General features: G+C 52.1%; 77 protein-coding genes (1 of these 77 running past the window's edge). 31 read left to right on the top strand and 46 right to left on the bottom strand.

The window, feature by feature from the left end; translation table 11 throughout:
- The 11 genes from H6F91_RS15280 to leuB all read left to right on the top strand — a co-directional run.
- On the top strand, positions 1-539 hold the 3' portion of the coding sequence (locus H6F91_RS15280; RefSeq protein ID WP_190771092.1) for a 4-hydroxy-3-methylbut-2-enyl diphosphate reductase. 670 nt of this gene lie to the left of the window's left edge; 539 of the gene's 1,209 nt are visible here — the last part of the coding sequence; the start codon falls outside the window, past its left edge; the stop codon is at positions 537-539.
- 789 nt (positions 540-1,328) lie between these two features.
- Positions 1,329-2,645, top strand: coding sequence for an acetamidase/formamidase family protein (locus tag H6F91_RS15275; RefSeq protein WP_190772985.1), 1,317 nt, complete (start codon positions 1,329-1,331; stop codon positions 2,643-2,645).
- A 330-nt stretch (positions 2,646-2,975) separates the two neighbouring features.
- On the top strand, positions 2,976-3,782 hold the full coding sequence (locus tag H6F91_RS15270) for a cyanophycinase (protein WP_190772984.1): 807 nt from the start codon (positions 2,976-2,978) through the stop codon (positions 3,780-3,782).
- 342 nt (positions 3,783-4,124) lie between these two features.
- Positions 4,125-6,242: a bluetail domain-containing putative surface protein gene (locus H6F91_RS15265; protein WP_190772983.1), complete on the top strand. Its 2,118-nt coding sequence runs from the start codon at positions 4,125-4,127 to the stop codon at positions 6,240-6,242.
- A 589-nt stretch (positions 6,243-6,831) separates the two neighbouring features.
- On the top strand, positions 6,832-8,046 hold the full coding sequence (locus H6F91_RS15260; protein ID WP_190772982.1) for an HlyD family efflux transporter periplasmic adaptor subunit: 1,215 nt from the start codon (positions 6,832-6,834) through the stop codon (positions 8,044-8,046).
- Positions 8,047-8,048: 2 nt separating this feature from the next.
- Entirely contained in the window at positions 8,049-9,191 is a 1,143-nt protein-coding gene (devC, locus tag H6F91_RS15255; protein WP_190772981.1) for an ABC transporter permease DevC, read from the top strand.
- Between the two features lie 2 nt (positions 9,192-9,193).
- Positions 9,194-10,354, top strand: a complete 1,161-nt coding sequence (devC, locus tag H6F91_RS15250; protein WP_190772980.1) for an ABC transporter permease DevC — start codon at positions 9,194-9,196, stop codon at positions 10,352-10,354.
- A 10-nt stretch (positions 10,355-10,364) separates the two neighbouring features.
- A complete protein-coding gene (locus tag H6F91_RS15245; RefSeq protein ID WP_190772979.1) occupies positions 10,365-11,144 on the top strand; it encodes a DevA family ABC transporter ATP-binding protein in 780 nt (259 codons plus the stop codon).
- 6 nt (positions 11,145-11,150) lie between these two features.
- On the top strand, positions 11,151-11,627 hold the full coding sequence (locus H6F91_RS15240) for a YbjN domain-containing protein (RefSeq protein WP_190772978.1): 477 nt from the start codon (positions 11,151-11,153) through the stop codon (positions 11,625-11,627).
- 284 nt (positions 11,628-11,911) lie between these two features.
- Complete coding sequence (locus tag H6F91_RS27570; RefSeq protein ID WP_199307844.1) at positions 11,912-20,194, top strand: type I polyketide synthase; 8,283 nt, start codon at positions 11,912-11,914, stop codon at positions 20,192-20,194.
- Positions 20,195-20,685: 491 nt separating this feature from the next.
- Positions 20,686-21,729 carry a 3-isopropylmalate dehydrogenase gene (gene leuB, locus H6F91_RS15220; RefSeq protein ID WP_190772977.1) on the top strand — a complete coding sequence of 348 codons (1,044 nt, stop codon included), beginning with the start codon at positions 20,686-20,688 and terminating at the stop codon, positions 21,727-21,729.
- A gap of 112 nt (positions 21,730-21,841) precedes the next feature.
- Here leuB and H6F91_RS15215 read toward each other — a convergent pair whose 3' ends face one another.
- Complete coding sequence (locus tag H6F91_RS15215; RefSeq protein ID WP_190772976.1) at positions 21,842-23,650, bottom strand: hydantoinase B/oxoprolinase family protein; 1,809 nt, start codon at positions 23,648-23,650, stop codon at positions 21,842-21,844.
- A 63-nt stretch (positions 23,651-23,713) separates the two neighbouring features.
- The gene (locus H6F91_RS15210; protein WP_190772975.1) at positions 23,714-25,825 is read right to left on the bottom strand and encodes a hydantoinase/oxoprolinase family protein; all 2,112 of its coding nucleotides are present in this window, start codon (positions 25,823-25,825) and stop codon (positions 23,714-23,716) included.
- A 588-nt stretch (positions 25,826-26,413) separates the two neighbouring features.
- On the opposite strand from H6F91_RS15210, the gene H6F91_RS15205 reads away from it, so the two are divergent.
- On the top strand, positions 26,414-27,346 hold the full coding sequence (locus tag H6F91_RS15205) for an N-carbamoyl-D-amino-acid hydrolase (RefSeq protein WP_190772974.1): 933 nt from the start codon (positions 26,414-26,416) through the stop codon (positions 27,344-27,346).
- Positions 27,347-27,418: 72 nt separating this feature from the next.
- On the opposite strand, the gene H6F91_RS15200 is transcribed toward H6F91_RS15205, so the two are convergent.
- The 3 genes from H6F91_RS15200 to H6F91_RS15190 all read right to left on the bottom strand — a co-directional run bounded on the left by H6F91_RS15200 (position 27,419) and on the right by H6F91_RS15190 (position 32,388).
- Positions 27,419-29,191 (bottom strand): VCBS repeat-containing protein, encoded by a 1,773-nt coding sequence (locus H6F91_RS15200; protein WP_190772973.1) that lies wholly within the window; start codon positions 29,189-29,191, stop codon positions 27,419-27,421.
- Positions 29,192-29,764: 573 nt separating this feature from the next.
- A complete protein-coding gene (locus H6F91_RS15195) occupies positions 29,765-31,042 on the bottom strand; it encodes a Zn-dependent hydrolase (protein WP_190772972.1) in 1,278 nt (425 codons plus the stop codon).
- Between the two features lie 119 nt (positions 31,043-31,161).
- Entirely contained in the window at positions 31,162-32,388 is a 1,227-nt protein-coding gene (locus tag H6F91_RS15190) for a diaminopropionate ammonia-lyase (RefSeq protein ID WP_190772971.1), read from the bottom strand.
- Positions 32,389-32,600: 212 nt separating this feature from the next.
- Here H6F91_RS15190 and dinB point away from each other — a divergent pair, with 212 nt between their 5' ends.
- On the top strand, positions 32,601-33,722 hold the full coding sequence (gene dinB, locus H6F91_RS15185; protein WP_190772970.1) for a DNA polymerase IV: 1,122 nt from the start codon (positions 32,601-32,603) through the stop codon (positions 33,720-33,722).
- Positions 33,723-33,835: 113 nt separating this feature from the next.
- Here dinB and rarD read toward each other — a convergent pair whose 3' ends face one another.
- From rarD to H6F91_RS15170, 3 genes are all read right to left on the bottom strand, one after another.
- Positions 33,836-34,732 (bottom strand): EamA family transporter RarD, encoded by an 897-nt coding sequence (rarD, locus tag H6F91_RS15180; protein ID WP_190772969.1) that lies wholly within the window; start codon positions 34,730-34,732, stop codon positions 33,836-33,838.
- A 233-nt stretch (positions 34,733-34,965) separates the two neighbouring features.
- Positions 34,966-35,955, bottom strand: coding sequence for an NAD(P)/FAD-dependent oxidoreductase (locus H6F91_RS15175; protein ID WP_190772990.1), 990 nt, complete (start codon positions 35,953-35,955; stop codon positions 34,966-34,968).
- Between the two features lie 183 nt (positions 35,956-36,138).
- The gene (locus H6F91_RS15170) at positions 36,139-36,579 is read right to left on the bottom strand and encodes a Fur family transcriptional regulator (RefSeq protein WP_190772968.1); all 441 of its coding nucleotides are present in this window, start codon (positions 36,577-36,579) and stop codon (positions 36,139-36,141) included.
- Between the two features lie 199 nt (positions 36,580-36,778).
- Here H6F91_RS15170 and H6F91_RS15165 point away from each other — a divergent pair, with 199 nt between their 5' ends.
- Together H6F91_RS15165 and H6F91_RS15160 are read left to right on the top strand one after the other, a co-directional pair.
- The gene (locus tag H6F91_RS15165; RefSeq protein ID WP_190772967.1) at positions 36,779-37,351 is read left to right on the top strand and encodes a peroxiredoxin; all 573 of its coding nucleotides are present in this window, start codon (positions 36,779-36,781) and stop codon (positions 37,349-37,351) included.
- A 590-nt stretch (positions 37,352-37,941) separates the two neighbouring features.
- Complete coding sequence (locus H6F91_RS15160) at positions 37,942-38,472, top strand: gamma-glutamylcyclotransferase (protein ID WP_190772966.1); 531 nt, start codon at positions 37,942-37,944, stop codon at positions 38,470-38,472.
- 362 nt (positions 38,473-38,834) lie between these two features.
- Here the strand turns inward: H6F91_RS15160 and ftsH are convergent, their stop codons facing one another.
- The gene (ftsH, locus tag H6F91_RS15155; RefSeq protein WP_190772965.1) at positions 38,835-40,796 is read right to left on the bottom strand and encodes an ATP-dependent zinc metalloprotease FtsH; all 1,962 of its coding nucleotides are present in this window, start codon (positions 40,794-40,796) and stop codon (positions 38,835-38,837) included.
- 508 nt (positions 40,797-41,304) lie between these two features.
- Here ftsH and H6F91_RS15150 point away from each other — a divergent pair.
- Entirely contained in the window at positions 41,305-41,853 is a 549-nt protein-coding gene (locus H6F91_RS15150; RefSeq protein ID WP_190772964.1) for an NADPH-dependent FMN reductase, read from the top strand.
- A 981-nt stretch (positions 41,854-42,834) separates the two neighbouring features.
- On the opposite strand, the gene H6F91_RS15145 is transcribed toward H6F91_RS15150, so the two are convergent.
- From H6F91_RS15145 to H6F91_RS15135, 3 genes are all read right to left on the bottom strand, one after another.
- Positions 42,835-43,314: a hypothetical protein gene (locus H6F91_RS15145; protein WP_190772963.1), complete on the bottom strand. Its 480-nt coding sequence runs from the start codon at positions 43,312-43,314 to the stop codon at positions 42,835-42,837.
- A gap of 147 nt (positions 43,315-43,461) precedes the next feature.
- On the bottom strand, positions 43,462-45,690 hold the full coding sequence (locus H6F91_RS15140) for an AAA family ATPase (RefSeq protein WP_190789395.1): 2,229 nt from the start codon (positions 45,688-45,690) through the stop codon (positions 43,462-43,464).
- A 192-nt stretch (positions 45,691-45,882) separates the two neighbouring features.
- Positions 45,883-47,073, bottom strand: coding sequence for a sensor histidine kinase (locus tag H6F91_RS15135; RefSeq protein ID WP_190772989.1), 1,191 nt, complete (start codon positions 47,071-47,073; stop codon positions 45,883-45,885).
- A 659-nt stretch (positions 47,074-47,732) separates the two neighbouring features.
- Between H6F91_RS15135 and H6F91_RS15130 the strand changes: the two genes are divergently transcribed.
- Positions 47,733-48,152, top strand: coding sequence for a hypothetical protein (locus H6F91_RS15130; protein WP_190772961.1), 420 nt, complete (start codon positions 47,733-47,735; stop codon positions 48,150-48,152).
- 490 nt (positions 48,153-48,642) lie between these two features.
- Here H6F91_RS15130 and H6F91_RS15125 read toward each other — a convergent pair whose 3' ends face one another.
- Positions 48,643-49,185: a DUF2267 domain-containing protein gene (locus H6F91_RS15125; RefSeq protein ID WP_190772960.1), complete on the bottom strand. Its 543-nt coding sequence runs from the start codon at positions 49,183-49,185 to the stop codon at positions 48,643-48,645.
- Between the two features lie 1,507 nt (positions 49,186-50,692).
- Between H6F91_RS15125 and H6F91_RS15120 the strand changes: the two genes are divergently transcribed.
- Together H6F91_RS15120 and H6F91_RS15115 are read left to right on the top strand one after the other, a co-directional pair.
- On the top strand, positions 50,693-51,532 hold the full coding sequence (locus tag H6F91_RS15120) for a pentapeptide repeat-containing protein (protein WP_190772959.1): 840 nt from the start codon (positions 50,693-50,695) through the stop codon (positions 51,530-51,532).
- Positions 51,533-52,142: 610 nt separating this feature from the next.
- The gene (locus H6F91_RS15115) at positions 52,143-53,684 is read left to right on the top strand and encodes a SagB/ThcOx family dehydrogenase (RefSeq protein WP_190772958.1); all 1,542 of its coding nucleotides are present in this window, start codon (positions 52,143-52,145) and stop codon (positions 53,682-53,684) included.
- A 96-nt stretch (positions 53,685-53,780) separates the two neighbouring features.
- On the opposite strand, the gene H6F91_RS15110 is transcribed toward H6F91_RS15115, so the two are convergent.
- The 7 genes from H6F91_RS15110 to H6F91_RS15080 form a co-directional block, all read right to left on the bottom strand.
- Complete coding sequence (locus tag H6F91_RS15110; protein WP_190772957.1) at positions 53,781-54,068, bottom strand: MSMEG_0570 family nitrogen starvation response protein; 288 nt, start codon at positions 54,066-54,068, stop codon at positions 53,781-53,783.
- Between the two features lie 146 nt (positions 54,069-54,214).
- Positions 54,215-55,381, bottom strand: a complete 1,167-nt coding sequence (locus tag H6F91_RS15105) for an MSMEG_0565 family glycosyltransferase (protein ID WP_190772956.1) — start codon at positions 55,379-55,381, stop codon at positions 54,215-54,217.
- A gap of 43 nt (positions 55,382-55,424) precedes the next feature.
- Positions 55,425-56,420 (bottom strand): sll0787 family AIR synthase-like protein, encoded by a 996-nt coding sequence (locus H6F91_RS15100; RefSeq protein ID WP_190772955.1) that lies wholly within the window; start codon positions 56,418-56,420, stop codon positions 55,425-55,427.
- Entirely contained in the window at positions 56,420-56,935 is a 516-nt protein-coding gene (locus H6F91_RS15095) for an MSMEG_0567/Sll0786 family nitrogen starvation N-acetyltransferase (RefSeq protein WP_190772954.1), read from the bottom strand. Before H6F91_RS15095 ends, H6F91_RS15100 begins: the two co-directional genes overlap by 1 nt.
- 245 nt (positions 56,936-57,180) lie before the next feature.
- A complete protein-coding gene (locus tag H6F91_RS15090) occupies positions 57,181-58,266 on the bottom strand; it encodes an MSMEG_0568 family radical SAM protein (RefSeq protein WP_190772953.1) in 1,086 nt (361 codons plus the stop codon).
- A gap of 88 nt (positions 58,267-58,354) precedes the next feature.
- Positions 58,355-59,383, bottom strand: coding sequence for a Nit6803 family nitrilase (locus tag H6F91_RS15085; protein WP_190772952.1), 1,029 nt, complete (start codon positions 59,381-59,383; stop codon positions 58,355-58,357).
- A gap of 206 nt (positions 59,384-59,589) precedes the next feature.
- Positions 59,590-60,072 (bottom strand): MSMEG_0572/Sll0783 family nitrogen starvation response protein, encoded by a 483-nt coding sequence (locus tag H6F91_RS15080; RefSeq protein WP_190772951.1) that lies wholly within the window; start codon positions 60,070-60,072, stop codon positions 59,590-59,592.
- Positions 60,073-60,716: 644 nt separating this feature from the next.
- Between H6F91_RS15080 and H6F91_RS15075 the strand changes: the two genes are divergently transcribed.
- Positions 60,717-61,994 carry an MSMEG_0569 family flavin-dependent oxidoreductase gene (locus H6F91_RS15075; protein WP_190772950.1) on the top strand — a complete coding sequence of 426 codons (1,278 nt, stop codon included), beginning with the start codon at positions 60,717-60,719 and terminating at the stop codon, positions 61,992-61,994.
- A 16-nt stretch (positions 61,995-62,010) separates the two neighbouring features.
- On the opposite strand, the gene H6F91_RS15070 is transcribed toward H6F91_RS15075, so the two are convergent.
- The 5 genes from H6F91_RS15070 to rlmD form a co-directional block, all read right to left on the bottom strand.
- The gene (locus tag H6F91_RS15070) at positions 62,011-62,919 is read right to left on the bottom strand and encodes a LysR substrate-binding domain-containing protein (RefSeq protein ID WP_190772988.1); all 909 of its coding nucleotides are present in this window, start codon (positions 62,917-62,919) and stop codon (positions 62,011-62,013) included.
- Between the two features lie 12 nt (positions 62,920-62,931).
- Positions 62,932-64,029, bottom strand: coding sequence for a UDP-3-O-(3-hydroxymyristoyl)glucosamine N-acyltransferase (gene lpxD / locus H6F91_RS15065; RefSeq protein ID WP_190789394.1), 1,098 nt, complete (start codon positions 64,027-64,029; stop codon positions 62,932-62,934).
- Between the two features lie 450 nt (positions 64,030-64,479).
- A complete protein-coding gene (locus H6F91_RS15060; protein ID WP_199330830.1) occupies positions 64,480-65,835 on the bottom strand; it encodes a response regulator in 1,356 nt (451 codons plus the stop codon).
- A gap of 47 nt (positions 65,836-65,882) precedes the next feature.
- Positions 65,883-68,525 (bottom strand): response regulator, encoded by a 2,643-nt coding sequence (locus tag H6F91_RS15055; RefSeq protein WP_190772948.1) that lies wholly within the window; start codon positions 68,523-68,525, stop codon positions 65,883-65,885.
- A 1,045-nt stretch (positions 68,526-69,570) separates the two neighbouring features.
- The gene (gene rlmD / locus H6F91_RS15050) at positions 69,571-70,983 is read right to left on the bottom strand and encodes a 23S rRNA (uracil(1939)-C(5))-methyltransferase RlmD (RefSeq protein ID WP_190772947.1); all 1,413 of its coding nucleotides are present in this window, start codon (positions 70,981-70,983) and stop codon (positions 69,571-69,573) included.
- A 79-nt stretch (positions 70,984-71,062) separates the two neighbouring features.
- On the opposite strand from rlmD, the gene apcD reads away from it, so the two are divergent.
- Entirely contained in the window at positions 71,063-71,548 is a 486-nt protein-coding gene (gene apcD, locus H6F91_RS15045) for an allophycocyanin subunit alpha-B (protein ID WP_190772946.1), read from the top strand.
- 403 nt (positions 71,549-71,951) lie between these two features.
- Positions 71,952-72,557 (top strand): hypothetical protein, encoded by a 606-nt coding sequence (locus H6F91_RS15040; protein WP_190772945.1) that lies wholly within the window; start codon positions 71,952-71,954, stop codon positions 72,555-72,557.
- Positions 72,558-73,032: 475 nt separating this feature from the next.
- On the opposite strand, the gene H6F91_RS15035 is transcribed toward H6F91_RS15040, so the two are convergent.
- Together H6F91_RS15035 and H6F91_RS15030 are read right to left on the bottom strand one after the other, a co-directional pair.
- Positions 73,033-74,517 (bottom strand): serine/threonine-protein kinase, encoded by a 1,485-nt coding sequence (locus H6F91_RS15035; protein WP_190772944.1) that lies wholly within the window; start codon positions 74,515-74,517, stop codon positions 73,033-73,035.
- 255 nt (positions 74,518-74,772) lie between these two features.
- Positions 74,773-74,916, bottom strand: coding sequence for a hypothetical protein (locus H6F91_RS15030; protein WP_190772943.1), 144 nt, complete (start codon positions 74,914-74,916; stop codon positions 74,773-74,775).
- A gap of 84 nt (positions 74,917-75,000) precedes the next feature.
- Here H6F91_RS15030 and H6F91_RS15025 point away from each other — a divergent pair, with 84 nt between their 5' ends.
- The gene (locus H6F91_RS15025) at positions 75,001-76,203 is read left to right on the top strand and encodes a DUF4336 domain-containing protein (protein WP_190772942.1); all 1,203 of its coding nucleotides are present in this window, start codon (positions 75,001-75,003) and stop codon (positions 76,201-76,203) included.
- A 197-nt stretch (positions 76,204-76,400) separates the two neighbouring features.
- Here H6F91_RS15025 and H6F91_RS15020 read toward each other — a convergent pair whose 3' ends face one another.
- A complete protein-coding gene (locus tag H6F91_RS15020) occupies positions 76,401-78,515 on the bottom strand; it encodes a caspase family protein (RefSeq protein ID WP_190772941.1) in 2,115 nt (704 codons plus the stop codon).
- Between the two features lie 473 nt (positions 78,516-78,988).
- Positions 78,989-79,357 (bottom strand): EamA family transporter, encoded by a 369-nt coding sequence (locus H6F91_RS15015; RefSeq protein WP_190772940.1) that lies wholly within the window; start codon positions 79,355-79,357, stop codon positions 78,989-78,991.
- Between the two features lie 588 nt (positions 79,358-79,945).
- Here H6F91_RS15015 and H6F91_RS15010 point away from each other — a divergent pair.
- Complete coding sequence (locus tag H6F91_RS15010; protein WP_190772939.1) at positions 79,946-80,635, top strand: Mo-dependent nitrogenase C-terminal domain-containing protein; 690 nt, start codon at positions 79,946-79,948, stop codon at positions 80,633-80,635.
- 20 nt (positions 80,636-80,655) lie between these two features.
- Here the strand turns inward: H6F91_RS15010 and H6F91_RS15005 are convergent, their stop codons facing one another.
- Both H6F91_RS15005 and H6F91_RS15000 read right to left on the bottom strand, forming a co-directional pair.
- Positions 80,656-82,161 carry a serine/threonine-protein kinase gene (locus H6F91_RS15005; RefSeq protein ID WP_206754943.1) on the bottom strand — a complete coding sequence of 502 codons (1,506 nt, stop codon included), beginning with the start codon at positions 82,159-82,161 and terminating at the stop codon, positions 80,656-80,658.
- Between the two features lie 265 nt (positions 82,162-82,426).
- Complete coding sequence (locus tag H6F91_RS15000) at positions 82,427-83,332, bottom strand: transglutaminase family protein (protein ID WP_190772937.1); 906 nt, start codon at positions 83,330-83,332, stop codon at positions 82,427-82,429.
- Between the two features lie 193 nt (positions 83,333-83,525).
- Between H6F91_RS15000 and H6F91_RS14995 the strand changes: the two genes are divergently transcribed.
- Both H6F91_RS14995 and H6F91_RS28315 read left to right on the top strand, forming a co-directional pair.
- A complete protein-coding gene (locus tag H6F91_RS14995) occupies positions 83,526-84,188 on the top strand; it encodes a class I SAM-dependent methyltransferase (protein WP_190772936.1) in 663 nt (220 codons plus the stop codon).
- A gap of 359 nt (positions 84,189-84,547) precedes the next feature.
- Positions 84,548-84,673: a hypothetical protein gene (locus tag H6F91_RS28315; RefSeq protein ID WP_277874394.1), complete on the top strand. Its 126-nt coding sequence runs from the start codon at positions 84,548-84,550 to the stop codon at positions 84,671-84,673.
- A gap of 438 nt (positions 84,674-85,111) precedes the next feature.
- Here the strand turns inward: H6F91_RS28315 and H6F91_RS14990 are convergent, their stop codons facing one another.
- The 8 genes from H6F91_RS14990 to H6F91_RS14955 all read right to left on the bottom strand — a co-directional run bounded on the left by H6F91_RS14990 (position 85,112) and on the right by H6F91_RS14955 (position 93,273).
- Positions 85,112-85,693, bottom strand: coding sequence for a TIGR04376 family protein (locus H6F91_RS14990; protein WP_190772935.1), 582 nt, complete (start codon positions 85,691-85,693; stop codon positions 85,112-85,114).
- A gap of 78 nt (positions 85,694-85,771) precedes the next feature.
- Positions 85,772-86,911, bottom strand: a complete 1,140-nt coding sequence (locus H6F91_RS14985; protein ID WP_190772934.1) for a hypothetical protein — start codon at positions 86,909-86,911, stop codon at positions 85,772-85,774.
- Between the two features lie 298 nt (positions 86,912-87,209).
- A complete protein-coding gene (locus H6F91_RS14980) occupies positions 87,210-88,712 on the bottom strand; it encodes a GMC family oxidoreductase (protein WP_190772933.1) in 1,503 nt (500 codons plus the stop codon).
- A gap of 20 nt (positions 88,713-88,732) precedes the next feature.
- Positions 88,733-89,344, bottom strand: coding sequence for a heme-copper oxidase subunit III (locus H6F91_RS14975; protein ID WP_190772932.1), 612 nt, complete (start codon positions 89,342-89,344; stop codon positions 88,733-88,735).
- Between the two features lie 17 nt (positions 89,345-89,361).
- A complete protein-coding gene (locus H6F91_RS14970; RefSeq protein WP_190772931.1) occupies positions 89,362-91,038 on the bottom strand; it encodes a cbb3-type cytochrome c oxidase subunit I in 1,677 nt (558 codons plus the stop codon).
- A gap of 60 nt (positions 91,039-91,098) precedes the next feature.
- The gene (locus tag H6F91_RS14965) at positions 91,099-92,058 is read right to left on the bottom strand and encodes a cytochrome c oxidase subunit II (RefSeq protein WP_190772930.1); all 960 of its coding nucleotides are present in this window, start codon (positions 92,056-92,058) and stop codon (positions 91,099-91,101) included.
- Between the two features lie 115 nt (positions 92,059-92,173).
- On the bottom strand, positions 92,174-92,776 hold the full coding sequence (locus tag H6F91_RS14960) for a DUF2231 domain-containing protein (RefSeq protein WP_190772929.1): 603 nt from the start codon (positions 92,774-92,776) through the stop codon (positions 92,174-92,176).
- Positions 92,773-93,273, bottom strand: a complete 501-nt coding sequence (locus tag H6F91_RS14955; protein ID WP_190772928.1) for a DUF2231 domain-containing protein — start codon at positions 93,271-93,273, stop codon at positions 92,773-92,775. The genes H6F91_RS14960 and H6F91_RS14955 overlap by 4 nt, the downstream gene beginning before the upstream one ends.
- A gap of 972 nt (positions 93,274-94,245) precedes the next feature.
- On the opposite strand from H6F91_RS14955, the gene H6F91_RS14950 reads away from it, so the two are divergent.
- Complete coding sequence (locus H6F91_RS14950; RefSeq protein WP_190772927.1) at positions 94,246-95,682, top strand: ammonium transporter; 1,437 nt, start codon at positions 94,246-94,248, stop codon at positions 95,680-95,682.
- 99 nt (positions 95,683-95,781) lie between these two features.
- On the opposite strand, the gene H6F91_RS14945 is transcribed toward H6F91_RS14950, so the two are convergent.
- Positions 95,782-97,857, bottom strand: a complete 2,076-nt coding sequence (locus H6F91_RS14945) for a S9 family peptidase (RefSeq protein ID WP_190772986.1) — start codon at positions 97,855-97,857, stop codon at positions 95,782-95,784.
- 306 nt (positions 97,858-98,163) lie between these two features.
- Between H6F91_RS14945 and H6F91_RS14940 the strand changes: the two genes are divergently transcribed.
- A complete protein-coding gene (locus tag H6F91_RS14940) occupies positions 98,164-99,048 on the top strand; it encodes an ATP-grasp domain-containing protein (RefSeq protein ID WP_190772926.1) in 885 nt (294 codons plus the stop codon).
- Between the two features lie 179 nt (positions 99,049-99,227).
- Here H6F91_RS14940 and H6F91_RS14935 read toward each other — a convergent pair whose 3' ends face one another.
- From H6F91_RS14935 to H6F91_RS14925, 3 genes are all read right to left on the bottom strand, one after another.
- Positions 99,228-102,740 carry a choice-of-anchor Q domain-containing protein gene (locus H6F91_RS14935; RefSeq protein WP_190772925.1) on the bottom strand — a complete coding sequence of 1,171 codons (3,513 nt, stop codon included), beginning with the start codon at positions 102,738-102,740 and terminating at the stop codon, positions 99,228-99,230.
- Positions 102,741-103,425: 685 nt separating this feature from the next.
- The gene (locus H6F91_RS14930) at positions 103,426-103,791 is read right to left on the bottom strand and encodes a hypothetical protein (protein ID WP_190772924.1); all 366 of its coding nucleotides are present in this window, start codon (positions 103,789-103,791) and stop codon (positions 103,426-103,428) included.
- Positions 103,792-104,036: 245 nt separating this feature from the next.
- Entirely contained in the window at positions 104,037-104,687 is a 651-nt protein-coding gene (locus H6F91_RS14925; protein ID WP_190772923.1) for an SH3 domain-containing protein, read from the bottom strand.
- Positions 104,688-105,323: 636 nt separating this feature from the next.
- Here H6F91_RS14925 and H6F91_RS14920 point away from each other — a divergent pair.
- Entirely contained in the window at positions 105,324-109,481 is a 4,158-nt protein-coding gene (locus H6F91_RS14920) for a PAS domain-containing protein (protein WP_206754942.1), read from the top strand.
- Between the two features lie 52 nt (positions 109,482-109,533).
- On the opposite strand, the gene ilvD is transcribed toward H6F91_RS14920, so the two are convergent.
- Together ilvD and eno are read right to left on the bottom strand one after the other, a co-directional pair.
- Positions 109,534-111,222 (bottom strand): dihydroxy-acid dehydratase, encoded by a 1,689-nt coding sequence (gene ilvD, locus H6F91_RS14915; protein WP_190772921.1) that lies wholly within the window; start codon positions 111,220-111,222, stop codon positions 109,534-109,536.
- A gap of 394 nt (positions 111,223-111,616) precedes the next feature.
- Positions 111,617-112,900, bottom strand: a complete 1,284-nt coding sequence (gene eno / locus H6F91_RS14910; RefSeq protein ID WP_190772920.1) for a phosphopyruvate hydratase — start codon at positions 112,898-112,900, stop codon at positions 111,617-111,619.
- Between the two features lie 1,014 nt (positions 112,901-113,914).
- Between eno and H6F91_RS14905 the strand changes: the two genes are divergently transcribed.
- Both H6F91_RS14905 and H6F91_RS14900 read left to right on the top strand, forming a co-directional pair.
- Positions 113,915-114,295 carry a phage holin family protein gene (locus tag H6F91_RS14905; protein ID WP_190774324.1) on the top strand — a complete coding sequence of 127 codons (381 nt, stop codon included), beginning with the start codon at positions 113,915-113,917 and terminating at the stop codon, positions 114,293-114,295.
- Between the two features lie 575 nt (positions 114,296-114,870).
- Positions 114,871-115,086 carry a hypothetical protein gene (locus H6F91_RS14900; protein ID WP_190774323.1) on the top strand — a complete coding sequence of 72 codons (216 nt, stop codon included), beginning with the start codon at positions 114,871-114,873 and terminating at the stop codon, positions 115,084-115,086.
- 75 nt (positions 115,087-115,161) lie between these two features.
- Here H6F91_RS14900 and H6F91_RS27725 read toward each other — a convergent pair.
- On the bottom strand, positions 115,162-115,343 hold a 182-nt coding region (locus H6F91_RS27725), incomplete at its 5' end, for a hypothetical protein (RefSeq protein ID WP_206754941.1).

The following is a 115,343-nucleotide window of genomic DNA, read 5'->3' as shown; positions in this document are numbered from 1 at the left end:
TCGCCAAGTTCAAAAACGCCCATTCCAAAGGATTTGACCCCGATCGCGACCTGGAACGGCTGGGAGTGGCTAACCAAACCACCATGCTCAAGAGCGAAACCGAGCAGATCGGCAAGCTCTTCGAGCACACCATGATGAAGAAGTACGGCCCGGAAAACCTCAACGACCACTTCCTCGCGTTCAACACCATCTGCGATGCCACTCAGGAACGGCAGGATGCCATGCTGAATCTGGTGGAAGAAAAACTAGACCTGATGGTGGTGATTGGCGGTTATAACTCTTCCAACACGACTCATCTGCAAGAAATCGCTATTGAGCGGAATATCCCCTCGTTCCATATTGATAGCAGCGATCGCATGGGTCCCGGCAATCGCATCGAACATAAACCCCTGGGGCGCGATCTGGAAGTCACCGAAAACTGGCTTCCTTCTGGCCACCTGACGATTGGGGTAACATCCGGAGCCTCAACTCCTGACAAGATCGTGGAACAGGTGATTGAGAAGATTTTGGAATTGAAAGGGGCAATGGCGATCGCCTGAGCTACCATTTCCTGAAACTACACCCTGTTGTAAAACTGTCTGAAAGGATTTTTTTATATACGAAGCGCACGAAAAAGATAACTTCTGAAACGCTTCTAGTAAATGAAGCCGTTGATACTCATCAACGGCTTCATTTATTGGATGTCTTCTATTGCTTCGCAGGCTGCTAAGGGTAGTGGGCGATCGCGCATGAACAAAGACTAATCACGTACGGTTTCAAGCATTTTGCTGGAAAAATAAAAAACTTTTCTAAGCTTTATTTCTATGGTAATTAACCTCAGTTCGGGATAAGCTGAAGTGCTCATTTTGGCGTGCGCTTTGCGCACGCCAAAATGAGCGTTTTCGAGTGCCGCGCAACGCGCGGCACTCGAAAACGCCCTTAACCCGAACTCAGGTTAATTAGATTCCCTAAAACGGCTGTTTCTAGCCGTCATTCTTCCGATTCCTATTTTTAAATATTGGTTTTACTTGCCATTATTTGCGCCATCTGCCAATGAATTTATGATTGGTTTTAATAGGAGAATCTATTGATCTTCTCGTAATACTGGAAAATGTTCAGGAATTAGTATGAATTGTAGCGGTAGAAACAAATAGATCATAAAGCTTTGGAAATAATTGAAGTCTGATTTGATTGGGTATTCAAAAGCTTGATAGCCTGCATTTTTCCCATAAAACTGTGAGAAAAATGGGCTCCAAACACTTGCACACCTACATTTGTGCTTTAGCTGAGTCAAGTAAGTATCCACACAATCAGAGTTAACGATCTAATTTTTTCACCTGAATATTTCTATGCCGCGTCGTCGTGATTTTCTTCTTGGCAGCGCCGCTGCTGCTGCTGCTGTGTCTGTCTTGCCTAAGGCTCGTGCTCAAGAAACCGCGCGGCCCGAAATGGCTGCCCTACAGGAAGGCTACGTAGGGCAGTATCAGGGAGGCGTCTATCTGCTCCCAGCTACGGATGAAACGGTGCAGTGGGGTTGGTTCAATAATGCTGAGCCACCACGGGCCCGGATCAAATCGGGCGACACGATTATTCTAGAGACGATGATGGCTTCCCAGAATCAAATTCTGCCGGGAGTCTCCATTGAGAAAATCACAGAGTTGCGGGTTAATTACCCTGGACGTGGCCCTCATACCATTACAGGGCCTGTGTATATAGAAGGGGCAGCCCCCGGCGATACCCTGAAGGTCAAAATCAATCGCATCGTTCCCCGCACTTATGGGGCAAACTGGAATTTGCCCGGAGATCTGAACCTTGGGCAATTCCCCAGCGTCTTCACTGAACCCCAGGTAAAACACTTTTTCCTGGATCTGAATCGGAATAAAACAGAATTTTTACCCGGTATTGAGTTACCCGTGCGCCCCTTCCCCGGCATTTTGGGGGTAGCCCGTGCCGAGAGTGGCCAGTACAGCACGGTACCTCCCGGCCCCTTTGGCGGCAACCTGGATTGCCGCGAATTGGTAGAAGGTACAACGATCTACCTGCCGGTTTTTGTGGATGGAGCGTTGCTGTGGTCGGGTGATTCCCACGCCGTGCAAGGAAACGGTGAGATTAACCTGACTGCCATTGAATCGGCCTTTAATGAATTGAATCTGACAGTCGAAGTGATTAAGGGCAAAACCCTGAGTTGGCCTCGCATTGAGTCGGATACCCACTGGATTACCCTGGGCTACGATCGCGATATGAATATTGCTCTCGACATTCTGCAAGAGGAAACCGTCAAGTTTCTCGCGGAGTGGAAGGGGATGCGTGCCTCAGAAGCACGGCGCTATATGGCAACCTATGGGGACTGTCGGGTTGCAGAAGTCGTGAACCAATTGAAAGGGGTGTACTGTATGCTGCCCAAGGATGACGATGCACGTCCCTTGCCTCCCAATCCTACGGCTGATACCCGTAGCAGCTATGTCACCTACGCCGTTGATGCCAATGGCATGGAGGCCATGAATAAAGCGGCGATGAGCCTGATTGAACGGATGCAGGCGGAGAAGGGTTTGAGTGCGCTGGATGCTTACGCGTTGGCGAGTTTGGCGATGGATGCTCGCATGGGTGAACTGGAACCCGGTGCCAAGCACATTCACTGTTTAATGCCAAAATCCCTGTGGGTGTAAAGGATATTCGTGCCTGCTTCTTGGGTAGTTGAAGTGTGATTATCAAAGTGCGGTGCTTTACGCCGCACTTTTTTAGTCGCAATGCTGCGAATCACTACGAAGGCTTAATTTTTTACGGGAAGTCGACTTGTAGAAAATAGAAGATTTTAGAATCAGTTCTAACTTTAAACAGACAAATCTACTAGAAAAATCACGCTACCATTCACCGAGAGCGCTCGTGGTATTCCGCTAATGTAATTTCTGCGTTAAAGAATTCGTTTGGGAAAATGGATTGGCGATCGCTAAATCTGTCCTCAAACGCGATCCAAAATCACGTGAGGAAACAGGGTTATGGATGCTCGGACTACAAAAGGTGCCCTGCTGATTGTGGGAGGTGCTGAGGATAAGGAGGGCTCCTGTACTATCCTGCGGGAGTTTACGCGGTTAGCAGGAGGGCAGCGGGCTCGCATTGCGGTGATGACGGCTGCAACCAGTTATCCCGACGAAGTGGGGCGAACCTATACCGATGTATTTTTGCGGTTAGGGGCAGAGGCGGTGGATGTCGTGGATACCCGCGATCGCCGCGATTCTGAAGCCTCTGATCTGATTGATGTCATTCAATCTGCCACTGGTATCTTTTTCACAGGGGGTGACCAGGCCCAAATCATCGACCGTATTAAAGATACGCCCCTGGACAAGGCGATTCGTGAGCAACATGCCAGTGGTGTTGTGGTTGGAGGCACCAGTGCTGGAGCCGCGATGATGCCTGACATGATGATTGTGGAAGGAGATTCTGCGACCAATCCCCGGTTAGATGTCGTGGAAATGGGGCCGGGAATGGGTTTTTTGCCAGGAGTCGTGATTGATCAGCATTTTGCTCAACGGGGGCGTTTGGGGCGATTGCTGTCAGCTCTGCTGATTGAGCCCAGTATTTTAGGATTTGGAATTGATGAGAATACAGCGATCGCCGTCCAGGGTGATGAACTGACGGTGCTGGGGGAAGGTGCGGTGACGGTCGTAGATGAATCAGAGAGTACCTACAACAACCTGAAAACAGCGCTAAAAGACGAAGATTTAGCCGTTTATGGTGTCAAAGTTCATATTCTGCCCCGTGGGCATCAATTTAATCTAAAGACACGCAAGCCCACTCCACCCTGATAGTTGCAGGACTTCACCACACCAATTTAACAGGTGAGATGAGGCGGGCTTTGTCCGCCCATCTCACCTGTTACAGCGCTTTTTAGCGCTTAAAATTTGGTTGTTTTTGTGAGAGCCGCGCGGAGCGCGGCTCTCACAAAAACAACCGTGACTGATTCAAGCGCAAAGCGCTGTAAATTGGTGGCCTGCTGTTATAAAAGTTACATGAAAGCTGCGTAATTCCTTTGACAGATAGTTTTCCGCGAGTTATCTCTGAGGAGAAGATTTGCTTTCATTAAAAAGGCTTCTGCCATTGACAGGAGCGGGAGCACCTTCGTATGTCCTTCTGGCGTTTCTAAAGCAATGGTGAATTTAGCAGCCCCCGTTCTCGACACATCTTTAGATTTGCAACTGGCTCCTATCTCTAACACGATTACGGATGCAGCAAATACTGGCATTACTGTTGCCGAGCTGATTGATGGCCTCATCACAGATGCCGATGCTGATGTAGGAGCGATCGCCATCACCCAGGTAGACAACTCTACAGGTACCTGGCAATACTCCCTGGATGGTGGGGTTAGCTGGGTCGATTTGACCAACGTGTCTGAAAGCAACGCGGTGGTATTGGGCTCAATTCCGCTTTTTGCTCCAGGTGTCAACGGTACTCCTGACCCCAGCGATCAGTCATGGCTCAGTCTTACTCGCTTTTCTCAAGGAAGTTTGTTCTCCCCGGGGGGAACTGAAACATCAACGGGTGCCGGGACAACTCTCAACACAACCCGAAGCGGTAATGAGAATGATACCTATGCCGGGTATAGCAACTACTCGGTAAATCTCCTTAACCAAACCTATACCCTCAAAAATTCTGCTTTCCCTTCCCTCAATCACAATGATGGCTTTCAGATCTCCTTTGAAGCGCAAGTCATTAGCAATACCCTAGCGAATGATGATCGTGCGGTGTTCAGTATCACGCTGGTGATGGCTGATGGGCAAACTGCCATCGAGCTTGGCTTTCAACGGACTGGCCCAGGGCAAGGACGAATTTTTGCCCAATCCGATGATCGGACTCCAAATCCGGGGGGCCTGCCTATGGAGCTCTTCACCTCGGCTGAAGAAACGACCTTTGATACCACATCCAGTCTGGTTCGCTATACCCTCGATGTCTCTGAAACAACCTATTCCCTAAAAGCGAACGGCACCCAGATTTTGACGGGGCCTCTACGCAACTATACAAGCTTCGCTCCGCAACCCATCGGCGGATTCACCCCACCCAATCCCTATACAGTGGCCAATTTGCTGTCCCTGGGGGACAACACGACCTCAGCCGGGGGCAGCTTTACTCTGGGGGATGTGTCGTTGCAGATGGAGACGCGCCTGCGCTTTGTACCTACGGCAAACTCGGTAGGCTCGGCGATCTCGTTTCGTGCCTGGGATGGTAGCGATGGCCACGCTCCGGGGAGCCGGGTGAATACGACAGCGAACGGTGGCACTACCCCCTTTAGTGCCGCTTCGGAGACGGCTACGGTTGCGGTCACCTCGTCTACTGCCATTTATGACTTTAGCGCCGCTACCTATCGGGTCATTGAGGGGAACACGGCTAATACGGTTAATGCGGTTGTGCTAACCCGCTCAGGCAATACAAATATTGCCTCTACCGTAACGGTTGTGCTGGGCCCAGACACCACCAATCCGGCTGCCCTTAACGATTATGGGACGTCGAGCGTAGCGGTGTCCTTCGCCGCTGGAGAAACCCAAAAGGTGATCCCAATTGGGATTTTTGGGGATGTGCGTTTTGAACCGGATGAGCGAATTGCCCTATCCCTGACAGCTCCCAGTGCTAATAGCAGCCTTGGAACACGCGCTACCGCTATCTTGACCCTGGTTAACGATGACCCTTTAAATGGAACCCCGAGAAACGATAGCCTCACCGGGAATGCTGGGGCCAATGTGATCAACGGGTTGGCTGGTCGAGATTCACTCGTGGGAGGTGGGGGGAATGACTCCCTAAACGGAGGTTTGGGAGCCGATACCCTTAACGGTGGAACGGGGGGCGATCGCTTCCTCTACCGGGGCACCAGCATCATTGCGGCACACGGCAATTCCCTCGTTGCGGCACCCGATCGGATTGTGGGTTTTTCGTCGGTGCAGGGCGATCGCATTCAGCTAGATTACGACAACCGCCTGAACACTTCCAACCGCCCCACAGGCGTCTTTAACGCAGGCGCAAAAACTGGAACATCTCTGGCTGCTGCTACCCGAGCAGCCTTTGCCGACAAGAACCAGGCTTTAGGCGGGCAACAAGCTCTCCGAGCTCGTGAAGCTGTCTTCTTCCGCTGGCGCAATCAGACCTACCTGGCTGTAAACGACAACCTGGCTGGCTTCTCCGCGAGCCGCGATTTGATTGTCAATGCTAATGGCATCCAGTTTGCTACGGGAGACGCGACGCGTGGTGCTTTAAACACAGCCAACTACTTCGTGTGACGCCATCCTGGAAAAGCCAAAGAGCAGATGTTTCTGAAAATACCCGCTCTTTGGCATCTGACAGCTTAACCATTTGCAGCACATCCCAGTCTAAAGCCTGGGGCCTACTTTAAGGCGCGCCCTGGTCTTTCACTACAGGATAGATGGGGTAGAGTTCGTTTGCTCCGTCTATCCTGTGATAGAGAAATAAACCCTCAATGACGTAGGGCTATAGAGCAATGTGCAAGTACGTTGATTAAGTACGGTGGTGTTGAGCACTTCGTGCCTGACGCCGTACTTAATCAACGTGCACCGCGTTATAGAACGTTTCGCCCAACCATTGGAGAAACCGTTGAAACGTTTGATTTTTCCTGCACGACACCTGTGAAAAATCAAATTTGTAAACAGAGTAAATTTTATTCGCCTTATGGTAGAGCCCGTATACCAAAAAATGTACTTTGGGGTCGCCAGACCGGGGGATTTTGCTTATAAAAAACTTTGCCAGAATAAGACTGTCCTGTCAGAAAATCTTTCGCCTAGCCCCCCCGTCGAAAGGTTGTAGATCGAACAGCTACAAGCACTCATTCGCTTACCAAGGTCTGTCATTCCTATGAAAATTGCTGAGCAATCTGAAGTCCAGCCTTCAGGTTCTCCAGTTCTCCTATCTACACAAAAACTACTCAAACGTGGGTGGGTCGGAATCCTTGGAGGGCTGGCGGCGATCGCCCTATTGGGGACTGGAGCTATGCGCCTCATTTCCGTTGTCTCTGCTCCGGCTGAGCCTGATTCTGCCGTCGAGGCAGCCCCCCAACGGGTAGAAGTTGTTGCTCTGGGCCGCATCGAACCTCAAGGCGAAGTCCTACGGGTTGGTGGCCCTACCGGAGAACGCATCGCCGAGTTGCGGGTTAAACGGGGTAGCCAGGTTAAAGCGGGCGATGTACTGGCTGTGCTGGAAAGCTACGACGAGCAAAAAGCCCAACGCGATCTTGCTGCCAGTCAATATGCCGAAGCTGTGCGCCGCCTGGAAGCCCAGACCCGTCTGGGTCAGGCTCAGATTCAAGAGGCTGAGACCCGCGTTAGCCAGGCGGCTGATCCTGTTGAATTTGAAATTGCCGCCCAACAAGCCAGGGTACGAGAGCTGGAAGCATCTCTGGATCTGGCCGAGCAAGATTTACAACGCAACCAGAGCCTATACCAGGAAGGAGCTATCTCCCGGCAGGAGTTAGATCAACAGGTCACTCAGGCACAAGAACTGCGAGAACAGCTTCGCAATGCTCAGGCAACACTGGTACAGGTGGAGCGATCGCGTAGCGCCGACATCCGCAACGCCCGTGCCCAACTGCAATCCCAACAGGCCAACCTGACCCTTTCCCAGATTCAGGCAGAGGTTGAGTCTAGCCAGCAAAACTTGAAGCTAGCTGAAGCCCGACTGGAGCGCACCCTGATTCGGGCTCCCCGCGAGGGACGGGTGCTGCGAATCATGACCGATGGTGGAGAGGCGATCGCCCAGGACGGCGGAGTGCTGGAACTGGGGGACACTCGCCAGATGTACGTGGTAGCCGAAGTTTATGAAACGGACATTGGCCTTGTAAAAGCTGGCCAGAGAGCGGTCATCACCAGCCGCAACGGTGCGTTTGAGGGCACCCTGACGGGAACTGTTGAGGAGTTGGGTTGGCAGATTTATAAGAATGACGTGCTAGATGACGACCCCGCCGCTAATGCCGATGCTCGGGTGATCGAAGCCCGTATTCGCCTGGACAATGGGAAGCTGGTCGAAGGGCTGACTAATTTGCAAGTGGATGTCCGCATCGACGTGGAGCCGTAACCATGCGTACCCCGCTGGCTTTGATGAACCTGGTGCACGAGCGGACGCGATTGGTGGTGGCGATCGCCGGGGTTGCTTTCGCGGTCATCCTCGTCTTCATGAATCTGGGTTTTTTGGGCGCGCTCTCCAAAACGGCCTCCCTATTCTACGGGCGCTTTAACGGAGAACTCTTCATCATTTCGCCCCAGGCGTTAGAAATTACGACCACCAAACCGGTTCCTATTGAGCGGATTTATCAAGTAGCAGGGGTGCGCGGCGTCGAGCAGGTAATGCCGATGTATTTGGGATACATGCAGTGGCGCAATCCCGAAACTCGCCAGAATCGAGCCATCTTTGTGTTTGGTGTGAATCCAGATGACCCGGTATTTCTGTTGCCGGAATTGCAAGATGCTCAAACTCAAGCCGCATTGCGACGTCCCGAAACGGTGCTTATTGATCGCCTTTCCCGCCCCGAGTATGGCCCTCAAACGACAGGAACCGTAACGGAAGCCGATCGCCGCACGGTAACCATCGGTGGGCAGTACACCATGGGAGGCGGGTTTGCAGCGGATGCCACGTTGATCATGAGTGATCAAAACTTTCGTCGTTACTTTGATCCCTTTCCCTTAAGCCAGATCAGTTTGGGGTTGGTGAAGCTGAAGCCGGGAACCGAGGCAGAACAGGTGAAGACCGAGATGCAGCGCATTCTGCCAGAGGATGTGGTGGTCTTGACGAAGGAGGAGATTATCGCGCGCGATCGCGACTATTGGATTAACGCGACGTCTACTGGATTTATCTTTGGTATGGGTGTTGCCGTTTCCTGCATTGTGGGTGTGGTGATTGTCTATCAAATTCTCTACACCGATATTTCCAGTCATCTCAAGCAGTACGCTACCTTAAAGGCAATGGGATATCGCAGTGGTTTTCTTTTCTCCACCGTGATTCAAGAGTCCGTTATCTTAGCCGTATTGGGTTATATTCCTGGCTTCATCGTTTCTCTGTTGCTTTATCAACTCACGTTGTGGGCGACCAGTAATGCCTTACCTGTTGAAATGGAGTTGCTGCGGGCGATCGTCGTATTTTTCTTGACGATCATTATGTGTACTTTGTCGGGGCTATTCTCCGTTAACAAAGTTATTCAGACCGATCCTGCGGAGGTGTTTTAACCATGCGAACGCCTTTAGCCTGGTCAAATCTCACCTATGAGCGCCGCAAATTAATAACGGCGTTAGCCGGGGTATCCTTCGCCGTACTCCTGATGTTTATGTTCCGTGGGTTTGAGAATGCTCTGTATGATAGCCAGGTGCAACTTCTCAAGATGCTCAACGGTGAGATTGTGGTTGTTAATCGCTTGAAGTACAGCATGTTTGTGCCGGAGCAATTTGCTCGGCGGCGGTTGTACCAGGCACAAGCGTTTGATGGGGTGGAAGCGGCCTACGGTCTGTACATGACCACGGCAAACTGGAAAAACCCTGAGACCAAAGCCGTGCGACCTCTACGGGTATTGGCCTTCAACCCGGCAGAACCAGTGCTACCCTTGCCGGGGATTTTGGCAAACCGGGCCGCCTTGCAGTTGCCCTGGACGGCTGTAATTGATGACAAATCCCGCTCAGAAGTTGGACCCACCCTGGCTGGGGTTGAGACAGAACTGGCGGAACAGCAGATTACCATCGTCGGCACCTATAGCCTGGGAACGGATTTTGCATCCGGCAACGGTAATCTGGTGATGAGCGACCAAAACTTTCTGCGGTACTTTGCCAACCTTGGCCCTGAAGAGGATAGCCGCACCCTCAGTACGGTTGATATTGGCTTGCTCCGATTATCTCCAGGGGCTAATGTTGCTCAGCTCGCTAAAACCTTGCAAGATCGACTACCAGATGATGTGCTGGTCCTGACCAAAGATGAGTTTGTCAATTTTGAATTGACTTTCTGGCGTGAGAACACCAGCATCGGCTTTGTATTCACCCTCCTAACCACCATGGGCTTCGTGGTCGGGATTATTCTCGTTTACCAAATTCTCTACACCGACGTATCTGATCACTGGGCCGAATATGCCACCTTGAAGGCCATGGGTTACAGCAACCGCTATTTGCTCTGGGTGGTGGTACAGCAGGCTCTCATTCTGGGGGTTATGGGGTTTGTGCCGGGGTACTTTATCGCATTGGTGCTGTATCACATGACCGCAAACGCCACGGGGTTGTTAATGGTGATGACCCTGACGCGGGGCATTAACGTGTTACTGGCGACGGTCGTGATGTGTCTGATTTCGGGGGCGATCGCCGTCCGCAAGGTACAGGCCGCTGACCCCGCCGAAGTCTTTGGAACGTGAAGGAGACCTCATGATAGAACCATCCTCAATAGCGCCTGGAGGATTGACCCTGGAGGCTCCTGCGGTTCGTATCCAGAATCTAAATTACTTCTTTGGGCAGGGCGATCTGCGGAAGCAGGTGTTGTTTGATATTAATCTGGTGCTGCCCAGGGGGCAGATCGTCATCATGACGGGGCCATCCGGTTCCGGAAAGACGACGCTGTTGACGTTGATCGGCGCACTTCGTACCGTGCAGAACGGGAGCCTGGAGGTGCTGGGACAGGAGATTGTTGGGTTGAGTAAGTCTCAACTGGTGGAGGTGCGGCGCAACATCGGCTTTATCTTCCAGGCCCACAATTTGTTTGACTCCCTTACGGCCTCCCAAAATGTCGAGATGGCGATCGAACTCACCCATGACTGGAAGGAGAAGCGCCAGCGGGCTGTTGATGTGTTGAGTCAGGTGGGGCTGGGCGATCGCGTCGACTACAAGCCCAAAGCTCTATCGGGGGGACAGAAGCAGCGGGTGGCGATCGCCCGTGCCCTGGTCAACCAGCCCCCTCTCATCCTGGCCGACGAACCCACGGCGGCTCTGGACAAGAAATCGGGGCGCGACGTGGTTACTCTGATGCAGAAACTGGCGAAGGAAGAGGATCGCACCATTCTCATGGTGACCCATGACAACCGCATTCTAGATGTGGCCGATCGCATCATTACCTTAGTGGATGGGCGTCTGGAATCAGACGACAATCTGGATCAATTTGTCGTTAGCCATGACCCCAAAGCCCTGGATCGCCGAATGTTTATTATCTGATGACCTATGGCTCTGTCGTTTGCCAGCAAAACTCAGGAATTGTCCTACACCAAAGTCGTGGACTATCTGCAAACCTCTACCCTGTTCGAGAATGCGGTGCAGTTTTCCACCACTCAACCTCGGATTAACCTGACCTACGGCTCAGCCCGTGTTGCTGTTGAGGTGCTGACGTGGGACGTGCATCCCTGGGAAGAACGGGAATTGGCGATCGTGCGGGCTTCGAGCTGCGTGACGGTCAACAGCCATCTTGGCCCGGAATTGATGGATTTTCTATTGACAGAAAATCAACGCATGCGGTTTGGGGCCTTTCATCTGGGGCCGCAGGGTGAGGTGCTGTTTGCCCACAGTGTTCTGGGGGGCGAGGGAATGGATTTGTTGGAATTGCAAACCTGCATCCTGTCCGTGGTCACCATTGCAGATACCTATGACGACCTGATTGTTGAGCAGTTTGGGGGGCAACGGGCTTTGGATTTGGGGATGTAGCGATCGCCACTAGAATTGCAGAAGCAATAGCCCTAATTGTTTTGTGCATGTAAAGTACCCACAGAATAATCAGGGCTTCCCGTGTCCGAATTGAATTCTGTCCATAAACTCCATTGACTGCCCATGATAATGCGGTAATGTGGATGTCGCAGAGTACCAGTCGGATACGGACTTCGCTGGAGCCAAAAGCTTTTCGCGTCAGCCCTCCACGACTTCGTCTCCGCGATGGTATGCCTGCTGTGTGCACTCTTCCCTGATTTACGGACTGTCCCGCTCGACCTGCTATGTCTTCGGAGCCGATCGCCATTGTTGGAATGGGTTGCCGCTTCCCTGGAGCCTACGGCCCGGAAGCTTTCTGGCAACTGCTGCGGGATGGTGTCGATGCCATCACCGACGTCCCGTCTTCTCGCTGGGATGTGGCCCAGTTCTACGACCCTGACCCTCGGCAACCGGGCAAGACGAACTTGCGCCATGGGGGTTTTCTCGACGGCGTTGACCAGTTCGATGCATCTTTCTTTGGCATTGCCCCCCGAGAAGCTATCACCATGGATCCTCAGCAGCGGTTACTGCTGGAAACTTCCTGGGAAGCCCTTGAAGATGCTGGATTTGTGCCTGAGCAGTTGCGTGGCTCCCAAACTGGCGTTTTCATTGGCATCGGCACCCACGACTATTCCATCCGCATGTGGCAACACCTGGTGGATGACCCCTACGCCACCACGGGCACGGGCAATTGCATCGCCGCTAACCGGATTTCCTACAGCTTCGACTTCAAAGGCCCCAGCTTGGCGGTAGACACGGCCTGTTCATCCTCTCTGGTCGCGGTGCATTTAGCCTGCCAGAGTTTGCAAACGGGCGAGTCCGATCTGGCTCTGGCCGGTGGAGTGAATGTGTTGCTGCTGCCGACCGTAACAGTCGGTTTTAGCAAAGGCGGCTTCATGTCTGGAGCAGGCCGCTGTCAGAGCTTTGATGCCAATGCCGACGGCTATGTGCGGAGTGAAGGGGCTGGAGTGGTGGTGCTGAAGCGGTTGTCGGAGGCGATCGCCGATCAAGACCCCATCTACGCCGTCATCCGGGGCACTGCCGTCAACCAGGACGGTTTCAGCAACGGCATCGCTGCGCCAAACCCGCGTGCCCAAGAGGCGGTTTTGCGGACGGCTTACCGTCAGGCAGGCGTCTCTCCGGGGCAAGTTCAATATGTTGAAGCCCACGGCACCGGAACCAAGCTGGGCGACCCTGTCGAGATGGAAGCCCTGGGCACCGTGCTGTCTGAGGGGCGTGAATCTGACCAAATCTGCACCGTTGGGTCAGTTAAGACTAACATTGGCCACAGCGAGACCGCTGCTGGGGTCGCAGGGCTGATCAAAGTTGCCCTCATGCTGAAACATCGTCAACTGGCTCCTAGCTTGCATTTTCGGGAACCGAATCCGGCGATCGCCTTCGACCAAATTCCTCTCCGGGTTCAAACTTCGCTTACGGATTGGGTTCCGCCCGATGGAATGCCGCGTCTGGCTGGGGTGAACTCCTTCGGCTTTGGTGGCACCAATGCCCATGTGGTTGTCGAAGAGTGGTCGGAAGCAGCTCTCTTGCGCACAGAGGTATCTGAGCCGGAGCCAGCCTGGCATATCTTGACTCTCTCAGCAAAAAATGAGGCAGCTCTGCAAGCCCTGGCGGGGCGTTACGCGGAGTTTCTGACCCAAAATCCCACGGTACCTTTAGTGGATCTTTGCCGGATGGCAAATGGGGGGCGATCGCACTTTTCCCATCGCATTGCCATCCCGGCCGTATCCGTTGAATCCATGCGGCTGGTGTTGGAGGCGATCGCCAGCGGGACAGCAGTCGAGGTGCCCAAAGGTGTTGTGGGCAAGGGCAAGGGAACTTCAGAACTAGCTCCTAATATTGCGTTTTTGTTCACTGGGCAGGGTTCCCAATATGCTGGAATGGGGCGCGAGTTGTACCAGCAGTACCCGGTATTTCGGGAGGCCATTGATCGGTGTGCGGAACTTCTGCAACCTCATTTGGATTGCTCTCTGTTGAGCCTCCTGGATCTACCTCTTGCGCAACCGGATTTGCGTTCTACCGAACTGCTAAATCAGACAGCTTATACGCAGCCTGCCTTATTTGCCGTCGAGTATGCCCTGGCGCAGCTCTGGCAATCCTGGGGAATTCAGCCTGCGGTGATGATGGGGCACAGTGTGGGAGAGTACGTCGCGGCCTGCTTGGCCGGGGTATTTTCTCTGGAAGATGCCCTGACGCTGATTGCAGCGCGCGGGCGGCTGATGCAAGCGCTGCCCCCCAATGGCGGTATGTTAGCAGCGATGGCAGACGCGGCCACAGTAGAACCGTTGTTGAGGGATGGAGTGGCGATCGCCGCTCTCAATTCCCCGCAGAACACCGTCCTCTCAGGCTCCCTGGATGCCCTCATCACCCTTAAGCAAGCTTTAGAGGCGCGAGGTATCAAGGCCACTCCTCTGCAAGTTTCCCATGCCTTCCACTCGCCCTTGATGGAGCCGATGCTGGAGGAGTTCCGGGCGATCGCCTCCCAAATCACCTATCGGCCACCCCAACGCCCCATCATCTCCAATGTCACCGGCGATTTTGTCGAGGAAGAGATCGCCACTTCCGACTACTGGTGTGCTCACATTTGCCAGCCTGTGCAATTTGCGCGTAGCGTGGAAACATTGCATGAGGCCGGGTATCGGCTCCTGCTGGAGTGTGGTCCCAAGCCTGTGCTACTGAGCATGGCGCGATCGGTGCTGTCTGATACTCAAAATCTTCACCTTCAAAATGGGGAGTCTAACTCCACGATCTACCTGCCGAGCTTGCGCCCACCGCAGCCAGAGCCACAGCCCTTACTGCATAGCCTTGCCAGTCTCTACACAGCAGGCTTCCCAGTAGATTGGGAAATAATTGATGGAAAGCTTCCTCGGCAGCATCTGCGCTTACCCACTTACCCGTTCCAGCGAAAATCCTTCTGGTGGAACCCACCCCAAACGCCTGCCCTTGCCCCTGCCTCTGCCGCTCTGCCCGTACCCGATCGCCCTCACCCTCTATTAGGGCAACGGGTTAGCGGAACCGGAGTCATGGGATATGAGGGGGCGATCGCCGCTTATTCCCCTGCTTATTTAATCGATCATCAAGTTGGTGAACAGGTAGTTTTCCCGGCAGCCGCTTTTGTGGAAATGGCTCTGGCCGCTGCTACCCGGCAATTGAAGACCCCTACGGTTTCCATTCAAGATCTGCAAATTGAGCAACCTCTGCGCCTGTCAGAAGCTCCTGTAATGCTGCAAACGGTGTTGCATCCTGAGCCTGCCGGAACCTATAGGCTGGCCATTTATAGTCAGCATGCTGCTTCTGACTTTACCCGGCATGGAACGGCTTGTATTGGTTTGGCAGAGCCAGGAGTATATCTCTCTCTAGCAGAGCTAAAGGCCGCTTTTTTCGGTGAATCGGCTCCCATGGAGGCAGCACAATCGAATGCTGTTTCCGCCTACTACGACCAACTGCGTCAGCAAGGGTTGCACTACGGCCCGGCCTTTCAGGGTATTCGTCTGCTGGCACAACTGCCGGGACAAGCTCTGGCCCGGTTGCAGCTTCCTGCTGAGGTCAGTGCTGAGGCGTATGTGCTACATCCGGCTCTCCTGGATGCAGCTTTCCAAACCCTGGGAGCAGCGCTGGGGGCATCACACCCCGGCACTTATCTACCCGCCGGGCTGGCACGTTTGCAGGTATACCGTCCAGCGGGCACATCCCTCTGGTGCTTCACCCAGGTGCATCTGCCTCAAGGTACCAATGGTAAAGCTTCGGCAGAGCTACGAGCCGACCTGTGGTTGATGGATGAAGTGGGTACTGTAGTGGCGCAAATTCAGAGAATGTCTCTGCGCTACCTGCATCCCAGCTCCCTCCAGCGGCTATTTCAGGGGCCACCCTCGGTTGCATCAGCGATCGCCCCCGCTTCAACGAACTCCGCATCCAATCAAGAGAACTTAGAACCCCAGATTTTTCAAACATCTACAGAACTGGGTACACAAACGTTGCCAACGGCATCATCCGCCGATCAAGCAACAGCTATCATGCCAGCCACCGATTGGCTCTATGAGATCACCTGGGAACCCAGTGAAATTCCAGCCACGATCGCGGCTGAATCAAGTACCTGGCTGGTGTTCCTGCCCTCGACGGCCATAGGAACGCGGTTGCTGGAGCAACTGCAAGAGCGTGGTGACTCGGTGCTGCGGGTGTATCCCGGGGAGGGGTTTTCTCAGGAGGGCGATCGCTTCACGGCGAACCCCCTCAACCCTGAGGATTTCCAGGCTGTGGTGCGGGCTGTCGGGCTCTCGACTCTACGCGGTATCCTGCATCTGTGGAGCCTGGAACCCACAGAGAAGGCTGATCCAATGGCTGCTCAACGGTTGAGTTGTGCCAGTACACTGCACCTGATGCAGACACTGCTCAAGACGAAAACCGCTGCGCCATCGCCCCTATGGCTGGTGACCCAAAATACCCAGGCCGTTCAACCCACCGATGCCGTTGTTCCGACCCATGGTTCCCTCTGGGGATTGGGGCGCGTGTTGCGGTTGGAACAGAGCGGCTGGCCCTGTCTCAATCTGGATCTGGATGGCACGGAAGCCTCTCTCGATGGCTGGCTGGCAGAGCTGGATGCGCCTGTACAGGAAACTCAACTGGCCTACCGGCGGGGCGATCGCTACGTTGCCCGGCTGACCCGTCTGTCTGACCCTGTCTCCCGTTCAGCGGATTTGCCTGCGGAGCCTTTCCGGTTACAACTGACGGATTATGGTATTCTCGACAACCTGATCCTGGTTCCCATGGAGCGGCATGCTCCGGCTCCCGGTGAGGTGGAGATTCAGGTGGCGGCTTCAGGGGTAAACTTTCGGGACGTGCTGAATGCCCTGGGAATGATGCGCCCCTACCTGGAACAGATGGGCCATGCCAGTGCAGACCAGGTGCCCTTTGGAGGCGAATGTTCTGGTCGGGTGACTGCTGTTGGAGCTGGAGTGACAGGGTTGCAGGTGGGCGATCGCGTCATCGCCGCTCAAGCAATGGGTAGCTTGAGCCAGTACATCACAATGGATGCCCGCTTCGTAGTGCCCATGCCAACGGGCCTGAACTTCGTCGAAGCGGCAACGGTGCCAACTACGTTTCTGACAGCGTACTACGGGTTATGTCGGTTAGCCCAGGTGAAGGCGGGCGATCGTGTCCTCATTCACGCGGCTGCCGGAGGAGTGGGTCTGGCCGCTGTGCAAATAGCCCAACAGCTCGGTGCGACTGTCTTTGCCACCGCCAGCCCTGGTAAGTGGGACTACCTCCGCTCTACAGGGGTGGAGTACGTGATGAACTCTCGCACTCTAGGCTTTGCCGATGAGGTGATGCGCCTGACGGATGGAGCCGGAGTGGATGTCATCCTAAACAGCTTGAATGGGGATTTTATTTCCAGGAATCTGGAGATTCTAGTTCCTAATGGGCGTTTTATCGAAATTGGAAAACTTGGCATTTGGAGTGCAGAACAGGTACAGGAGCAGCGCCCTGATGTGGCGTATTATCCCTTTGACTTACTGGAGGTTTCCAACGCGCAACCTGAATTAATCACTGAGATGTTGCAAGTGCTCATGGCCGAGTTTCAGGCCGAGCGATTGCAGCCCCTCCCCCACACAATTTTTCCCATTCAGGAATCGGCCAATGCGTTTCGCTTTATGGGGCAGGCCAAGCATATCGGTAAAGTGGTAATTACGCTGCCGCGACCCCAGGTTCCAGTCTCTATCCAGCGTCATGCAACCTATCTAATTACGGGTGGCCTGGGGGATCTAGGCTTGCAGGTGGCTCAGAAACTCGCAGAGGCAGGGGCACGGCATCTATTGCTGATTGGGCGAAAGCCGCCATCCGTGGAAGCGCAGGACGTGCTGCAAAAGCTAGATGCTGCCGGAGTTCAGGTGTCTGTACTGACGGTAGACGTTAGCGATCGCCCTGCCCTCGCGGCTGTTCTGGAACCCTGGCTTGCGCCCCAATCTGCAACCAATGCTCCACCTTTACGAGGCATCATTCATGCCGCTGGCGTGTTGCAAGATAGCCTGGTGCCGCGTCAACGTTGGGACAGTTTTGAGCGGGTGATGGCTCCAAAAATCTTGGGTGGCTGGTATCTACATGAATTGACATCAGCTTTGCCGCTTGATTTCTTTGTAAGCTTCTCGTCCATTGCCTCTCTCTGTGGCTCACCCGGGCAGGCCAACTATGCGGCTGCCAATGGCTTTTTAGACGCGTTGATGCACCATCGTCGCCAGGCCGATCTGCCGGGTCTCAGTCTCAACTGGGGACCCTGGGCGGCTGGCATGGCCGCACGTCTGCCCGATGCTGAACAGCGCTTTGCGGCTGCTGGTTTGCGCCTGGTACCCCCGGCTCTGGGTTTGGAGGTTATGCGATCGCTCCTCTCTGCACCGTATCCCCAAATTGGCGTCATTGGCTTTGATTGGCCCACCTTCTTGCGTCCGCAACCCGCTACCACCCTTCCCTTCTTTACCCACCAACGTGCCGAGGCTGATGAACGGATTCTCCCTGCGGCTGAAGCCCAAGGTTCTACTGCGCTAGAACCCATCCCGGCTGAATCCGATCCATCTCTCAATGCGACCGAAGCAACGACCCCGCCATCCCCCTCTTTGCCTTCTATGAGCCCAACCACCGAATTTCTGCAACACCTTCAGACCCTGGCTGAAGGCGATCGCATCTTCCATTTGCGCCATCACATTCAAGAGCAACTGGCTCGTGTCATGGGCTTTGCCTCCGCTGATGCCATCGATCCGCAGGAAAACTTTGGCGATCTCGGGATGGATTCCCTCATGGCTGTGGAGCTGACCAATCGCCTGCAATCCAGTCTGGGGTGTGCGGTCGCCCAATCTATGCTATTCGACTACCCCACTGTCGAAGCCCTGACTGTCTGTCTGCTTTCCCTGCTGGCCGAATCTCTATCAGCTCAGCCGCGACAGGCCGCTGGTCAAGCCCCCATGCCTGCCTCCCTGACCCCAGCACCCGCTTCTACTCCCCCAGTAACCCCGATTTCCCAGCCTCCTATCACCAGTGGTTCTTCAACGACTATCCCCCAGCCATTGACCACTAATGGTTTCCAGAATGGGGCTATTCCTCAACCCCTGGCAAACAACGGTTCTCAGACCCTATCTATCCCTCAACCGCTCACAGGCAACGGCTCTCAACCCGCCGCTATTCCTCAGCCGTTCAACCATCTCAACTCTCACTCCCCCTCTCAAAACGGCCAACGCATTGCTCAAATCACGGCTGGCCCATCCACCCATTCACCCATCTACCCATCCGCTCCCTCAGCGCCCCTGCCCGATCTCTCCCAAATCCCACCTGCCTATTACCAGCTCTCTCAACTGCCCGAGTACCTTGCCCTGCGGCAGGATCTTGATCGCGTTGAGCCGATGGGTAATCCCTTCTTTGATGTCCACGATGGCATCATGCGTGATACCAGCCGGATTAATGGCCGGGTGGTAGTGAACTACTCCAGCTATAACTATGTGGGCATGTCGGGGGATCTGGAGGTGTCTCAGGCGGCGATGCGGGCGATCGCCCAGTATGGCACTTCGGTCTCTGCCAGTCGCGTTGTCTCAGGTGAGCGCCCTCTGCACCGGGAACTGGAGCGGGAGATCGCTGATTTCCTGGGGACTGAGGATTGCATTGTGTTTATCGGGGGGCATCCGACGAATGTCACCACCATTGGGCATTTGATGGGCGATCGCGACCTCATCCTCTGCGATTCTTTGAGCCATAACAGCCTGCGGGAGGGTTGCAAGCTTTCGGGCTCTACGTTAATGGATTTTCCCCACAATGATTGCCAGGCGTTGGAAACTATCCTGCAACAGCATCGCCTCCAGTACGAGAAGGTGCTGATTGTGGTGGAAGGGGTGTATAGCACGGATGGTGATATTGCACCTTTGCCGGAAATTGTAGCCCTGAAGCACCGTTACAAAACCTTGTTACTGGTGGATGAAGCTCACTCGATTGGTGTTCTGGGGGATACTGGGCGGGGTGTTGGTGAGCACTTTGGAGTGGCCCGTACAGATGTGGATCTGTGGATGGGCACCATGAGCAAAGCTCTGGCCAGTTGCGGTGGTTACATTGCGGGCTGTAAGGAGATTGTGGAATATCTGAAATACACGGCACCCGGTTTTGTGTTTAGTGTGGGGATGGCCCCTCCTAGCGCAGCGGCGGCGCTGGCGGCGTTGCGGAGGCTGAAGGCGGAGCCGGAGCGGGTGGCGACCTTGCGGGCGCGATCGCAACTGTTCTTGCAGTTAGCCCGCCAGAAGGGACTGAATACGGGGATGAGTCGAGACACGCCGGTTATTCCCATCATTGTTGGGGAGCCGCATCGGGCGGTAATGCTGGCTCATGTGTTGTTAGAGCGGGGGATTAATGCGCGTCCGATGGTGTATCCGTCGGTGCCGTTTAATGGGGCGCGGTTGCGGTTCTTTTTGACGAGTTTGCACACGGAGGCGCAGATTCGGTCGACGATTAATGTTTTGGCGGAGGAGTTGGCGCGGCTTTAGGGGCTAAACGGTTCTTTTCGGGTTTGAGTGTCTGAGTAAAGGTTTGACTTGGGGGCGCGTCGCCCCCCAAACCCCCTGACTGGGGGACGGCTGCCCGTCCCCCAGACCCCCTCGGCAAAGGGGTTTTGTTATGCATGAGTCGGGTTGGGTCGCTTCGCATCTGTGGGGTTTTAAATTAGGTCTGGGTGGGGTTTGTCGGTGGGTGTTGTGGGCGGTTGTGTTTCAAGCCTGTGAATGGGTATGTGGAGAAGGGAACATAAACGGCTCCTTCCTATGTGCTGGGGTTGTGACGGAGATAGTTGGGTGGGGAATTTAGCCATGAATGTTGCACTATTCTCCATGGGTTCTGTTCCAATGCTTCTCCTTGATGCAGGTAATTTTTTAACAAGTAAAGTTAAATGCTTATGATAAAAAGTGGCGCGGCGCTTTGCACCGCGCCGCTTTTTATCATAAGCATTTAACCCGGCATGATATTAGGGGTGTTTTAGGGCATGGCGAAAACCTATCGTGTTGCGGCGTTACCGGGTGAGGGGATTGGGCCGGAGGTTGTTGAGGCGACGCTGGAGATTTTGCACGGTTTGGCAGGAATGCATGGGTTTGCGATCGCCCCCCAGTTTGCCCTCATTGGCCCTCCGGCTTTTGCTGCAACGGGCCATTATCTTCCCGATGAAACCCTGGCAATTTGCGAACAGTCGGATGGCATTTTGTTTGGGGCTGTTTCTAAAGGTGGCTTGTTGGAGCTGCGGAAACATTTTGATTTGTTCATCAACCTGCGCCCTGTTCGCCCGTCCCGTCACTTGTATCACACATCTCCTCTTCGCCCAGAGTTGTTGGAGGGCGTAGACTTACTGTTTGTCAGGGAGCTAGCCAGTGGCATCTATTTTGGAGCATCGGGCCGTTCTACAGATGCTCAGGGTGATTATGGTTTCCATACCATGCAATACCACGACTGGGAAGTGCGCCGCATTGCTCGGGTTGCTCTGGAGCTGGCCCAGAAACGGCGCGGAAAACTGACGGTGGCCCATAAGGAAAATGCGCTGCCTCATTTACCCTGGACGGCTCTGACTCAGGAAGTGGCCCAGGATTTTCCAGACGTAATCGTGGAACCGATGTTGGTGGACAACCTGGCGATGCAGTTGGTGATGCGTCCCCAGGAATTTGATGTGGTACTGGCGGGAAATTTGTTTGGGGATATTTTAAGTGATTTGGGTGGGGCGATCGCCGGTTCCATTGGTATGCTCGGCTCGGCGAGTCTCAATGCGAAAGGCTTTGGTCTCTATGAACCGATTCATGGCACCGCCCCCGACATTGCTGGAAAGGGCATCGCGAACCCCATGGGTACTCTGGCTAGCGCTGCCCTGATGCTGGAACAATGGGGCGAGATAGTTGCCGCTCAACATCTGCAATCTGCTCAAGAGCAACTCCTAGCGGAGGGTTACCGTACGGCCGACCTGGCTTCCCAAGGAGGCGATCGCTATCCCTCCACGCGTGAGTTCATTGATCGTCTGGTGCAGAAAATTGAAGCTGTCAGGTAATAGCTTGTTTGGCTGGATAGATGGGTTCGAGCGAGACGGATTTGCTCAGAGTCAGAAACCCGGTGTTTCTAAAACACCGGGTTTCTGGGCTTTGGTTAGGGTTTGAAACTTTTTAGGCGATCGCCATTTCCCCTCGCAAAACTTCTGTTGCTGCAAGGTCAATTGTCATGGTTTGCGGATCAATCACAACACCATATTGCAGCCGTGCATTTTCCAAGCTGACATAATCATCCAGCACATCCTCCAAAACTTTCTGAGGGTCGCGCTTGAGCGGATCGCCGTACCCACCACCACAGGGGCTAATGGTTCGTAAGGTATCGCCTGCGCGTGTTTTACGGCAGGGAAACTTGGAAGGCAAGTCAACCATGTCGCCATCGTAAGCGTTGTAAACCTGTACGGCCCCGGGGGTGCCATCCTTGCCACCAAAAATGCCCCAGGGTGCGTACTTGTTGCCTTCCCCTTCCAGCGACATCTGCCCATTGCCGAGGAATTGAATATCACGAATCGAACCTAAGCCACCGCGAAACTCTCCGGCTCCAGATGCATCCTCAATTAATTCGTAGCGCGATACCCGTAGCGGCAGATGCGCCTCAATGTCTTCGATGGGGTTATTGCGTGTGTTGGCGTAGAGTGTATCCACACCATCCATGCCATCTTTGCCGTGGCGACCGCCATAGCTGCCTTCGGTGATGTCCATATACACCCAGTAATCTTCATCGATCACACCGCTGTAAGACACCACTTTGATGTTGCCGATGCCACCGCTAACGTTCTGCGGGGCAACCTGAGCTAATGCTTTCATCAGCGTATCGGCGACGATATTGCCAGGGCAACAGCGGGCGATGACCGGAGCGGGATAAATCGGATTGGCGAGACAGCCTTTCGGCGCAATGATCGTGATCGGGCGTGTCAAGCCGGAGTTTTGTGGTACATACTCCATTAAGGCTGTGTCGAGCAGAACCGATCGCAACGTCACAAAGATCGCAATATCCACCGTGCCGACGAGGGGCATGTTGATGGGGCGATCGTCTACTTGAGGTGCAGTGCCTGTTAAATCGATGGTCATATCACTGCCGCTGATGGTGACAGTCACGGCAATTTTTAAATCCTTTTTGCTGGGGTCGGGGTCATCGAGAAAGCCATCGATGAAGCCTTCGGCATAATAGGAACCATCCGGTAGTTTTTCAATGGCGCTCCGGAGCATGCGCTCCGAGTAATCCATCAATTCATTACTGGCGGCAAGTACAGTTTCTAAACCGTACTGTTCGACCAATTCCAAAAAGCGGCGTTCGCCAACACGGCAGGCAGCTACCTGTGCTTCAATATCGCCCACGACAATATCGGCACTGCGAATATTCTGCCGTAACATTCGCCATACCTGGCGGTTCTTTTCACCCTTCTCATAAAGCTTCACTGCTTTGAATTGCAAACCTTCTGCAAACGCATCCACGGCATCGACAATGCCGCAACTTCCAGGTGAGCAAGAACCAATATCTAAATGATGTGCGGTTGTGAATGAAAATCCAATCAACTCATCATCTTTGAAGATCGGAATGCCAATGCCAATATCTGGTCCATGGGATGCACCATAGTATGGGTGATTATGCAAAATCACATCACCCGGATAGAACTCTTCACCGTCCTCTTCCATCGCTTTAAGGACACCCCGCATGTATCCCGGAATTGGTCCCAATTGCAGCGGTGTACTATACGCACACTCCGCTAATTGCTGACACTCCGCATCCAGAATGGCGGCTCCAAAGTCTTCTGATTCGCGAATGATACTGGAGTAGGACATCCGTGCAAGCTTATGTCCCATTTCCAGCGCAACGCTATTTAATGCGCCTGCAATAACCTGTGCGGTGACTGGATCAATTTTAGGTAAAACACGTTGTGTCTGTTTGGTGAGAAGAGATGCCATTGTTTCATCCACAAAATTGTTGAGGTCGATCGCTCATTTCCTAATGCTTGAGTAGCGTACGTCTTACAAAACTGCTTCCATCACCATGCGTTTCTCTTCCACAGGTTGCGGTTCTAGATGAATCAGCAAGTTACCATTGGCCTGCACGATCGCCCACGTGTGGGGCGGCAACAGCGTTGTAGAATCCTTCTGGAAGATTACAGCTGGGCCTTCGATCTGAGCGTTAACGGGGAGGCGATCGCGCTCAAAAAAGTTCGTCGAATACTTTTCCAGTTGCCCGTTTACCCGGAAGTAAGTTTCGGTCGTTTTCAGCCAGGCTTGTTCCAGTTCCCCGGTTCCTGGTGTGGGGAGTTCGGAGAGCTTGGGCATCGGGCCTTTCCCGGTAATGCGCAATGTCACCAGCTCGACCGTGTTTTGTGGGAAGGCGTGACCATATTCAACGGTGTGGCGATCGTGGAACTGCTGCCACACCTGACCCAACTTCTCCTCATCAATCTCACCCATGGGAACAGAAACGCGCAATTCATAACCCTGACCGACATACCGACAATCCGCTAACCGTTCCAATGTAATTTCATCATCATTAAATCCATCGGATCGAAGCTGTTCTCGAACCTGTTCCTCCAGTAGTCGCAAATCATGATTAAACTTTCCTAAATTCGGTTCTGAACTGAGCAAAAACTCGTTCTGGATCAGGTCATATTTTAGATCCGTGGTCAGTAGCCCCATCGCAGAGGTAATGCCAGGGTAGCGTGGCACAATCACCTCAGGGATGCCCATGGATTGTGCGACCTCAACGGCGTGGAGTGGGCCTGCACCCCCAAGCGCGACCAGGGCGAACTGGCGTGGGTCATGGCCCTTCTGGATGGTGCGCGATCGAATCGCATTCGCCATGTTGTTGTTGACGATGGTGATCACACCCGCTGCAGCTTCGTAAATGTCTAACCCCAGGCTATCGGCCAGGTCTTGCATCACCTGAAAGGCATTGTCGGGATAGATGTCCATTTCACCGCCCAGGAAGTGTGCTGGGTCAATGCGGTTCAACACCACATTGGCATCCGTCACTGCGGCCTGGAGTCCACCTTTGCCATAACAGGCTGGCCCTGGCGCGGCCCCGGCACTCTTTGGCCCGACGCGGAAGGCTCCCCCTGCATCCACATAGGCGATGCTGCCACCCCCGGCACCGATGGTATGCACATCAATCATCGGCACCATGACGGGATAGCCTGCAATCCAGGTATCACGGGCCGTTCCTTCTACAAAGCCGTCTTCGGTGACAATGCCAATGTCGGTGCTGGTGCCGCCCATATCGAAGGTGATCAGCTTTTGCCGTCCCGACAGGTTGCCTGTAGCCGCACCGCCCAGTACGCCAGCCGCTAACCCTGATAGCAACAGCGTTACAGGTTCCTGAGCCGCCACCTCAGCAGTTGCAACACCTCCGTTCGACCGCATAATATGCAGCTCTAAATCACCGGCCAGCTCCTTCAATCGCTGCCACAGGTGGTCGACATAGGATTTCACCTTCGGCCCCACAAAGGCGTTGATCAGCGCTGTGGTGAACCGCTCAAACTCGCGGAACTGAGGGAAGATGCTGGCACTGGTGGTGACAAAGGCTTCGGGATAAATTTCCTTCACCATGGCTGCCACCTTCGCCTCGTGGCTGTCGTTGATGTAGGAGTTGAGGAAACAGATGGCGATCGCCTCCACTCCTTTCTCTTTCAACGCCTCAATGGCTTCCCTTGCCTCTGCTTCATTCAGTTCCGTCAGCACTTCACCTTTGGGGCCAAGCCGTTCGGTCACAACATGGCGATCGCGCCGCATCACCAGGGGGTATGTCTGCCAGGGGATATCCTGCATGATGGAGTAATGCTGAGGCCGTTGGTGCCGTCCGATGTGGACGATATCCCGATAGCCTTGAGTCGTGATCATCCCCACCCGCGCGCCTTCATGGGTCAACAGAGCATTGGTGGCGACGGTGGTGCCGTGCAGAAAATGGTCAATGTGTTCCGGCGTGATTCCGGCCATCTGGCAAATGGCCTGGATGCCGTCCACCATACCAAGGGAGGGATCATGGACGGTAGTCGGGACTTTGTGAATCCAAATTTGTTGTTGTGCGGTATCAGCCAGAATCAGGTCTGTAAACGTTCCGCCGATGTCTACACCAATGAGCTTCATGGGCTACATCCAATTGGAAATACGGGGTGGAGTGACTGATGGGTAACGCGATCGCCCTCCCACAGAATGCTGGGGGACGCACCACTCACGCACACTGTATACAGCCCTGACCATGCAGAATGTATTTCAGTACACGGTTCACTGAAAAGAAGGGGGAACCGGTTCGTGTTCGTTGTTTCCCTGAAACACCTGAAATCCCTACTGTAAGAACGTTACATCTAATGTCCTTACAATAGGGATTTCAGGTGTTTCAACTAGGGATTAGCCTGCTTTGATGAGGGATTGGGCGATCGCCAAATTTGCAACAATGGTCGACTTCCCGGTGCCTCCTCGAAAGGAGTTGAACGCAATAATCCTGAGCATGGTGGTTCCGTAAGAGATGCAGCTAAGGGAGCAATCTGTTATTACCAAATACGGGAAAAATTACGGCCACTCAGCCATAAACTACGGCAATTCCAACTCGCTTCTCTGAAAAACGCGCGGCTCTTTCGAGAATGAGTAGAAAATTTGAGCGCAAACGCACAGTTTTTAACCTCAAAATCCGACCCAATTTAAGCAGCACGTTCGTAATAGATAGGGGTAATTTTTATGGCACGCATCATTACTGTTGGGGCTGCTCAGCTTGGCCCGATCGCCCGTTCCGAATCCCGTATTTCTGTGGTGAACCGCCTGATTGACTTGATGAAACAAGCCAAAAGTATGGGCTGTCAGCTAGTGGTATATCCCGAATTGGCACTTACCACCTTCTTCCCACGCTGGTACATGGAGGATCAGGCGGAAATTGATCAATTCTTTGAAATGGCAATGCCCAATCCTGTAGTTCAGCCGCTGTTTGATCTATCAGCACAACTCGAAATCGGCTTTTATCTGGGCTACGCCGAAAAGGTTGAGGAACACGGTCAAATTCATCGCTACAACACATCTATTCTGGTCAACCAACGCGGGGAAATTGTCGGTAAATATCGCAAAATTCACCTTCCTGGTCACGCAGAACATGAGCCCTGGCGAGCCTTTCAGCACTTAGAGAAACGCTACTTTGAAGTGGGCGATCTGGGCTTTGGCGTATGGCGTGCCTTCAACGGCATCTTCGGTATGTGCATTTGCAACGATCGCCGCTGGCCTGAAACCTACCGGGTGATGGGTCTTCAGGGGGTTGAAATGGTGCTCCTTGGCTACAACACGCCCCAACATGTTCCGGCCGCTCCCGAACAAGACCACCTCAACCATTTCCATAACCTGCTATCCATGCAGGCAGGCGCATACCAAAATGGCACCTGGGTTGTGGGCGTTGCCAAGTGTGGCCGCGAGGAAGGTTGCGATTTGATTGGCGATAGCTGCATCGTTGCCCCTTCCGGCGAACTAATCGCCAAGTGCCGCACCGTTGAGGATGAATTAATCGTGGCACAATGCGACTTGGATGCAGGGGCTTCCTACAAAAACACAATTTTCAACTTCGCGGCCCACCGTCAGCCTCAGCATTACCAACGCATCTGCGAGCAGGCTGGAACAGTTCTGCTCTGACAACGGCTGGCGCGATCGCCTCCCTTCTGAACTACAGCCAACCATGGGCAGAAGGGAGGCGATCGCTGTTAATCACTGAAGTTGCATAGCTTCAGGGACTTGAACTGACTGAAAGTAGGAGAGGTCAAGTGTGTTCTCCTCACCCCAATCAACACCTTGGAATTGTCCAAGGTCCTTTCGAGCTTGGCGAGAATACCCTAAAGATGCCAGGAGTGAATTGGCGAAAGTAGCACAATTTCTGTTGTACAAGTTGAAATTGATGATAGGTGAATGCGCTTGAAAGTTTTTGGCTGCTCGAATGATGTTCTGAATTTGTTGTCGGCTGTTCCAATGGGGCAGGGGTGGGATGTAATGCCCTTCATAATCCAAATCGGGTGAATACCACCTGACATGTTCTTTGGGGTCTATATATTCTCGAATAGAATGAATGTCATTCTTCTCATTGAATTCACAGTAGATGCGATCACCAAGCCCGTTAGCAAACCCTCCAACTGACATGAAGTAATAGGTTTGCCCGTCTTTCTCCTCTGTGAGGTAGTCAACCTGCATCGTATCGCGTATAAAATCAGCTGCCTTTTGATTGTTGAAGATGATGCTGAGGAAATGATGATTCCCAAGTGGAGAGTTCGCTAAATCTCTTGCAGCCCAGTAAACTCTTCCCAGGTTGTCAAATCTATCCAATTGGGGCGATTGTCCTCCTGTATTCCCTACAAGCGACCATTGCAATTGCTGACCGTTGCTAGACCCTAGCCACCAATTACCGTCATCAGCACAATAGAAAAGTACATCGGTACGACCATCTGCCGTAAAATTGCCCGTCAAGAAACGAATGGAAGGACGGGTGAGATCCTGAAAGCCAGATGTGTTGCCTGCATGAGCCCATTGCAATGTACTGCCATCACTGCGCCCAAGCCACCAATTGTGGTCACCAGCGAAATAGAAGAGGATGTCTGTGCGGCCATCACCTGTAAAATCGCCTGTAAAGAGCCGAATATCACTACGAGTTAGGTCTACAAAACCAGCCGTATTTCCAGCGTGAGACCATTGCAACGTGCCACCATCACTGCGCCCAAGCCACCAATTGTGGTCGCCAGCGAAGTAGAAGAGGATATCGGTACGACCATCACCCGTAAAATCGCCTGTAAAGAGCCGAATGTCATTACGGGTTAGGTCTACAAAACCAGCCGTATTTCCAGCGTGAGACCATTGCAACGTGCCACCATCACTGCGCCCAAGCCACCAATTGTGGTCACCAGCGAAATAGAAAAGGATGTCTGTGCGACCATCACCCGTGAAATCGCCTGTAAAGAGCCGAATGTCATTACGGGTTAGGTCTACAAAAACAGCTGTATTTCCAGCGTGGGACCATTGTAACGTGCCACCATCACTACGCCCAAGCCACCAATTGTGGTCACCAGCGAAGTAGAAGAGGATGTCTGTGCGACCATCACCTGTGAAATCGCCTGTAAAGAGCCGAATGTCATTGCGGGTTAAGTCTACAAACCCAGCTGTATTTCCAGCGTGAGACCATTGCAACGTGCCACCATCACTACGCCCAAGCCACCAATTGTGGTCACCATCGAAATAGAAGAGGATGTCTGTGCGGCCATCACCTGTAAAATCGCCTGTAAAGAACCGAATGTCATTGCGGGTTAGATCCACAAAACCAGCTGTATTTCCAACGTGGGACCATTGCAATGCACTGCCATTACTACGCCCTAACCACCAATTGTGGTCGTTAGCAGAATAGAAAAGGATATCGGTATGACCATCGCCTGTGAAATTACCCGTAAAGAAACGAATAGCATTACGGGTTAGGTTTCCGAAGTTACTATAGCTAGCCATAGATATAGCCTTAAGACAACTTTGTCTTCTACAAACTGGAATTTAAAGACTCCTGATAAAACTAAAAATATTGACGGGGAATTGATGGATAATAAGAAGTAAGATTAAATGCCAATGATAAAAAGTGGTGCAGTGCAAAGCGCTGCACCACTTTTTATCATTGGCATTAACCCGACATGATATAAGGTGACGATCTAAGTAACCTCAGTTCGGGATAAGCTGCAGTGCTCATTTTGGCGTGCGCAAAGCGCACGCCAAAATGAGCGTTTTCGAGTGCCGCGCAACGCGTGGCACTCGAAAACGCCCTTAATCTGAACTCAGGTTAAGTACAGGGCAAAATTGGAGAGCTTGTTGAAACTCATCAATCATTAATCCTATGTTCAGCAGGCTTCCACGTAGGTGGTCAAACCCGTAACGAAAGATGCTTCTAGCTTTACGCCCATGCTTTTTGCATGCCATAGGCTTCTGTTCGGCTAACCATTCTCCTGTGGGAGAGGAAGTTAAAGAACCATCACAAACAGGCGTGTCCTCGTGGACACACCTGTGGCAACATTGGGAATCTTGCTGAAGATTTTATAGCGCCAGTTGCAACAACGTATGAAGCAAAACATTAGCTCCCGCAATCAAATCCTCAGGTGCGGTGTACTCCTTCACATTGTGGCTAATGCCGTGGACACTAGGAACGAAAATCATGGCAGTAGGGCAGACAGCCGCAAGTAAACCAGCATCATGCCCGGCACCGCTGGGGAGACGTTTTGTCGAAAAGCCGAGGGTTTGAGCGGTAGTTTCCACCAGGTCAATCATGGCAGGGTCGAAGTCAACGGGTCGTAGACGTACCAGGGGACGAGCGGTGATCTCGACCCCTTCGGCCTGGGCGATCGCCCCTATCTTCTCCGCCATCCGCCGCTCTGCTTCTTGCAGCCGCAACTCATCGGTATTTCGCAAATCCAGCGTGAATACTGCGGTGTTGGGAATGACGTTCACCAGGTTGGGATGAAGGCGAATAGAACCGACCGTGGCTACCTGATTACCGCCCATTTCTTTGGTCAATTCACGGGCCGCGAGGGCGATCGCCATGGCCGCGTATCCCGCATCATGCCGCAAACGCATGGGTGTTGTACCGGCATGGTTCGACACACCTTTGACGGTATATTCCATCCACGACATCCCTTGTACGCCTGTTACGGCCCCAATCGTCACACTGTCCTGTTCCATCACCGGGCCTTGCTCAATGTGCAGTTCCGCAAAAGCGTGAACGGAAGGGTTACCACATGGAGCATCCCCCTGGTATCCGATGCGTCGTAATTCTTCTTCGACGGTTGTGCCAACGTTGGTGGTCGTGGCGAGCGCTTCTGCTAGGGAAAGGCTACCTGTATAGACCATGCTGCCCATCATGTCGGGATGGAATCGGGCGCCCTCTTCGTTGGTAAAGACAGCAACCGCTAACGGGTGGCGTGGACGAATGCCGGCTTCCTGTAAGGTTTGAATGACTTCCAATCCACCCAAAACGCCGAAGTTGCCATCATAACGGCCTCCAGTGGCGACGGTATCGATGTGAGAACCCGTCATGACCGGCGGCAAATCTTCGGTGCCAGGCCAGGTGCCTACAATATTACCGATGCCGTCGATAGTGATGCTTAATCCCAGATCTCGCATCCATTGCACCACCTGATCGCGTCCTGCTTTGTCGGCATCTGTCAGGGTTAAACGGCAGACCCCACCACCGGCGATCGCTCCAATTTGCGCTAACTCATCAAGGCGTTGAAGAAGGCGATCGCCCCTCACCCGCAATCCATCAATGCCCGGAATGTTTGCAGTATCCGTATATTGAACAGACAACTCAGCAACCATGCTCTAGCCTCCTGTACGTTATGGAAGGTGTAGCTGTTGGCCATATTGACAGTAACCGCTACTCTTGGCTGTACAGCAGACGATATTTTTATTTTAGATGGGGCGAATCCTGGGGTTTTCTACTGACATAATTCAGCCACTTGCGATGGAGTTTTGCCAACGATCTGAGCGTAGCTTTTCGGGTCCATCGCCCCTTCAGTACCGAAGAGGAGAACGCGAGAATCGGCTTCTAGCTGAATTTGCGATCGCAACCCTGACTGCTTAGCAATAGTCAATAACGCCGCCATTCCTGCCGCACCCGATTCTCCGGCGATGATAGGGCGATCGCCCCCCGTCCCCTGGGCTAGCACTCGCATGGTTGCCGCTGCTGCTGCATCGGGGATGGTAACAAAAAAATCCGCTCCTGCCCGCAAAATATCCCAGGCCAGTAGCGAGGCACGGCCTGCCGAAAGACAACCCATCAGCGTATCGAGACTACCTGAAACATCCACCAGTTGATCCTGCTGTGCAGTTTCGTAAAGGCAGGCCGAATTTTCAGGCTCCACCACAATAAAGATGGGGCGGCGATCGCCCAGGCACTCCCAGAGATGGGCGCAAATAGCTGCGGCTAATCCACCTACACCGGCCTGAACAAAAACGTGGGTTGGGCCAGCTTCGCTCCAGAGGGCCTGCCACTGCTGCAAGGCTTCCTCTGCCATGACGCTGTAGCCTTGCATGACATCGCAGGGAATTTCGGTGTAGCCAGGGTAGGAAGTATCTGCAATAAGCACCCAATTATTGGCAGCGGACTGGGCATCGGCCCAACGTACTGAACTATCGTAGTTACCGGGAATCCGCTCGACCCGTGCCCCAAATTGAGCGATCGCCTGCTCCCGCTCCTCACTGACCCCTTCGTGGATAAAAATGACGCAGGTGCATCCCGCTTGTTGCGCACCCCAGGCCACCGATCGCCCATGATTCCCATCCGTTGCCGTTGTCACCACCAAATCTGAAATTTGCTTGGCATAACGCCCCGAGCGCACATCCTCTAAAGAGATATCCGGATCACCTGTGGTCACCTGGAGGTACTGCGCCACCTGACGCATTACGGCATAGGCTCCCCCCAATGCCTTAAAACTCCCCATCCCAAACCGCGTTGCCTCATCTTTGTACCCAATCTGCGTTACCCCCAACGCCTGGCTGAGGCCCGGAAGCGATCGCAACGGTGTTGGCTCATATCCAGGCCACGAAGAGAGTTCACTCATAACGGCGGTTGCCCGCTCTCGATTCAAAATCTGCTTCAGCTCTGTATCGTAGTGCTGGCTACGGTGTGGATTCTTCCAAATCTGTATGGGTTGCCGCGTCATGGTGTTGAAGATAGCCGGATGAGGGGATGAGTTGGTGAGGAATTCGAGCTAGAAATATAGTACGTTTGTCTTTCAGGAATCAAGCCGACCGTTGTTCTTCCAAGAAACATCAATCTACACGCCCTTCTCTTTCTTGTCTTCCCCCTCTCGTCCTCGCTACACCCACGTTCTGGCTTTCTCTACTTTCCCTCATTCATCCACTCATTTACCCCATGACTATCCGCAAAATCATCCACGTCGATATGGATGCATTCTATGCGTCAGTGGAGCAGCGCGATCGCCCCGAACTGCGGGGTAAGCCTGTGGCGGTGGGTGGCCGCCCCGAGCAGCGAGGAGCCGTAGCGGCAGCCAGTTACGAGGCGCGTGCCTTTGGGGTGCATTCTGCAATGCCGTCTCGTACTGCCATTCAGAAGTGCCCTCACCTGATTTTTGTGAATCCGCGTTTTGATGTTTATCGTGAGGTCTCGCAGCAAATCCGCACGATTTTCTACCGCTATACCGATCTGGTAGAGCCGTTATCTTTAGATGAAGCCTATCTGGATGTGACAGAAAATAAGCAGGGAATGCCTTCAGCGACGTTGATTGCAGAAGAAATTCGGCAGGCCATTTATGAGGATTTGCACCTCACCGCGTCGGCAGGAATTTCCATCAACAAGTTTTTGGCGAAGATGGCTTCCGGGATGAATAAGCCAAATGGATTGACGCTGATTCGGCCAGATGAGGCAGAAGCCTTTGTAGAAACGCTACCCATCGCTCGCTTCTATGGTGTGGGGGAGGCAACAGCGGCAAAAATGCATCGGTTAGGCATCCAGACCGGAGCAGACTTAAAGCAATGGTCCGAGGATGCCTTGGTAGAGGCGTTTGGCAAAGTCGGCCACTTCTACTACCGCATCGCCCGAGGGCAGGACGATCGCCCAGTTAACCCCAACCGCATTCGTAAATCCATTGGAGTCGAAACGAGCTTCTTCAACGATTTGCGCGATCGCCCCTCGATTCTCGCCGCCCTCGAAAAAATTGCAGAAGAACTGAAGGAACGCCTGGATGCCAAGCAATCTTATGGCCGTACTCTCACCCTTAAGGTGAAATATGCTGATTACCACCAAATCACCCGCAGCCGTACCGTTACCGAAATCTTGCGCGACCTGCCGCTCATTCAACAATTGGCGGAGGAGTTGTTGGAGATGACAGAGGTCGAGCAAAAGGAAGTTCGCCTGTTGGGATTGACGGTGTCGAATTTGGTTGATGCTTCAGTGGAGAAGCGGAGCGGCCACTCCAATAATGAAACCTACATCCAACTCACCCTCAACTTTTATACTCATAGACATCTTTGTTAACCTCAGTTCGGGTTAAGGGCTTTTTCGAGTGCCGCGCAACGCGCGGTACTCGAAAAAGCTCATTATTGCGTGCGCGAAGCGCACGCAACAATGAGCTTTTAGCAAATTTGTTGTTATGAGGATGCTCCGCGCGATCGCCGCCAAGAATACGTCGAAAAAATTGCCAACGCTGCCCAGATTAGGCCAAACGACACCGCATGGGTACGAGTAAACGGCTCATGATACAAAAATACCCCCAATAGAAGTTGCAAGCTGGGGGCTATATATTGCATGAAACCCAGTGTTGCCAAAGGCAGACGATGGGCCGCATTGTTGAACCACAATAGCGGTAGGGATGTGACCAGACCACACCCGATAAATAGTAGACTCAGTGTCCAGTTAAAACCGAAGTGATTGTTGCCGGCGATCGCCCCCTGCCCCAGCAGTATTAGCGCAACCGGGGTAATGACCAGGGTTTCTACGGCAAGTCCTACCATCGGCTGTACTGGGGTAATCTTTCGCAGCAACCCATATACTGCAAAGGAAATTGCCAACCCCAGGGCAATCCAGGGTATCTTGCCCAGGTTCACAACAAAGTTGAGCACCCCCAGAAATGCCAGAAAAACGGCCAACCCCTGCCATCGGCTTAACCGTTCTCGCAGGAATACGCATCCCATCAACACACTAATCAGTGGATTGATGAAGTACCCCAGACTGGTTTCGACAACGTGGTTGGCATTAACAGCGTAGATATAAATGCCCCAATTTGTGGAAAGAATGATGGCTGTCGTTGTAAACGTGGCAATGTAACGGGGCGATCGCCACAACTTCTGTAATTCCTCCCAGCGTCCCTGTAGCGCCAGCACTCCCAGTAACAGTACCGACGACCAGACAATCCGATGGCAGAGGACTTCTAGGGCCGGAACTCCTCCAAAAAATTTCCAATAAATTGGCAATAAGCCCCAAGCACCATAAGCTAGCAGCGCAAAAAGCAGCCCCTGGGAAGCGGAGGAACGGGAAGAAGCAGTCATTGTAAGTAGCTCACCCACAGTAAAAGAATGCGCAGCCCGTAGCGTGGGAATGCGTCAAACCTTTACCAGGCTAGCAGGCACGACGAATATTGGGGCAATTCATCCATCAACGGAAAAGGTTGCTGCAGGTGTGAGATGGGTTGTGGAAGCGTGGTTGCACAATCCATCTCACACCTGCAGCAGGCCACAAAAAAGAGTGGGAGGTAAACTCCCACTCTCTTCAGCTTTACAGCTTAAGCGGCTGATTGTTTCGCAGGGGCTCGGCTTCCTTCCTGGCGGCGAATATCACGCCAGATTTGTGTGGCGGCGAGAGCTCCGTCAGCAGCGGCCACAATCACTTGGTTCAGCCCAACTTTGAGGTCCCCTACGGCAAAGATGCGTGGGTGAGAGGTGCGGTTCATCCCATCGGTGACGAGGTTGCCGCCTTTGTATTCCAGATCAATACCGTTCAAGTAATCAGCGTGATACTTCGAACCCATCGATACCAGGCCAGCATCCAGGGGAATTAGCGTCCCGTCCCGCAATTCCACACCGCTCATAATATGGTTCTCACCAACAAAGCGGTGCAAAGGGCGCTCCTCTAGCCTGTAGCCGTGAGTACGGAGGCGATCGCGGAACCCATCACTCACGTCAAAGGCTCCCCCCGTAAATAGGGTAATGTCTGAAGTAAACCAGCCCAGAGAAAAGGCGACCTCCAGGCTACCCTCGTTACGGCCAAACACGCCTACCCGTTGCCCCTGCATCTCATAGCCATCACAAATGAGACAAACATGCAGGTTATACCCGGCATAGTCATAGACATTTTGCATGTCCGTGAAGGTCGGCAGATTGTCAATAATGCCACTGGCCGCAATCAAATAGCGACTGCGTAACGTCACATAAGAGGGATTGTTTCGGCCAATGCGAACGCGTAGCGCAAAGGTTTCGCCCTCGTCAGTCGCCTCTTCTACAAAGGCATTCAAATAATCCCCATCTAGAGAGAGGTAGTGCGCTTTGCCCTGCTTCAACAAATCTCGGCCCGATGAATCTGGTGGCAATCCCAGGTAATTGTGCATCTCCTGCATCCAAAGCGACCGGGCCTTGCCTTTGTCAACAATCAGGGTAGAAAGTAAATAGCGCTGTAGGTAAATGCCAGCAGATAGACCCGCCGGCCCACCGCCTACAACCAGTACATCGTAAACCTGATCGGTGCGTTGTTCAGCCTGTTGTTTGGATAGTTGCATAGAAGCCTCCCGGCGAATGATGAGTGCTGGATGAGGTAGCAGAGTCGCAAAACTCCACTCACAAGGAACAGCCATGGGCTGTGGAAAGCTATATCGAAGGAAAGTCACGGGAACTAACAGTCTTGGTAAATGAGCATCTTGACTGTTCGTACAGTTAAGACGCTGAGCTCCACAAACGTAAGGTTAAGCGAATGCATTGATGGAAGCAGGTTCGCAGCGATCGCACACTCCCTGCACTGCAACCTCGTATTGTTCTGCCTTCAGACCCGGCCGTAGAGCCGACAAGTTAACCCCCTGGAAGACTTCCCAGGCAATGTCTTCAATCTCGCCGCAGCATCGGCAGCGGAAGTGATGGTGCGGATGAACGTTGGCGTCGTAGCGAGCGACTCCCTCCTCAAGCAGCACTTCTCGCACTAGCCCTACGTTCTGAAGCGCTTGTAGGGCAGTGTAAATGGTGGCCTGAGACGCAATGGGAACGTCCTGATTAATGTCTGTCAATAATTGCTCGGCGGTAGGATGGTCGCCTCGGCCGCACAGGTTGGCATACACCGCAAACCGCTGTGGCGTAACTCGTAGGCCCTTGGCTTTCAGCAATTCAATAATATGGCTCGACTGTTCGTTCATTCCCTTGGCCGTCCGAACTGATAAATCCTTTGCACGCTTATTTCACTAATCATAACACTTCCTTTATAGATATTGCTCTTGATTCTGAATAATTTGTTTCTTTAAGTCAGTATGACTATTGACTAATTCCTAAATCAGAATTATTCTTACTTCTAAGTCCAGTAACGAAACATTGAGAGACCTACCGAGGTAAAAAAATATGGCCGTTATCACCCGTGTACCCAGCGTTGTGTTCAAGACCCGAGTACGGGACGAGTCTATTCCTGGCCCCAACCCCTACCGCTGGCAAGATCTGACCACGGAAGAAATCTTTAGCGGCAAGAAGGTTGTTCTCTTCGCTCTGCCGGGTGCGTTCACTCCTACCTGCTCCTCCAGCCACTTGCCTCGCTACGAAGAACTGTACGAAGAGTTCCAAGCACATGGGGTTGACCAGATCATTTGTTTGTCAGTGAACGATGCTTTCGTGATGTTCCAGTGGGGCAAACAGCAAGGTGCTAAGAATGTATTCTTGCTGCCCGACGGAAACGGTGACTTCACCCGCAGGATGGGTATGCTGGTCGATAAGTCTAACCTGGGCTTTGGGATGCGCTCTTGGCGCTACTCTATGCTCGTCAACGACGGCAACATTGAGAAAATCTTCATTGAAGAAGAGTTCGGCGACAACTGCCCCGTTGATCCGTTCGAAGTTTCGGATGCTGACACCATGCTGGCTTACTTGAAAGGCGTTGAGTCTGCTGGAGTATCTGCTTCTCGTAAAGAGTTTGTTGGCTAATTAGTTTGCTTCGCTTTGAATAAACTCCAATTACCCACGGGTGATTGGAGATTTTGTGTTGGCAAGTGGAGCCAGTTGTTGAGGTTTGCTTTGTTAACCAGGACTTACGCATTCCTGTTAGGTGTGATGTGCGAAGTACACTACATGCAACAAGAACGCGTAAGTCCTATTACAGTGCTTTGCGCTTGAATCAAGCCACGGTTGTTTTGTAAGAGCCGTGCGGAGCGCTGCTCTTACAAAACAACCAGATTTTAAGCGTTGAAAAGCGCTGTTATGACGGCTTATTTGAGAAAATATAAATCTCCCCTGAACTACCGTAGATTATGCTCAACAATACATTCGAGTTAATCTCCAATTGGAGTTCTCTTATGGCGAGCCATAATCTTTACTCGGTGAGGCTTTGAGAATTTTGCCGGATGGCATGGCTCCTACCGTCCCTGTTCACAATGCTGATTCCTGTGAGGTTTTGCTGTCTGTTTTTATGAAGAATCTACGGTTAGGCTATCGGGATAGGTGACTTTTTGGAAAAGGTGGCATAGAATCTGAAGGTAACGGAGTGCAGTTGTCCAGTTGTTCATTGCACCCACCAAATGATGATGGAACTCATTTGCGATCGCCCCCGAACACCCACATACCCCTCTGAGCCAAGCTTCTATTACTTTGCCTATGGCTCCTGCATGTGCCCTGTGGATTTGAAGCGTACGGTTGGTGAGGCCACTCATCCCCATGTCATCGGTCATGCTACGTTGTCCGGTTACCGGCTGGGGTTTTATCGCCGCTCTGCGTTTCGCAACTGTGGTGTATTAGATATCGTGCCTGACCCGACGGCTCAAGTAGAAGGTGTTCTGTATCGCCTGCCCTGGCGCTTTAGCGAACCTCTTGATATTCGGGAGCAGGGTTACCACCATGAGTTCATCACGGTGCAATGCGGTGGCAAGCGATATAACAACGTTCGCACTTACACCGTGACGGAGAAATTGGGAGAGGAACACGCTCCCAATGATTGGTACTTTCAGGTCGTGATGCGAGGAGCGGTGACTTGCGGTTTGCCTGAGCAGTACTGCTGGAAGCTCTACCACCACATGACGGAACTGCAATTACAGGAATTGCGATCGGCTTAATATAACGTCTGCAAATCGTAAAGGCCTCTACACTAGTAGGCTGCGGCCTAAGTTCACAACCTATGTTTTGTGTGGGGTGCGAAGCACCCCACACAAAACATAGGTGATGGATTTCCGCCTCAGCGTACTAGTAGGCTACGGCATAAGTCCGTAACCTATTTGTCTGTGGGGGTGCTTCGCACCCCCACAGACAAATAGGTTATATATTTCCGCCTCAGCGTACTAGCCAAACAAATACCCGGTGTTTTTTAGAAACACCGGGTATTTGTTTGACTTCTCAGCTCATCAACGTGGCTCAGACCGCTGACCAGAAGTGGCAGTTCTCGAAGAATTGCCACTTCTAGTTTTTGCGTATCAGTCAATTAAGCCTTAGATAACAGCGTTTGCTGTTTCTCTGGCAGGGTTGTGTACTCCGACACGACTTTGCGGAAGGTGTCGCCATCCACGGTTTCCTGATCAATCAGCATGTCTACCAGCTTGTCGATCAAGGGGCGGTGGTTGCGAATGATCTGGCGGGCTTGCTGGTAGCAGCGCATCACAATCGATCGCACCTGTTGGTCAATCTTCGTGGCGATCTCCTCGGAGTACTCAGAGCGCACCATCAAGTCACGTCCCAGGAATACCTCACTATTTCCCGATTCCAGGGCGAAGGGACCCAGATCTGACATCCCATAGCGGGTAACCATGCGACGGGCGTAGTCAGCGACCGCTTGCAGGTCGCTGGAGGCCCCCTGAGTTACCTCATCATGGCCGAAGATTTCCTCCTCCGCAGCCCGACCACCCAGGAAGATGGTGATCAGATCTAGCAGACGGGCGCGGGTTTCCAGCCCAAAGTCACTGTCTTCACTGGGGAGGGGCTTAGCAAAGCCACCTACACCACCCGAGCGGGGAATAATCGTCACTTTATCGAGTGGATCGGTATGGGGCAGCAGCGTCATCAGCAGCGCGTGGCCAACTTCGTGATAAGCGGTGAGGCGCTTTTTCTTGCTGTCCATCAACGGGTTCATGGTCATACCGATGGTAACCCGGTCGATCGCATCGTCAATTTCCTGAGTGGCGATCGCATCCTTTCGCCGCCGCGCCGTCAGAATGGCCGCTTCGTTGAGCATATTTGCCAGATCAGCTCCCGAGAAACCAGGAGTACGACGGGCAATCACTTCCAGCGATACTTCCGGCTCCAACTTCTTATTGCGAGCATGAACTTGCAGAATGCCCAGCCGTCCTTTGTAGCTAGGCAGATCCACCATCACCTGCCGGTCAAACCGTCCAGGACGCAGCAAGGCCGAATCCAACACATCTGGTCGGTTTGTTGCCGCAATAATAATGATGCCGGTGTTGCCCTCAAACCCATCCATTTCTGTGAGGAGCTGGTTCAGGGTTTGTTCCCGCTCATCGTTGCCGCCGCCAATGCCGGTGCCCCGCTGACGGCCCACCGCATCAATTTCATCAATGAAAATGATGCAGGGAGCATTTTCCTTTGCTTTACGGAACAGGTCACGGACGCGAGAGGCTCCCACCCCAACAAACATTTCCACAAATTCAGAACCAGAAATGCTAAAGAAGGGAACAGCGGCTTCTCCGGCGATCGCCTTTGCCAACAGGGTTTTACCTGTCCCTGGAGGGCCAACCAGCAGCACGCCTTTCGGAATCTTGGCTCCGATGGCCGTAAACTTCTCAGGCTTTTTCAGGAAGGTCACGACTTCCTGTAATTCTTCCTTCGCTTCTTCGATACCTGCCACATCGTCGAACATTACCCCAGTTTTGGCTTCCATCTGAAAGCGAGCTCGGGATTTGCCGAAATTCATCGCTTGGCCAGAGGCGTTGGCTGAGCGACGCAGGATCATTAATAACCCCAGAATCAGCAGAAATGCAAGTAACGCGTGGCTCAACAACCACGCAACCGCTCCACTATCCGCCGAGGGTTGAGCATCAATCTCGACCCCATTTTTCCGGGCGACTTCAATAATCGGCTGATTATCGCTTTCGTTGGCGAACAACCGGACTTCCTCCGGTTGCTTGGCGTCAGCCCCCTTGAAGTGAACTTGGGCAACGCCGCGCACCTGATCCAGTTCGATCCGCTCGACCTGATCTTCTTGAATAGCTTCAATCAACCCGGTGTAGCCGAGGGGTTCTTTTTGGGTCGGTGTCTGACTCAAGGCTGGGGGGGCGATGAGAATACTTTGTAGAAGCAACCAGATGCCGGTTACAGCTCCTGAGGTCACGGCTGCTTTAGAGGGCGATCGCCGTTTGGACAGCGAATGGGTATGCCCCTGAGTGTCGTTACTCCGTTGAAAAACCCGTTCCTGCTTGTCAGACCTTGTCATAACGCAAATGAGCCTTCTTACTATCCAGCCGGAAATACTAGTTGATGGGTTTCTGCAATACAAACCCAAGATAAGTTCACGCTTGCCGTCAACACGATATGCCTAGTGTAACCTTACCCAATGGGCTATGGCAGGAAAGCAACTAGTGTCGCACTAATAGCGAATGAGCCAGCCCTATCGCTTTTATTAATAGGACTTTACTTCAAGAGTATTGGCTTCAAAACTAACGTTCGGAATAGAGACCTAAATCAGTTTCATTAGACATAGTCGTAATGAGTATGACTTAGTGGTATGATAAAGAGTACATACAACTTAAGAAAGACTTCGAATGCTCGATCTTTGTTGCTGACACTTGCCAAAGATGAGTCATTAACGAACCTTTCTCCGTGTTTTCTAGGCAGATCAGAGCTGATGAGCCGTGCTGAATCGTCATTTCATTGCGGGCTCTGCGGGATAAACTGCCCAGTTTGCAACGCGCATTTTGTTCTCCTAACTCTTGGGTTTTCTTATGGTCAAAATTATTGGCATCGGTGGTAGTTTACGTCCAGATTCTTACAGCCAACGGGCGCTACTCTTAGCGGCGGAGCGGGTTAAAGCTCTGGGAGCTGAAGTGGAAGTATTAGATTTACGGACGATGAATTTGCCTTTCTGTGACGGTGGCGATGATTACAGCGCCTACCCAGATGTGGCTCGCCTGCGACAGATCGTCAAAGCAGCAGATGGCTTAATTCTGGCGACACCGGAGTATCACGGCAGTGTCAGTGGGGTTCTGAAAAACGCTTTAGATCTCCTGAGCTTCGACGAGCTATCCAACAAGGTGACGGGGCTAATCAGTGTGCTGGGAGGCCAATCCAACAGTAATGCGCTGAATGATCTGCGGGTCATTATGCGGTGGGTTCATGGTTGGGTTATCCCTGAGCAGGTGGCGATCGGGCAGGCTTGGAAAGCATTTGACTCCGACGACAACCTGGTGGATGAGAAATTAGCAGAACGCTTGGATGCGTTTGCTAAAAGTCTGGTTGAGAGCACCCAGAAATTAAGAGGCGTTGCCGTCTAGGTTTTACTTAAGCCAGGAAAGGGATGTGGAAGACACCTACCTTCCTGGCTAGTCAACTGCAATCCCCTCTTGTGTTGTCACGATGCGACAGCACCAGAGGGGATTGCTATGTGTGTAATATCATGTCGGGTTAAATGCTTATGATAAGCATTTAACTTTACTTGCTATAAACAGGATTTGAGTAGAGAGATATTGCAGAGTTTTAAGAGTTGGGAATAAAAGTGCTCTGGTACAAAAACACCTAAAGAATTTTTGTCATGTCGGTAACGTTGCCAAAATGCCAATTTTTGTCGGATCAAACTGTTAAAGCTATAGCCGTAATAGGTATTAAAGAAGAGATTTATATTCCTTCATGTTAGAAGGGCTTGTTTCTGACTTTAGATAGATGTTTTCTATTAAGTAAGCTAACAGATCGTTTTGATAGGAACTCTAGTGATTGCATAGAGAAATATCTTTGTAGGTTCCCATTCTGTATAGCTTCTATAGAACCGCTTTGCCTTCATGAGTTTGTAAGTACTATTTAAAAAAGGCTCTGAATTCAAAGAATTCAGAGCCTTTGGTGATTTATGGAGGTCTCTAGAAATCGGCCTTTATGCTTTGGCCGATAGCTTCACCAGAGTTATTTATAGACCAGCATTTATATAGGGTTGCTGGCGGTTTTGATTCGATACTTATAAGATAGCACGGCCTATTTTCAGAACTTGCGGAAACTCACATTTTCTTTAGGGTTCGTTACTTCTATTTACAAAATAAGGGAAGGCACGATTGACAAAATTATCCTACTGTATTTGTGCTTATGAACAACAATCGGAAGGAGTATTTTTACTGAAATGTGTTTATCTTTTCTTTAAAGAAGCATTTAGGAATGCAAATTGAATAAAAGCCTGTTTTTTATGGAAGGAGTAGCTAAGCCACACCTCCTATAAAAAAGGCTTTTATTCTTTACGAGATGCTTCATATTCACGAGCATTTCAGCTGCTACTAACGAGATACTTGCCGTTGAATGCCCCACAGAACCGCAACGCTAACAGCTCCGCTTAATGCACCGAAGCCGAAGCGCGACCATCCGATGAGGATGCTGCTCACCCCGGCGATCGCCAGCACCATCCAGAACGATTGTGTCAATGTCAACATTCGCTCTAGCGCCTGATTCTGTTGTAGTAATTGCTGGGCCAGGTCACCTTTCTGCATGAGCGGTAGCGTTTCTTTAAGAGTGGGCTGGGCACTCTGATATTTTGCTAAATCTAACTGGTAATAAGTGCCCAGCTCGCTATCACGCATAGGGGCCACAGAGTGCAACCCAAATTGTTTGGCATGGGCGATCGCCTCCCGAATCTGCCGTTTGGTGGCGTAGGGCTGAAGCGCTTCAAACACTGATTCTCGGTAGACACCTGTGCGTCCCATGTCCAGAATTCTTTGGCTCAGCTCTAATGTGCTGAGGCGGCGTGAGAGGTCGGTCATAAGCGGTTAGAGAGCGATCGCCATAGTAATTCTGTACCCTATTATGCCGATTTTGACATCTTCTTTCAGCTTGCAGAAATGATCATGTTCTAGACATGTGGATGGAGTGAAAGGGGCACGAAGTGCCCCTTTCACTCCATCCACACATTAGCGGTCTGTTGAGTCAACATGAACTGTGATATAGGCGATCGCCCCCTTCCACCCTACGGTCTGGTTTTGTAGCGATCGCACAAAGGCCTGCTGTACCGTCGTAATTTCCTCATTCGAAAGCGCTTTGGACAGATAATCACAATAGCTTGGGCGTCCTTGCCCCGGTTGAAACCAGCGATCGAGGAGTTCTGAGGTGATACGAAGGTCAGTGGGGCGGATGTCAAGTTGAATGTCGGCTGTGGCGTTGAGGGTTTCAAAGAGCGATCGCCAATCCGCCACATCCCAATGCAAAGTTCCGGCGTTGCCCTGGGTGTAAATGACCTCTTCGGCTTTAACCAGGCGTTTGTGTAATGTGGCTTTTAAGACTTTCGGTCCTAGCAGGTCATACAGACGTTGACCGAGACGCGGCACGGGTTCCGCCAGAATCAGGGAGCCATCCGGTTGCAGGCGTTGAAGGAGGGATTGGGCGATTTCCTCCCGCTCTTGCTCGGCTGACAGGATGTTGCGTCCGAGGATGGCATCAAATTTTAGAGTGGGTGCTTGCTGATCAAGAATTGTCGCTAAATCCAGTAAGGAACTTTCTAAAACGATGGGACGGTTCAGTTCGGGGAGCATACCGGCCTGCTCTTGGAGGGCGATCGCGTCGGTTTGCTGCTGGACCTGAGCGTATACAGAGCCTTCGGGTACTTGCCGCACCGCCTCCCAGGTGAGGAGGCCGCTACTCGCATTTAAGGTCAGAAGAACATGGTGACGTTGAGGTTGTGCCAGGGTGAAGAGGCGATCGCGCACGTCTGCCAGGCGCTCTCCAGTCTGGTCGAGGGTGCGTTGGAGCCAGCGATCGCGCCCTCGATCGGTGGGGCTGAAAGTGATCACTTCGGGTAAGGCACTACTGCCATCAACGAGAGCGGCCAGTTGTGCTTCTCGCCGCCGTGCCACCTGAATGCGAATTTCATCCTCATAGCCCTGATTGGAGGGCTGATAAAAGACCTGGCCCTGCAAGCTGCCAGGGAGATATTGTTGCTCGACCCAATGATCGCGGTAGGCATGAGGATACAGGTAGCCCTGTCCGTGGCCAAAGCTATGCTTATCCCGGTTGGCATCCCGCAGATGTAGAGGCACATCGTCTTCCCGCTCCTGCTCAACCGCTGCCAGAGCATCGAAAAAGCCCATGACGCTGTTGGATTTGGGACAAGTTGCCAGGTAAAGCGCGGCTTGTGCCAGAGGATAACGTCCCTCAGGCATTCCCACCCGATCAAACGTCTGAGCGCAGGCATTAACGACCACGACTGCGTTGGGGTCAGCTAAACCAACATCCTCTCCCGCCAAAATCAGCATGCGCCGGAAGATGAAGCGTGGATCTTCCCCGGCATAGACCATGCGGGCCAGCCAGTATAATGCAGCATCAGGGTCAGATCCGCGCAGGCTTTTGATGAAAGCGCTGATCGTGTCGAAGTGGGCGTCGCCCTCCTTGTCATAGAGAACGGCCCGTTGCTGAATGGATTCTTCCGCAACGGCGAGGGGAATGGCAACAATACCTTCGGCGTTAGGGGGAGTGGTTTCGACCGCTAATTCCAGCGCATTCAGCAGGGCACGGGCGTCGCCATTGGCAATGTTAATCAAGTGCGCTTGTGCATCAAGGGCAATCTGCACCTTTAGCTGACCGTAGCCCCGTTCACGATCCTGTAAAGCCTGGTGCAAAACCTTTTCCAGGTCGCGATCGCCCAAGGGCTTCAATTGAAAGATGCGCGATCGACTCACCAGAGCTTTATTGACTTCAAAGTACGGATTTTCTGTCGTTGCGCCAATCAGAATAACCGTGCCATTTTCTACCCAGGGTAATAGAGCATCCTGCTGAGCTTTATTAAAGCGGTGCACTTCATCAACGAAAAGGATGGTGCGCTGGTCGTACATCCCGCGCTTTTCCTGGGCAGTGGCGATCGCCTCCCGAATCTCCTTTACCCCCGCCAATACTGCGTTGATGGAAATAAAGTGTGCCCGTGTGGTGTTGGCAATTACCATTGCCAGGGTTGTCTTACCTGTTCCCGGCGGCCCATAGAAAATTAGCGAAGAAATCTGATCGGCTTGAATGGCCCGACGCAGGAGCCGTCCTTCCCCCAAGATGTGATCTTGCCCAATGTACTCATCCAGCACTCGCGGCCGCATTCGCGCGGCTAAGGGCGCTTCTGTCTGGGTTACATGCTGGCGATGCTGCTCAAAAAGCTCCATAAGGGTATGGATAGAACGGGTCTTTCCCCTACTGTAGCGGTATGTAGGAACCCTAAAGGCTTAAAATCCTGGAGAAGGGAATGCGAGCTTAGCTCGCACCCCCTTTGTATGAGAGAAGGCCCAGAAGGGTGTGGCGCTTGCGAAACAGGTGCCACACCCTTCTGGGTTTTATGCTTAATCATGATTACCTACCTACAATCCCGAATTCTGCTGAATAGGGAAGACAACCGTAAAACTTGAGCCCTCACCGGTCTGGGACGATACGAGAATTTTGCCCTGCAATAACTCGACCAACTGCGCCACAACTGCCAGCCCTAAACCTGTTCCCTGATCTTGTACAGAGGCAGGGATGTCACCCACGCGAAAATAGGGTTCAAAGATGTGTTTTTGGTCATCCTGGGTCATGCCGATGCCGCTATCCGTAACCGTAATTGACCAACAGTCATCTTCTAGGGTTTCGCCAGAAACGGTAACGTATCCTTTTTCGGTGTAACGTATCGCATTACTGAGCAAGTTTGTGAGGATCTGCTGTAGGCGTAAGGGATCGGTTTGAATGGCTTGAGGGATGCGATCGCAATCCACCTTTAACTCCAAACCTTTATTGCGAACTAATGGCTCAACAATTTCTAGGACGGCTTGAATTAAATCTGACGGGTTGATCGAAGCGATCTTGAGCTTGATTTGTCCGGCGTTCTGTTGCAGTTGTAGGGTGTCATTAATCAGTCGTAGCAGTAATCGACCACTGCGCAATACCCGCTCAATGCTTTCTAAATGAGCATAGGAATCTTTGGGATGAGGGTTTTGCTGTTGACGCAGAAACAAATCGGCATACCCGATGATGGATGTCAGCGGAGTTTTGAGTTCATGGGCCAGCTTCGACATATTGTCTTGACTGGCGCGTACCAAACGCGTGAGTTCCTGGTTCGTTAACTGTAGCTGTGTTTTGAGTTTTTCTAAATTTTCAATACGACCCTGGGTGTAGCTGTCAAAGCAACGGGCGATCGCTTCATCAACCACCGTGTCAATTAATCGAATGGCCCACAGCACTTCCTTGGGAGATGCCTTAATTAAGTCGTCTTCCAATTCTGAGAAAATGACAGAACGCAACAGTCGGTATTCCCGCGCAATTTCTGCGGGCTCGAATCCCTGCTGAGCTCGGATAACGCCATGTTCTAAGCTGGCCTCATCAATGACTCGAAAATCTTCTAACTTGCCTTCGGCGAGTAGGCTAGCGAGCGACTCCAAAACCCTTGGCAGGCTATCGCGCACCGCGTTAAACGTTAGTTCTTTGGTCGCTTCGATGTCTTGATCCTCGAAAACTGACCTGGTCCACCGTTCAACAATCGTGTCACGCTTTTGATTCAGAATTGTGCTGAAATCCATGCTCATGAGTGTAGGAAACAGGCAGGCTTTTCGTTTGGTGAAAGTATTACGCTATCGCCTGAAGAGGGGCGAGCGCATCTAGTAAAAGGCAGAGGGCCAGTAATATGAGCTCTGGTTGAAGAACCATACTGTGCAATCGTGCGGCGCATTGCACCATGCCACTCTCTCGTACCTCATTGGATCAGAAAACGCTGTATTGAGTCCAATACTCTGAACAGTTTTTCCTGAAACCCTTGATTTTGCGTGCGCTTCGCGCACGCAAAATCAAGGGTTTCAGGAAAACTGTCCGAACTTAAGTAACCTCAATTCGGGATAAGCTCAGGAGCCCATTTTGTCGTGCGCTATGCACACGACAAAATGGGCTTTTTCGAGGGGCGCGCCTTGCGCGCCCCTCGAAAAAGCCCTTAACCCAAACTGAGGTTAAGTAGATAGTTTGTGTGAAGGCCATAACACGCGGAAACCGTGTCAATCCATATCAAAAATTCTTTAATCGAACCATGAGAAAAGATATGAGAGAAGGCAATAAAGGCTGTTGCACATTTTGAAATGCGATCGCACCTCTCTCCCGGCAATGGCAGACTAAGTTCGCCGATTTGCATAACTGAGCAAGCTCTGAACGTTTGGCATTCAGCCTGCTCCCTTTATTGGAGGACTCCTTTATGCCGCGATCGATCTACATGATTGGGATGGGGTTGATGCTGACATTAGCTTACTCCTCCTGGGTCATACTGGGTCAAAACATACCCTTTGGGCAACAGGCTCCTGGTGATAAGGCTGCACCTTCGTTGCGCTCCTTCCAATCAACACAAGAGCTTGGTCGAAACCAACTACCCACCATGATTCGGGTAGAAGATGGTGATACGGTTGTGGTGAGCGATCGCCAACAATCCCTAACGGTGAATCTGGCCTGTGTGGATGCGCCCGAGTTAGGGCAACCAGGTGGGGAAGCAGCACGCGATCGCCTACAAACACTACTGCCATTAGGACAAGCCATACAAATGCGAATGTTGGAGGGCGATCGCTCCACAGGTCCTGCCGCGAGCTGTTTCTGGGGCTTGAACCCGTCGGGGCCCTGCTAGTACACGCTGGAGTTGCTAGCGTCACACCTGAGCTGGCTGAAGATTGTTACGACACCCAAAGCCGCTATTAAGACGTTCTTGTAAATAGGGCTTACACAAGCTCGCTATATCTAACGCATTCTTGTTGTGTATGGTGTGCTTTGCACGTCATACACAACAAGAATGTAGAAGAGCTATTCAAAATTACCTGGAAAGGTCGTCTCTCCCGTACATGCAGCATGTGCTACAACAACCTTAGGAGATTTCTGAGAAACAATATCCCCATTATTTGGAAAAAAGGCGCGGCTTCGCCGCGCCTTTTTCCCAAATAATGGGGAAGTTCTTATCTGGAAATTTCCTTAAAGCAACCCTTGATACTCGACAGGTTAAGCGTTTCTAGGTTTGAAGGTGGAGAGTGTGACGTACCCTCCACCTTCAAACCTAGCTTAGTTTCCTATGAGTGCCGCATTTTGTGCGGCACTCATGGCATCTTTGCAAAGAATGCGAGAAATTAGGCCTGCTGCCAGAGTTCAAGCACTTTGCCAGGCAGGAAGCTTGCAACCTCTTGAACCCGCTCCTGGGAAAGCTCATCCTTCGTCGCCGAGAACACTGCCTTAACCACTTGCTCAACTTCAACCTGAGGAGGTAATCCTGCTTCCTGTTTAATCCGGAACAGGAAAGTCGTATCCCGGATGTGCAGGGCAGGGCGAATGCGGCTGAGGAAGTGAACGATAGGATTGGTATCTTCCCACAGATCCTCTACCTCAGTGGCCAATGGAGTGGCCGTGTAAAGAGTTTTGTCCTTGTCGTTTTCTTGCAAGGGAGAATGCAGTTCCTCTGCAACGTGCTCAACCGCCTCGTTGGTCATCATGTCGCGCATCGTGCGGAACACAACTTCGGTAATATCGCGGGCATCGTACAGATCGGCCAGTCCACCCTGAACCATTACCTTTTCCAGAAAAGATCGATGCTCTTCGGAAGGAAAAGCACGAGAATCTTCAACCTCGGTTGGATCGATTTCTGGAAGAGTATTGTTATAAACCTGATCTGGCATATTTCTTTCTCCCATGCGTTCTACATAAATGGCACGTTGGCTAAACCATTCTTTCGCTCCCAAAGACTCTGAAAGCTAAATGATGAGCTAATTGTGCTGTCAACACAATGCCTGAGTTGAAAAGATTCAACACCAATCTGAGGTTTGAGTTTGCCGCAACCAAAAGTCATAAACCGATGGACGGTGCTACTCAGTCGTTTATGAGATGCTTCTTGAGAAGCGGATCGAATGGACTCACCTGGCGGCTCAGGAAGCCATTGAGATTTTTATATACAAACGACTACATCAGGCGAGTAGGTACAATCAAACATAAACCTGGAATGTTGTATTACCTAAGAAGTTGATGGCACGACGCTCTGGGCTTTATGTTTAATAAAGTCGAATTACTGACAGGAAGTAATGATTATGTGTATATATTTTCAGATATGCAATCATTACTTTGGTAAATTTGCCGACATTGCCCAACAGAATTAGATTTCCAAGTCTTGAAGAATTCCGAGAACTGAACACTTAGGAGGTTTCTGCATAAGAATTTACCCAGAATGTTGGTGCTTTGCTCGCGAAGCGGGCAAAGCACCAACATTCTGGGGGTAATTTCATTACTGGAAATCTCCTTAGGTTTTCCTTATGTAGCCATATTTTGCATATTTCTAAAGCTAAAGCCCAAAAAAATGATTTTTCTGTTTCAAAGCAGCTGACAAATCATCCTTTTGGGTTTTGGTGCTGGATTCTAAGTATCATTAGCTCGGGCAGTTTTTTGAAACCCTTGATTTTGTGTGCGCGAAGCGCACGCAAAATCAAGGGTTTCAAAAAACTGCCCAGAGTATTGAAGTATGGAAGTCCGAAAGTTTTCTTTAAAGGGCGGACTGGAGGTGAAAAAATCTACCTTTCAAGAAGCATTTAACATTTAACAAGTTATATAAAAACGGTGTATATCTTGTCTACCCATCAGTTCGACTCCAGCAATTCTCATTTTGAAATTAGGCCCGAAAACCGCGCGCATTTGGCGCGCGGTTTTCGGGCATCAAAGCCAAGAGTTCACGCCCGTAGGGCGTGAACTCTTGGCTTTGATGCCCATACTGAGAATTGCTGGTTCGACTCAACTAAGGTGATTTCTGGAAAAGAACTTCCCCAAAAGATGGGGATATTCTTTCTCGGAAATCTCTTAAGCATAAGAACTGCCTACTCTTTTGAAGAACAGGACTCATATTTTGTCTCTATCTGGTAACGGCACAATGTAATGCCAAGTGGGGTTAAGTAGCAGACGTAGAATGAAGTCCTATACCCAATTAATCAGAGGCATAGGTTCTGGTTTTGGTGTAGTTGTAAGATGAGCCCCGCTTTTTCTTTAAAACATAAGCGATTATAATCAAAGGCCCCTTTCTAACTTTTTTCAGAGAATAGGTAATTTTACTAGGCTCTGTGCCCCAGATTACGGTTTGGGGGATTTGTCCAGGATATGGGGAATTCTAAAAGAATACGGAATGCATAATCCAGCCATAACATTATGGATGTACAGGAGTTACTGAGTCACTATTCCACAGGTATTCGAGACTTTCGTGAGGTGAGCTTCATTGGAGCTGATCTGAGTGGGAGAGACTTGCGGGACGTCAATTTACGCCGAGTGAATCTGAGCCGCGCAAACTTGCGAGGGGCCAATTTGGTCATGGCCAACCTGCGAGAGGCCAATTTAACGGGGGTAGATCTCCGGGGGGCTATGCTTTCCCAGGCCAACCTGATTGGTGCAGAGCTACATCACGCTAACCTCAGCGAAGCAGATTTGACTGAAACTGGGCTGCGGGGAGCTAAATTAATCAGTGCAACTCTGACCCAGGCGCTCTTGAAAGGGGCAAACATGGCAGAAGCTACCCTCGATCGGGCAGACTTGACGGGAGCTAATTTGAGTGAAGCTTGCCTCAATCGTACCAAATTCATCGGAGCGAATTTAACAGGTGCATCCCTGGAGAATGCTAACCTTTCCAATGCCCTGCTCAACGAGGCAATCCTGGCCTCTGCTAATTTGAGCAATGCCATCTTGCATGGTGCCAGCCTGGAGGAAGCCGACCTGCGAGAGGCTGATTTGAGTCGAGCTCGATTGACCAGTGCCAGCCTGATTAACGTCGACCTGAGCTATGCCAGTGCGCGGGATGCCAATTTTAGCTGGGCATCGTTACGAGGAGCCACTCTCCGGAAAACGAACTTTTATCGGGCACGGTTGAATTGGGCCAACTTGAGTGAAACAGATATGACAGAGGCCTTGTTGCTGAGCGCCCGGATTAATGGAGCCAATTTCCAAAACGCCAATCTTATGGGAGCCTTGATGCCGGATGGCATCGCTCACGAGTAATCTTACGTTAGGGTTTGCAAAAAATTGTGCGTGGCACAAAACACCACTTGCAAGATTGAAACTGGGCTCCCTTGCTACCGCTACAAAGGCAGAAAGGGAGCCTGATTTTTAATACAAGACTATGGTTAACCTGAGTTCGGTTTAAGGGCGTTTTCGAGTGCCGCGCCTTGCACGGCACTCGAAAACGCTCATTTTGGCGTGCGCAAAGCGCACGCCAAAATGAGCACTTCAGCTTATCCCGAACTGAGGTTATGGTTACGTAGCGCTTCTCGCTTTGGTGTATCTAGCATTTTCCGCTCTAAGGTTTGTTCTAAAGGTTGTTTTTTCGTGTGCTTCGCTTACGAAAAACAACCTTTAAGGCATGCCTGAGGCCCGAGAGGGCTGTGGGACGCTATCCCGTATTCCTCTCTCGCACCTCCCTATAGCGCTATGCGTGTTAAGTACGGTAGTGTGGGGCACTTTGTGCCCCACACTACCGTACTTAACGCACTTGTGTACTGCTATAGATTGGAGAAATATAAAAGAAGCTTATCAATAAAAAACGCACAGTACCCCAATTTTGAGTTAGGAATGTCAAGATTGGTAGAGAGAAGCAGCCTTTTGAGTGGCTATGCCTAACCATCCCGGCTCCCTTGCGCAACATTACCACGAGCGTACCAAGTACGCCCCTGATACGGTCGCTAATCATCCCCAACCTGATTGGAACCGACAGCCTATTCCCTTCAAGGAATACAAACTAGGCCCAACTTACGACTTGCGGCCCTACTTGACGACAACCGACGAGGATGATCGCCTTTGGCGGCGGCTCTCTCGGGTACTCTTCCACACCTATGGACTAACTTACAAAACCACGTTAATGAGTGGTGAGGCCGTTTATTTGAGGGCTGCACCGTCTGCTGGGGGCCTGTATCCGGCTGAAATTTATCTCATTTCGCGGGGAACTCCAGACCTGCCCCCCGGACTGTATCACTACCAACCCAAAACTCACTCACTCATCCACTTCTGGGAAGATCGAGTGTGGATGTCTCTTCAGGAAGCGTGTTTCTGGCATCCCTCGCTAGAAAACACGCAGATGGCGTTGATCACTACAGCTATTTTTGCCCGTTCAGCCTGGCGCTATTTCGACCGAGCTTACCGCCGCATCTGCCTCGATAGTGGGCATCTGTTAGGTAATCTTGAGCTGGCTTGTGCTGTGCATGACTACCGTCCTCACCTGATGGGTGGTTTTGTCGATCAAGCTGTGAATCAGTTGTTGTATTTGGAACCGGGTGTGGAGGGAGCGATCGCCGTCATTCCCCTAGCTGACCTGTTGGAGGTGAATCAAAACCTTTCCCCTGCCAAAACTGCATTACCCTCCCCCAAAGAGACGGATTTCCCCGAAATTCCTGATGGGCAGCTCCTGGCTCGCCTGCACCACAGCAGCCAGATTCCTCCAGACGCTGAATTGGTCATCGAAAAACCAGTACCGCTTCCTGTCCCCAGGTCTACGGAGCCTCCAGAACCGGTTCAAGACAAATATAATTTTCCCTTCTGTTTGAAGGTGTCTACGGTCTGTATGCCCATTGAATGGGGGGAAAATCTGACGGGGCTGGAGCAAACGATAATCAAGCGTCGCTCAACCCGCGCCTATACTGGGCAAAATTTAACCCTTAACGAGTTACGCCAATTGCTCGATTTCACCTACCAGCCCGAAAACTCCATAGAGCAAGGGTTAGACCGCGCCCCCGATTACTTTGACCTCAGCCTGATTGAAACCTTCATTGCTATCTCCGGAGTGGATGGTTTGGAGGAAGGCTGCTATTACTACGCTCCTAGAGCGCAGGAGTTGCGCCAGATCCGCTTTAAGAATTTTCGGCGAGAGCTGCATCGGCTTTGTCTGGGGCAGGATCTAGGTCGCGATGCTGCTGCCGTGGTGTTCCATACTGCAGATTTGGCAAAGGCAGTGGAGGTGTATGGCGATCGCGCCTACCGCTATCTCCACCTGGATGCCGGTCATCTAGGCCAGCGCCTTAACCTGGCGGCTATTCGCCTGAATCTTGGGGTGAGTGGGATCGCGGGCTTCTTTGATGACCAGGTCAACGAGGTATTGGGCATCCCGGCTGATGAAGCCGTTATTTATATCACGACCTTAGGCCGACCCAGGCAAGTTTGAGGGGGCATTTAGACCTGTGGATAAGGTGAAAGGGGCAGTTCGTGCCCCTTTCACCTTATCCACAGGTCTAGAACAGTATTCGTCTGAAGCCTCGGGCTATTCAAGAAATTCCAGGACGTTGACTTTGGGAGATTCGAGGGCCTGGTATTTGGCAGCGCGGGTTTCGATCTGGCGGAGTTGCCCCAGGGCGAGCCCGCAAGGACTCCCATATTTTGCTCGAACGCGATCGCTCGCAATGTTTAAAGCGGTGCGCGATCGCTCCACGAAATCAACCAGGTCATATAGGGTACCGGGTTCAAAGTAGTCCTTAATGACCAGGGATGGCGAATAGCAGGTTTCCTGGGTGCCGTCGGGCCATTGGATTTGGAAGTGCATTTCGGGCATAGTTTTTGTAAGAAATGGATAGGGGATGAGTTAATAGGGAGATGGGCTTGGTAGTAGACAGAGTTACTCTGTCGGTTTCCCTGCCCTCGGTTCTAGAGCGTGCTGGAAGGGTTGTTGCGTGGGCCTCGTGTACAAAAAACAACGTCTTAATTCTCGTTTCTACGGCGAAGGCATTGCTGATAGTGGTTAAGGTGAAGTTGGGCAGAGTGCTGCCAGGTGTATTGGGAAAGAATGCTTTGGCTATTTTGGACAAGGGATTGGGTAAGGATTGGGTTTAGGGCCGTGAGCATGGCCTGGGCGATCGCCTCCGGGTCTTCTGGATTGACTAATAATGCTTGGTTGGGCGTGAGGAACTCGGTGAAGGGGTAAGTGTTGGCGGTGATGACGGGGAGGTGGGAGGCGATCGCCTCCAGGGTCACGAGCCCCCAGCCTTCCTTGAGGGAGGGAAAACAGAAGACGTCGGCCAGCCGATACAGGGCAGGAAGGTCGGCTTCGGGAATGTTGCCGGGGAGGAGGAGCGATCGCCCCACGTCGATGTTTAATGCTTGGGCCGTTTGAAAGAAGTGCTCGCGGTAGGACTGGTAGTCAAACAGGGTTGAACCGCCTGCAATGACAAGTTGGGATTTGGGGTAGAGCTGGAGCACTTGGGCAAAAGCTTGCAGCAGGCGAATAGAGTTTTTGCGGGGTTCGATGCCTCCAACGGTGAGGAAGATGGGTGCGCCAACCAGGTCGTAGTAATTTCGCAGGGTAGCTTCTTGTCCAGATGGTACTGGGGAAAAACGGTCTAAATTCACGCCATTTGTAACGCGAGGGGCATCAATTTTGTAGTCGTTTTTGAGGATCTGTTGCCAGCGATCGCTCACACAAAAACAGAGATCAGGTTCATAAATTGAGCGTTCCTGACACTGTTGCAAATATGGGCTTTCATAATCCTCAACGTGATGTATGGTGCGGATAATAGGAACGCTTTGAGGTTTCTCGCGCCATTGCAAGAGAGCATTCGCACTAATGCAATCCTGAGCATGATAAATGTCGTATTCTTGCGCAACGGATTGTAAGCCACTGATCATTTCTTGAATTCTTTGCTGAATCAGCGCATCCATTCCGGTAGGGGCGGCAGCCGTAGGAATCAGGTGGGTCGTGCATTGGGGCGATCGCTCGAACCCACGTCCGTCCTTGTCGAGGGCAAAGACCCCAACCGTATGCCCTAATGCTGTTAATGCGTTAGCAACTTCCAGGGTGTGAACGACACTCCCACGAGGCTTAGTGGCATAGGTGAGCAACGCAATACGCAACAGATCAGAAGCGGACATGGAATGTTGGAGTTGTTGAAACGGTAATGGTGGTAGAGCCAGCTTAAGGAGCTTGCGTTGAAAAACCCATCAGTGGCGTTGCTTTAAAGTCCCAAAATGGTAAGGATTCGTCACCCAATTGGAGTGTTAGAGTGTGCTCGGCTCCCTCATTCTCCAGAGATTTCGTCACCTCCCCAACGACGGCACAAACCAGATTGCGTTTGTGAAAGAGGGACTGGATTTCAGGCACCCTTTCGGGGCGCACACTGAGCAAAAATCCATAACTGGGAAAGCTTAAAAGCCATTGTTCCAGAGAGATACCCGCCGGGCAGGGTACGGCATCTAACTTCAACACAGCACTACACCTGGAGGTTTCCATTAGCATCAAACAAGTGCCCACTAATCCACCCATGCTGATGTCTTTGCCTGCATCGCATAAGCCCTTTTCGGCTAGGGTTGGCAGCAATTCTAGATTCATGCGGAGCGTGAGCGGGTCGACCTGGGTCGCAGCATCCCAGAAAGGATATTTGGAATGAGGTTTGCCGTTAAAGTCGCTAACAAGCAGGAGTGCGTCGCCGGGCTGAGCGTGAAAGCTGGTGATGAGCGATCGCGCCCGTCCCAAAATAGCTACGGAAAGACCATCATAGGGGCTATGCAGATTGGTATGACCGCCCACAACGGGGACGTTAAAGGCACGGGATGCCGCCAGCATTCCCTCCCAAATTGGCTCTGCTTTTTCAGCCGATTGGCTCCATAAGGCATCCACAACTGCGATGGGGCGACCTCCCATAGCGTAGATGTCGCTGACATTGACCAAAACGCTACACCACCCGGCAAACCAGGGCTCAGCATCCACCAGCGTGGGCCACATCCCTTCGGCGGCTAACAGCAAATAACCTTGCCCATCGGGAATGGCAGCACAATCATCGCCTAACAGAATGGGAGTTGCTGTGGAGCTATCGGGCACCCAACGTCCCAAATGGGAAGCGATCGGCTGGATATCCTGCTTGTGCAGAATTCCCAAAGCCTGGCTCAATTCAGCGGCGATCGCCCTCAGCATTACGACACCTTGCGATCTAGAGACAACATGGGGCGAACTTCTGTGCCGGGGGGATAGTGGGCCAGTTCTGCTTCCATCAAATGATGGGGGCGATCGCACACCACAATCTCTTCAAGGGAGCCCCAGTGCAACCGCTGGAAAAAGCGAACATTTTGCATCTGAACCGTGGCGAGGAAGCGATCGCAACCCCAGGTGTTGGCTGTTGTCACGGCTTTGTGGATCAGCCCTTTTCCAATGCGCCCGACCCGCCGATAGTCAGGATGTACGCCCAATCGTCCGCCATACCAGAAGCGGGGTTGTGTCTCATAAATCCGCACGACTCCGACAACTCGTTGGTCATAGGGGGCTTCGTGATCGATGGCAATGATGGGGTAGGCGGTGTTGTCAATTTCGTCCTCATCGTTGCTTGCGAATAAGCCTTGCTCTTCGCAAAAGATGGCTTGTCGTAGGTCGAAATAGGCCTGGATGTCTTCGGGCGATCGCGCTAATTCGAAACTGTAGCGATTTGGGGACATGGGGCTATGGTGCTTGAGGATAAAGGGTAAAGGGTAAAGGTTGGATGTTGGGAACCCTGCTTGGGGGCGCGTCGCCCCCCAAACCCCCCGACTGGGGGAACGGGGCGCCGTCCCCCAGACCCCCTTGCGCTAAGGGGTTATCGGTGGGAGGTGAATGTGGCGCTTCGCATCGGTGGGAGGGGATCAGGTTTATGTGCTGTTGGGGGCGGATTTTTCTTAGTAATTTTTCGTGAGGTTATTGGGTGTTATTTCTCGAAGCTGGAGAGGGCGGAGCAGGCTCCGCATTTGGCGCATCCGGCGTTGATGTCTCCGGAGGACATTTGGGCTTGTTTCAGCAGTGCGCCCACTCGCTGATAGACCGCAAACATAAAATCAGTACTGGGTGCCGGATGGCTTGCCAGAGGGGTTTCGCTAATGGGAACGAAAGGAACAACAAAGGGATAGACACCGAGGGTGATCAGGCGATCGCACATCTCCACCAACGTCTCTAAACTATCTCCCAGACCTGCCAGTAAGTAGGTGCTAACCTGTCCCCGTCCAAACACGTTGACGGCTGCCTCAAATGCATTGAAATAATGGTTCAGTGGCACTTCTGCTTTGCCGGGCATAATGCGGGCACGTACTTCGGGATCGGCGGCTTCCAGATGCATACCCAAACTGTCAATACCTGCCGCTTTCATGCGTTCGAACCAGACAAAGTCATCGGGTGGTTCACATTGAGCCTGGATGGGAAGGTTGACGCGAGCTTTGATGGCGCGAGCGCACTCTGTCAGGTAAGCGGCCCCACGATCGCTGGTATTTGGCGTACCCGTCGTCATAATCATGTGCTTTACCCCATCCAACCGGACGGCCGCTTCGGCGACTTCGGCCAGTTGATCGGGGGTTTTGCGGGCGATAGTGCGGCCTGCATCCAGGGATTTCTCAATCGCGCAGAATTGGCAAACGGTGTCGCTGTTGCGATAGCGCATGCAGGTTTGCAGCACCGTGGTCGCCAACACATCCTGGCTGTGCAGCAAGGCTATTTTCCAGTAGGGAATGCCATCGGCAGTCGTGAGCCCATAAAACTTGGGTTGTTGGGGAAAGGAAATGGGGGCGATCGCCTCGGTTTCCCGTTCCAGAACCACCTGGGAGTCAGCCTTAATTCGTGCCAGGAAGGGAGACTCGCTGGCGGTTTCCGTGTAGATGGGCACCATGATTGTGGTTCCATCGATCATCACCGCCTTATGATCCGATGGCCCGGCTCCCCCTTTTCGCCCTGAGGCTCCTACTGAGGGATCAACCAATCGCAAACCGTGAGACTGCAATTCCGTGATCAGACGTTGCTTATTCATGGGCCAATAGGAAATTAGGGATACTCAGCGTTGTGTCGTCAGCACCCAGGAACGGATTACAGATTTTCAGAAGCTCAAAACTTAGAAATCAGCGTGTAGCATCCGATTCCACAGAGTTAGACAAAGGCATATTGAGCGCAGGAGATTCTTCAAGGGCTGGGATAGCCCCGGCGGGAATAGCTGTTGTTGCTTGCATGACATTCCAGGCGCTTTGATTTACCTGCAACTTGAGCAGATCGGGGCGTGAGTAGTGACCCACCGAATCCATCATGCGCTTGCGTTTGGTGATTAAGGAGAAGTCAAGCGTGGCGATCGCCATCCCTTCCCCTTCGGTAATGGGGGCCGACAAGGGCACCCCTTCCGGGCTGATGATGGCGGTGTAACAGCCACCGCTCAAAACTTTCTGCAATTTTTCATCGGGGGTGATCTGTTGCTTTTGCTCGGGTGTGAGCCACCCCGTTGCATTGACTACAAAGCAACCTGACTCAAGCGCATGGTGACGCATGGTGACTTCGATCTGGTCGCCAAAGATTTGGCCGACCATCGAACCTGGAAATTGCCCACAATGAATTTGTTCGTGCTGTGCCATTAACGCATAGCGGGCCAGGGGGTTGTAGTGCTCCCAGCAGGCGAGAGCCCCCAACCGACCAACCGCAGTATCCAGTACCGCTAAGCCAGCCCCATCGCCCTGACCCCACACCATGCGCTCATGGTAGGTAGGGGTGATTTTGCGCCGCTTCATCAACAGGGAACCATCCGCGTCGAAGATCAACTGCGTGTTATACAGCGATCCTCCGTCACGCTCGTTCACCCCTAACACAACCACCATGGCGTAGGAGCGCGCTGCCCGGCTGACCGCGTCCACCACAGGACCCGGTACCGTCACCGCCTCCTCATACAGCCGCATATGCTCGGCCCCCATCAAAACAGGGGGTTGTACAAAGGAGAAATAGGGATAGTAGGGAATGAAGGTTTCAGGAAAAACCGCCAGTTGCACGCCTTCCTTGGCAGCCTGGGCGATCGCCTCCAAGACCTTTTCCGTTGTCCCTTCCCGACTATACAACACCGGACTCAACTGTACGGCTGCGGCTCGAATGGTTTTGGAATAATCCAACATAAGTTCGTGTGTGAGAAGCGAGGATGAGTTCGGCATCACAAAGACACCGCAACACGAAACGGGTGTTTAACGGTCTGCTAGGGCAAATTACGTTTGTCTGGCTCTAAACCAGGGTTTTAATCTTTTGGGTAAACGATAGGTTGCCCAGTCTTAACAATGAACTTCGTGGGTAAGGGCGAATAGCCATTCGCCCCTACAGGTGTTGATTAGAGCGTCCAGGTATCAATAATCAGTGCGCCATCCTTGCGGTGCATGAGCACCAAGTCCAGCACATCCAGGGGATTGATGGGCCGAATTCCGGGAATGAGCGACGGTTCACCATGACCATAGAGTGCTTGCAGGGCAAAGCGGCAGGCGTAAACCTTGCCACCCTCTTCCATAACTTTTACCAACTGGTTGTTGAAATTCTGGTGGCCTGGAAATGCCGCATCGCCCAGCTTGGGGAAACCCCGTTGTACCCCCAGAGTTACCCCTGGCCCATAGAGCAACACCGAAGTTTCGAACCCTTTGCGGATCAGACGCGTGGCTTGCAGCAGATTCACGAACCCAATCGAACCCTCGAACGCAACGGTGTGGAACGTTACCAGGGCTTTTTCACCCGGCTCAGCTTGAACATCAGGAAATACTTTCTCTTCGTAATCAACGAAAAAGTCACCTGTCTGGTGGGCAGGAGTGGTTACTTCAGGCATGGAGGGAAGTCCTTAAATATCGAGAACGAGCAAGCAGAAAACTGTGGAGTGTTTGAAGGAGATTCATGAACCACATTTAGTCAGCACCTTACGGGGGGTGAAAGGTTGTCCCTGTATCTGCTTTTACAAAATCGTTAGATCTGGCTGTATCGATAGGGGATCATTCTATTGCAATGGAATGATGGAGTGATTTGTGCGATCGCCCCTATCGAAAGTGCCAGGTTTCTTACCTCAGGTCTGTAGTGATCATGCCTTAACGTAACCTGAGTTCGGGTTAAGGGCGTTTTCGAGTGCCGCGCAACGCGCGGCACTCGAAAACGCCCATTTTGGCGTGCGCTTTGCGCACGCCAAAATGAGCACTTCAGCTTATCCCGAACTGAGGTTAACGTATGAATGGGATGTAGTGGAAGGGGCGCTTCGTGCCCCTTCCACTACATCCCATTCATACGTTTAAAGCACTACCTACTATTCAAATCAATAGGTAAATCGACAAAAACTTTGTGATAACGCTTGAGTCAACCTGCCCTACCTATAAATACCGCTAAACCTCCACGTTCTGTAACGCAAAGTACAAGGCTGCACGGAATCAGCCCTTAAGGTGCAAACACAGCACTCCCAAGCAAACATTCCTGAGGTTGCGATACATGCGGTCACACTATCCGGTTGTCATTGTGGGCGGTGGGCAGGCAGGTTTATCGATGAGCTACTGCCTGAAAGAGCGCGGCATCGAGCATCTTGTCTTTGAGAAGTATCAAATTGCCCATTCCTGGCGCTCGAAACGTTGGGATTCCTTCTGCCTCGTAACACCCAACTGGCAATGTCAACTGCCGGGTTTTCCCTACACGGGAGATGACCCCCAAGGCTTTATGGGACGGGATGCGATCGTCGAGTACATCGTGAACTATGCCCGCTCTTTTGAGCCGCCCATTCGTGAAGGTGTGGAAGTCACCCGTCTGCGGCAGGGCGAAGCGGGTGGCTTTGAAATCGACACCTCCATTGGTGACTACACCGCAGATCATGTCGTGATCGCGACAGGTGGGTATCATAATCCCCGAATTCCAGCGATCGCCGAACGCTTCCCTGATTCCATGACTCAACTGCACTCATCCCAATACAAAAATCCTGAATCCTTACCAGAAGGTGCGGTATTGGTGGTGGGCACAGGGCAGTCAGGTTGCCAGATCGCGGAGGACTTGCATCGGGCTGGACGGCAAGTGCATTTATGTGTGGGGAGTGCGCCGCGATCGCCTCGTACCTATCGGGGTAAAGATGTGGTGGATTGGTTGGATCAGATGGGTTACTACGATTTGCCTGTAGATGAACACCCCCAAAAAGACGGTGTACGCGCCCGTACCAATCATTACGTCTCTGGCCGCGATGGGGGCAAAGAAATTGATCTGCGCCAGTTCGCTACCGAAGGAATGCAGCTTCATGGTCGCCTACTGCGAATTCAAAATAACCAATTGGAGTTTGGCGACGATCTGAAGACCAATCTCGATCAGGCTGATGGTGTCGCCGAGAGCATCAAGCGCACCATCGATACCTTCATCGAGAAGCACCACATTGAAGCGCCTACTGAGCCGCCCTATGTGCCCCTGTGGGAACCGACGGAAGGGGAAGAAGCGATCGCACTCCCCGTCACCGAAATCAGTACGGTCATTTGGGCCACAGGCTATCATATGGACTTTCGGTGGATTGAACTGCCTGTTTTTGATGGCAAGGGTTACCCAGCGCACAATCGGGGTATTACTCCCTTGCGTGGCCTCTATTTTTTGGGCTTGCCCTGGCTCTATACCTGGGGCTCGGGTCGCTTCTCAGGTATCGCCCGCGATGCCCACTACCTGGTAGATTGTATTGCTTCGCGCCATCAAGTTACCCCTGTTGTGATGCAAACGGTCAATGAGGTTGCCATCGGCTCATAGCTTAGCCTAAAGGCTTTCAGCCTTTAAGGTTGGGTGAATGCTGGGCTGGAATGATGGCCTTAACTACATCTAGAAAACGCTGAATGGTAGGAGAGACTTGTTCCTTCTGCCAGATGAGGGCGATCGCCGCCTGAGGGGTTTCCTCTTGTAACGGGCGGTATATGACTCCCGTACGTTTCAAATTTTCCAGAGATAAGGGGACAATTGCTACCCCAATCTCTGCTGCTACCAGGCTGACAATAGTTTGCATCTGAATGGCTTCCTGAACCACACGCGGGCTGAAGTCGGCCCGCTGGCAGAGGCTGATAATCTGGTCGTAAAGGCCGGGGGCGAGGGGGCGGGGGAACAGGATGAAGGGTTCTGAGGCGAGCGATCGCAACGGTACCATGGCTTCCGCAGCCAGAGGGTGGTGGGCAGGCAGGGCTACCGCTAAATCCTCCTGAAAAACGGTCATACTGGCGAACTGCTCGTCCGTCATGGGGGGGCGAACGAAGCCGACATCTAACCGTCCTGCTCGCAAACGGGTGAGTTGCTGGTCGCTGGTCAACTCCTGCAACTCCAACGTTACATCAGGGGCCTGAGTGCGGAAGCTTTGCAAGATCTCGGGCAACACGTTGTAGGCTGCCGAACTGACAAAGCCAATGCTCAATTGTCCAATTTCACCCCGGCTGGCCTGTTGCCCTTTCTGAATGGCCAGATCTAGCTGCTGAAAAATCTTGCGGCATTCCTTGAAAAAAATCTGTCCCGCCTCTGTCAACTCGACCCGACGTCGGGTGCGATGGAAGAGGTCAAACCCCAGTTCTGTTTCTAACTGACGAATCTGCTGGCTGAGCGGGGGCTGCGCCATGTGGAGGCGTTCGGCTGCACGGCCAAAGTGCAGCTCTTCGGCAACGGCCATGAAATAGCGCAGATGCCTGAGTTCAATCACAACGGCTCCTCACGAGGAATGAACCGTTGGCAGTTGGGCCTGGAGAATTGCGAGCTGCTGCTGAAGCTCGGCAATTTGCTTTTGCATGTCTTTGATCGTCTGTTGCGTTTCGGGGAGCCGACTGCTGAGAACAGAGCTGCGTAGCCAGGTTTGGTGGGGTATGGCAGGATGCCCGGATACAACACTGCCCGGTTCCGTGTTGCTGATGATGACCGATCGCATGGTGGCTCGGGTGCCTCGGCCCACAACCACGCGGTTGCTGATGGCAACCTGTCCTCCTAAAACGACCTCGTCTTCGATTTTGACACCACCGGCGATCGCCGCTAACGCCGGAATGATACAGTCTTTGCCGACCTTCACATCGTGGCCAATTTGATTCAGGTTGTCTAGCTTGGTGCGGGCTCCCACGCGGGTTTCTCCTACAGCGGGGCGATCGACGGCTGCATTGCAGCCCACCTCCACTTCATCCTCGAGAATCGTGCGGCCTGATTGTTCCATCTTGAACCAGGTACCATCCCCACGCGGCACAAAACCAAATCCTTCGGAGCCGATCGCGGCACCGCTGTGAATGACACAATCACGCCCAATCTGCGTTTGCTCATGGATGACGCAGTTGGCATGGAGGATGGTGCGATCGCCAATCACCACGTCAGGATAGATCACCACATTGGGATGAATGCATACCCCATCCCCAATGACGACATCGGGCTGAATGACGACATAAGCCCCAATGGAAACGTCACGTCCCAGTTTTACAGAAGGGTCGATGATAGCCGTGGGATGAATGCCTGGAGCTGGTTGGAAGGGTTTGTAGAAGAGGGCGATCGCCTCCGCAAACAGCAGCCGTGGGTTGCGCGAGCCTATCCACACGACCTCGTGGGCCAGGGCTTGCTGCTGCATCTCCCGATCCATCGGTAAGATGAGCCCCTGGGCAATGGTAGTTTTCAGGAAGGTCTTGTACTTACGGCTTTCGATGTAGCTCAGGGTGCCTGCCACGGGGCTTTCGATGGCTGACACGCCGCTAATTTCAGGGTTCAGGTCGGGGCGCTCATCGAGACTGCTGCCATCGACCGCCCCAAGTTGTTGGACGACCTCACTAAATTTCATTCCATCGCTCCCACGGGCAAAGTATTGTCATCATACTCATATAGCGCTACGCGCTCAGAAGCGGAAGTTTATTTTTGAACAGCCACACTTCGCATAGCTGTTCAAAAATGAACTTTTCTGATCAGGAGTGACACAAGTCCGCTAGGTGCGAGTATTGCTGCGAGATATCTGAAGTTTGGACTAAATCTGCCTGCCGAATTGCGAAACGCCCTCACAGAGGGCGTTTCGCAATTCGGCAGGATTTCGGATTTCGTAAGCTAAAAAGCTGGCGTAGCCAGCTTTTTAGCTTACGAAATCCCATTTGCTCCAAACTCCAGCACGAAGGAGTAGCGCACTGTGCGGCCCTTGATCCCGGATCCAACACGTCAGGTTTTGCTACCGCATTACAGTGGCAAAATTTGGGTTTCGGTTTGGGGTGCAGAATATGGGGGCCGCGATAGTCGTTCGCGCTCAACAGGCCGGTAACGTTGGCAATTGAATCGTAAACTCTGTGCCCTCCTTCAGAGAGGAGTGAAATGTTAACTGTCCATGGTGCTGTTCTTCAATGATGCGGCGGCTCGTGACAAGACCCAGCCCGAGCCCCTGCCCAGCGGCTTTGGTGGTGAAGAAAGGTTCGAAAATGCGCTCTTGGCGATCGGGGGTAATGCCAATGCCATTGTCGTGAATGCGGATCACGATGTGATCAGACAAGTCAGTGGGGACAACGGAGGTGGTGATGGTAATCCTTGGGGAGGCAAAGGTTGCGCTTTGGCTTTGCCATTTCTCGGCGATCGCATCAACCGCGTTACTCAAGATATTAAATAACACCTGAGCAATTTGCTCAGGGTAACAATTGATTGAGGGGAGCTCGCCATAACACTTTTGAATGTCAATATTAAGTCCGTCTTTTCCGTTGCCTAATCGGTGCTCCAGAAGAATCAATGTACTCTCAATATCCTCATTCACATCAATCGTTTTAATGGTGGCTTCATCAAGGTGCGTGAAGTTTTTGAGTGCCTGAGTAACGCGATGAATCCGCTGGGCCCCATGCTTAATCGATGTCAGCACTTTGTGGGTATCATTCAGCATAAAGGGCAAATCAATCTGCTTCTTAAAGTCCTCTACTTCAGGAATCGGCGTTGCAGTATTGCGTTCATAAATCTCCAGTAATGTTGCCATGTGATCAAAGTATTGACGCGCTGGATCAACGTTACAGGCTACGAAACTGAGTGGATTGTTGACCTGATGCACAACTCCGGCTACCACCCGTTTGAGGGTGGTCATCTTTTCCTGTTGAATCAGATTTTCTTGAGCGCGTTTCAAGCTATCTAAAGCGGCTTGCAATTGCAAATTCTGCTGCTCTAGATTTTTCTGAAGTTCGCTAATGGTTAATTGGGTTTGAACCCGCGCTAACACTTCTTCTAATTGAAATGGCTTGGTGATGTAATCGGCACCGCCCATTTGGAAGGCTTTAAATTTATCCGTTACATCGCTAATTGCACTCAGAAATATAATGGGAACCGCTTGCGTGTCTGGATTCTTTTTCAGGTGTTGACAGAGGTCGTAACCACTCATGTCACCTAAGTTGATGTCTAACAGGATCAAGTCTGGAACGAGAGCAGCGATCGCCACCTGGGCCATACGACCACTGGTTGCCTTACGCACCGAGTAGCCATTACTCACGAGAAATGTTGATAGAAACCGAAGATTATCTGGCAAGTCATCCACGATTAAAATATCTCTTTTTTCGCCCTTAACCATTTCCATGACCTGCAATTTCAAATTTTCAAAATCTCGGTTTCCAGTCTCTAAAGCTGTCACATCCATAGCAAATGCGTAGAATCCTATCGATGGGGTGGCGAAATCCAAATGGCTCAAGGTTTGCTCAAATCCAAGACTTTTTTAGTTACAGCAGCAATCTGCTCAAATTCAAACTCTTGAATGAGGTAATTTAATGTTTGTGCGAGCACCCGACGATCTGCAGGAATGTCAGCTAGGAGTTCAGAGATCCAAAGGTCGTTACCTTGTGTTGCAGCCTGATGTAAGGCTTGCACCCAATTGGGTGGCATTGACTCTAGAAGTGATGGCTCTAAACGTAGGGTTGTGGGGGTGTTCGGTAATGACGACGCTGATATTAGGTCTTGAGCTTCATAGAGATATTGGACGGGTACATAACTGGCGATTTTTTCAAAAATTCGGTTGCTCTTAAACGGCTTGGTTACGATGTCGTTGCAGCCCGAGGCGATCGCCTCCTGCTGCTGATCTTCAAAGGCGCTGGCCGTCACTGCAATAATGGGGGTTAAGCGAGTAACCCCCATAGCCTGTTCAATTTCACGAATACACCGGGTCGCATCGTACCCATTCATCCCCGGCATTTGAATATCCATCAGAATTAAATCGGGTTTCCAGGACTGCCAGAGAGCGATCGCCGCTTTTCCATCCTCCACTTCCTGGATCTCAAATCCGGGTAAACTCAACATTTTTACCAGTAATAGACGGTTGACTGGATGATCTTCGACGATCAGAATTCGGCGTGTTGGTTCGTCGCTTGCCAATCCCTTAACCTGCCCCTGAATCGTGACGGGTAAGGGCAGGGGGAGCACGTCCGACAGGCCAGCCTGAATCGCCAGGGTAAACTTACTTCCCTGGCCTAATTCACTTTCGACTGTAATATTTCCTCCCATTAACTGGGCGTAACGCTGGCTGATGGCTAACCCTAATCCCGTCCCTTCCATCGCATTGAGGCCCGTCTGGGTTTGAAAGAACGGCTTAAACAGATGGGGAATTTCGTCGGTAGCAATGCCAGGGCCATCGTCTTCTACCTCAAATACGAGCTGGCAACGCGTTGAGTGAGAGCCGGGGGAGGGCCTAATTGGCAGCTTTTGCACTCGCAGGCTGATGTTGCCCTGGGACGGTGTAAATTTCACGGCATTTCCCAACAGGTTGATCAGGATTTGATTCAGCTTGTTGCGATCAGTCGTAATCAAATGGGGCAAATTGGGTGTCCAGGAAAAAGATAGATTGAGTCCCTTTGTCGCGGCCCGTACCTGCATCATGGACTGCAACGTGTCCAGGATGTGCATCAAGCTAAAACTTTCCTCGTGAAGCGGGATTTCCCCGGCCTCAATCTTCGATATTTCCAACACATCATTGATCAGTGACAGCAGATGCTCGCCACTGCGGCCAATGGTTTCGAGCTGATGAAGGTGCTTCTCGGGTAGCTCTGAGTTGCGACAGAGCAGTTGGGTCAGGCCCAAAATGACGTTCAAGGGAGTCCGTAGTTCATGGCTAACAGTAGCGAGAAATGCCCCTTTGGCTCGGCTGGCGCGATCGGCTTCCTCCTTGGCAACTTTCAATTCTTCGGCCTGCTGCTGGATTTGAGTAAACAACTCTGCTTGCTGCACAGCTACCCCTAACTGGTTGCCGATGCGTACCATCACTTGAATTTCGGAGGAAAGCCAGTGGCGAGGTTGGTTATTTTGATAAGCTGCTAGAAGCCCCCAGAGTTGATTGCGGCAGAAGATGGGAACTGTTATGTAAGCCCGAGCCTGTAAAACAGCCAGTAGCCTTAGATAGCAAGGCTCAAACCCAACTTCAGAAACGTCGGAAACACAGCGATAGTTGTTGGGCTCTTGATAAATACCACCCTGGGTTTCTTTGAAGTAGGTGTCATCCCGCAGCAGCTCCTGTTCTTCCAGATGTTTAGCGATGCAGGCGGGCTGATCTACTGTGTGCTCCAAACTCGAGTCTTTGAGAGTGCTAGAGCGTAGAACAGGACGCCATTCTGGTCCGACAGATTCAGCGATGACCTCACCACTCCAGTCTGGGGTGAAGCGGTAAATGAGGGTGCGATCGCACTCCATTGCCTGCCGCAACTCGTCGGTAGTAGCCTGAAAAATAGAGTCCAAATCGAGGCTCTGGCGCATTCGTTGTAACACCAGAGCCATCGTATGCTCCTGTTTTGCCATTTGCTGGAGATTGATCTGAATGGCAGTGCGTTCGCGTATTTCCGCTTCAAGGGCTGCGTTGGCCTGGACTAGAGCCGCAGTGCGTTCTTCTACACGGCTCTCTAAGAGAGCTTCAGCACGCTTGCGCTCGGTAATTTGTGTTTCTAATTCCTCGTTAATGCGCTGCAATTCCTCAGGGCTCTTGAGAGAGAGAAACTGAGGAAGCAATTCCACCAGGGACAACGCGGTGTAGCCTGAAACGATAGCTGTCATTGCCTTCTCGATGCCGGATATCCAATAGACGGGATACCACAGCGTCCAAATATCAATTAGATGCCCAGTTCCACAGAGCAAGATAAACAAGCTGAATAGAATGAACACCTTTGAAAAAGGAATATCCTGGCGCTGGCGGACGAAGTAAATGAGCAGGATGGGGATCGAAAAGTAGGCGATCGCCGTCAACCCATCACTCAAAATATGCAGCCCTACAAGAGGGGTTTGCCAGAGGTAACAATGACCATGGGGAACGTAGGCATTCGGGGAGAAAACGTGCTTGAGGAGTTCCAGCATGAGGGCCTTCGAACAAATCCTTCAACGGATAGAGCAAGATGTAGTTGCAGTTTCATCGAGAAGACGTCCCCATAGCCGTCTCAGCTTGACAGCGCCAAGCTGAGGGACAGAAAAATCTATACTCCATCTAGGCTAAATTTTTCTGTCCCGACATCTAGACGTAGATAGAGGACAATCTAACTTCCTTTAGAAAAAGCGTCCACGTGCACAACAGAAGCTGGGCTATAGCCCACTAAAAATTAAGTACAAAGAACTTAAATAGGGATAGCCAAAAAGGGTTGTACTGTACCTTTGCAGTAGTGCTCAGATTCCGTAAGGAGCCCCAAGCAAATGTTAAAAAACGAACGTCAGCAAAACTGATTCCAACTTAATCTATTATTACAATTCTAAGTTTCGTCTATATTCCACTTTACGGTCTATTTACAAAATAGATTTTTATGTGTAGCGGACACAAGATATATCAGTAGATGGTTTATAACCAGTCGTTCGAATGCTGCTCTAAAATCCTTGACTTTATATAACGTTTTTGGGTCGGGCAAGGTAAGAATTGTTCAGTACGTCATCTACCAAAAGTAGCAACTTTAGAAGAGCTTTTTAGATGTCGTCACACTACATTAGTCTGCCAGATATGGAGCCTTTATACCATCCTGCATAGCCGATGAAATCCGCTAACTATGACACAACTTTACGCCATCTAAGAGTTCGATTGGCGAACTGAGACTAGGGTATGGGTAGTGCCCAATACGTGTGGATGGGGTGTGAGAAAGGGAACATTTCGTGTCCCTTTCTCACACCCCATCCACACGTTTGAAATATGACTTTTTTGTATGCAGAGCACCTTAGGACGGGAGAGAACCCTTCTCAAAACTGGAAGTTTCTCGTTCAATAGATTTACCGCTGCAACGGAAAAAACTATGGCTTTGAGAAGGGTTTTCATTTCTTGACCTGTACTTGGGCCAAGCACATAAAAAACAATCCTTTCAAAGAGTTTCCAAGCTCGCTCTAATTGAGAAACTTGAGAGCGTGAAGCGATCCCAACTCGTCACTACCGAGGCATGCGTTGCAGAAACGCAGCACATTCCACATGAGTCGTTTGTGGGAAGAAATCGGCAGGCTGGACACGAGTAAGTTGATAGAGTCCATCCGTGCACAGCACTTTCAGATCGCGGGCTAAGGTAGAAGGGTTGCAACTGACATAGGCGATGCGTTCGGGCTGCAAACGACGTAATGTCTCCAGGACGGCACTATCGCAGCCTTTGCGCGGAGGATCTAGCAGCACAATGTCGGGTTTCACATCCAGGGTTGGCAAAAGCTTTTCTACGGCTCCCACATGGAATGTGACGTTACTGATGTTGTTAGCTTCCGCATTAAGGCGAGCCTGGTCAATGGCTTCGGGTTGAATTTCGAGGGCGATCGCCTCCCCCACCTTCTGAGCGATCGGCAAGGTCATCGTGCCAATTCCACAGTAAGCATCTACGACCCGTTCTGTTCCCTGTAGTTGCAACTCATCCATCACTACCTGCACCAGAGCCTCCGCCTGCTCGGTATTCACTTGAAAGAAGGTCGTTGGATGCACCCGGAAGGTTAACCCTGAGAAGGTCTCATTCAAATAGGGCTGCCCCTCGATGAGGCGGGTTTCTGGGCCAAAAATTGCATTGGTCCGGCGAGGATTGACGTTGAGCAGTATCCCTACCAGGTTGGGATATCGATCGCGCCAGGCAGCCGCCTGTTCAGCTAAACCGGGCAGGCGATCGTCTTTGGCGACCAGGGTGAGCAGCATCTCTCCGGTGCGCCGTCCAATGCGAAGTCCCAGGTGGCGCAGCGTACCCTGGTGTTTGTCCTCGTCGTAAACACTCCAGCCCCGTTCTTGAAGATCCTGCTTCACCTCTGCCAATAGTGGATCCAGCCGATTATCTTGAATAGGGCATTGGTTCAGATTGACGATGTGATGGCTGCCCTTCCGGTAGTAGCCTGCCTGAAAGTGCCCTTGAGTAGAAAGGCCCAGGGGATACGTTGCCTTGTTACGGTAATTCAGGTCGGCATCACGATCGGGCGGCAGTGGGAGCAGCGGGTTCACGGGAGGATTGGAAAATCCACCAATGCGTTCTAGATCCTGAATGATTTGAGTCCGCTTGGTCTCCTGCTGGAAGGCATAGTCGATGTGTTGCCACTGGCAGCCGCCACACTTGTCGGCCACAATGCAGCGGGGGCGAATGCGATGGGGCGACTCTTCCAGCAATTCGTGCAGTTTGCCATGGGCAAAGGTGGGTTTGACGTGGACCAGGCGGGTTTGGATGCGATCGCCTACCACCGTCTCAGGCACAAATACCACACGATTTTCCCAACGACCTACCCCGGCTCCATCATGGTTGAGGCCGGTAATTGTGATTTCCAGGAGCGAGCCCTGCTGCCATAGGTCAGGGCTATCCGCTTTTATAAAGGAATGTTGCGATTCCATAATACTTTTCTTATAGGCCCTCAAGTCGTTAAAATACAGGACGATATTGAATTGCCGCTCTCAAATCATCGCCTTAATTATGAGTGTAGTTAGCCAGGTTATTCTCAGCGCCGATGACGAACTTCGCTACCCCAGCAGCGGAGAACTGAAAAACATTGCAGACTTCTTTAAGACAGGCGAACAGCGCACGCGGATCGCCTCGACGCTGGCTGATAACGAAAAGAAAATTGTTCAAGAAGCTAGCAAGCAACTGTGGCAGAAACGCCCTGACTTTATCGCCCCTGGTGGTAACGCCTACGGTGACAAGCAGCGTAACCAGTGCCTCCGCGACTTTGGCTGGTACCTGCGCCTGGTAACCTATGGCGTGCTGTCGGGTGACAAGGAGCCCATCGAAAGCATTGGTCTAGTGGGTGTCCGTGAGATGTACAACTCTCTCGGTGTACCCGTTCCTGGCATGGCAGAAGCAATTCGCTGCCTCAAGAAGGCGTCCCTGTCTCTGCTCGCTGATAGTGATGCAGAAGCAGCAGCGCCCTACTTCGATTTCATCATTCAAGCGATGTCGTAAGGCTCAATCTCCAATTTTTCATGAGTCCTTTCGATCCTAGCTATTCTCAACGAAAGTTGAGTCCCTATAAAACCCAAATATAGAGAGTGCGCGGTACTGTGTGCCGCGCACTCTCTATTTCAGCCCATAGTTCTATAAATTTCAGGACTTACGCAAGTCCGCTATATCTAGAGCATTTAAGTTGTAGGGGGGGACAAAGCACCCCACCTACAACTTCAATGCGTAAGTCCTGAATTCTTTAAGAACATCTGTTCCTTCTAGCGGTAAAATTCGGGCATGATACAACCACAATGACCCAGAAAAGGTTCTTTGAAGGGAGTCCCTTCAATTGGGCCGGGCCGATGTATACCCGGGCAACGGTGACAAAAGCATCAGTGAGTCAATTTGTTGAGGAGACGGAGTTATGCGCTTAGGAAAAGTCGTCAAATCTAACTCCCATTGTGACTATGTGGTGCAAGTCGATGATGTCTGGGATATGAACGATGCTCCCCAGCCTGATGACTACGGCTTTGGCACCTTCGTTAAGCTGATTGACCCCAGCGGCCGCCTGTGGGCTGTCGGTTTAATCTATAACTCTCAACTATTCAACCCAGCTTTTCTTACTAACGGGCCACGACTGTCCAGCGAGCCGGATCCCATTTTTACCCCTGACCTCATTCGTGAGACGCGAACCCTCCTGGGAGTGGTGCTGGTGGGCTGGATGGAGCCCCGAGGAAGTACTGAATGCGGGGCGCATGGTATTCCTCGGGTAATCGTTCCCATCGATACACCCGTTTGTGCCATGACCGCTGATGAAGTGCATCGCTTCCACTGCTGTGAGGATGGTCGCCCACAGTTTTCCTATTTCAGCCATCTGCTGCGTTGTGGTGGCTTATTTGCTTCTTCTCTGGCACAACAGGTTGTTAAAGAATTAGTTGATAGTAATCTTTTTTCCGGGGCAGACCAGCGGGCCTTGGAAATTCTGGTTAGAGAAATGTCCTGGAAAAATACGTTGGGTGCGATTCGCTAAGTTTTTGTAGAGAGAGCAGCAAAGCCTTTCTCTCGGTTGTTATTGCCCGGTTAGGACATGAGACGCGATTGAAGGCATTGCCTTCAATCGCGTCTCATGTCCTAACCGGGCTAAGGCTATCAGAAAACATGGTTTGAGCTCGCAGCCTCTACGGAAACCCAAAATTCCTCTAAGAATGGGTTTGACCCACTATGCCCATAACAAGAACGCAATATATAACGGACTTGCGTTCTACCGCCAAAAAAAATCCGACAGGTCTCAAAGAGGCTGCCGGAGAGTTGTGTGTTCCCTGTTGATGACTCGGCTAGAGTTGAGTCTCTTTAAGTATGCCGATGTGTGGACCGACCCAACAGGATCTAGATCATGTTTCTTGGTGATCTTGATCACAGCTATTTTTCAGTTAGTATCAAAACGTGAAGTTTTGCAGCTATGCCCGGTGGGGGTATGAAAGCCTACGGTTTGGTGTGATTGCTCTCTAGCGGTGTAGGGCCGAATTTTGGCAAAATGCCAGGCGGTCTAAAAAAATTCTGCCGCCTCGAGAACTTCCTGGATAGAGGCTACCAAAAAATGGCAAAAAGCCAGGGGGGACTTCTCCCTTCAGGCCAGCGATCGCCCGACCATACACTTTTCCCCACACCTCATCCTGGGATAGCCAGATAGACTGAGCATTGCCGCCGAGGAGCCGCTGTCCTACCTGGCTGTGCTCGTAGTGCAGCCAACCCAATTGCTCACAAAAGCTCTGCCAGGTTTCCAGGGGCGATCGCCCCCCAGGTTGCTGCTGCCAAATTTGCAGCTGTACTCCAAATCCCAAATGGCCTTCGCTATACGTGAGCCACAACTGATCGAGGGTTTGTAAATCGGTGCAGGGTAACTCAGCTAACTCCTGGAAGGTAAGGAAACTCCCATCAGCACGGCCCATAGCCTGAAGCATAAGGCGGCAGGTCTCCGCATCGGCCCGGTGCCACTGAGCCTGTTCCAGCAGACCCTGTAGACCCGAGTAGTCGATGCCAACGTCGGAGGGTAGGGTTTGGGGTAGGGGAGATTGGGGTGCGATCGCCCGCGCTTTGACCATTCGCTCCAGATCGGCCATTACTTCAGCCGCAGACCCATAGCGTTGGGTTAGAGGACGGGCAATCATCTTATCCAAAATTTGAGCCAGAGCTGGATCCACAGTCTGGGGTGCCTGCTCAGCCCACACCCAGCGGTCTTCCCCATAGGAAAAAAGACCGAAGGGGTCAGTTCCCGTCAGCAGATGCACACAGGTTACTCCCAGGCTGTAGAGGTCGCTGGCAAACACAGGTCGTCCACCCATCTGTTCTGGGGCCACAAACCCGGCACTGCCAATGGCCGTTGCAGTTCGAGCCAGGGCCGTTGCGGTTGCAACCTTGGCCGCCCCAAAGTCTACCAGCACAAGACCCGCTGGGCCACCTGCTGTCGCCATTCTCCGATACAAAATATTTTCGGGTTTAATATCCCGATGGATCACTTGCCGCTGATGAATAAAATCCAGCACCGGCAGGAGCCCTCGTAAAATTTGCACAATCTTGCCGGGCTCTAACGGCCCCTTGGCTTTCAGGACGGCCCCTAGCGTTGGCCCATCAATAAATTCCTGAATCAGATACTGCTGCCCATCCTCCTCAACGTGTGCCAGCAGATCAGGGATATGGGGATGCTGCCCCAGCCCCCCCAATCGCAGAGCCTCCTGGGAAAAAAGTTGAGAGGCTTTGCTGCGGGTTGCTGTATCTTGCGTGCCGGGGAAAAATTGCTTAATGACGCAGGGCGATTGTCCTTTCTTGTGGGTAGCGATCGCCAAAAACGTCCGACCAAATCCACCTTGTCCCAGAGGTTTCAAGGCCCGATACTGCCCCCGTAGCACTAATGGCTTGCCACATCCCAGACAAAATTGAGCATCATCTGGATTGTGAAACGTCGTGCAGTGGGGGTTAAGGCAACAGGTCATGGAAGTATTTTGCCCAGGCGCGGCAGGCAAGGTAGCTCTAGTATTCCCTTCCCGATGGGCTAACCGTCTTTGGTTGAGAAATAATTTGTGGAAAGAGAAGAATGCGGGCGGTCTATATCGATCCTCTATAGCGCTGTGCAAGTGCGTTAAGTACAGAAACGGTGGTGTGGGGCATGAAGTGCCCCACACCACCGTACTTAATCAACGGGCACAGTGCTATATCTCCTGACTTCCCCTTCTGCTATCGCTAATCCGCTAGATTACACCTTTTTCAAAAGGTATATAGTGGGCGATCGCCACAATTGCGCCCCCCGATAGAAAGCCCAACAACATCTGCTCAACCCTTCGACCCTCACATGTCAGGCGATCGCTATAGGATAAAAAGATGAGTGCTTCCATAGAAGCAAGCTGTTGAATTCAGTGGCCTATCCCCTTTAGAATTCACAGATCGAGCGGTAGACCGTTTTAGAAGGAAGAGAACGCGTGACGCAGGCTGGTTCGGATTGGTTGAGTCATGACAACCCAGCAGATTGGGCCTGGCCCTTCTGGTTTACGGTGCCTATTTATCCCTATGGCCGCCGTCGCACCCTCCGGACGGAAGTAGTGCCAGATACTATCTGGACGTTTGACCAGGTACAGGGCATTTTTTATGTGACCGTGCCCATCCGCATGACGGTGGTACGGCTGGAGGCCGGTGGTTTACTCGTCTATGCTCCGGTCGCCCCTACCCGCGAATGTATTCGCTGGATGCGGGAGCTGGAAGCCCGTTATGGAGCCGTTAAATACATCCTGCTGCCCACCGTCTCAGGGATTGAGCACAAGGCTTTTGTAGGGCCATTTGCGCGTTGTTTCCCCACGGCTCAGGTGTACGTCGCGCCTCACCAGTGGAGTTATCCGGTGAATCTGCCCTTGAGCTGGTTAGGATTGCCGGGAAACCGCACCCAACGCCTGCCAGAAGATCCCAGCCAGGTGCCCTTTGCTGATGAGTTTGATTACGAGATTTTGGGGCCGATTTCGTTAGGGTTAGGGCCGTTTGAAGAGGTGGTGCTATTCCATCGGCGATCGCACACTCTCCTCGTAACGGATACCGTCGTCTCTGTACCGGATCACCCCCCTGCCATTACCCAGCTCGATCCCTATCCACTGCTCTTCCATGCTCGGGATGCAGCAGATGAGCCCGTTCAAGACACGCCAACGAACCGTTTAAAGGGATGGCAGCGAATTGCGTTGTTCTCCTTCTACTTCCGGCCCAGCGCACTGAAGACCGTGCCGTTGGGGGAGACGTTGCGGGATTCCTGGCGGGTGGGCGATCGCTCTCGCAGAGCCTACTTTGGGCTCTACCCCTTCCGTTGGAAGACGGGCTGGCAGCAGTCCTACGAGGCATTGCGGGGGAATGGGCGCTTGTTTGTCGCCCCCATTTTGCAAACGCTCATTCTCAATCGGGCTCCCCGACAAACGCTAGATTGGGTGCAGCGAGTAGCGCGGTGGAACTTTAACCGGATTATTCCCTGCCATTTGGATGCTCCCATAGAGACGGGGCCTGAACAGTTTTGTGCAGCCTTTGGGTTTTTGGAACCCCAGGGAAGCCGAGGCGAGCGATTGCCAGATGTGGATTTTGAGTTACTCCGAGAGCTGGATACCGTCCTGCATAAGCGGGGCATTACGCCACCTGCGGTGTTGGAGTGAAATCCAAAGCCTTCTATATCCCTATGCACGTTGACTAAGTACCGTGATGCGGGGCACTTCGTCCCCGCATCACCGCTGCTGTACTTAACGCATTTGCACAGCGCTATATCGCTATATTTTGCTTTGAATGAGAGCGGAACTTATGAGTGTGATGAAAGGGATGTGGAGTGCCCTTTCACCACATCCCATCCACAGGTCTAAATGACTCGATACTGGAGCCGCAGGGTGGCCCAGCGGTTGACATCCAGAGCATAAGCATCTTCAGGGGAACGAGGGCTGCTGAGGTCTTGCAGAATGGCTTGAACTCGGCTCAGAGAGGTTTGGACGGCTGTATTGTTTCCTTCGGTCTCCTGCTGGCTCTGAATAAGGGCTGTGGTTTGAGGGAAGGGGTTGCGGCTGGCGATCAGGAATAGATCCACCAGGCCGCTGTTGAGAGGGGTAATGGGAAGGGAACGGGATGTGCCGGGGGCGATCGCCACCATCGGTGCATCCGCTACGGTGTCGGGTAGTAGGGCGATGCTCAGGGGTCGGTTCATCTGCGGCAGGGTGACCCAGAGTAAGTAGAGGGGAACCTGGCCCAGGTTTTGGACGCGGCATTGCAGAGCCGTGCCAGATGCCACGGTGGGGAGTGCCAGCCCTAGCGAGGGTGGCCTATCTGACGCCGCAGAGGGGGTACTGAGTTGGGCGATCGCCTGTGAGTTCGTCTCCGTCGGTTCCAGCGTTGCTCGCAGGGCCAGACGAGACGTGGTGGCATTTTCCGTCAGGCTGAGGTATTTCATCGCCAGCAGCCGGGGCAATTTGGCGGTCAGCCGAGTCACAGCCGTTTTGACCGCTTCATCTGCGGTGGCGATGGTGCCCGGTACGGCTAAACGGGGGGGATAAAACAATCCATAACTTTTGGGCAAAGCTGGGGTCGCCGATATGTCGCTGGAAGCCGTCAGGGTGGTAGCTTTTACCTTGCCAAACAGTAAGTCGGCGGTTTGCTCGCCAGCCGCGACTACCGTTACCTTGGCAGCCGCAAAGGCACTGGTGGCATCGACGCGTTCAATCCGCTCCAGGGATGGGTCCAGTGCAATGGTCAGCCCCAGATTGCGGGAAATGAGCCGCATGGATTCTCGAACTGGTTGGCCGACTAGTTCCGGAGTGTTGATCGGGGTGGGATCTAGAACATCGGCTTTCAGAAGGAGCCCGGTGCGCGATCGCCCCACCAGGGGTACGGCTTGCTCTCCGCTTCCCGCTAGAAGAACGGAGCCTTCTCCATAGCACTCCAGCACACGGGGCGGTACTCCTCCTAACCACACCTCGACACTACCATCGGTGCCCTGTTCCCACACGGCCCCTTGGCTTTCGGGTAAAGCAGGAGGGAGGGAATAAATGCTCTCCACCGATGATCCCGCTTCCAGTACCGGAGTTTGCAGGTTGTCAACGGTTTGGTGGATACGGCTGACCAGGGAAGGAAAGAAAATTTGAATGGTTTTCGGTGGGGTAGCTTCCCACAGGTATTGGGTCAGGGCGTAGGTTAGTAGGCCTGCGCTGAAGCCGCTCCACTGGCCTTCCAGGGCGGGTTGCCCGGTTTCGGCTGCTCCTAGATACAGGCCAGGAATGGTTTGGTTAATCGTTTTGGTGGCGGCTTTTGCCAGCTGCTCCTGAAGTTCTTGTTCAGCAGGGTTGAGGCGACCGCTGGGGGTGCTGGGGCGCGATCGCACTCGAAAATTACCCTGCAAAGGTGTACTGCGTTGAAGAAACGCTGCATCAATGACGGTCGTGACCTGCTGGGTAGGAAGCGATCGCAACAGCGCCCGCAGAGTTGCCAACCGTACATCATTGAAGGTGGGATGGTCTTCTGTTGGCAACGTGCCATCAATGGGCACGAGCGTTTGAAAAGTCAGGTTGGTTTCCAGGGAGCGCACCTGGCTACCCAAACCACTGAAGTGAAACAGTACCCGCTCGTTGGGCTGCGCTGCCATCAGGTGGGCCTGAAATGCATCTTCAATGCTCCGACGGGTGGCAGCTTCGTCAGTCAGGGTGAGAATATCCGTGGCTGCAAAACCAAACCGATGAATCAGCAGCTCTCGTTGCAATTCCACATCGGTGATGCATCCGGCCAGGGCCGTTCCTTTAATAGGAGCAAAGTCGCATACCGATTCGGGGTATTGATTAATACCAATCAGAAGGGCGCGTTGACGGCGGGTAGGTTCTGCCAGGGCTTGCTGATAGCGATCGCCCAGGGCAAAGAAACTCGACTGGCTGAGGCCCAACGTGGCGATCGCCCAGCCTGTGCGTTGTAAAAATGCCCGTCGCGTCAGTGCCATGCCCATCTGCCCTGCGGTGTGCGAAGCAGGCGAAAACGGCGGTAAGGGAAGCCGCTTTTTCCTTGCCCTGCTTCTATTTCACCACCAAATTGTAGGGAATGTGCTAGACCTGCTGGTGATTTTTACAGAATTTCGATCAGGATTGAGGGTATAAAGCTTTAGGTTCTATGCCCTCAATCCTGATCGAAATGATTACTGCTTGTTTTACCCTGAGTTCGGGCTAAGGCTTTTTCGAGGGGCACACCTCAGCAATTCTCATTTTGAAATCAGGCCCGAAAACCGCGCGCCGAAGGCGCGCGGTTTTCGGGCCTCAAAGCCAAGAGTTCACGCCCGTAGGGCGTGAACTCTTGGCTTTGAGGCCCATACTGAGAATTGCTGGGCACACCTTGTGTGTCCCTCGAAAAAGTCCCTTTTGGTGTGTAGTTTGCGCCCGCCAAAAGGGACACTTGGGCTTGTCTCGAATTGAGGTTGGTTTACTTGGGAGAAATCACCATAACAACCCCAGCCATGATGAAGCCCAATCCGACGATACGCAGGGTCGGTAGGGGTTCTTTGAAGATGAAGTAGCCCAGTAAGACTGAAAACACATAGCTTAGAGCAACAGCAGGCCCTACAACGCTGAGCTTGACTCGGGTCAAAACTAAAATGTAAGCAATAGATGCCAGCCCGTAACAGGCCAGTCCCGTGACCAGCTCAGGAGTGGTAGCAATTTTCAGAATTTGCTCCACAGCGTTACTGACTTCAGCTTTTCCTAACTTCAGAGCCCCTAATTTCAGGAAAAACTGGCCCGCTACTCCAATCAAGATTGAGGTTAACAACAGCAACAATTCTTGTAGCGACACAGGCACCTCCTCTTAGATCCCCATTAGTGTACGGTATCCGCACCGCCTTCACAGTCATTTTCGTCAGAACAAACGAGTACCTGACCATACTGGCCTTGACCGGTGAAATGTAGCGGGCTTCGTCGGCCACATCCTATCGGCCACAATTGGTGTGCTGAAATATTGGGGTTAGAAGTTGTTTTTTCGTATGCAAAGCACATAAAAAATAACCCCTCCAATCAGCTTTAAAATACGCCCTTGTATTCGCAATACTCTGGACAGATCTTCTCAGGCTCCGTGCTCTCTGTAGGTTCGTTGTACACAAAATCAAGGGTTTCGAAGCGGTTGTTGAATAAACGAGCTCAACAATCAGTTCAAAGAAATAATTTTTCTACCCTTTAGGTACGAACCATGACAGCTGAAAAATCGTTCTAGAGTAGTCGGAGTTCCCCATGTGCTACGAAAGTGAACTTAATAAAGAGGGAATTTTCTGGACGCTGAGTTTGGTTTGGGTGTAGAACCGAACAAGGTTATTCCTTCGCGCTAGTTAAGATTGAAGAAACATACTCCCGTTAGGAGTTTCTACAACCTGCTGATTGAATGATGTTTATGACTGGCACTGTTAAATCTCTCTACACTCAAGAGCAGATCGCCGTCTGGTTACAAGGGCTGCTGGCGATCGCCTGGGCCGATGGTCATTTTGATCCTGAAGAACAAGACCTGATCACAAGCCTCAATGAGCTGGAGCCAGCCCCGAAAGTTACCCTTGACTCAGCCACTACCCTTTCCCCTCAGGAAGTAGCTGCTGTCATTGGGCAGGATCGGACGATGGCCGAAAACTTTCTACGAACTGCTGTGATGGTGGCGATCGTGGATGGGGTGTATTCTGAGCCCGAGGATGTGTTGCTGCACCAATATTGCACACTACTACAACTTGACGAAACCATTCTGGAATCCCTACGGGCAACCCTTTACCCGGCAAAAACTGCTACGGCAACTTCTGTCGCTTCCTTTTCAGCGGATGCCGATGAACATCACTACCGCCCAGTTTTAAAGCCTGTGCAACAGTGGCTAGATGAACTGGAAATCCACGATCCCCGCCTGGCTCGCTTCCTGTGCAAACTGATTCCGCCCCAATGTCCCTTTGAGCGGGATGTGGTGCTTTTTGGCCGCAAGCTTGTTCACATTCCCCCTATGTGTAAGCTCAACCCTCTTTATGAGCAACTGGTAGGGCTGCGGTTTAGAGCGCTATCCTACTTAGCGGATGATTGTGGGGAGGATGTGACTCCGTATTGTTAAAGCAAAGGGCGCAAGCCGATTTAACGAACACTGCATCGCCCGATTCGCGCAAACAAAAACACCCAGCAATGCAGTAACTTTGTTGCCCACATGCCCCCTACACAGGCGAACCCTGCGGGCCACCCACCCCAGGAAAACCCCAGCGGAAAACACCCTGAGGGTAATGCCAGAGAGGGGCTTAGCTTCGAATATTCCAACCACTGCCCATGTTGTCGCCAGCCGACACGATCGCCAAAAGCCTGCCAGACCGCATGATCGTGATCCGTCGGAGGGGGGCCGTCCGGGATTCCGCCACAATCCAAATAGATCTGTCGCTGTACGCTAAACCCAAACCGTCCCTGGCTGTAGTGTGTCCAAAGTCCGTCAATTGTGCTCAAATCCTGACAGGGAAAGTTCTGTAGCTCCTTGGGCCGAACAAAGTCGTCTTCCTTGCGACCGACCGCTTGCAGCATGCGCCAGTTGGTTTCCCAGTCTGCCTCTTTCCATTTTCCCGCTTCTAGCAATTCCTTCAGTTTTTGGTAATCGATCCCGCACTCTGAGGCTAGCTGATTCACATTAAATGCAGGGGTTTTTGGTTGAACGGCGGGGAATGTGGGCGATCGCTCCCCTCGGCCTGCTTGTACTAGCCTCCCGGCGGGGACTGAATTTGGTAGTGATTGAGCCGCAGGAGTGGCTTTCACCAGCGAGGGTGCTTTTTGCCGGGTTGTCTTCGTATGTTGCAGTAATTCTCGCAGGGCATGCTGGGCTGAGGGATAACGATCCTTCACGAGGCTTTGAGTCATTCTGTCTAACACTGCAGCGAGCCCAGGGCTAATCTGACGCCCACCGAGAAACTGCCGCCAGATCAAAATTCCCTCCATCGGGTCATACAGTTCAGAAGGCTTGACCTGGGTCAGGAGATGCAGGCACATCACCCCCAAGCTATAGAGATCGCTGGCAAAAACCGCTTTGCCATAAATTTGTTCAGGGGCTGCATACCCTGTGCTACCAATTGTGGTGCCTGTTTCCCCCATCAGTGTAATAGTCGCTGCCTTCGCAGCCCCAAAATCAATCAACACCAGGCGTTTATCACTGCTGCGCCGAATCACATTTTCAGGTTTGATGTCTCGGTGGATAATATTCTGGCTGTGGATGAACTGAAGAACTGGTAGCAAATTAAGCAAAACCGATCGAATTTGCGTCTCGTCGAAGGGTTTACCTAGACGCGTGAGCAGGTCGGCCAACGTTCGCCCTTCAATGAATTGCTGCACCAAATAATGGCTGTTATTTGCCTCAAAAGCCTCAAATAACGTGGGGATCTGTGGGTGCTGATCCAACTGTAAAAGCCGCTCAGATTCTTGCTCAAACAGGCGGAGCGCTTTTTCTAAATTGCTACCACCCTTACGCAGGCTGGTATTGGGAATGAACTGCTTAACCACAACGATGGTGTTGCCCCGGTAGGTGTCATTGACCAAATAGGTACGCCCAAATCCACCTTGGCCAAGGGTGCGATCGCACTGATACCGCCCTCTCAACAGAAAAGGCATACCGCATCGATAGCAAAAATTTGCCCCGACGGGGTTCTCGGTTTGACAATGCGGGTTGAGGCAATGCAACGTGTTCATAGTTCTATCATGACAGGTCAAGCTAATTGGCCATACCCGTCGATGTTGAGAGGTTGTTGTTCCGTAAGTTCTACTTCCGAAACACCCCGTTCAAGGGGTGCATTCCACTTTTGCAACGTTGGAAACCCACTTTTGTAAGTGAAGCGGGCAACGCCCGCTTCACTTACAAAAGTGGGATGCCCCCCCGTTAAAGTGCGTCAAAATCGGGAATGGTGCCTAGTTTGCGAATGGTTACTTTCACATCCATGCCCAGATAATCTTCGGTATTGCCAAACCAGGAGCCGGCCAGGGGAATGACCTGAGCAGGATGGCGGGCGATCGCCACACGAATCAAGTCATAGCCTGCGGTAATACGGTTCGTCGGGTCATAGGCTCGCCATCCTGCCCCCGGAAGATAAACCTGGAGCCAAGCATGGGTTGCTCCTGACCCGGTCATCCCGACCTCGCCACCATCCAGTGCAGCATCATAGAGATAGCCGCTAACGAAGCGACAGGCAAAACCCAGGCGTCGGAGTGATTCAATCATCAGCCAGGCATAATCTCGGCAGGTGCCTGATTTCAACCGCAGCGTTTCGCTAGGGGATTGTGTGCCCTCTACCTCACGGGTCTGGTAGGTCAAGGTTTCGTTAATCGCGTCCATCATGCGTTGCAAGACATCGAGGGTATCGTCTTGATCGCCTGCAACGAAGCTTTTGGACCAGGCGGCCAAGCTACCATCCGGGTCTTCAGCATGGGGACGCATGAATGCCGAGAGATCCACCCATTCATCAGGGGTGTATTGAACGGGTACTTCTTCGGCACGGGTTTCGAGAGGGAAGTCGTCGATCGCCCGAATCCCATGGTGCTCTCCTCGAACTCGGCAGGTAACCTGCAATTCTGTGGCAGGTTCGCTAAATTCCAGCACGGCTACATTGTTAGACAACGTATCCATTAACCACCGGGTTTTGGCAGGAATATTCGTTTCCAGGGAATAGCTTAACGTTCGTCCCGCGTAACCTAAACTTGGCAGAAAAATAGCACGGTGTTCACCAAAGGTTACTGGATTGGCATAGCGATACGTCGTGATGTGTTCAAGATCATAAATGACAGCCATAATTCATAGGGGCAACGGGATTATCAATACTCTAAACTCAGATTTTGTACCGAACCCAGAACCATTGTTTTTTGTCGCGAAGCAATGAAAAAATAATGGTTCTGGGTTCGGTTTTAGAAAGTTGCAAGATGTGAGTAGCTGACTGAGGATGCTGTAACCTCAACAGTAAACGATGGCCTAATCCCTTACTGTTATGGCAAATAAATCTTTAGGGCTCAGTTCGGAACTTCATGAATATCTCCTCTCCGTTTCCTTAAAGGAGGCGGATGTTTTGCAGCAGTTGCGGCAGGAGACGGCACAGCATCCTCAGCAGATGATGCAGGTGACGCCTGACGAGGGGCAGTTCCTTGGGTTTTTAGTGCGGTTGTTAGGGGTTCGCAAAGCCTTGGAAATTGGCGTATTTACAGGGTACAGCTCTCTATCGGTAGCCCTGGCTCTGCCGGACGATGGTCAGCTGATTGCTTGTGATGTGAGTGAGGAGTTTACGGCGATCGCCCGTCGCTACTGGGAAAAAGCAAACGTTTCCCATAAAATCGACCTGCGTATTGCGCCTGCCCTCGACACTCTGGATACCCTTCTAGCCGAGGGAGCCGCTGGCACCTTTGACTTTGTCTTTATTGATGCCGATAAGCTGAATTATTGGAATTACTTTGAGCGATCGATTCAGCTCGTGCGATCGGGTGGGGTAATTGCTGTGGATAATGTCCTCTGGTCAGGTCAAGTCATCGAGCCCAGTAACCATGAACCTAGCACTGAGGCAATTCGCACCTTCAACCAAAAACTGTATCAGGATAATCGTGTGACGGTTTGCATGTTGCCTGTTTCTGATGGCATTACCCTGGCTATGAAGCACTGATGAGAATGCCTTATCTCAATCCCTGATAACTCTTACCGCATTAAATAGGATATCAGGAATAGCAAACTCGGATTTGTGACCCCAATTCGAAATAAGCTTAACTGCCTTTTTTGGTGTGCGGAGATCGCACATCAAAAAGGCCTTAACCCGAGCTTAGGTTTTGTGGATTACAAAGTGTCAAAACTTTCAATTTGTGTTGTGGGTGGGGTGCGAAGCACCCCACCCACAACACAAATTGAAAGTTTTGGAACAGTGACTGTATGCCAAAAGATGGCAATGGGTCTGACTCAAGTAGTATGTGATGATTTTGACGCGGCTTTAGAATTGCCTTAAAAGATGTCAGTATAGGGGTTCCTTGTATGAAGAAGCTCATTGGTTTACTCATGGCTGTAGGCCTGGTTGCCATTCTGGGAGCCTGCGAAGCGAATGATGTCGATCCTGATGAGTCTCCTGTCGTACCTCCAGCAGAATCCCCTATTCCTTAAGTCTTTGTCCTTCTTATCTCCATAGGGTTACGTCCAGACCGCTGTACTTTGCTTTGGAGTACAGCTTTTTTATCGAACTTCTTTAACCGCTTACTAAAGAACAAAACCTCTATAGCGCTGTGCGGGTTGATTAAGTACGGTGGTGTGGGGCACGAAGTGCCCCACACCACCGTACTTAACGCACTTACACATTGCTATAAAACTCAAATTTTTCGTTGTTGGGGCGAAGCTCCAATAACAAAAAAATTGGGTTTTGGAGGTAGTTTTAACCTCAATTCGGGATAAGCTCAAAAGCCCTTAACCCGAACTCAGGTTAGTTTTATTTTTTTGTCTGCTATTAAGGTTCGGCCTACACGATCTACGTTCGCGTTAAGGGCTTTCTTGTGTTCCACGCGTACAACAATAGGCATAGGCAAAACTTAAAGACCGAGGCCCTATTTACTTCATCTTGCGTTTCAGTTCCTCTAATTCGTCGTCAGTTTCCCACTTCTGGAAAGCTTGCTCGAGAGGATCGGCACTGCTGGGTGAGGGGGAGAACCCTTGATTCCATCCGATAGTTTGCCATTGTTGCTCAGACTGCTGGAACGCTTGAGTTGAGCGGTTGGCATAGGCCTCTGCTACCTTGGTTTTGATCTCTTGGCGCTTGACCTGGATTTGCTTCTGAAGCTCAATAGCCTGCTGAATACGCTGCTTAACACCCTCCATTCGGCCCCAGAATTGATTACCCTGGCGCAGAAGGGCGGCTTCTCGTTCCTCAGCAGGTTTAAGCAGGTCAACCCGATTAGCATTACGCGCTTTTTCTACACGCTCATGCCAGCGCTGCACTTCCTGGGCTGTGTTGAGGATTTCCGTTTGCAGTTGTCTTTCCTTCAAGCGCAAATCTGCCAGCAGACGAATCACTTCATCCTCCTGGCTACGAAGCTTGTCCTCCAGAGCTTCCAGTTCCAGATGGGGATTCTCCCGCAGAAACTCGTCCAAGCGCTCCTCCAAAAAGGTGCTGAAGTCTTCAAACAGGCCCATAGAGTTTCCTCGCGGTGGTATCGTCTCTGGAAAGTCTGATTCTTCGTAGAAAATCTACTAAAAATCTAGCTTACCCCATTAGAACTGTTGCCCAGTGTAGACCGATCGCACTTCCCCATTTCGGCGGATAATTGCCTCTTGCCCATTCACGGAAACCAGACTCCATCCACTCGTCCCGATCATTTCTCCCAGGCCAATGCGTTGGGTCGTGCCGTTAATGGTGAAGAGAGCGGCTGAGCGATCGCCCAAATTCAACACGCCCACCAGCGAATGGCTGGGAGCCCCTGCAATGTTGGGTACCGCACTGCTGCTGGGGCTGGGAGCTGTTGGAGCCGCTGCTACAACCGATGGGGCCGCCACTGGAGCCGTTGGAGCTGTCGGGGCGATGGGGGCAACCGTCACCCTTTGCGGGGGAGGAGAAACAGACGGCGTCACCGCAGCCGGCGAATTCCCTGGAGGGTTCTGATACACCGGAACGTAAACACGATCTAATACGGTCGGAGGTGTGGGTGTCGTGTTACCACCGGCCACTGCCACATCAGGTAGGGCGCTGGGGCTGTTCGACGCAACGGTCGCGTTTTCCTTCGCCAGGTCGGCTTTGCGATTGATCACATCCAGCGATCGCGACATATAAGTCAAAAACTCGCGATCGCCCTCGGATACCGTCGCTGTGGCTGCGGCCTGCACAGGGGTTGTCGATACGACCCTGGGAGACTCCTTCCAGAAAATCTGCGCCACTAACCACAACCCCCCGGTCAACAGCACTGAGATGCTAGCCAGGGTTAACAGCAGTTGATCAAAAGACTTTTGGGTAACTTTCGGTTCTGCCGTGGAGGGCTCCAGGGTCGCGAGGTCGCCTCCTTCGGTGGCGATCGCAGCCAGGTCATCTACATCCAGGTCTTCCAACTCCTGGATTGCGGTTTCTTCAGGCGGAGCAGGTTTGGCGACCAGCAATGAGGGAATTAAATTATTGGCTAGAGACGACAGCGGATTGCTGGGTTTTGGTGGCGGTGGCGGGGCTACATCATGGGGGAGGCTACCTTCCCGCAAGATCCGCTCTACGTCTTCAAATACGTCATCCATCACCGCATCGGCGGATTCATCCATCACCGTATCGGCTTCGGGTATGGGCTCTAGAAATTGAGCCTGTAGAGGGTCTACCACGGCCATGGCGGAAGGATCCAGGATGGGTTTCTGGGTGTTGACCTCGTGAGACATAGGTATCACCAACTCGCGTGAGCTATTGCTTCAAAGGAATCGAACAGTGGGATTTGACTCCCAAATTATGGCGCTTGACTGCTGAAATTTCCAGGAAATTTCTCGAAAGAGACACCCTTTGGTGTCCTACATCCTAGCAGCAACCTCCTCCATTCGGTTCGCTCCTCAAAATTATTCATGTCGTTATAGCGCTGTGTACGTTGATTAAGTACAGCGGTGTGGGGCACGAAGTGTCTCACACCGCCGTTGCTGTACTTCAGCGCTACGCCTCTCCCATCTACTGGATTTAATCGCTATATCAGGCTAAACGCTGGATTAAATGTTCACCTACCCGCAGTGCGTTCGCCATCACGGTGAGCCCTGGGCTCACGGCTGTGTTGGATGGGAAGAAGCTGCTATCGACCACATAAAGGTTGTCCACTTCATGGGTACGGCAGTTTAAATCCAGGACTGATTTTGCTGGATCTTCACCAAAGCGGCAGGTACCGCACTGGTGAGCGACGATAGGTATGGGCATATCGCTACGAGGGTGAGTGCTGCGATTAAAGAGTTGGGGTTGGGCAGTTTCCACTTGTCTCAAGATATCCACCCAGCGGTATACAAGGCGATCGTGGGCTTCCTCATTGTTGGGCTCATAGTCTACCCGCAGCTTGTCACCGAAGAACCAGACGCGGTTGTTGGGGTTGGGCAAATCCTCCGTTTGCAGCCACCAACCAATAGAGCGGGTTGCTAACTGGCGCAGACCAAAGTTGGGAATCGCGCGGGCCAGGGCCGAGAAGATGGGAGGGGCTTCCGAAAAAATGACATCCTGAAAAATACCCCCTGAATTCTGCACGTGGCCCATGGGATACGGAAAATCTTTATCACCCCAGTAGAAGTCGTTGAGACCCACTGTCCGGGGAAACAGGCCAGAATGAGATGAAGCGGTCAACTGCACCACCACAGATAGCAATTGCTTCATCAGGTTCCGCCCGACCAAATCAGAACGGTTCGCAATTCCATTCGGGTGCTTCTCGTTGGCCGAACGTAACAGTAAGGCCGCCGAGTTCACAGCACCACAGGCCAAAACGATGATGTGCCCGGAGAACAGGTAGGAATGGTGCCCAATCTTGACCTGAACACCCCGAATCTCGGAGCCTGAGGGATTGGTATGCAGAGAAATGACTTGAGCTCCGGTTTTCAGCGTGACATTCTCATGCTTTAAGGCTGGAGAGACTCCTGTATCTTCAGAATCCGTTCGGCCCTGATCGCCTAAACCTAAGGGCAAATAGGCGGGATGCAACCCTTGTTTGGAGAGCGTATCAAAAACCGTTTGAATATCGGGTTCATGGGCTACTTCAGGTTCAGGATAGCCTGAACTGTGGGGCGGCTCGGTCGGATCATCCCCGATTCGACCGTGAACTTGATAAAGCTGTTCTGCTTCTGTGTAGTAGGGTTCGAAGTCCGAATACTTGAGAGGCCATTCGGGTGATAGGCCATCTTGGTGCTGCACTGTTTCAAAGTCGCGATCGCGCATCCTCAATAGCACCCCGCTCCAGATCTTTGTATTCCCCCCCACGCAGTAGCGGGTCTGAGGATAGAAGGGTTCTCCAGTGCGATCGTGCCACGCTTCCGGCCCGTGAAATTGTTCTTTCTTAAAAACTTCGGTATCAATCAGCTGCGAGCTTTCCCGCTCCAGAAAATCGCCCCGTTCCAGGATCAAAATCTTTTTGCCAGTAGGCGCAAGTTTCCGAGCCAGGGTGCCGCCACCGGCTCCGCTGCCAATGATGATGACGTCATAGTGTTGGTCGTCGATGATCATAGGAATATATCCTCTCTCGCTTACTGCCAGACGTAGATCAGAACAAACAAAATAATCCAAATGACATCAACGAAATGCCAGAACAACGACGTAGCTTCAACGCCAAAATAACCGTTGTCGTAATTGTGGGGGTAGAGCGATCGCCCCAACATCAATCCCTGTAAAAGAATGCCAGTGAGTACGTGTAAACCATGGAATCCGGTCAACAAATAGAACGATCCGCCAAATAAACCAGATTGCACGGTGAACGGCAAATGACTCCACTCCACTGCCTGACCGTAAAGGAAGTAGGCACCCATCGCCATGGTGGCGATGAGAAATGTGCGAAAGCCCCATAACTTGCCATCGTGCAAGTAGCGCTCTGCCACGTAGATGACAAAGCTACTCGATACCAGAATGATGGTGTTGATCGTCGGCTCATGGGTTTCCAAACCCGTCACGCCAGGGGGATACCAATCCCCCACTGTTGTCGTTTTGTAGACGATATAGCCGACAAAGAAGCTAATGAAAATCACACTTTCAGATAGCAGGAAGACAATGAAGCCAAACTTACTGTTGCCGGCCTCGTCATGCTCCTGCGTGTGGCGGACATCGGATTCGACGTCTTGGGCGATCGCTCTTTCAGTAGTCATAGTTGTGTCTATCCATCCTACGAAGTTTGTGCGACTGGTTCTTGACCCGCCACCAAAGGTTGATCCTTGCCGTAACCGTAGGGGCCAGAAATAACCGTTGGGATCTCTTCAAAGTTTTCAACGGGGGGCGGTGAGGAAACCATCCATTCCAGGCCGTACGCCCGCCAGGGGTTATCCCCCGCCTGAGGGCCACGAATCCAGGAACTCACCATGTTGAGGATGAACGGCAAGGTAGACATGCCCAATAGGAAACCACCCAGGCTAGCTAGCACATTCCAGTAGGCAAATTCGGGGTCGTAGGAGGCCACACGGCGCGGCATTCCCAAGAGGCCCGCTTCGTGCATGGGCAGAAACGCCAGGAAGGTACCCGCAAAGGTCAACACAAAGTGGAGTTTGCCTAATCCTTCGTAATACATCCGGCCCGTGATTTTCGGGAACCAGTGATAGAGCGCTGCATAGATCGCCATGACGATCGCCCCATACAACACGTAATGGAAATGCCCTACGACGAAGTACGTGTTGTTGACGTGAATATCAATGGGCACTGAACCCAGAAAGATTCCTGTAATTCCAGCGAATAACCAGTTTGTGATGCCCCCCAGCGCGAATAGCATCGGGGTAGTGAAGCGAATTTTGCCACCCCAAACCGTTGCGACCCAACCAAATACTTTGATACCGCTGGGCACCCCTACCAGCATGGTCGTCACCATGAAAAACATCCGCATCCAGCCGGGTGTGGCACTGGCAAACATGTGATGCACCCACACAGTCCCGCTGATAATGGTGATCAGTAGGGACGAGGCCGCAATAATGCGATAACCAAACAGCGGCTTACGAGCATGGACGGGCAGCACTTCGGAAAAGATACCGAAAGCTGGCAACACCATCACGTACACAGCCGGGTGAGAATAAAACCAGAAGAAATGCTGGTAGAGGACAGGATTACCACCTCGCTCAGGTGCAAAGAAACTGGTGCCAATGGTTAAGTCCAGCAGCAGCATAATGGCTCCGCCCGTCAGAGCGGGCAACCCATAGAGCTGGATTAACTGCGCCGACATCACCGCCCAGACAAAGGCTGGAGTCCGAAACCAGGTCATCCCCGGTGCCCGCATTCGCACAATGGTCGTGACGAAATTTACCGCCCCCATAATGGACGATACCCCGGAGATCGCCACCGCCAGAATCCAGAGAAATTGGCCGTTAAACCAGCTTCCTGTGGGTGTCTGCAAACTGACCGGAGGATAGGCCCACCACCCCGATTGAGACGGCCCGCCCGGTACTAAATAACTGCCGAGCATCAGAATTCCCACGACGGGAATCATCCAGAAAGACACCGCATTCAACCGGGGAAAGGCCATGTCTCGTGCCCCAATCATCAGGGGCACCAGATAATTCCCCAGGCCGACCAGCACAGGAAAGGTCCACAAAAACAGCATGATCGAGCCATGCATGGTGAACAGAGCATTGTAGACGGTGCGATCGACCAGATCCGCATCCGGAGTAATCAACTCCCCGCGCATGATCATGGCTTCAATCCCACCTACTAGAAAAAAGAAAAAGGAGGTGACGATGTATTGAATGCCAATAACTTTGTGGTCGGTACTGAAAGTAAAGAACCGCCGCCAGTTATCCGGTGCGCCAGGATACGGCTGGCCACGGGTAATTTCAGGGGATTCTGGGGAAATGGTGGTCATGGGGATAGGGGTGGATGGTTGAATGGGTCGATGAGTGACTGGTTAAAGATAAATTGCCTTCTACGCAGGTGGGCTTGTAGGTTGCTTCGTTGGTGGCGCGTAGTTCACCTCAGGAGGTGGAGCGGGGGCAATGCTGTCCCAGCCTTTGACGATCGCACTTCTGCGGGTGTATTCGGCGATCGCCGGGTTGTAAGCCGTTGTCAATTCCCGGCTTGCCGCATCAGCCAACCACTGCTCATATTCCTCAAGGGGTTGCACAACGACATCAGCCTGGTTCGCAGCAAAGTAGGTGCCGCTAAACATAGAGTCTCGCAGGCGATAGGTACCCGCGCGGGTAGGGGTGAGTTCCATTTCAATATCGTGATTAGGAACCACATCCTGCTTCAAACGGAATGCTGGAATGTAGAACCCATGCAGCACATCCTCGCTATGCAGCGTGAAGTGGATGCGACGATCGATCGGCAAGTGCAACTCGGTGCTGGTGATATCGGCTTCGGGATAGCGGAACACCCAGGCCCACTGTCGCGCCAGCACCTCAATGTTCTCTATAGGCTTTTCCGCTGCGCTCTGAATTTCTTTCTGAGGCGAGCTGTCGAAGGGGTCTGCGTAGGCGGCAGGAATCAGGGAAGGCGTATGCAAGTGCACCAGTTCCATGGGTCCCCGGATCGCCATTTTTTCGTAAGTTTGATAGCTCACCCAGGACAGGGTTAACACCAGCACGATGGGGATAGCTGTCCAAATCACTTCCAGCGCAGTATTGCCTTCGATGGGTGGGCCATCGCTCATGTCGTACTTTTCGGCCCGGTGAAAAATGAGGGAGTAGAAGAACGGCCCAATTACCCCCAGATAAATGAACGTGCCTAATCCGGTGAACAGGCTGAACAAGTCATCAACCAGCTTCGACTCGGAAGCAGCCTCGGGAGGAAACCAGGAATAGGACTGCTTCGCCATCCAGAAGCTAACAAAGGCCGCGAAGATGGCGTAGAGCGTCATGATGATGGCTGCGCGGAGTTTCATCATATGAGAGTAGGTGGGTGAGGGGATGGATATGTGAGGAGCGGGGGAAGAGGTTTAAGGAGGTTAGCTGAATTGCTTGGAAGAGGGCCAGTATGCAGAAGCTCCCCTGCCTATTGATCTAAAGCTTCTCGGCTGGGTTTTCCCCCAGATGCAGCAGTTGATCAGCTGTGATATGAATGCCGAATTCTGTGCCCAGGTGCGCACCTAGCGTGCCCTGGAGGAACATCAGGAGGAAAACAATCAATCCCGCCCCAAGGTAGCTCCATTGCACTTGGCGGGCCATATCTCGACGCCAGCGAAAGCGCTGGAAGCCTCGCCAGACCGTCATACCGACAATCAGTGTGAGAATAATGACTCCACCGACGCCGTGCCCGATCATGGTTTGCAGCGCTCCCATACCCCAGGGGCTTTTCACATCGGCCAGGGGAGCCGCCAGAATAATTTCGAAGAAGCCAGTCGCAACCGTGAAGAAGGTGATGACAGAAGCGGCTACCAGGTTATACCAGCCCACGTCAAACAATGCAGAGCGAGAGACAGGGATGGCCAGGTATTTGAAAACAGCTTTATCGACAGGGTAGAGCACACCGACAATGTCGAAGGCGATCGCTGCAATAAATAACCCCAGGGTCAAATGCACTAAGTTTGGGTGGATCGGGAAGATGTAGGGTAATCCATTAGGCCCCAATATGTTTCTCCACTGTTCCAGCAAATCAGGATTCATGACAGCCCTCCCGAACGTGTGGCTTCCACGACCGGCGTACTATGCAGACCGTATACCCATACCAACAGATCGCCCAAGTAGGTTTGAAATAGTACTGCACCTACCAGGCCCACACTAACGACTAAATATGGAATGGGAAGCTGTTGCTTTTCCTGAGTGCGGATAACGTAGCGCCATCCTGTAACGGCGGCTAAAAAACCAGATAATGACCAGCCTAATAAGGTATGTAAGTTGAGGGTAGAAACTGCGGAACCATAAGGTTCTGCCAAACCCGCTTCAATTTGCCCGAAGATAACTGCAATAAAGATCGAAACCGTTGCAAAAGATAAATTCCACCAGCTCACTTCATAAAGCCGAGAATTCTTGGTGAAATATCCAACTAAATCACAGAACACTGCAAATAACACCATCGCAATGACAAAATGCACCACGATGGGATGAATGGTGTCAGGATAGGGCAGATTGTGTTCATTAAGGGGAGGAAGATACTCAAACACAGCTTCTTACGGTGGGGGTGCAGTAAGCTCCCAGCAAAGATGAACGTACGAGTTGGCATGCATTAGGTAATACTGCCAGTGCTTCAGTACGTTCCCTGGGAGGCTCTGTTTGGAGAGTAACTCCACCTCTTGGGTTACAAAATCTGTCTAAAGAATGAGAGCTTGCTTATAATCTTGAATTGAGGCTGTTTGCTTTAGAATTCGTTTCAAAACATTGAGTTTTCATGTCTTTTTAGCAGGAAAGATCGAGTCTTTTAAACACTTATTAGTTTCTGCCTTTTAAACAATTTCTTAAGAGTTACAGCGCTTTGCGCTTGAATAAAATGCAGCTATTTTTGTAGGACCCTCGCGGAGCGAGGCTCCTACAAAAATAGCTTGTACCTCATAGGCTTGAAAAGTGCTGTATAGGATTTTTTAGTTCAGGAGGCATAAGAGATGGATGTGGGACAAAGTTTCATATCTATTCTTCTTACCTCACTAAACCGGAAAGGTTTATGGTGCTACGCGCTGGTAGGGTTCTGGGCATGTGGATGGGGTGTGGTAACAGGGGTACTTTGTGCCTCTGTTACCACACCCTATCCACATGTTTGAAACATGACCTAGTTGGTTATACGAGAAGCTTTGGAGAGATTAATAGCTGGGGATTCAGCAAGGGCGATCGCCCCAAAACCCAGATCCCTCACCTGCATGGGATCTCAGGTAACACATTGTTAAATCTGACTGAAACTGCAACATTTGATACATTTTGGCGTGAATGTCTATATGTAATCTAAGCCAGAAAATATATGTCCAATAGGGCTTGGCTCGCAAATTTGAAGATGTGCACAGAATAATCAGGGGTGCTGAGTAAAGGTGAAGCTTGCTTACGGCCTCTGGATTTCTTGTTTAGCAAGGCTTCCATCTCAGCCTGCCAAAATTTGCCAGTCAGTTCAAAATTGACATGCCTGCACCACGACTCAAAGAGCGTTACCCATGTTGCTTTCAATCGTAGCTCTTGCAGCTATCAGTTTAACTCTATCATTGGGTCTTTTTCCCCAGGCAGTGCTAGCGCAGACTCCTGATCCCTTAGAAGTCGCTGCAACTGCTCAGGTTTCTGCAGATACAGCTTTCATGCTGATTTGTGCGGCTCTGGTGTTATTGATGACACCAGGATTGGCTTTTTTCTATGGTGGCTTTGTTCGCTCCCTCAATGTACTTAATACATTGATGATGAGCTTTACGATGATGCTATTGGTTGGTGTGACCTGGGTGTTATGGGGATACAGCCTGGCCTTTGCACCAGGCACTTCCTTTATTGGCGGGTTGGAATGGTTATTCCTGAATGGCGTTGGCTTAGAAACTACCGATTACCTGGTGGGGTCTCAGCCAGAGGCGGTTGTGTCCTACGCCCCTACCATTCCCCATGAAGCCTTCATGATGTATCAGGGCATGTTCGCGATGATTACGCCTGCGCTGATCTCGGGGGCGCTGGTAGAGCGCATGAAGTTTCGGGCTTACTTCCTGTTCACGTTGCTCTGGTCTATCTTTATCTACTGTCCCTTAGCTCACATGGTTTGGGCCAAAGGTGGGCTCATGGGCCTATATGGTGGCTTCGGAGCCCTTGACTTCGCAGGAGGCACCGTAGTCCATATCAGCTCTGGAGTTTCTGCTTTCGTGGCAGCGATCATGCTGAAAAACCGTAGAATCTACCCCAATCGTCTGGTTGCTCCTCACAACGTGCCCTTCATCATGTTGGGTGCCGGTCTACTGTGGTTTGGGTGGTTTGGTTTCAACGCAGGTAGTGCCCTGGCTTCTGGTGGCTTAGCGACTGCTGCCTTTGTCGCGACCAACTGTGGGGCCGCTGCTGCTGGCCTTGTGTGGATTTTGATGGAATGGTCTCTAATGGGTAAGCCGACTGCTGTTGGTCTGGCGACTGGTGCTGTTGCAGGTCTCGTGGGGATTACCCCGGCCGCTGGTTTTGTCACCCCCGTTGCGGCTCTGCTGATTGGTGGTATCACGGCCTTCTGCTGTTTCTATGCCATTCGTATCAAGAACAAGCTCGGCATTGACGATGCCCTCGATACGTTCCCAGTTCATGGTGTGGGCGGAACTATTGGGGCTATCCTCACGGGTCTGTTTGCGACCACAACGGTGAATGCGGCGGGTGCTGATGGTCTGTTCTATGGCAATCCTGGCCAGTTGTTCAAACAAATTGCGGCGGTATTAATTGCTTATGCGATCGCGGCCGTTGGTACCTTTATCATCATTAAGCTCCTGCAAGCGACTGTAGGTATTCGTTCTTCTGAAGAGGTCGAAGCTCAGGGTCTGGATCCCTTTGAGCACAGCGAGATTGGTTATGGCGAGTTTGGCATCATGGATATGGCTTCCTCTTCCCATAGCAGTATCGATAAGTCTCTGAAAGACGGCTAAGTTCAAATTCAGTTCAATAGCCAGAAAGGTGCGGCGCTTAGCGCCGCACCTTTTCTTTGGGAAAATGCCTTGATAACAATGCCTTTACCCGCACTGAGGCTACCCAGCAATACCCCACTGACCGAATAAGAATGCGTAGTCCATTGCGATCTCCTTCAGGTGCTCATAGCGGCCTGAGGCACCGCTGTGGCCTGCGCCCATGTTGGTTTTGAGCAGCAGCACATTCGAGTCGGTTTTGAGCGCGCGGAGTTTGGCTGTCCACTTAGCGGGTTCCCAGTAGGAGACGCGAGGATCGTTGAGGCCGGCGGTAATCAGCATGGCGGGATAATCCTTCGCCTCAACATTGTCGTAGGGAGAATAGGACTTCATGTACTCGTAATAGACCGGGTCATTGGGGTTGCCCCACTCCTCCCATTCACTGGCCGACAGGGGCAGCGACGTATCTAGAATCGTCGTCACGACATCGACGAAGGGAACCTGGGCGATCGCCGCCTTAAACAGATCCGGGCGCAGGTTCACCACAGCTCCTACCAGCAATCCACCTGCACTGCCCCCCTCGATCGCGAGATGCTGGGGAGAAGTCCACCCTTCTTTAATCAGGTGTTCGGCACAGGCAATGAAATCAGTGAAGGTGTTCTTCTTCGCTAAAAATTTACCATTCTCGTACCAGCGGCGGCCCATCTCAGAGCCACCCCGGATATGGGCGATCGCCATCATTACCCCACGATCCAGCAACGTCAGGCGGGTTGAGCTAAAGCCAACCGGGTAACTATAGCCATAGGAGCCATATCCCTCCAACAGCAAGGGATGATCGCCCGTCTTCTCAAGCCCCTTCTTGTACACCAGGGAGATGGGAACTGATGTGCCATCAGCCGCAGTGGCATGAAGTCGCTCCGTCACGTACTGAGTTTTGTCGTAGCCTCCCAGCACCGGAGTTTCCTTTTTCAGTTCTCGCTGACGGGTGTTCATGTCGTAGTCAAACACCGAACTGGGGGTTAGTAGGGAGGTGTAGGTAAAGCGCAGCACCGACGTATCAAATTCGGGGTTGGCTCCTTCATACACCTCAAAGCTGGCTTCGGGAAACTCAATGTTGTGTTCGGTTTGAGTAGAGAGCTGACAAATGCGAACCCGAGGAATGCCATCCTCCCGCTCGTATACCACCAGGTGGTCGGTGAAAGCGCTCACCCCTTCCAGCAGCACCGCTTCCCGATGTTCCAGCACTGTCTCCCAATGCTCGGAGGACGGGGTGCTAACAGGAGCCTTCATGAGCTTGAAGTTGATGGCGTTTTCGTTCGTGAGGATATAGAAGCGATCGCGGTGATGCTCAACGCTATATTCCACGCCCTGAGTTCGGGGTTGAAATACTTGAAACTCGCCTGTTGGCTCATTGGCATCCAGGTAATGCACCTCGGAGGTGACCTTGCTGCCCAGTTCCATCAGCAGATAGGCCTGACTCCGGGTTTTACCAATGCTGAGAAAGTAGGCGTCATCGGTTTCATGGAAAACCAGTGAATCTTGCTGGGTGTCAGTGCCCAGGGCATGACGGAACAGCTTATAAGGCCGATTGGCTTCATCGACCTGGGTGTAGAAGACGGTGCGGTTATCGTTGCCCCAAGCGAAGGAGTAGTAGACGTCCTCGACGGTTTCGGGGTAGAACTCGCGGGTTTCCAGATCGAGGAAATAGAGGGTAAAGCGTTCAGCCCCATTGTTATCAACAGCGTAGGCCAGGATCCGGTGATCTGGGCTGACCTGAAAGATGCCCAGATCAAAATAGTCAAGACCTTCTGCTAGAGCGTTTTGGTCAAGTAGCACCTCTTCAGGAGCGTCCAGGCTACCTCGCTTGCGGCAGTGGATGGGGTAAGCTTTGCCCTCTTCGGTGCGGTAGTAATACCAGTAGTCGTCTTTGCGGAAGGGGACGGAAAGATCTGTTTCCTGGATACGAGCCAGCATCTCCTGGTAAAGCGATTTCTGGAGCTCTTCCGTGGGCCGCATGAGGGCTTGAGTGTAGTCATTTTCGGCATTGAGATATGCCATGACTGCCGGATCTTGACGATCGCGCATCCAAAAATACTCATCGAGGCGGCGATCGCCGTGCAGCTCGTGAATGTAGGGACGTTTTTCTGCAACAGGGGGATTCAAGGTCACAGATAATTCAGGAACTTGCGTTTGACTCATACTGGGTAGAAAGGCCCCGGCTCTAGGGATAATGCTGAGCATAGTGCTATACGCTCAGTGTAGAACTTTCTTATTGTTCCCATCTCATTTCCGTTGTAATTGTTTGACTCCAATTCCGTAGCAATACTCTGGACAGCTATCCTCAAGTCCTATGTTCTGCGGGCTTTACGCATAAAGAGGAGTTTGTGTTGAGCATGAGTTCGGGCCGTTTTTCTGAAACCCTTGCTTTTGTGGGCCCTTCACGCACGCAAAATTAAGGATCGCGCAGAGTATGGGTTAAGTTGATGTACGATGTGTGCCCGGCAAATGATTGTTCTTAGTGAAGCCTCCGATGCATTGCCCCCTTCCGCCAGTCGTCGAGATTTGGAGGCGGCAACGGCGATCGCCAAACTCATGGGCATCCCCACCTATCACATCCCCTCCCATGATGCCCGCCTTGGGACAGTGGATGATGCCCTAGCGCACATTCCATTGCAAACTGAGCCTACTCCTGCCGTGTGGTTGGGCTATATTCCCTCTCCCGAACATTACGCCGAAATTTACCAGGCAGCTTACAGGCGAGGGTTGTACCTGCTCAACACCCCCGACGAACACTTGACCGTGCAGGAATTTGACCGGGCCTATTCTCATTTACAGGGCTTAACGCCCGAAAGCATTGTTCTCACCTGTTCTGAGCAGGCGCAACGGGTGCCAGCCGAGTGGGGCTTTCCGGTCTTTGTGAAAGGAGCTATACAGTCGCGCAAATCTCGGGGATGGAAGGCCTGTGTCGCTCACGATGTGGAAGAGTTACATCACCTGGTAGACCTGTTGCTGGCTGACCTTTATCCCTGGTCACGGGGGCGCGTGATCGTGCGGCGCTTAGTGCCTTTGCGTCATACCCGCATGGCTCCCGATGGGTTTCCCCTGGGCCGTGAGTTTCGGGTGTTACTCTACCGCCAACAACCCCTCAGTTATGGCTACATCTGGGAAGGTGACGACCCCGACAAGTTTCTGTCTGTTGCGGATGAAGTGGCAATGTTGGACTGTGCGATCGCCGCTGCCCAACGCCTCTCTACCCCCTTGGTCACCCTGGACATGGCTCAGCAAGTTGACAATACCTGGATTGTGATTGAAACCAGTGATCCCCAATTTACGGCCTTTACCCATTTGCCTCTAATTCAAGCCTGGCAGCAGTTGATGCACATTGTATAGCCCTTCAGGGAAGTACATTTTCCCCTCGACAGCCACGGTTTAAAGCTTGAGAACAGTTTAGTGGTGAAAAACCGTGTTCCACCGGCTTTTCACCACTAAACTGTCTGCTTCTAGGTGCGTAGCGCTATAAAAAAACAAGGGGGCAGTATTGCCCCCTTGTACTTTAGTTGGATAAGAACCTACGCCACTACTCGAAAGTCGGTCGCTGCAAGGGCGGGCCGATTGCTCAAGATAGCGATCGCCCCTCCATCGCCAAAACCACCGTCTGTAGCGTTTGCATTGTAGGATAACACGCCGTTGCTGGTGTTATACACGAAAATTGCCGAGCTGGCTGCAGCGGCGGCGGCCGTCGTTACCGTCGCGAATTCTGCCGCACTCAGCGATCCGCCGATGACGCTGGTGAGTGCCGTGAATGCAGTGCGAGATAGACCGATGCGATCGCTTCCCCTCACAAAATCCGTCACGGTATCGACCCCGAAGTTTGTGGCGGCAAAGGGTATCTCCGAGCGGAACGCGAAGATGTCGCTGCCAGCGCCACCACTGAGGGCGTCATCGCCAGCGCCGCCACTGAGGGTGTCATCCCCTGTACCCCCAACGAGGCTGTCATTGCCTGCCTCGCCTCGCAGCAAATCGTTGCCGCTGAGCCCGTTGATAGTGTCATTTCCGCCCTGGGCATTAATCACGTCGTTTGAGTTATCAAGCCCAGACGTGTTGTTGTTTAAGCCATTCAGAAACGTCACCGTATTCCGGTTCCAGATGCGGCTGAGCGTGGCGTCGGCGTTGAAAACATCAAAGCTGTCCAGGTTAGCGGTCTGATTTTGGAACAAAATATTGCCCAGGTTTACATTGGAACCGGTACTTTGGGATAGATTCTCCAAATTTTCAAGCAGAAAGTTTTGCAGGGTCACCTGGGTTGCAGCACGTCCCTCAAACCGCAGCACAACGTCGCTGCCTACCTGCTCAGCCAGGAGGTTCTGGGCGATCGCCCCGGCTCCCGTAAATTGCAGCGTATCGACCTGGCTTGCATTACCCTGAAACTGGCTTCCACGACCGACCCCAACAAAGTCGCGCACAACGGCTGCCCCAGGGGTATCCACGGCAATCACGATTCGGTCAGCCCCGGTGCCACCGGTAAAGGTATCGTTCCCGGCGACCCCAACCAGAGTATCGTTGCCTCCCGCACCGTCCAGCACATCGTCATAGTTACTACCAACGATGTTATTGTCCAGCTCGTTGCCGGTGAGGATGCCTCCCAACACCGTGACGGTAACGGTGGCTGTATCTGTATTGCCGGCTGCATCGGTGATGCTGTAGGTAAAGGAATCCTCACCGGAGAATTGAGGGAGGGGGGTGTACTGAAGGCGATCGTCGGTGTAGTTATTGGGGGTGCCGTTGTTGTTCAGTACAACAGTGCCATTGAGAGGGGACGTGAGGATGGCGATCGCCAGCGGACTGCTGTCATTAGCCAGCACATCGATCGTGATGGGCTCTCCTCTCAGGGTCGTGGCCACATCATCGGCCGCCACAACGGTCGTGACAATCTGTGCGGCACTGCCAAAATTAACCTCTGTACTGAAGCCACCCTCAACCTGGGTTAATCCAGAGTTGGGAGTGGTTTGAGTAAAACCCGGCATCGGCACCTCCCGCACGGTATAAAAGCCGGGAGTTAAATCTATGAATTGGTAGCTGCCATCGCTGCCTGTTAGGGTTGAAACCTCTCCAGCATCTAACAGGCCATTGTCATTGATATCGAGATAAATGGTCCAGTCTGACAGGCCGGGTTCTCCAACATCGAGTACCCCATCACGGTCGAGGTCGTTGAACTTGATGCCACTGATGCTGCCATTGGTGAGTGCATCGTCATTGTTGATAATGCCTGTAGCGCTTCCCCCCGTCACCAGGACGCTGCCACCCGAGGTGCCAGTAATACTGTAGACAAAGGTTTCGTTCGGCTCGATCAGGGTGTCTCCAATGACATTCACGATGGCCTGAGCCGTCGTCTGCCCCGCCAGAATCGTCACCGTTGAGCTCAAACTATTAATGTCAGACCCGAGCGACGCTGTCCCTCCCGTAATTCCCAGATTAACGACGATGTCTTGGGTCGCTGGTTCTGAGAGGGTGAGAGTAAACTGATAGGCCGTTAAACCATTGTTACCTTCGATCAGGGTCAGATTACCAGGAGTCAAACTCAGCGTCGGGAGGTCATCATTAACAATGGTTCCCGTCACCGAGCTTGTGGCTGGATTAATGTTGGCGTTGGTCGCGCCCAGAATGGTGTAGCTAAAGGTTTCATTGGGCTCGATAGTGGTATCTCCGGCCACCTGAACAATCACCTGGGTGCTCGTACTGCCAGCCGCAATCGTGGCGGTAGGGGTAAAGATTAGATCGGTGGCAGGGTCAGCTGTTCCGCCAGTAATACCCAGGGTGATGTCTACGGGTAACACAGCCGCCTGGGAAAGGGTCAGGGTGTAGACAAACGTGGTGACTCCACTATTCCCTTCATTCTGGCTTACCTGCTCGGCGCTGATGGATAAGCCCGGAAACGCAAACTCAAAGGCGCCAATATCCACAATACCGCCGTTGGTGCGGATACTGCCCCGCTGGTCAAACGGTAAGAGTTCTGTGCGATTGCCATCCCTGTCTAAGTCGGCCACATCCCGGGGGATGTTGCTGCTAAGACCACCGTTTACAGCCGGGCTTGTACCCAGGAGGGCATAGGTTGCGGTGGAGCCGCCGTTATTGGTCAGGGCTATCAGCCCAGGGTTCGTGATGTTGGGGCGATCGCCCGTTTGAGTAAATACCGCTGCTGCTGCATTGGTGGTGCCAATCAAATTGCCGCCCAGGCTGGTCAGCGTTGCCCCGGCTGCCGCCACATCAACGGCCGTTCCCGAGGTGTTGCCGGAGATAATCGTGTTGCCTACGGTGGTGAGGGTAGCCCCAGCCGCGTTGAAGAGGCCCGAACCCTGATTATTCGGAGCGGTGTTAGCGGTCAGGGTCGCGTTGAGCACCTGTATGGTACCGCCGTTGTTTTGAATGCCACCACCCGTAAACACAGCCGTATTGCCGGAAAGGGTAGAGTTCAATACAAAGGCTTCCGAGGTGCCCCCCGCTGCTGCAGCCGAGGTGACCAGGCCACCTCCCGCCCCGGCCCGGTTTCCCTGAAGCGTGCTATTAATCAGGTACAGGGTGCCACTATTGGCAATGCCCCCTCCACTGCTGGTAGCTACGTTGCCCTGGAGGGTGCTATTGACAACGGTGAGGGTCCCAACGTTTTCGATCGCCCCTCCACTTGTAAGGGCTCGGTTGTTGCTCAGGGTGCTGTTGCTAATCTGTAGCGTACCCTCGTTGCGCACGGCCCCTCCGCCTCCGGAGGTGGTGCGGCCATTGCTCAAGGTCAGGCCGTCCAGCTCAGCGCTGGCTCCAGCCGCGACGCTAAACAGGCGACTGAACGCTGCACTATTGCCAGAAATGGTAACGGGAGCGCCTACTCCCTGAGTGCTGATTACGGTGGTATTGGAGTCTGTGAGCACCAGCTCCCCGCTGGTTAGAGTGATGGTATCGGCACTGGCATCACTAAAAACCGAGCCTGAAAAAAGAATGGTGTCCTGCTCGGTGGAGTTATTTGCATCGGCGATCGCCTGCCGTAACGAACCTGCCCCACTGTCGTTGGTATTTGTAACAAGAATAAGCATAAGAACAAAAACTCCAGCTCCGAACGATTCGTCTGTACCCTCATTTAAGGATTTGCATGGTTAGACGGGTGCTATACCCGAGCAGGTAAACGCCGAGGCCAAAGCCCGCCCCTGATGCCGATGTAGTGTCTCCTGATTTCACAAGTTGCTACATCTTGCCGCTGATGATTCGGTAAAACCAAAGAAACAAGCCTGTGGGCAACCGGATCTAAGTGGCAATCCTCATCCGTATTAATTCTCAGATAATGTCATGCAATATGTTCGAATAACTTATCCCTTGGCGCTGGCGTACACAGACTAAATTCATCAACTCTTTATGAAAGTTCGTTCCCAATCTGAGGAGTAATGGTTAATATGAATCTCTTAATAAAGTTTTTAGAGGTGTTCATCCAAAAAGCCTGAATTCCTTAAGCGCTCAGGCTTTGCGTATATTTCAAGCCTGGGGTCTGCCTTAAAACGTACTCTAGAGACAGGGTGTGGAAGCAAGGGATGCATGACTTTGCTTCCACACCCCATCCCCTTTACCCTACAAGGCTTCCTTCACAGCATTTTCCAGCTTAAGAAACCTGAGTTCGGGTTAAAGGCGTTTTCGAGTGCCGCGCAACGCGCGGCACTCGAAAACGCTCATTTTGGTGTGCGCAAAGCGCACACCAAAATGAGCACTTCAGCTTATCCCAAACTGAGCTTAAGAAGCATTGGAAACCTTTCTGAATCGCAGGGTAATAGCACTGCTTCCACCGAGGGATGCTCCCGACCCGAGTAGGCTCAACTGGCCCTCAGCATTCACTTCTACCGAGAGTTCGACTTCTTCCAGCTCCATGCCCCCCATATCCTGAGCTCGTTCTTGAGCGTGCTTCAACACCCGTCCCATGGTGTTTAGGAACTCGGCCATGCCTTGCTCCAGCTTATTGGCTGGGATGGGAATACCCGGGCGACTGGCAATTTTGGGCGATCGCACCACATCTTCCCCGGTTGGGCTGCGTGGAGTATCGCCTCGTTGTATCTCGACTGGCATGGAGTCTGTCACAATCCAGATATAGTCTTCTGCCATGGTCCGTGTTGTTTTCTACGTTCCTCAGTTTAGGGCTTCCCACGATAGGCGTCACTTGAGGGGCTATCCGAAAGCCTAGTAGGCTGCGGCCTAAGTTCGCAAACTATGTTTTTGTGTAGGGTGCGAAGCACCCTACACAAAAACATAGGTGATGGATTTCCGCCTCAGCGTACTAGTTTGGGGAGTGAGCCGTACATACGCACGGCTCACTCCCCAAACTAGGCTTTCGGTTTTCGAGTCGGGTCTTACTTGCTGCAGTTTTGTCGCAGGACGGGGTTCCCATTCTGAAAAACCCGTAATTCAGCGAAACCACCGGGAGCACTGCTAGAATCCCAGGCGTCTTCCAGCACGTAGACGGTATTGGCGTTGACAAATTCGTAATTCCAGGAGTAGCCACTGCCGATCCGCTGACCGTTGGAGAGGTTAAGGTTACCCTCGCTGCTCCGGGAGCTGTAGGAGTACTGGTCGCGGCCTGTTTCCGTCAGCGTTACGGTGTAGGCACCACAGACATACGTATGAGCCCAGCGACCGGGTGCTGGTGTTGGTGTTGTGGCGGGTGCTGTTCCTGGTGTTGGCGTTGGTGTTGTTGCGGTTTCCAGTTGAATGAAGTCGCTCCGAATCCAGCCCCGTACGCCAGAGGGGAAGCTGACGTAGTACCAGAGGAAGCCATCGGCGGCATTGGCTCGTGTCAGCACTTCGACGCGATCGCCCACCAACCCATAACTGGGACTGGGTGCATTGAGGGAGGGTTCTGTTCGTATATTGACTTGTGAGCCAGGGCTGCTGCCGACAACCCGCGCTGGTTCTGCCAGGGCAGGTAACCCCATACCGATAGCCAGTAGTGCCGTTGAGAGTGTTTTTAGAAGTAGCGATCGACCGGGGAAACCTTGTTGCATGGTATCTCTTGGGGGGTTACTAGAAACGACTAAAACACGACAGAAATATATTGGGATAACGGTAGAAATGCATTATCCAAATTTTCTATGGAATACCTACCACATTGGTTTAGGAGAATGCAAATAAATAAATCTGTAATTAAGCTCTCGATCCAAAATAGATAGACTCAAATCTTGCTCCAAACCCTAGAGGTCTATTTGTCGTACGAGCAATACACAAAAAATAGGGTTTTAAGGTTTGGTAAAATCCTAATTTTGCGTAAGGTGCGGCTTCGCTAAGCCTCCCACAAAAATCGGAATTTTATTCAATTTGCATTCCTCAGGAGATTTCCAGATAAGAACTTCCCCATTATTTGGAAAAAAGGCGTGGCGAAGCCGCGCCTTTTTTCCAAATAATGGGGATATTGTTTCCCAGAAATCTCCTCAGTAGGGAGCCATAATTAATTCAGTTGAGCTGACCTTACTTTGTAAAAGGAATAAAAGAAAGAAAGCTCTACCTCTGGGCAGATCGAAGCGTTGAAGTTTTGGATCTACTATTACTTTGGGTGAGTAGATCTTCGTCCATTGGCATAGGTTGTTTGCCCATGGCCTATATCTAAAGCCAGGTTTCAGGGACATATACCCGGCCTTCGATATATGCGGTCTGAATCAATAATTTTTAGATTTATTCCCTTACCTATTGTGTATCGAATTGCCCTGAGCCTGCTGGCTCTCGTGCTGGCTCACGGAATGGCGTTGCTGTTTCGGGTTCAACCAGCCGTATCTTTGTGGTTTCCACCTTCTGGCGTGGCGATCGCCCTAACCCTCTGGCAGGGCCCAATTGGTGCTGTTTTGGCGGGGGTGGTTTCGGTATTCATGGCGCCCCTGTGGGGAAGTGATGGCTGGAGCCGGTGGGTGGGTGGCCTGGATGCCCTGGAGCCTCTGGTGGCATGGTTACTGTATTGCTACTGGTTTCGGGGACCGCTTGCCTTGCAACGGTTGCGCGATGTGCTTCTATTTCTGGTGAGTGTGCCCCTGGCGGCATGCTTCACATCAGCCCTGGTGGGGTGCTTGACCCAGGCGATGTTGGGCCGTATTGCGCCTGAGCAGTTGGAGGCCGCCATTGGCCATTGGTGGTTGGGCAATGCCCTGGGCACAATGGCCATTACTCCATTAGGGCTGTTGTCTCTGAACTATACTCAGCCAACGCAGCGTCTCCCTTTCTTCCATCGCTATGGTCGCATTCCTTACCTGTTTGTTCATCCCCGCCGTCTGGAAGTTGGGTTAATTCTGGTACTGGTTTGTTTCTTTGCCATACTGACCGTCAGCACCACTCAGACGGATGTTTTTGAGACCTTGCAGCTCTCATTGTTGGGAGTTTTGCCACTGGTATGGGCAGTAGCTCGCTTTGGTGTATGGGGCGGAGTTTTGACGGCGAGCTTTACTGTCCTGGTGACATTGGTTAGCTATCTGATGGTGTATCCCAATGCGATCGCTCAGCCCATATTCCCCGTTGACCCACAATTACTGCATACCCATAAGTTGAGTCTGCTCCTGCAAACCGTGGTGACTCTGGTCATTGGGGTAACCATTACAGAACGGGAAACGACCTACGCCGCATTGGCGGTAGAACGGGTTAAACGTGCGGAATCTGAAACGCGTGCCCACTTGAACGAGCGCTTGATTCAGGTGATGCGGGATAGTCATCACCTGGTGCAGCAGGTCACAGATACTATCCCACAGGTTTTGTACGTTCATGATCTGATTCATCAGCGGAATATTTATGTCAACCGCCAGATTGTTCAGATTCTGGGATACACCCCCGAAGAGGTGCAGGAGATGGGGGAAAATGTGTTGCCTGCATTACTTCACCCCGAAGATCTGACCGTTGCTCTACAAGCTCGCGATCGCTTTCACCATCTAAAAAATGGCGAAATTAGTGAGGTTGATTATCGCATTCGTCATGCCAATGGCGAATGGCGCTGGCTCCATTGTCGTGAGATGGTCTTTGCGCGTGATGCCCTGGGAGAAGCAACGCAAATTTTAGGGAGTGCAGAAGACACAACGGAACGACGGCAAGCAGAAGCAGAGCGACATCAGCTTATTTCCTTAATTGAAAGTAGTACGGATTTTATTGCCCTTGCCACGTTAGAAGGGCAAATGACGTTTGTGAATGCGGCAGGACGACGGTTCATTGGTTTGGAGAGTCCAGACGCCGTGAAGCAAACCCATATTCTGGACTGCTTTCAGGAAAGCGATCGCCCCTATATTGAAAGAGTTGTTCTACCCCAACTGAGTGCTCAAGAACGCTGGCAAGGAGAATTGCAGTTGCGCCATTTGCAGAATGGGCAATTGATTCCAATGCTCGTTAATGCGCAACAGGTGCGAGATTCTCAAACAGGGCGGCCTATTGCCTATGCCACCGTGAGCCGCGATATTAGTGAACGCAAGCAAGCGGAGTTGGCCCTCAGCCAAGCCAATGAACGGTTTCAGTTAGCGGTTGCCGCCCTCAGCGCTACGATTTACGACTGGAACTGTGTGCAAAAACGGGTTGAGCGAACTGAAGGGCTGTACTCCATGCTAGGCTTCATGCCCGAGGAGGTAGAGCCTACCTATGACTGGTGGTGGCGGCTGATTCACCCTCAAGATCAAGCTCGGGTGCAGCAGCAAATGACGGATATTTTAGCGGGTAGCCCGCAGGGGGACGACAAAGCCCAGCGCTACTCACTGGAATATCGCATGCGCCATCGCAGTGGTCATTATGTCTATATTCACGACCAGGGGCTGTTGCTGCGAGATGATGCAGGGCAGGCGGTGCGGATGGTCGGTAACCTGACAGATATTAGCGAACGTAAACAAGCGGAAGTTGCGCTTCAAGAGAGTGAAGAACGGCTGCGTTTAACTCTGTATGCCGCGAACCAGGGTTTGTACGACTTTAATGTTCAAACTGGGGTCGTCATCGTCAGTTCTGAATACGCCCAAATGTTGGGTTACGATCCAAACACGTTTGTGGAGAACGAAGCAAACTGGCGCGATCGCCTTCACCCCGATGATCGAGAACATGCCGACCAGATTTATCAGGACTATGTAGCCGGAAGTCGAGATGAATACCGGGCTGAGTTTCGGCAGCGCACCCAAACGGGCGAGTGGAAGTGGATTTTGTCCGTCGGTAAGATCGTTTCCTGGGATGAACAGGGGCAACCGTTGCGGATGTTGGGAACCTATACAGACATTACAGAAAGAAGGCTGGCGGAAGCCCAAAATCGGCAACTTGCATCTATTGTCGAAAACAGTACAGACTTTATTGGGATTGCAGATTTAAACGGTAATCTTACATTTCTGAATAAAGCAGGAATGGATTTGGTCGGTTTAACCGATACAAGGTTTGATGCTGGAATTCCATTTCTTGACTATTTTGCAGATGTAGATCGTGAATGGATTCAGGATGTTATTTTATCCACTGTTTTACAGTATGGAAGTTGGCAGGGAGAACTGCAATTTAAACACTTTGGGACGGGTGAACTGATCCCTGTTTTCTACAATTTGTTTGTGATTCGTGATCCCATCACCGGGCAGCCAGCCTCCCTGGCAACGGTGACTCGTGACTTTCGGGAGCGGAAACGTATCGAACGGGTGAGAACGGAACTGTTGCTGCGGGAACAGGAAGCGCGTAAGCAGGCCGAATCTGCTAGCCGCATGAAAGATGAATTTCTGGCGATTGTGTCTCATGAGTTGCGATCGCCCCTCAACGGCATTCTCGGTTGGTCACAACTGCTTCGTACCCGCAGCCTCAGCCCTGAGAAAACGGAGCAAGCCCTGGCCTCGATCGAGCGTAATGCCCAGGCCCAGACCCAACTGATCGAAGATCTGCTCGATATTTCGCGGATTATTCGGGGACAAGTCCGTCTGACCCTACGGCCCCTCAATCTGGCAACCATTGTCCAGGCGGCTCTCGATACGATTCGCCCTACGGCTGAAGCCAAATCAATTCAACTGATAACTCATTTGGATTGGAATACAGGCCCTGTTTCTGGCGATTCTGAACGGCTTCAGCAGGTTGTTTGGAACTTGCTATCGAATGCGGTGAAGTTTACCCCAACAGGCGGTCAGGTCGAGGTAAGGTTGGCAACCCATCAAACCTATGCCCGTATTCAGGTCATGGATACGGGAAAGGGTATCAACGCTGAGTTTCTGCCCTTTGTATTCGATCGCTTCCGGCAGGCTGATGCGACGACCACCCGTAATCATGGTGGGCTGGGTTTAGGACTGGCGATTGTGCGCAATCTGGTGGAGTTGCACGGGGGCAACGTCTCTGTAACCAGTGCTGGGGAAGGGCAGGGAGCCACATTTATCGTGGAATTGCCGTTGTTGCCAGATGCCCGGTTGGAAGGGGAAGAACATACCCTGGGGCCATTTTTAACGGCTCATCCCAACTCCTTGAAGGGTTTGAAAGTGTTGGTGGTGGACGACGAGAAGGACACGCGAGAGTTTCTGGTGGTCGCTTTGGAGCAGGCCGGGGCGATCGCCATCTCTGCCAATTCCGCTCAGGAAGCTCTGCAAGCCATGCATCGAGATAGACCACACATCCTGCTCAGCGATATTGGGATGCCCGATGAGGATGGGTACGCCCTGATCCGTCAAATTCGGGCATTACCTCCAGAGTTGGGCGGCAACATTCCAGCGGCGGCTATTACGGCCTATGTGCGGGGAGGCGATCGCCAAAAAGCTTTGACGGCCGGATTCCAAATGCACATTTCAAAACCCATCGACCCAACGCACCTACTCCAGGTGGTTGCCCAATTAGCCCAGATATAGAGACACCGGGTGTTTCTCAAAAACACCCGGTGTCTGTGTTGTCCTCAGTTTTCTACAGCTTCACGTTGAGATCCGTCACAGCGCCCAAACTGCTGGAGGAAACGAGGCTGGCATACTTGGCCAGAACACCACGGGTATAGCGGGGGGCCGGAGGTTGCCACTGCGATCGCCGTTGGGCTAACTCCTCATCGGACACGTTAAGTTGCAGCAAGCGATTATCTGCATCAATCGTGATTGAGTCGCCTTCCTCTACCAGAGCGATGGTGCCCCCAACATAGGCTTCAGGCGCAACATGGCCGACCACCATACCATACGTGCCCCCTGAGAAGCGGCCATCGGTGATCAGCCCAACAGAATCCCCCAAACCCGCGCCAATAATGGCAGAAGTGGGAGCCAGCATTTCCCGCATGCCGGGGCCGCCCCTAGGGCCTTCGTAGCGGATGACAATCACATCGCCTGCATGAATCTGGTTCGCCAAAATTGCTTTCAGGCAGTCTTCTTCAGACTCATAAACTCGGGCTGGACCAGTAATCTGCCGCAGCTTTACCCCAGTCAGCTTGGCAACAGCCCCTTCCGTCGCCAGGTTGCCCTTGAGGATACCCAGATGGCCTTCCCGATACATGGGGTTATCCCAGGGACGAATCACATCCTGATCAGCACGGGGTTCTGCAGGAATATCCTGGAGGAGTTCGCCAACGGTTTGCCCGGTGATGGTAATACAGTCTTCATGAAGTAGACCGTGAACCAGCAACATTTTCATCACCTGGGGAATGCCGCCGGCACGGTGCAGGTCAGTAGCGACATAGCGGCCCGAGGGTTTTAGATCGCAGAGAACAGGAACGCGAGCCCGGATGGTTTCAAAATCGTCCAGTGTGAGGGGAACACCAGCGGAGTGGGCGATCGCCAAGAAGTGCAGCACGGCATTAGTCGAACCACCCACGGCCATAATCACTGAGATCGCATTCTCAATAGACTGGCGAGTAATAATGTCACGTGGGCGGCGATCGGCGCGGATGGCTTCTACCAGCGCTTTTCCAGCCAGCAATGTATTCTCGGCCTTCTCTGGGTCTTCTGCTGCCATGGTGGAAGAGTACATCAGGCTCATTCCCATGGCCTCAAACGCCGACGACATCGTGTTGGCCGTATACATGCCGCCGCAAGATCCTGCCCCTGGGCAAGCGCTGCGCTCGATGGCGTATAGCATCGATTCTTCAATGCGGCCCGCGCTATATTGCCCCACGGCCTCGAAGGAACTCACCACCGTCAAGTCTGTGCCGTCCAGGTGGCCTGGCTTGATGGTGCCACCGTAGACGAAAATGGCAGGGATATTCATTCGGGCCATAGCGATCATGGCACCGGGCATATTTTTGTCGCAGCCACCGATCGCCAGCACGCCATCCATACTCTGAGCGTTGCAGGCGGTCTCAATTGAGTCGGCAATCACATCTCGCGACACGAGGGAGTATTTCATCCCCTCGGTGCCCATGGAGATGCCATCGCTGACGGTAATCGTGCCAAAGGTTTGTGGCATCCCACCTGCGGCTCGTACACCCGATTCGGCCTGAATGGCGAGAGGGGCAATTCCCATATTGCAAGGGGTGATGGTGCTGTGGGCACTGGCAATGCCCACGATGGGTTTTGTAAAGTCATCGTCGGTAAACCCAACGGCGCGTAGCATCGCCCGGTTGGGGCTACGTTGAATCCCCTGGGTGATTGCCTGACTTCTGAGGTTCTCAGCCATCCTCAATAATCCCAATTACAAAGGTGTTTCGTCAGTGTGTAGCTACCTTGGAAGGAAAACCATGCAATAGGTGAAGCTGCCTTTCGTCGGCATTTATGCAGCCAGCCATTGGCGTCATTTTCGTCCCAAGGCTTTCTATTTTCCCAAAGGGGCGACGCTTTCCACTTTCCTTTTACTAATGCATGGAATAGAGTACCCGCACGGCAAATGGCTTTGATGGAGGTTGTGTTTCTAAATGCGCGATGGTTGTGAGAGGGGCGCTAAGTCCCTCTCACAACCACCAACCAGTAACCAATTTAAAGACCCTTGGAGAATGCGTTTGGGGGAACCAAAAACAATCTCTAAGGGACGTGTTAGGACGCGACTGCGGTTTGCCTATCTGAGGGAAGCGTTCCTACTTCACCACAGACTTGCCAGCATAGGTGGCCTTGTCACCCAGCTCTTCTTCGATGCGGAGCAGTTGGTTGTACTTGGACAGGCGTTCGCCCCGGCAGGGTGCACCGGTTTTAATCTGGCCTGCGCGCGTGGCTACCGCTAAATCCGCAATGAAATCGTCGGGGGTTTCACCAGAGCGGTGGCTCACCATGAAGGTGTAACCGCCTTCGCGAGAGAGCTTGATGGCATCCAGGGTCTCAGTGATAGAGCCGATCTGGTTGACCTTCACCAGGGTCGAGTTACCCACACCATCGGCGATCGCCTGCTTAATAATGCTGGGGTTGGTCACAAAGGCATCATCGCCTACCAGTTGAATACGGCTGCCGAGGCGCTTGGTCAACTCCTTCCAGCCATCCCAGTCCTCTTCGCCCAGACCGTCTTCAATGGAGAAGATCGGATACTGGTTAATCCAACCTTCCCAGAGCTGAATCATTTCCTCTGAGCTCTTGCGAGACTGATCCGACTTCCAGAACAGGTAGTTGCCCTGCTCTTTGCGATACAACTCGCTGGTAGCGGGGTCGAGGGCGATCGCAATCTCATCACCCGGCTTTAGCCCTGCCTTGGTAATCCCTTCCATGATCACATCCAGAGCTTCCACATTGGATTTCAGGTTGGGGGCGAAACCGCCTTCGTCACCGATGCCGGTGCTGTAGCCCTTGCCCTTGAGGATGGATTTCAGGGCGTGATACACCTCGGCTCCCATCTGCATCGCCATGGAGAAGGAAGGGGCACCCACAGGGGCGATCATGTATTCCTGAAAGTCCACGCTGTTGTCGGCATGGGCACCGCCATTCAAGATGTTGAAGCAGGGTACCGGCAGCAGCGTGGCCTCCTCGCCGCCGAGGTAGCGATAGAGGGGCAGCCCTTTAGACTCAGCAGCGGCCCGAGCGATCGCCATAGAAACCCCCAGAATGGCATTGGCTCCCAAGTTTTTCTTGTACTCGGTACCGTCCAACTCCAGCATTTTCTTGTCGATAGCGGTCTGATCGGTGGCATCCATGCCTTTTAAGGCTTCAGCAATGGTGGTATTAACGGTTTTGACCGCCTTGAGTACACCCTTGCCGCCGTAGCGTTTGGCATCCCCGTCGCGTAATTCCAATGCTTCCCGAATCCCTGTTGATGCACCGGAGGGAACGGCAGCCCGTCCCTTGCTCTTGTCCTCCAGCACGACGTCGACTTCGACGGTCGGATTGCCCCGAGAGTCTAAAATTTCTCGACCATGAATTGATGCGATCGCCGACATATGCTTCTCCCAAATTGTCCTGTCGAAGGTTGAACCTAAACCGGAGGAATTATTTCACAATACCGTTTAGTTGTGCACCCTTAATCTACGACATCCGCCGAAGCGCGTAGATCGCACCGGAGCCGGCCTGAGCCAAGTATCTATTCCAGCTCCTAAAAAAAATAGATTTGCGCCCTAGTTTGGGATCATTAAGGGGTCAGCGTTTGCGTAGTAGCTCCAAAATCTATGGCTGAGCCGCTGACTACTGCGCTGCATCCCCATAACCGCACAAATCGTCTGATTTGAATTTAGACTGGTTCACCTTAAATTAAGGATTTGCGTTGGAACAGTAATACTTCTTCAAATCGAGCACTGAGAGATGAAGCAAGGAATGTACGAGCTTGCCTGTTTGGCAAGGACGCCATAAACGCGAATGAGTGATGTCTATAAAACGCCCACCCTCAGCTTTTAGCGCCTCCTAAATAACGTCAGCTCGGGATAAGCCGAACCGCCCATTATTGCGTGCGCGACGCGCACGCAATAATGGGCTTTTTCGAGTGCCGCGCGAAGCGCGGCACTCGAAAAAGCCCTTAACCCGAACTGAGGTTAAATAATGTCAGTCTTCAATGGAGTCGTGTTGCTCTGCACCCATCATCCCGGGGTAGAAAGAAACATTGTTTTCTCATTAGTTCGGACAGTTTTTCTGAAACCGTTGATTTTGCGTGCGCGAAGCGCACGCAAAATCAACGGTTTCAGAAAAACTGTCCAGAGTATTGTTTTCTGAGAAGTTCGGATTAAGGACGTTTTCCGAGTGCGCTATGTACACCTAAAAATGGGCACTTCAGCTTATCCCAAATTAGGATAAAAAACTCTATAAAAACTTAGCCGTCAGCTCTCAGCCTGTAGCATTTGCTAAAAACTTTAAGCCCAGTCCAGGGCAAAATTTGATTTGCGTCAAGAAAAACGTTAGCGATCGCGACTTTTTTGCTTTAATGATGCCAACGTTGGTGACGCATCTCCGCGAGAATCTGACCTATGACCTGGCTAATACCTTTTCTTCTCACTGTCATTATTCTGGCTCTGAGCTTACTTTTGATTTCAAAGTTGCCTTTAGGGATAGAAGTCGATAGCCTCAACATTGCTTTTCTAGCTGGGCTCGTTCTGGGTCTGTTGAACGCCCTGATCCGCCCTTTATTGGAGCCTGTTTTTGGGGCGACCATCATTAATATTCTGACCCTGGGGTTAGCATCAATATTGCTGAATGCGCTGATTTTTGGATTAGCGGCAAAGCTCGTCACAGGTTTCCGCCTGAGATGGGGGATATTGAGTGCCCTGCTTGGAGCCTTTGCTCTCAGCATTGTCTATAGCGTTCTGTCCAATATTCTCATGCGGTTAGGGCTGATGACCGTAGGTTAACGAGACGGGGTTGCTGTGAAGATTAGAAACCCGGTGTTTCTGAGAACCCTGGGTTTCTAAGCTCCTGCTAACCCATCTGCCTCAGTGTTGAGTGTGATGGGTGGAACAGCCAGATTCAACAGGCAGGTAGCAACCTTGATTTAATTTTCATTAGTTCGGACAGTTTTTCTGAAATCAAGGATTTCAGAAAAACTGTCCAGAGTACTTTAAAAAACTATGGGGATCGCACGGATTGGCGACAGAACCCTCGTAGAAGCTGAATAATAGCCTTTCTCAATAGCCGACAGCGGGTGCCTATCTAGTAGGCGGATAGGGGATTGAGCGATCGCTCCCCCTAAATGTGGTGCAAATTTCTAAAACTGTATCCTGGGATACGGTTTTTCTCGTATTCCGCCTTATATAGTGTTGAGGCTAATAAGCGCTTACTACATATAGCGTATTGGGGTTCATCTCATTCCCCGTAGATTCAAGCTTTCGATTGCAGTGTTTGTGGCTCGTTTGGATATAGGCGTCTGATACGTCAGGTGCCGTTGCTTCGCCTCGATGTCCTTCACCTAAGAGATGCTTTTGACGCTATGAGTTACCAAGAACAGTTAAACCCGTGGGTTGTTCACAAGCTAATGCCCGATTTTAAGCAGGCTGCTGTTGCCCGTTTTCGTCATCGCAGTGATGCAGAAGCTTACCTGAAGATTGTGGCCCGTATGATACCTCAAGCTCGGTTTGCGATCGCCTTCGATGTGCAACAGAAGATTCAGGGCGCTACCCCTAGTGCATCTGAGGCTGTGGCCTAAGCCACCGTCCTAATTTTTGGCCGAGATCGTAAAAACTATCAAATTTTCAGCGGGGCGTCAATGGCACCCCGCTTTTTACAGCAATATGGGCTTCAAAGCCAAGAGTTCACGCCCTACGGGCGTGAACTCTTGGCTTTGAGGCCCGAAAACCGCGCGCCTTCGGCGCGCGGTTTTCGGGCCTGATTTCAAAATGAGAATTGCTGCGCTTTTTATAGCAATATGGGCTTCAAAGCTGAGAGTTCGCGCCCTTCGGGCAC

Origin of the sequence: Leptolyngbya sp. FACHB-8, assembly GCF_014695575.1 — a bacterium.
In the GTDB taxonomy this organism is placed as follows: domain Bacteria; phylum Cyanobacteriota; class Cyanobacteriia; order Elainellales; family Elainellaceae; genus Vacuolonema.
This window is presented reverse-complemented; position numbering and strand designations above follow the sequence as displayed.

Bases quoted from the DNA above. Each gene is read 5' to 3' on its own strand.
- H6F91_RS15275 (WP_190772985.1), top strand. From the start codon at position 1,329: ATGCCGCGTCGTCGTGATTTTCTTCTTGGCAGCGCCGCTGCTGCTGCT.
- H6F91_RS15270 (WP_190772984.1), top strand. From the start codon at position 2,976: ATGGATGCTCGGACTACAAAAGGTGCCCTGCTGATTGTGGGAGGTGCT.
- H6F91_RS15265 (WP_190772983.1), top strand. From the start codon at position 4,125: ATGGTGAATTTAGCAGCCCCCGTTCTCGACACATCTTTAGATTTGCAA.
- H6F91_RS15260 (WP_190772982.1), top strand. From the start codon at position 6,832: ATGAAAATTGCTGAGCAATCTGAAGTCCAGCCTTCAGGTTCTCCAGTT.
- devC (WP_190772981.1), top strand. From the start codon at position 8,049: ATGCGTACCCCGCTGGCTTTGATGAACCTGGTGCACGAGCGGACGCGA.
- devC (WP_190772980.1), top strand. From the start codon at position 9,194: ATGCGAACGCCTTTAGCCTGGTCAAATCTCACCTATGAGCGCCGCAAA.
- H6F91_RS15245 (WP_190772979.1), top strand. From the start codon at position 10,365: ATGATAGAACCATCCTCAATAGCGCCTGGAGGATTGACCCTGGAGGCT.
- H6F91_RS15240 (WP_190772978.1), top strand. From the start codon at position 11,151: ATGGCTCTGTCGTTTGCCAGCAAAACTCAGGAATTGTCCTACACCAAA.
- H6F91_RS27570 (WP_199307844.1), top strand. From the start codon at position 11,912: ATGTCTTCGGAGCCGATCGCCATTGTTGGAATGGGTTGCCGCTTCCCT.
- leuB (WP_190772977.1), top strand. From the start codon at position 20,686: ATGGCGAAAACCTATCGTGTTGCGGCGTTACCGGGTGAGGGGATTGGG.
- H6F91_RS15215 (WP_190772976.1), bottom strand. From the start codon at position 23,650: ATGGCATCTCTTCTCACCAAACAGACACAACGTGTTTTACCTAAAATT.
- H6F91_RS15210 (WP_190772975.1), bottom strand. From the start codon at position 25,825: ATGAAGCTCATTGGTGTAGACATCGGCGGAACGTTTACAGACCTGATT.
- H6F91_RS15205 (WP_190772974.1), top strand. From the start codon at position 26,414: ATGGCACGCATCATTACTGTTGGGGCTGCTCAGCTTGGCCCGATCGCC.
- H6F91_RS15200 (WP_190772973.1), bottom strand. From the start codon at position 29,191: ATGGCTAGCTATAGTAACTTCGGAAACCTAACCCGTAATGCTATTCGT.
- H6F91_RS15195 (WP_190772972.1), bottom strand. From the start codon at position 31,042: ATGGTTGCTGAGTTGTCTGTTCAATATACGGATACTGCAAACATTCCG.
- H6F91_RS15190 (WP_190772971.1), bottom strand. From the start codon at position 32,388: ATGACGCGGCAACCCATACAGATTTGGAAGAATCCACACCGTAGCCAG.
- dinB (WP_190772970.1), top strand. From the start codon at position 32,601: ATGACTATCCGCAAAATCATCCACGTCGATATGGATGCATTCTATGCG.
- rarD (WP_190772969.1), bottom strand. From the start codon at position 34,732: ATGACTGCTTCTTCCCGTTCCTCCGCTTCCCAGGGGCTGCTTTTTGCG.
- H6F91_RS15175 (WP_190772990.1), bottom strand. From the start codon at position 35,955: ATGCAACTATCCAAACAACAGGCTGAACAACGCACCGATCAGGTTTAC.
- H6F91_RS15170 (WP_190772968.1), bottom strand. From the start codon at position 36,579: ATGAACGAACAGTCGAGCCATATTATTGAATTGCTGAAAGCCAAGGGC.
- H6F91_RS15165 (WP_190772967.1), top strand. From the start codon at position 36,779: ATGGCCGTTATCACCCGTGTACCCAGCGTTGTGTTCAAGACCCGAGTA.
- H6F91_RS15160 (WP_190772966.1), top strand. From the start codon at position 37,942: ATGATGATGGAACTCATTTGCGATCGCCCCCGAACACCCACATACCCC.
- ftsH (WP_190772965.1), bottom strand. From the start codon at position 40,796: ATGACAAGGTCTGACAAGCAGGAACGGGTTTTTCAACGGAGTAACGAC.
- H6F91_RS15150 (WP_190772964.1), top strand. From the start codon at position 41,305: ATGGTCAAAATTATTGGCATCGGTGGTAGTTTACGTCCAGATTCTTAC.
- H6F91_RS15145 (WP_190772963.1), bottom strand. From the start codon at position 43,314: ATGACCGACCTCTCACGCCGCCTCAGCACATTAGAGCTGAGCCAAAGA.
- H6F91_RS15140 (WP_190789395.1), bottom strand. From the start codon at position 45,690: ATGGAGCTTTTTGAGCAGCATCGCCAGCATGTAACCCAGACAGAAGCG.
- H6F91_RS15135 (WP_190772989.1), bottom strand. From the start codon at position 47,073: ATGGATTTCAGCACAATTCTGAATCAAAAGCGTGACACGATTGTTGAA.
- H6F91_RS15130 (WP_190772961.1), top strand. From the start codon at position 47,733: ATGCCGCGATCGATCTACATGATTGGGATGGGGTTGATGCTGACATTA.
- H6F91_RS15125 (WP_190772960.1), bottom strand. From the start codon at position 49,185: ATGCCAGATCAGGTTTATAACAATACTCTTCCAGAAATCGATCCAACC.
- H6F91_RS15120 (WP_190772959.1), top strand. From the start codon at position 50,693: ATGGATGTACAGGAGTTACTGAGTCACTATTCCACAGGTATTCGAGAC.
- H6F91_RS15115 (WP_190772958.1), top strand. From the start codon at position 52,143: ATGCCTAACCATCCCGGCTCCCTTGCGCAACATTACCACGAGCGTACC.
- H6F91_RS15110 (WP_190772957.1), bottom strand. From the start codon at position 54,068: ATGCCCGAAATGCACTTCCAAATCCAATGGCCCGACGGCACCCAGGAA.
- H6F91_RS15105 (WP_190772956.1), bottom strand. From the start codon at position 55,381: ATGTCCGCTTCTGATCTGTTGCGTATTGCGTTGCTCACCTATGCCACT.
- H6F91_RS15100 (WP_190772955.1), bottom strand. From the start codon at position 56,420: ATGCTGAGGGCGATCGCCGCTGAATTGAGCCAGGCTTTGGGAATTCTG.
- H6F91_RS15095 (WP_190772954.1), bottom strand. From the start codon at position 56,935: ATGTCCCCAAATCGCTACAGTTTCGAATTAGCGCGATCGCCCGAAGAC.
- H6F91_RS15090 (WP_190772953.1), bottom strand. From the start codon at position 58,266: ATGAATAAGCAACGTCTGATCACGGAATTGCAGTCTCACGGTTTGCGA.
- H6F91_RS15085 (WP_190772952.1), bottom strand. From the start codon at position 59,383: ATGTTGGATTATTCCAAAACCATTCGAGCCGCAGCCGTACAGTTGAGT.
- H6F91_RS15080 (WP_190772951.1), bottom strand. From the start codon at position 60,072: ATGCCTGAAGTAACCACTCCTGCCCACCAGACAGGTGACTTTTTCGTT.
- H6F91_RS15075 (WP_190772950.1), top strand. From the start codon at position 60,717: ATGCGGTCACACTATCCGGTTGTCATTGTGGGCGGTGGGCAGGCAGGT.
- lpxD (WP_190789394.1), bottom strand. From the start codon at position 64,029: ATGAAATTTAGTGAGGTCGTCCAACAACTTGGGGCGGTCGATGGCAGC.
- H6F91_RS15060 (WP_199330830.1), bottom strand. From the start codon at position 65,835: ATGGATGTGACAGCTTTAGAGACTGGAAACCGAGATTTTGAAAATTTG.
- H6F91_RS15055 (WP_190772948.1), bottom strand. From the start codon at position 68,525: ATGCTGGAACTCCTCAAGCACGTTTTCTCCCCGAATGCCTACGTTCCC.
- rlmD (WP_190772947.1), bottom strand. From the start codon at position 70,983: ATGGAATCGCAACATTCCTTTATAAAAGCGGATAGCCCTGACCTATGG.
- apcD (WP_190772946.1), top strand. From the start codon at position 71,063: ATGAGTGTAGTTAGCCAGGTTATTCTCAGCGCCGATGACGAACTTCGC.
- H6F91_RS15040 (WP_190772945.1), top strand. From the start codon at position 71,952: ATGCGCTTAGGAAAAGTCGTCAAATCTAACTCCCATTGTGACTATGTG.
- H6F91_RS15035 (WP_190772944.1), bottom strand. From the start codon at position 74,517: ATGACCTGTTGCCTTAACCCCCACTGCACGACGTTTCACAATCCAGAT.
- H6F91_RS15030 (WP_190772943.1), bottom strand. From the start codon at position 74,916: ATGGAAGCACTCATCTTTTTATCCTATAGCGATCGCCTGACATGTGAG.
- H6F91_RS15020 (WP_190772941.1), bottom strand. From the start codon at position 78,515: ATGGCACTGACGCGACGGGCATTTTTACAACGCACAGGCTGGGCGATC.
- H6F91_RS15010 (WP_190772939.1), top strand. From the start codon at position 79,946: ATGACTGGCACTGTTAAATCTCTCTACACTCAAGAGCAGATCGCCGTC.
- H6F91_RS15005 (WP_206754943.1), bottom strand. From the start codon at position 82,161: ATGCCTTTTCTGTTGAGAGGGCGGTATCAGTGCGATCGCACCCTTGGC.
- H6F91_RS15000 (WP_190772937.1), bottom strand. From the start codon at position 83,332: ATGGCTGTCATTTATGATCTTGAACACATCACGACGTATCGCTATGCC.
- H6F91_RS14995 (WP_190772936.1), top strand. From the start codon at position 83,526: ATGGCAAATAAATCTTTAGGGCTCAGTTCGGAACTTCATGAATATCTC.
- H6F91_RS28315 (WP_277874394.1), top strand. From the start codon at position 84,548: ATGAAGAAGCTCATTGGTTTACTCATGGCTGTAGGCCTGGTTGCCATT.
- H6F91_RS14990 (WP_190772935.1), bottom strand. From the start codon at position 85,693: ATGGGCCTGTTTGAAGACTTCAGCACCTTTTTGGAGGAGCGCTTGGAC.
- H6F91_RS14985 (WP_190772934.1), bottom strand. From the start codon at position 86,911: ATGTCTCACGAGGTCAACACCCAGAAACCCATCCTGGATCCTTCCGCC.
- H6F91_RS14980 (WP_190772933.1), bottom strand. From the start codon at position 88,712: ATGATCATCGACGACCAACACTATGACGTCATCATCATTGGCAGCGGA.
- H6F91_RS14975 (WP_190772932.1), bottom strand. From the start codon at position 89,344: ATGACTACTGAAAGAGCGATCGCCCAAGACGTCGAATCCGATGTCCGC.
- H6F91_RS14970 (WP_190772931.1), bottom strand. From the start codon at position 91,038: ATGACCACCATTTCCCCAGAATCCCCTGAAATTACCCGTGGCCAGCCG.
- H6F91_RS14965 (WP_190772930.1), bottom strand. From the start codon at position 92,058: ATGATGAAACTCCGCGCAGCCATCATCATGACGCTCTACGCCATCTTC.
- H6F91_RS14960 (WP_190772929.1), bottom strand. From the start codon at position 92,776: ATGAATCCTGATTTGCTGGAACAGTGGAGAAACATATTGGGGCCTAAT.
- H6F91_RS14950 (WP_190772927.1), top strand. From the start codon at position 94,246: ATGTTGCTTTCAATCGTAGCTCTTGCAGCTATCAGTTTAACTCTATCA.
- H6F91_RS14945 (WP_190772986.1), bottom strand. From the start codon at position 97,857: ATGAGTCAAACGCAAGTTCCTGAATTATCTGTGACCTTGAATCCCCCT.
- H6F91_RS14940 (WP_190772926.1), top strand. From the start codon at position 98,164: ATGATTGTTCTTAGTGAAGCCTCCGATGCATTGCCCCCTTCCGCCAGT.
- H6F91_RS14935 (WP_190772925.1), bottom strand. From the start codon at position 102,740: ATGCTTATTCTTGTTACAAATACCAACGACAGTGGGGCAGGTTCGTTA.
- H6F91_RS14930 (WP_190772924.1), bottom strand. From the start codon at position 103,791: ATGGCAGAAGACTATATCTGGATTGTGACAGACTCCATGCCAGTCGAG.
- H6F91_RS14925 (WP_190772923.1), bottom strand. From the start codon at position 104,687: ATGCAACAAGGTTTCCCCGGTCGATCGCTACTTCTAAAAACACTCTCA.
- H6F91_RS14920 (WP_206754942.1), top strand. From the start codon at position 105,324: ATGCGGTCTGAATCAATAATTTTTAGATTTATTCCCTTACCTATTGTG.
- ilvD (WP_190772921.1), bottom strand. From the start codon at position 111,222: ATGGCTGAGAACCTCAGAAGTCAGGCAATCACCCAGGGGATTCAACGT.
- eno (WP_190772920.1), bottom strand. From the start codon at position 112,900: ATGTCGGCGATCGCATCAATTCATGGTCGAGAAATTTTAGACTCTCGG.
- H6F91_RS14905 (WP_190774324.1), top strand. From the start codon at position 113,915: ATGACCTGGCTAATACCTTTTCTTCTCACTGTCATTATTCTGGCTCTG.
- H6F91_RS14900 (WP_190774323.1), top strand. From the start codon at position 114,871: ATGAGTTACCAAGAACAGTTAAACCCGTGGGTTGTTCACAAGCTAATG.